The sequence below is a fragment of the Shimazuella sp. NTD247 genome (assembly GCF_059510415.1).
Genome location: NZ_JCAJZU010000008.1, coordinates 1 through 112,242, shown reverse-complemented (window position 1 = coordinate 112,242; position 112,242 = coordinate 1). Strand labels below are relative to the sequence as shown.

Annotated in this window: 136 protein-coding genes, 1 other RNA gene, 3 pseudogenes and 2 other annotated features; of the genes and pseudogenes, 110 read left to right on the top strand and 30 right to left on the bottom strand. The window is 40.5% G+C overall.

From position 1 onward, the window contains the following. Positions 1-39: 39 nt before the first annotated feature. From AC5WOC_RS18560 to AC5WOC_RS18530, 7 genes are all read right to left on the bottom strand, one after another. Positions 40-519 carry a hypothetical protein gene (locus tag AC5WOC_RS18560; RefSeq protein ID WP_496056908.1) on the bottom strand — a complete coding sequence of 160 codons (480 nt, stop codon included), beginning with the start codon at positions 517-519 and terminating at the stop codon, positions 40-42. Positions 520-709: 190 nt separating this feature from the next. Then, positions 710-1,099, bottom strand: coding sequence for a hypothetical protein (locus AC5WOC_RS18555; protein ID WP_496056907.1), 390 nt, complete (start codon positions 1,097-1,099; stop codon positions 710-712). Positions 1,100-1,197: 98 nt separating this feature from the next. After that, positions 1,198-1,572, bottom strand: a complete 375-nt coding sequence (locus tag AC5WOC_RS18550) for a hypothetical protein (RefSeq protein WP_496056906.1) — start codon at positions 1,570-1,572, stop codon at positions 1,198-1,200. Between the two features lie 51 nt (positions 1,573-1,623). Continuing rightward, positions 1,624-2,331 carry a FixH family protein gene (locus tag AC5WOC_RS18545; RefSeq protein ID WP_496056905.1) on the bottom strand — a complete coding sequence of 236 codons (708 nt, stop codon included), beginning with the start codon at positions 2,329-2,331 and terminating at the stop codon, positions 1,624-1,626. Positions 2,332-2,461: 130 nt separating this feature from the next. Beyond that, positions 2,462-3,043: a LuxR C-terminal-related transcriptional regulator gene (locus tag AC5WOC_RS18540; protein WP_496056996.1), complete on the bottom strand. Its 582-nt coding sequence runs from the start codon at positions 3,041-3,043 to the stop codon at positions 2,462-2,464. 47 nt (positions 3,044-3,090) lie between these two features. Beyond that, positions 3,091-3,906 (bottom strand): sensor histidine kinase, encoded by an 816-nt coding sequence (locus tag AC5WOC_RS18535; RefSeq protein ID WP_496056904.1) that lies wholly within the window; start codon positions 3,904-3,906, stop codon positions 3,091-3,093. A gap of 116 nt (positions 3,907-4,022) precedes the next feature. Further along, positions 4,023-4,382: a hypothetical protein gene (locus tag AC5WOC_RS18530; RefSeq protein WP_496056903.1), complete on the bottom strand. Its 360-nt coding sequence runs from the start codon at positions 4,380-4,382 to the stop codon at positions 4,023-4,025. A 163-nt stretch (positions 4,383-4,545) separates the two neighbouring features. On the opposite strand from AC5WOC_RS18530, the gene AC5WOC_RS18525 reads away from it, so the two are divergent. From AC5WOC_RS18525 to AC5WOC_RS18490, 8 genes are all read left to right on the top strand, one after another. Beyond that, positions 4,546-5,235 carry an MgtC/SapB family protein gene (locus AC5WOC_RS18525; protein WP_496056902.1) on the top strand — a complete coding sequence of 230 codons (690 nt, stop codon included), beginning with the start codon at positions 4,546-4,548 and terminating at the stop codon, positions 5,233-5,235. Between the two features lie 178 nt (positions 5,236-5,413). Then, positions 5,414-5,734: a hypothetical protein gene (locus AC5WOC_RS18520; protein ID WP_496056901.1), complete on the top strand. Its 321-nt coding sequence runs from the start codon at positions 5,414-5,416 to the stop codon at positions 5,732-5,734. Between the two features lie 264 nt (positions 5,735-5,998). Continuing rightward, the gene (locus AC5WOC_RS18515) at positions 5,999-6,667 is read left to right on the top strand and encodes a hypothetical protein (RefSeq protein WP_496056900.1); all 669 of its coding nucleotides are present in this window, start codon (positions 5,999-6,001) and stop codon (positions 6,665-6,667) included. Positions 6,668-7,005: 338 nt separating this feature from the next. Further along, positions 7,006-7,704 (top strand): hypothetical protein, encoded by a 699-nt coding sequence (locus AC5WOC_RS18510; protein WP_496056899.1) that lies wholly within the window; start codon positions 7,006-7,008, stop codon positions 7,702-7,704. 306 nt (positions 7,705-8,010) lie between these two features. Further along, positions 8,011-8,481 (top strand): CtsR family transcriptional regulator, encoded by a 471-nt coding sequence (locus AC5WOC_RS18505; RefSeq protein ID WP_496056898.1) that lies wholly within the window; start codon positions 8,011-8,013, stop codon positions 8,479-8,481. Positions 8,482-8,486: 5 nt separating this feature from the next. Continuing rightward, entirely contained in the window at positions 8,487-9,011 is a 525-nt protein-coding gene (gene mcsA, locus AC5WOC_RS18500; protein ID WP_496056897.1) for a protein-arginine kinase activator protein McsA, read from the top strand. A 12-nt stretch (positions 9,012-9,023) separates the two neighbouring features. Next, entirely contained in the window at positions 9,024-10,097 is a 1,074-nt protein-coding gene (gene mcsB / locus AC5WOC_RS18495) for a protein-arginine kinase McsB (protein ID WP_496056896.1), read from the top strand. 20 nt (positions 10,098-10,117) lie between these two features. Then, complete coding sequence (locus tag AC5WOC_RS18490) at positions 10,118-12,559, top strand: ATP-dependent Clp protease ATP-binding subunit (RefSeq protein WP_496056895.1); 2,442 nt, start codon at positions 10,118-10,120, stop codon at positions 12,557-12,559. Positions 12,560-12,673: 114 nt separating this feature from the next. Here the strand turns inward: AC5WOC_RS18490 and AC5WOC_RS18485 are convergent, their stop codons facing one another. Continuing rightward, entirely contained in the window at positions 12,674-12,961 is a 288-nt protein-coding gene (locus AC5WOC_RS18485; RefSeq protein WP_496056894.1) for a YciI family protein, read from the bottom strand. A gap of 120 nt (positions 12,962-13,081) precedes the next feature. Here AC5WOC_RS18485 and radA point away from each other — a divergent pair, with 120 nt between their 5' ends. The 3 genes from radA (at position 13,082) to pssA (ending at position 16,417) form a co-directional block, all read left to right on the top strand. Beyond that, positions 13,082-14,455 carry a DNA repair protein RadA gene (gene radA, locus AC5WOC_RS18480; RefSeq protein ID WP_496056995.1) on the top strand — a complete coding sequence of 458 codons (1,374 nt, stop codon included), beginning with the start codon at positions 13,082-13,084 and terminating at the stop codon, positions 14,453-14,455. 4 nt (positions 14,456-14,459) lie between these two features. After that, positions 14,460-15,533 carry a DNA integrity scanning diadenylate cyclase DisA gene (disA, locus tag AC5WOC_RS18475; RefSeq protein ID WP_496056893.1) on the top strand — a complete coding sequence of 358 codons (1,074 nt, stop codon included), beginning with the start codon at positions 14,460-14,462 and terminating at the stop codon, positions 15,531-15,533. Positions 15,534-15,712: 179 nt separating this feature from the next. Then, entirely contained in the window at positions 15,713-16,417 is a 705-nt protein-coding gene (gene pssA / locus AC5WOC_RS18470; protein ID WP_496056892.1) for a CDP-diacylglycerol--serine O-phosphatidyltransferase, read from the top strand. Positions 16,418-16,473: 56 nt separating this feature from the next. Here the strand turns inward: pssA and AC5WOC_RS18465 are convergent, their stop codons facing one another. Next, entirely contained in the window at positions 16,474-16,788 is a 315-nt protein-coding gene (locus AC5WOC_RS18465) for a hypothetical protein (protein WP_496056891.1), read from the bottom strand. A 523-nt stretch (positions 16,789-17,311) separates the two neighbouring features. On the opposite strand from AC5WOC_RS18465, the gene AC5WOC_RS18460 reads away from it, so the two are divergent. The 20 genes from AC5WOC_RS18460 to rpoC all read left to right on the top strand — a co-directional run bounded on the left by AC5WOC_RS18460 (position 17,312) and on the right by rpoC (position 37,477). Further along, on the top strand, positions 17,312-17,818 hold the full coding sequence (locus tag AC5WOC_RS18460) for a CarD family transcriptional regulator (RefSeq protein ID WP_496056994.1): 507 nt from the start codon (positions 17,312-17,314) through the stop codon (positions 17,816-17,818). Between the two features lie 160 nt (positions 17,819-17,978). Next, positions 17,979-19,079 carry a PIN/TRAM domain-containing protein gene (locus tag AC5WOC_RS18455; RefSeq protein WP_496056890.1) on the top strand — a complete coding sequence of 367 codons (1,101 nt, stop codon included), beginning with the start codon at positions 17,979-17,981 and terminating at the stop codon, positions 19,077-19,079. A gap of 81 nt (positions 19,080-19,160) precedes the next feature. Continuing rightward, positions 19,161-19,871, top strand: a complete 711-nt coding sequence (gene ispD, locus AC5WOC_RS18450) for a 2-C-methyl-D-erythritol 4-phosphate cytidylyltransferase (RefSeq protein ID WP_496056889.1) — start codon at positions 19,161-19,163, stop codon at positions 19,869-19,871. Further along, entirely contained in the window at positions 19,868-20,347 is a 480-nt protein-coding gene (gene ispF / locus AC5WOC_RS18445) for a 2-C-methyl-D-erythritol 2,4-cyclodiphosphate synthase (protein ID WP_496056888.1), read from the top strand. Before ispD ends, ispF begins: the two co-directional genes overlap by 4 nt. 83 nt (positions 20,348-20,430) lie before the next feature. Then, positions 20,431-20,639, top strand: a binding site (T-box leader). A gap of 37 nt (positions 20,640-20,676) precedes the next feature. Then, positions 20,677-21,399 (top strand): serine O-acetyltransferase, encoded by a 723-nt coding sequence (cysE, locus tag AC5WOC_RS18440; protein ID WP_496056887.1) that lies wholly within the window; start codon positions 20,677-20,679, stop codon positions 21,397-21,399. Further along, positions 21,368-22,765 (top strand): cysteine--tRNA ligase, encoded by a 1,398-nt coding sequence (cysS, locus tag AC5WOC_RS18435; protein ID WP_496056886.1) that lies wholly within the window; start codon positions 21,368-21,370, stop codon positions 22,763-22,765. Before cysE ends, cysS begins: the two co-directional genes overlap by 32 nt. Then, positions 22,762-23,199, top strand: a complete 438-nt coding sequence (locus tag AC5WOC_RS18430; RefSeq protein WP_496056885.1) for a Mini-ribonuclease 3 — start codon at positions 22,762-22,764, stop codon at positions 23,197-23,199. Before cysS ends, AC5WOC_RS18430 begins: the two co-directional genes overlap by 4 nt. Continuing rightward, positions 23,199-23,942, top strand: a complete 744-nt coding sequence (gene rlmB / locus AC5WOC_RS18425) for a 23S rRNA (guanosine(2251)-2'-O)-methyltransferase RlmB (protein ID WP_496056884.1) — start codon at positions 23,199-23,201, stop codon at positions 23,940-23,942. Before AC5WOC_RS18430 ends, rlmB begins: the two co-directional genes overlap by 1 nt. 2 nt (positions 23,943-23,944) lie before the next feature. Beyond that, positions 23,945-24,451, top strand: a complete 507-nt coding sequence (locus AC5WOC_RS18420) for an NYN domain-containing protein (protein ID WP_496056883.1) — start codon at positions 23,945-23,947, stop codon at positions 24,449-24,451. A gap of 81 nt (positions 24,452-24,532) precedes the next feature. Next, positions 24,533-25,195 (top strand): RNA polymerase sporulation sigma factor SigH, encoded by a 663-nt coding sequence (sigH, locus tag AC5WOC_RS18415; RefSeq protein ID WP_496056882.1) that lies wholly within the window; start codon positions 24,533-24,535, stop codon positions 25,193-25,195. A 721-nt stretch (positions 25,196-25,916) separates the two neighbouring features. Next, on the top strand, positions 25,917-26,066 hold the full coding sequence (gene rpmG, locus AC5WOC_RS18410; RefSeq protein ID WP_083964250.1) for a 50S ribosomal protein L33: 150 nt from the start codon (positions 25,917-25,919) through the stop codon (positions 26,064-26,066). Between the two features lie 18 nt (positions 26,067-26,084). Further along, the gene (gene secE / locus AC5WOC_RS18405; protein WP_496056881.1) at positions 26,085-26,312 is read left to right on the top strand and encodes a preprotein translocase subunit SecE; all 228 of its coding nucleotides are present in this window, start codon (positions 26,085-26,087) and stop codon (positions 26,310-26,312) included. 45 nt (positions 26,313-26,357) lie between these two features. Further along, positions 26,358-26,891, top strand: a complete 534-nt coding sequence (gene nusG / locus AC5WOC_RS18400) for a transcription termination/antitermination protein NusG (protein WP_496056880.1) — start codon at positions 26,358-26,360, stop codon at positions 26,889-26,891. A gap of 152 nt (positions 26,892-27,043) precedes the next feature. Then, on the top strand, positions 27,044-27,469 hold the full coding sequence (gene rplK / locus AC5WOC_RS18395; RefSeq protein ID WP_496056879.1) for a 50S ribosomal protein L11: 426 nt from the start codon (positions 27,044-27,046) through the stop codon (positions 27,467-27,469). A 69-nt stretch (positions 27,470-27,538) separates the two neighbouring features. After that, positions 27,539-28,237 carry a 50S ribosomal protein L1 gene (gene rplA / locus AC5WOC_RS18390; protein WP_496056878.1) on the top strand — a complete coding sequence of 233 codons (699 nt, stop codon included), beginning with the start codon at positions 27,539-27,541 and terminating at the stop codon, positions 28,235-28,237. Positions 28,238-28,265: 28 nt separating this feature from the next. Further along, positions 28,266-28,376 (top strand) — a sequence feature (ribosomal protein L10 leader region). Positions 28,377-28,427: 51 nt separating this feature from the next. Further along, entirely contained in the window at positions 28,428-28,940 is a 513-nt protein-coding gene (gene rplJ / locus AC5WOC_RS18385) for a 50S ribosomal protein L10 (RefSeq protein ID WP_496056877.1), read from the top strand. Between the two features lie 52 nt (positions 28,941-28,992). Further along, positions 28,993-29,358: a 50S ribosomal protein L7/L12 gene (rplL, locus tag AC5WOC_RS18380; protein WP_496056876.1), complete on the top strand. Its 366-nt coding sequence runs from the start codon at positions 28,993-28,995 to the stop codon at positions 29,356-29,358. Between the two features lie 58 nt (positions 29,359-29,416). Next, entirely contained in the window at positions 29,417-30,013 is a 597-nt protein-coding gene (locus tag AC5WOC_RS18375; protein WP_496056875.1) for a class I SAM-dependent methyltransferase, read from the top strand. 252 nt (positions 30,014-30,265) lie between these two features. Beyond that, positions 30,266-33,850 (top strand): DNA-directed RNA polymerase subunit beta, encoded by a 3,585-nt coding sequence (rpoB, locus tag AC5WOC_RS18370; protein ID WP_496056874.1) that lies wholly within the window; start codon positions 30,266-30,268, stop codon positions 33,848-33,850. A gap of 15 nt (positions 33,851-33,865) precedes the next feature. Beyond that, positions 33,866-37,477 carry a DNA-directed RNA polymerase subunit beta' gene (rpoC, locus tag AC5WOC_RS18365; RefSeq protein ID WP_496056873.1) on the top strand — a complete coding sequence of 1,204 codons (3,612 nt, stop codon included), beginning with the start codon at positions 33,866-33,868 and terminating at the stop codon, positions 37,475-37,477. A 200-nt stretch (positions 37,478-37,677) separates the two neighbouring features. Here rpoC and AC5WOC_RS18360 read toward each other — a convergent pair whose 3' ends face one another. After that, complete coding sequence (locus tag AC5WOC_RS18360; protein ID WP_496056872.1) at positions 37,678-38,268, bottom strand: hypothetical protein; 591 nt, start codon at positions 38,266-38,268, stop codon at positions 37,678-37,680. A gap of 161 nt (positions 38,269-38,429) precedes the next feature. Between AC5WOC_RS18360 and AC5WOC_RS18355 the strand changes: the two genes are divergently transcribed. The 5 genes from AC5WOC_RS18355 (at position 38,430) to tuf (ending at position 43,207) form a co-directional block, all read left to right on the top strand. Next, positions 38,430-38,681: a ribosomal L7Ae/L30e/S12e/Gadd45 family protein gene (locus AC5WOC_RS18355; protein ID WP_496056871.1), complete on the top strand. Its 252-nt coding sequence runs from the start codon at positions 38,430-38,432 to the stop codon at positions 38,679-38,681. A gap of 142 nt (positions 38,682-38,823) precedes the next feature. After that, positions 38,824-39,240 carry a 30S ribosomal protein S12 gene (gene rpsL / locus AC5WOC_RS18350; protein ID WP_496056870.1) on the top strand — a complete coding sequence of 139 codons (417 nt, stop codon included), beginning with the start codon at positions 38,824-38,826 and terminating at the stop codon, positions 39,238-39,240. 48 nt (positions 39,241-39,288) lie between these two features. Continuing rightward, the gene (gene rpsG, locus AC5WOC_RS18345; protein ID WP_496056869.1) at positions 39,289-39,759 is read left to right on the top strand and encodes a 30S ribosomal protein S7; all 471 of its coding nucleotides are present in this window, start codon (positions 39,289-39,291) and stop codon (positions 39,757-39,759) included. Between the two features lie 63 nt (positions 39,760-39,822). Then, complete coding sequence (gene fusA / locus AC5WOC_RS18340; RefSeq protein ID WP_496056868.1) at positions 39,823-41,898, top strand: elongation factor G; 2,076 nt, start codon at positions 39,823-39,825, stop codon at positions 41,896-41,898. 118 nt (positions 41,899-42,016) lie between these two features. Further along, positions 42,017-43,207, top strand: a complete 1,191-nt coding sequence (gene tuf, locus AC5WOC_RS18335; RefSeq protein ID WP_496056867.1) for an elongation factor Tu — start codon at positions 42,017-42,019, stop codon at positions 43,205-43,207. Positions 43,208-43,317: 110 nt separating this feature from the next. Here the strand turns inward: tuf and AC5WOC_RS18330 are convergent, their stop codons facing one another. After that, positions 43,318-43,452, bottom strand: coding sequence for a hypothetical protein (locus AC5WOC_RS18330; RefSeq protein WP_496056866.1), 135 nt, complete (start codon positions 43,450-43,452; stop codon positions 43,318-43,320). A gap of 248 nt (positions 43,453-43,700) precedes the next feature. Between AC5WOC_RS18330 and AC5WOC_RS18325 the strand changes: the two genes are divergently transcribed. Further along, positions 43,701-43,955: a hypothetical protein gene (locus tag AC5WOC_RS18325; RefSeq protein ID WP_496056865.1), complete on the top strand. Its 255-nt coding sequence runs from the start codon at positions 43,701-43,703 to the stop codon at positions 43,953-43,955. Positions 43,956-44,031: 76 nt separating this feature from the next. Here AC5WOC_RS18325 and AC5WOC_RS18320 read toward each other — a convergent pair whose 3' ends face one another. The 3 genes from AC5WOC_RS18320 to AC5WOC_RS18310 form a co-directional block, all read right to left on the bottom strand. After that, positions 44,032-44,271 carry a hypothetical protein gene (locus tag AC5WOC_RS18320; RefSeq protein ID WP_496056864.1) on the bottom strand — a complete coding sequence of 80 codons (240 nt, stop codon included), beginning with the start codon at positions 44,269-44,271 and terminating at the stop codon, positions 44,032-44,034. 471 nt (positions 44,272-44,742) lie between these two features. Beyond that, positions 44,743-44,964, bottom strand: a complete 222-nt coding sequence (locus tag AC5WOC_RS18315) for a hypothetical protein (RefSeq protein WP_496056863.1) — start codon at positions 44,962-44,964, stop codon at positions 44,743-44,745. Positions 44,965-45,563: 599 nt separating this feature from the next. Further along, the gene (locus AC5WOC_RS18310) at positions 45,564-46,079 is read right to left on the bottom strand and encodes a GNAT family N-acetyltransferase (RefSeq protein WP_496056862.1); all 516 of its coding nucleotides are present in this window, start codon (positions 46,077-46,079) and stop codon (positions 45,564-45,566) included. 645 nt (positions 46,080-46,724) lie between these two features. On the opposite strand from AC5WOC_RS18310, the gene rpsJ reads away from it, so the two are divergent. From rpsJ to AC5WOC_RS18120, 38 genes and pseudogenes are all read left to right on the top strand, one after another. After that, positions 46,725-47,033, top strand: coding sequence for a 30S ribosomal protein S10 (rpsJ, locus tag AC5WOC_RS18305; RefSeq protein WP_028777698.1), 309 nt, complete (start codon positions 46,725-46,727; stop codon positions 47,031-47,033). A gap of 34 nt (positions 47,034-47,067) precedes the next feature. Then, a complete protein-coding gene (rplC, locus tag AC5WOC_RS18300) occupies positions 47,068-47,697 on the top strand; it encodes a 50S ribosomal protein L3 (RefSeq protein ID WP_496056861.1) in 630 nt (209 codons plus the stop codon). A gap of 21 nt (positions 47,698-47,718) precedes the next feature. Beyond that, positions 47,719-48,345, top strand: coding sequence for a 50S ribosomal protein L4 (gene rplD / locus AC5WOC_RS18295; protein ID WP_496056860.1), 627 nt, complete (start codon positions 47,719-47,721; stop codon positions 48,343-48,345). Continuing rightward, positions 48,342-48,629: a 50S ribosomal protein L23 gene (gene rplW / locus AC5WOC_RS18290; protein WP_496056859.1), complete on the top strand. Its 288-nt coding sequence runs from the start codon at positions 48,342-48,344 to the stop codon at positions 48,627-48,629. Before rplD ends, rplW begins: the two co-directional genes overlap by 4 nt. Positions 48,630-48,659: 30 nt before the next feature. After that, entirely contained in the window at positions 48,660-49,508 is an 849-nt protein-coding gene (gene rplB / locus AC5WOC_RS18285; RefSeq protein ID WP_496056858.1) for a 50S ribosomal protein L2, read from the top strand. 80 nt (positions 49,509-49,588) lie between these two features. Beyond that, a complete protein-coding gene (gene rpsS, locus AC5WOC_RS18280; protein ID WP_028777703.1) occupies positions 49,589-49,870 on the top strand; it encodes a 30S ribosomal protein S19 in 282 nt (93 codons plus the stop codon). Positions 49,871-49,900: 30 nt separating this feature from the next. Further along, positions 49,901-50,080 (top strand): annotated as a pseudogene (locus AC5WOC_RS18275) (hypothetical protein); the annotation flags it as partial. A gap of 18 nt (positions 50,081-50,098) precedes the next feature. Beyond that, positions 50,099-50,419: pseudogene (gene rplV / locus AC5WOC_RS18270) on the top strand (50S ribosomal protein L22); the annotation flags it as partial. A gap of 24 nt (positions 50,420-50,443) precedes the next feature. Further along, on the top strand, positions 50,444-51,106 hold the full coding sequence (gene rpsC, locus AC5WOC_RS18265; RefSeq protein WP_496056857.1) for a 30S ribosomal protein S3: 663 nt from the start codon (positions 50,444-50,446) through the stop codon (positions 51,104-51,106). A 3-nt stretch (positions 51,107-51,109) separates the two neighbouring features. After that, entirely contained in the window at positions 51,110-51,535 is a 426-nt protein-coding gene (gene rplP, locus AC5WOC_RS18260; RefSeq protein ID WP_496056856.1) for a 50S ribosomal protein L16, read from the top strand. Further along, entirely contained in the window at positions 51,532-51,744 is a 213-nt protein-coding gene (gene rpmC, locus AC5WOC_RS18255) for a 50S ribosomal protein L29 (RefSeq protein ID WP_240876416.1), read from the top strand. Before rplP ends, rpmC begins: the two co-directional genes overlap by 4 nt. Further along, positions 51,741-52,010 carry a 30S ribosomal protein S17 gene (gene rpsQ / locus AC5WOC_RS18250; protein WP_240876417.1) on the top strand — a complete coding sequence of 90 codons (270 nt, stop codon included), beginning with the start codon at positions 51,741-51,743 and terminating at the stop codon, positions 52,008-52,010. The genes rpmC and rpsQ overlap by 4 nt, the downstream gene beginning before the upstream one ends. A gap of 30 nt (positions 52,011-52,040) precedes the next feature. Beyond that, positions 52,041-52,409: a 50S ribosomal protein L14 gene (gene rplN / locus AC5WOC_RS18245; protein ID WP_496056855.1), complete on the top strand. Its 369-nt coding sequence runs from the start codon at positions 52,041-52,043 to the stop codon at positions 52,407-52,409. A 34-nt stretch (positions 52,410-52,443) separates the two neighbouring features. Beyond that, the gene (gene rplX / locus AC5WOC_RS18240; RefSeq protein ID WP_496056854.1) at positions 52,444-52,824 is read left to right on the top strand and encodes a 50S ribosomal protein L24; all 381 of its coding nucleotides are present in this window, start codon (positions 52,444-52,446) and stop codon (positions 52,822-52,824) included. 24 nt (positions 52,825-52,848) lie between these two features. After that, positions 52,849-53,391 (top strand): 50S ribosomal protein L5, encoded by a 543-nt coding sequence (rplE, locus tag AC5WOC_RS18235; protein WP_496056853.1) that lies wholly within the window; start codon positions 52,849-52,851, stop codon positions 53,389-53,391. A gap of 21 nt (positions 53,392-53,412) precedes the next feature. Next, positions 53,413-53,598: a type Z 30S ribosomal protein S14 gene (locus AC5WOC_RS18230; protein WP_028777712.1), complete on the top strand. Its 186-nt coding sequence runs from the start codon at positions 53,413-53,415 to the stop codon at positions 53,596-53,598. Positions 53,599-53,622: 24 nt separating this feature from the next. After that, positions 53,623-54,021: a 30S ribosomal protein S8 gene (rpsH, locus tag AC5WOC_RS18225; RefSeq protein WP_496056852.1), complete on the top strand. Its 399-nt coding sequence runs from the start codon at positions 53,623-53,625 to the stop codon at positions 54,019-54,021. Between the two features lie 19 nt (positions 54,022-54,040). Further along, a complete protein-coding gene (gene rplF, locus AC5WOC_RS18220; protein ID WP_496056851.1) occupies positions 54,041-54,577 on the top strand; it encodes a 50S ribosomal protein L6 in 537 nt (178 codons plus the stop codon). Positions 54,578-54,607: 30 nt separating this feature from the next. Further along, the gene (rplR, locus tag AC5WOC_RS18215) at positions 54,608-54,970 is read left to right on the top strand and encodes a 50S ribosomal protein L18 (protein WP_496056993.1); all 363 of its coding nucleotides are present in this window, start codon (positions 54,608-54,610) and stop codon (positions 54,968-54,970) included. After that, positions 54,970-55,485, top strand: coding sequence for a 30S ribosomal protein S5 (rpsE, locus tag AC5WOC_RS18210; protein ID WP_496056850.1), 516 nt, complete (start codon positions 54,970-54,972; stop codon positions 55,483-55,485). The genes rplR and rpsE overlap by 1 nt, the downstream gene beginning before the upstream one ends. Before the next feature lie 12 nt (positions 55,486-55,497). Beyond that, entirely contained in the window at positions 55,498-55,686 is a 189-nt protein-coding gene (rpmD, locus tag AC5WOC_RS18205) for a 50S ribosomal protein L30 (RefSeq protein ID WP_496056849.1), read from the top strand. 34 nt (positions 55,687-55,720) lie between these two features. Then, complete coding sequence (gene rplO / locus AC5WOC_RS18200) at positions 55,721-56,161, top strand: 50S ribosomal protein L15 (RefSeq protein ID WP_496056848.1); 441 nt, start codon at positions 55,721-55,723, stop codon at positions 56,159-56,161. 1 nt (position 56,162) lies between these two features. Next, positions 56,163-57,464: a preprotein translocase subunit SecY gene (secY, locus tag AC5WOC_RS18195; RefSeq protein ID WP_496056847.1), complete on the top strand. Its 1,302-nt coding sequence runs from the start codon at positions 56,163-56,165 to the stop codon at positions 57,462-57,464. 82 nt (positions 57,465-57,546) lie between these two features. Continuing rightward, positions 57,547-58,194: an adenylate kinase gene (locus tag AC5WOC_RS18190; RefSeq protein ID WP_496056846.1), complete on the top strand. Its 648-nt coding sequence runs from the start codon at positions 57,547-57,549 to the stop codon at positions 58,192-58,194. A 1-nt stretch (position 58,195) separates the two neighbouring features. Next, positions 58,196-58,957: a type I methionyl aminopeptidase gene (map, locus tag AC5WOC_RS18185; protein ID WP_496056845.1), complete on the top strand. Its 762-nt coding sequence runs from the start codon at positions 58,196-58,198 to the stop codon at positions 58,955-58,957. Then, positions 58,954-59,292 (top strand): KOW domain-containing RNA-binding protein, encoded by a 339-nt coding sequence (locus tag AC5WOC_RS18180; RefSeq protein WP_496056844.1) that lies wholly within the window; start codon positions 58,954-58,956, stop codon positions 59,290-59,292. Before map ends, AC5WOC_RS18180 begins: the two co-directional genes overlap by 4 nt. 149 nt (positions 59,293-59,441) lie before the next feature. Continuing rightward, positions 59,442-59,660 carry a translation initiation factor IF-1 gene (infA, locus tag AC5WOC_RS18175; protein WP_028777722.1) on the top strand — a complete coding sequence of 73 codons (219 nt, stop codon included), beginning with the start codon at positions 59,442-59,444 and terminating at the stop codon, positions 59,658-59,660. 54 nt (positions 59,661-59,714) lie between these two features. Beyond that, positions 59,715-59,828 (top strand): 50S ribosomal protein L36, encoded by a 114-nt coding sequence (gene rpmJ / locus AC5WOC_RS18170; protein WP_496056843.1) that lies wholly within the window; start codon positions 59,715-59,717, stop codon positions 59,826-59,828. Positions 59,829-59,842: 14 nt separating this feature from the next. Further along, on the top strand, positions 59,843-60,211 hold the full coding sequence (gene rpsM, locus AC5WOC_RS18165) for a 30S ribosomal protein S13 (RefSeq protein ID WP_028777724.1): 369 nt from the start codon (positions 59,843-59,845) through the stop codon (positions 60,209-60,211). Positions 60,212-60,230: 19 nt separating this feature from the next. Beyond that, entirely contained in the window at positions 60,231-60,629 is a 399-nt protein-coding gene (gene rpsK / locus AC5WOC_RS18160) for a 30S ribosomal protein S11 (protein WP_496056842.1), read from the top strand. A 128-nt stretch (positions 60,630-60,757) separates the two neighbouring features. Continuing rightward, positions 60,758-61,711 (top strand): DNA-directed RNA polymerase subunit alpha, encoded by a 954-nt coding sequence (locus AC5WOC_RS18155; RefSeq protein ID WP_496056841.1) that lies wholly within the window; start codon positions 60,758-60,760, stop codon positions 61,709-61,711. Between the two features lie 27 nt (positions 61,712-61,738). After that, positions 61,739-62,131: a 50S ribosomal protein L17 gene (rplQ, locus tag AC5WOC_RS18150; protein WP_496056840.1), complete on the top strand. Its 393-nt coding sequence runs from the start codon at positions 61,739-61,741 to the stop codon at positions 62,129-62,131. 67 nt (positions 62,132-62,198) lie between these two features. Continuing rightward, positions 62,199-63,038, top strand: a complete 840-nt coding sequence (locus AC5WOC_RS18145; RefSeq protein ID WP_496056839.1) for an energy-coupling factor transporter ATPase — start codon at positions 62,199-62,201, stop codon at positions 63,036-63,038. Further along, positions 63,023-63,883, top strand: coding sequence for an energy-coupling factor transporter ATPase (locus AC5WOC_RS18140; RefSeq protein WP_496056838.1), 861 nt, complete (start codon positions 63,023-63,025; stop codon positions 63,881-63,883). Before AC5WOC_RS18145 ends, AC5WOC_RS18140 begins: the two co-directional genes overlap by 16 nt. After that, the gene (locus AC5WOC_RS18135) at positions 63,873-64,670 is read left to right on the top strand and encodes an energy-coupling factor transporter transmembrane component T family protein (RefSeq protein ID WP_496056837.1); all 798 of its coding nucleotides are present in this window, start codon (positions 63,873-63,875) and stop codon (positions 64,668-64,670) included. The genes AC5WOC_RS18140 and AC5WOC_RS18135 overlap by 11 nt, the downstream gene beginning before the upstream one ends. Then, positions 64,667-65,437 carry a tRNA pseudouridine(38-40) synthase TruA gene (gene truA / locus AC5WOC_RS18130; protein WP_496056836.1) on the top strand — a complete coding sequence of 257 codons (771 nt, stop codon included), beginning with the start codon at positions 64,667-64,669 and terminating at the stop codon, positions 65,435-65,437. The genes AC5WOC_RS18135 and truA overlap by 4 nt, the downstream gene beginning before the upstream one ends. A 251-nt stretch (positions 65,438-65,688) precedes the next feature. Further along, positions 65,689-66,189, top strand: a complete 501-nt coding sequence (locus AC5WOC_RS18125; protein WP_496056835.1) for a DUF2690 domain-containing protein — start codon at positions 65,689-65,691, stop codon at positions 66,187-66,189. 241 nt (positions 66,190-66,430) lie between these two features. After that, positions 66,431-66,748, top strand: coding sequence for a hypothetical protein (locus tag AC5WOC_RS18120; protein ID WP_496056834.1), 318 nt, complete (start codon positions 66,431-66,433; stop codon positions 66,746-66,748). A 38-nt stretch (positions 66,749-66,786) separates the two neighbouring features. Here AC5WOC_RS18120 and AC5WOC_RS18115 read toward each other — a convergent pair whose 3' ends face one another. Further along, entirely contained in the window at positions 66,787-67,950 is a 1,164-nt protein-coding gene (locus AC5WOC_RS18115) for an alpha/beta hydrolase family protein (protein ID WP_496056833.1), read from the bottom strand. Between the two features lie 30 nt (positions 67,951-67,980). Beyond that, positions 67,981-68,214: a hypothetical protein gene (locus tag AC5WOC_RS18110; protein WP_496056832.1), complete on the bottom strand. Its 234-nt coding sequence runs from the start codon at positions 68,212-68,214 to the stop codon at positions 67,981-67,983. 544 nt (positions 68,215-68,758) lie between these two features. On the opposite strand from AC5WOC_RS18110, the gene AC5WOC_RS18105 reads away from it, so the two are divergent. From AC5WOC_RS18105 to rpsI, 3 genes are all read left to right on the top strand, one after another. Next, the gene (locus AC5WOC_RS18105) at positions 68,759-68,959 is read left to right on the top strand and encodes a hypothetical protein (protein WP_496056831.1); all 201 of its coding nucleotides are present in this window, start codon (positions 68,759-68,761) and stop codon (positions 68,957-68,959) included. Between the two features lie 225 nt (positions 68,960-69,184). Then, on the top strand, positions 69,185-69,622 hold the full coding sequence (gene rplM / locus AC5WOC_RS18100) for a 50S ribosomal protein L13 (protein ID WP_496056830.1): 438 nt from the start codon (positions 69,185-69,187) through the stop codon (positions 69,620-69,622). 15 nt (positions 69,623-69,637) lie between these two features. Then, positions 69,638-70,030: a 30S ribosomal protein S9 gene (rpsI, locus tag AC5WOC_RS18095; protein WP_496056829.1), complete on the top strand. Its 393-nt coding sequence runs from the start codon at positions 69,638-69,640 to the stop codon at positions 70,028-70,030. Between the two features lie 49 nt (positions 70,031-70,079). On the opposite strand, the gene AC5WOC_RS18090 is transcribed toward rpsI, so the two are convergent. Both AC5WOC_RS18090 and AC5WOC_RS18085 read right to left on the bottom strand, forming a co-directional pair. Next, positions 70,080-70,472, bottom strand: a complete 393-nt coding sequence (locus AC5WOC_RS18090; RefSeq protein WP_496056828.1) for a type II toxin-antitoxin system death-on-curing family toxin — start codon at positions 70,470-70,472, stop codon at positions 70,080-70,082. 24 nt (positions 70,473-70,496) lie between these two features. Continuing rightward, positions 70,497-70,769, bottom strand: a complete 273-nt coding sequence (locus AC5WOC_RS18085; RefSeq protein ID WP_496056827.1) for an AbrB/MazE/SpoVT family DNA-binding domain-containing protein — start codon at positions 70,767-70,769, stop codon at positions 70,497-70,499. 297 nt (positions 70,770-71,066) lie between these two features. On the opposite strand from AC5WOC_RS18085, the gene AC5WOC_RS18080 reads away from it, so the two are divergent. The 8 genes from AC5WOC_RS18080 to AC5WOC_RS18045 all read left to right on the top strand — a co-directional run bounded on the left by AC5WOC_RS18080 (position 71,067) and on the right by AC5WOC_RS18045 (position 78,272). Beyond that, positions 71,067-72,485, top strand: a complete 1,419-nt coding sequence (locus AC5WOC_RS18080) for a PTS mannitol transporter subunit IIBC (RefSeq protein ID WP_496056826.1) — start codon at positions 71,067-71,069, stop codon at positions 72,483-72,485. 197 nt (positions 72,486-72,682) lie between these two features. Then, positions 72,683-74,809, top strand: coding sequence for a BglG family transcription antiterminator (locus tag AC5WOC_RS18075; protein ID WP_496056825.1), 2,127 nt, complete (start codon positions 72,683-72,685; stop codon positions 74,807-74,809). 1 nt (position 74,810) lies between these two features. Continuing rightward, on the top strand, positions 74,811-75,248 hold the full coding sequence (locus AC5WOC_RS18070; RefSeq protein ID WP_496056824.1) for a PTS mannitol transporter subunit IIA: 438 nt from the start codon (positions 74,811-74,813) through the stop codon (positions 75,246-75,248). A 1-nt stretch (position 75,249) separates the two neighbouring features. After that, positions 75,250-76,419, top strand: a complete 1,170-nt coding sequence (locus AC5WOC_RS18065; RefSeq protein ID WP_496056823.1) for a mannitol-1-phosphate 5-dehydrogenase — start codon at positions 75,250-75,252, stop codon at positions 76,417-76,419. A gap of 257 nt (positions 76,420-76,676) precedes the next feature. Further along, positions 76,677-77,051, top strand: coding sequence for an EthD family reductase (locus AC5WOC_RS18060; protein ID WP_496056822.1), 375 nt, complete (start codon positions 76,677-76,679; stop codon positions 77,049-77,051). 23 nt (positions 77,052-77,074) lie between these two features. Beyond that, complete coding sequence (locus tag AC5WOC_RS18055; RefSeq protein WP_496056821.1) at positions 77,075-77,416, top strand: beta/alpha barrel domain-containing protein; 342 nt, start codon at positions 77,075-77,077, stop codon at positions 77,414-77,416. A gap of 159 nt (positions 77,417-77,575) precedes the next feature. Continuing rightward, positions 77,576-77,830: an AbrB/MazE/SpoVT family DNA-binding domain-containing protein gene (locus AC5WOC_RS18050; protein ID WP_496056992.1), complete on the top strand. Its 255-nt coding sequence runs from the start codon at positions 77,576-77,578 to the stop codon at positions 77,828-77,830. Next, entirely contained in the window at positions 77,820-78,272 is a 453-nt protein-coding gene (locus tag AC5WOC_RS18045; protein WP_496056820.1) for a PIN domain-containing protein, read from the top strand. Before AC5WOC_RS18050 ends, AC5WOC_RS18045 begins: the two co-directional genes overlap by 11 nt. A gap of 42 nt (positions 78,273-78,314) precedes the next feature. Here AC5WOC_RS18045 and AC5WOC_RS18040 read toward each other — a convergent pair whose 3' ends face one another. Further along, positions 78,315-79,079 (bottom strand): ArsR/SmtB family transcription factor, encoded by a 765-nt coding sequence (locus tag AC5WOC_RS18040; RefSeq protein ID WP_496056819.1) that lies wholly within the window; start codon positions 79,077-79,079, stop codon positions 78,315-78,317. Positions 79,080-79,243: 164 nt separating this feature from the next. Here AC5WOC_RS18040 and AC5WOC_RS18035 point away from each other — a divergent pair, with 164 nt between their 5' ends. From AC5WOC_RS18035 to AC5WOC_RS18000, 8 genes are all read left to right on the top strand, one after another. After that, entirely contained in the window at positions 79,244-79,798 is a 555-nt protein-coding gene (locus tag AC5WOC_RS18035) for an NADPH-dependent FMN reductase (protein ID WP_496056818.1), read from the top strand. A 68-nt stretch (positions 79,799-79,866) separates the two neighbouring features. Further along, a complete protein-coding gene (locus AC5WOC_RS18030) occupies positions 79,867-80,211 on the top strand; it encodes an ester cyclase (RefSeq protein WP_496056817.1) in 345 nt (114 codons plus the stop codon). Positions 80,212-80,241: 30 nt separating this feature from the next. Next, complete coding sequence (locus AC5WOC_RS18025; RefSeq protein ID WP_496056816.1) at positions 80,242-80,643, top strand: ester cyclase; 402 nt, start codon at positions 80,242-80,244, stop codon at positions 80,641-80,643. Between the two features lie 146 nt (positions 80,644-80,789). Then, a complete protein-coding gene (locus tag AC5WOC_RS18020; protein ID WP_496056815.1) occupies positions 80,790-81,092 on the top strand; it encodes a hypothetical protein in 303 nt (100 codons plus the stop codon). Positions 81,093-81,301: 209 nt separating this feature from the next. Then, a complete protein-coding gene (locus AC5WOC_RS18015) occupies positions 81,302-81,853 on the top strand; it encodes a DUF4309 domain-containing protein (RefSeq protein ID WP_496056814.1) in 552 nt (183 codons plus the stop codon). A 408-nt stretch (positions 81,854-82,261) separates the two neighbouring features. After that, the gene (locus AC5WOC_RS18010) at positions 82,262-82,627 is read left to right on the top strand and encodes a DUF1048 domain-containing protein (RefSeq protein WP_496056813.1); all 366 of its coding nucleotides are present in this window, start codon (positions 82,262-82,264) and stop codon (positions 82,625-82,627) included. Between the two features lie 231 nt (positions 82,628-82,858). Further along, a complete protein-coding gene (locus AC5WOC_RS18005; protein WP_496056991.1) occupies positions 82,859-84,088 on the top strand; it encodes a serine hydrolase domain-containing protein in 1,230 nt (409 codons plus the stop codon). A 672-nt stretch (positions 84,089-84,760) separates the two neighbouring features. Continuing rightward, positions 84,761-85,027: an Lrp/AsnC ligand binding domain-containing protein gene (locus AC5WOC_RS18000; RefSeq protein ID WP_496056812.1), complete on the top strand. Its 267-nt coding sequence runs from the start codon at positions 84,761-84,763 to the stop codon at positions 85,025-85,027. Between the two features lie 643 nt (positions 85,028-85,670). Here AC5WOC_RS18000 and sigJ read toward each other — a convergent pair. From sigJ to AC5WOC_RS17985, 3 genes are all read right to left on the bottom strand, one after another. Continuing rightward, entirely contained in the window at positions 85,671-86,606 is a 936-nt protein-coding gene (sigJ, locus tag AC5WOC_RS17995; RefSeq protein ID WP_496056811.1) for an RNA polymerase sigma factor SigJ, read from the bottom strand. Then, positions 86,579-87,760, bottom strand: a complete 1,182-nt coding sequence (locus AC5WOC_RS17990) for an NAD(P)/FAD-dependent oxidoreductase (protein WP_496056810.1) — start codon at positions 87,758-87,760, stop codon at positions 86,579-86,581. Before AC5WOC_RS17990 ends, sigJ begins: the two co-directional genes overlap by 28 nt. 277 nt (positions 87,761-88,037) lie before the next feature. Next, on the bottom strand, positions 88,038-88,751 hold the full coding sequence (locus AC5WOC_RS17985) for an NUDIX domain-containing protein (RefSeq protein WP_496056809.1): 714 nt from the start codon (positions 88,749-88,751) through the stop codon (positions 88,038-88,040). A gap of 234 nt (positions 88,752-88,985) precedes the next feature. Between AC5WOC_RS17985 and AC5WOC_RS17980 the strand changes: the two are divergent. Further along, positions 88,986-89,402: pseudogene (locus AC5WOC_RS17980) on the top strand (RNA-guided endonuclease TnpB family protein); the annotation flags it as partial. A gap of 188 nt (positions 89,403-89,590) precedes the next feature. Here AC5WOC_RS17980 and AC5WOC_RS17975 read toward each other — a convergent pair. Next, the gene (locus tag AC5WOC_RS17975; RefSeq protein WP_496056808.1) at positions 89,591-89,983 is read right to left on the bottom strand and encodes a MerR family transcriptional regulator; all 393 of its coding nucleotides are present in this window, start codon (positions 89,981-89,983) and stop codon (positions 89,591-89,593) included. 214 nt (positions 89,984-90,197) lie between these two features. Here AC5WOC_RS17975 and AC5WOC_RS17970 point away from each other — a divergent pair, with 214 nt between their 5' ends. Beyond that, entirely contained in the window at positions 90,198-91,142 is a 945-nt protein-coding gene (locus AC5WOC_RS17970) for an MBL fold metallo-hydrolase (RefSeq protein ID WP_496056807.1), read from the top strand. 50 nt (positions 91,143-91,192) lie between these two features. After that, positions 91,193-92,170, top strand: a complete 978-nt coding sequence (locus AC5WOC_RS17965) for an aldo/keto reductase (protein ID WP_496056806.1) — start codon at positions 91,193-91,195, stop codon at positions 92,168-92,170. A gap of 159 nt (positions 92,171-92,329) precedes the next feature. On the opposite strand, the gene AC5WOC_RS17960 is transcribed toward AC5WOC_RS17965, so the two are convergent. Beyond that, positions 92,330-93,640, bottom strand: a complete 1,311-nt coding sequence (locus AC5WOC_RS17960; RefSeq protein WP_496056805.1) for a helix-turn-helix domain-containing protein — start codon at positions 93,638-93,640, stop codon at positions 92,330-92,332. Between the two features lie 235 nt (positions 93,641-93,875). Between AC5WOC_RS17960 and AC5WOC_RS17955 the strand changes: the two genes are divergently transcribed. From AC5WOC_RS17955 to AC5WOC_RS17925, 7 genes are all read left to right on the top strand, one after another. Further along, a complete protein-coding gene (locus tag AC5WOC_RS17955; protein ID WP_496056804.1) occupies positions 93,876-94,172 on the top strand; it encodes a hypothetical protein in 297 nt (98 codons plus the stop codon). Between the two features lie 64 nt (positions 94,173-94,236). Continuing rightward, positions 94,237-94,491: a hypothetical protein gene (locus AC5WOC_RS17950; protein WP_496056803.1), complete on the top strand. Its 255-nt coding sequence runs from the start codon at positions 94,237-94,239 to the stop codon at positions 94,489-94,491. A 143-nt stretch (positions 94,492-94,634) separates the two neighbouring features. Then, positions 94,635-94,925, top strand: coding sequence for a hypothetical protein (locus tag AC5WOC_RS17945; protein WP_496056802.1), 291 nt, complete (start codon positions 94,635-94,637; stop codon positions 94,923-94,925). A 135-nt stretch (positions 94,926-95,060) separates the two neighbouring features. Further along, positions 95,061-95,528, top strand: a complete 468-nt coding sequence (locus AC5WOC_RS17940; RefSeq protein ID WP_496056801.1) for a hypothetical protein — start codon at positions 95,061-95,063, stop codon at positions 95,526-95,528. A 76-nt stretch (positions 95,529-95,604) separates the two neighbouring features. Next, the gene (gene cwlD / locus AC5WOC_RS17935; protein ID WP_496056800.1) at positions 95,605-96,342 is read left to right on the top strand and encodes an N-acetylmuramoyl-L-alanine amidase CwlD; all 738 of its coding nucleotides are present in this window, start codon (positions 95,605-95,607) and stop codon (positions 96,340-96,342) included. 198 nt (positions 96,343-96,540) lie between these two features. Then, positions 96,541-97,602: a P-loop NTPase gene (locus AC5WOC_RS17930; RefSeq protein WP_496056799.1), complete on the top strand. Its 1,062-nt coding sequence runs from the start codon at positions 96,541-96,543 to the stop codon at positions 97,600-97,602. Between the two features lie 134 nt (positions 97,603-97,736). Then, positions 97,737-98,198 carry a macro domain-containing protein gene (locus tag AC5WOC_RS17925; protein ID WP_496056798.1) on the top strand — a complete coding sequence of 154 codons (462 nt, stop codon included), beginning with the start codon at positions 97,737-97,739 and terminating at the stop codon, positions 98,196-98,198. 38 nt (positions 98,199-98,236) lie between these two features. On the opposite strand, the gene gerD is transcribed toward AC5WOC_RS17925, so the two are convergent. Next, complete coding sequence (gene gerD, locus AC5WOC_RS17920; RefSeq protein ID WP_496056797.1) at positions 98,237-98,902, bottom strand: spore germination lipoprotein GerD; 666 nt, start codon at positions 98,900-98,902, stop codon at positions 98,237-98,239. 273 nt (positions 98,903-99,175) lie between these two features. Further along, complete coding sequence (locus tag AC5WOC_RS17915) at positions 99,176-100,015, bottom strand: hypothetical protein (protein WP_496056796.1); 840 nt, start codon at positions 100,013-100,015, stop codon at positions 99,176-99,178. 179 nt (positions 100,016-100,194) lie between these two features. Here AC5WOC_RS17915 and AC5WOC_RS17910 point away from each other — a divergent pair, with 179 nt between their 5' ends. From AC5WOC_RS17910 to AC5WOC_RS17900, 3 genes are all read left to right on the top strand, one after another. Continuing rightward, a complete protein-coding gene (locus AC5WOC_RS17910) occupies positions 100,195-100,782 on the top strand; it encodes a KinB-signaling pathway activation protein (protein ID WP_496056795.1) in 588 nt (195 codons plus the stop codon). A gap of 97 nt (positions 100,783-100,879) precedes the next feature. Continuing rightward, on the top strand, positions 100,880-101,950 hold the full coding sequence (locus AC5WOC_RS17905) for a uroporphyrinogen decarboxylase/cobalamine-independent methonine synthase family protein (RefSeq protein WP_496056794.1): 1,071 nt from the start codon (positions 100,880-100,882) through the stop codon (positions 101,948-101,950). Positions 101,951-102,052: 102 nt separating this feature from the next. Further along, entirely contained in the window at positions 102,053-102,316 is a 264-nt protein-coding gene (locus AC5WOC_RS17900; protein WP_496056793.1) for a hypothetical protein, read from the top strand. Between the two features lie 146 nt (positions 102,317-102,462). Here AC5WOC_RS17900 and pdaB read toward each other — a convergent pair whose 3' ends face one another. After that, positions 102,463-103,233, bottom strand: a complete 771-nt coding sequence (pdaB, locus tag AC5WOC_RS17895) for a polysaccharide deacetylase family sporulation protein PdaB (RefSeq protein ID WP_496056792.1) — start codon at positions 103,231-103,233, stop codon at positions 102,463-102,465. A gap of 117 nt (positions 103,234-103,350) precedes the next feature. After that, entirely contained in the window at positions 103,351-103,830 is a 480-nt protein-coding gene (locus AC5WOC_RS17890) for a glutathione peroxidase (RefSeq protein WP_496056791.1), read from the bottom strand. Between the two features lie 1,075 nt (positions 103,831-104,905). Between AC5WOC_RS17890 and smpB the strand changes: the two genes are divergently transcribed. Both smpB and ssrA read left to right on the top strand, forming a co-directional pair. Then, positions 104,906-105,370 carry an SsrA-binding protein SmpB gene (gene smpB, locus AC5WOC_RS17885; RefSeq protein WP_496056790.1) on the top strand — a complete coding sequence of 155 codons (465 nt, stop codon included), beginning with the start codon at positions 104,906-104,908 and terminating at the stop codon, positions 105,368-105,370. Positions 105,371-105,430: 60 nt separating this feature from the next. Then, positions 105,431-105,792: a transfer-messenger RNA gene (gene ssrA / locus AC5WOC_RS17880) on the top strand. Positions 105,793-105,930: 138 nt separating this feature from the next. Here the strand turns inward: ssrA and AC5WOC_RS17875 are convergent. Further along, on the bottom strand, positions 105,931-106,173 hold the full coding sequence (locus AC5WOC_RS17875) for a hypothetical protein (protein WP_496056789.1): 243 nt from the start codon (positions 106,171-106,173) through the stop codon (positions 105,931-105,933). Positions 106,174-106,435: 262 nt separating this feature from the next. Between AC5WOC_RS17875 and AC5WOC_RS17870 the strand changes: the two genes are divergently transcribed. Next, on the top strand, positions 106,436-110,731 hold the full coding sequence (locus AC5WOC_RS17870) for a PDDEXK-like endonuclease domain-containing protein (RefSeq protein WP_496056788.1): 4,296 nt from the start codon (positions 106,436-106,438) through the stop codon (positions 110,729-110,731). A 170-nt stretch (positions 110,732-110,901) separates the two neighbouring features. On the opposite strand, the gene AC5WOC_RS17865 is transcribed toward AC5WOC_RS17870, so the two are convergent. Next, positions 110,902-111,243: a hypothetical protein gene (locus tag AC5WOC_RS17865; protein WP_496056787.1), complete on the bottom strand. Its 342-nt coding sequence runs from the start codon at positions 111,241-111,243 to the stop codon at positions 110,902-110,904. Positions 111,244-112,242 lie beyond the last annotated feature (999 nt).

Below are 112,242 nucleotides of genomic sequence, written 5' to 3'. Positions count from 1 at the left end.
TTACCTTATGGCAGCGGGCACGTGCATCTCTCTTACGCCTCAGAAACTGAAGCCAAGCATGTGGTGGGAGATGGATTCATCGCATCCGAAAAACCCTTCATGGGAATGACGAATCGAAAGCTTTGAGTTGTTGATGAGTTCCTCATCCTCTTTCTGCGCTTGTTCGATTCGCTGGATTTCGGCTTCTACCCAGAGGGAAGGCCGCTTCAGCTCGTACTTCTTGAGCTGGTCCAGCAGTTTCCGCATGAAGTGAAGGACATCCAGGTACATATCGAACGGCACTTCAAGCTCGTAGAACTCCGTGCTGTCCAGACTCCGGAACCGGTACTTACGGTCCCCGAAGAGCTCAGGGTTCTTCCGAGTCTCTCGCTCCTGACCGCGGTAGTCTCGCAGGATTGCAGCCTGAAGCCGGCGGAACTCCTTCTGGAGGTTACGGGTGTTGTATCCAGCGCGCTTGAGTCGCTGGAGCGCCCACCGGGTCCAGTAGTTCCAGTCATTGATGTTGTGATCGTAGTCCATTTTCCTTCTCCGTCAGAGAGACACTGTTCCTTGCATATATTATAATGTTTTTGGCTGAATGTGTATATTAAAATACTTTTGCCTTGCAGAAGTGAACGCATTTAAAAATATTAGGATCATGAGATTTTGTAAATAAATCTTATTAAAAATACAGTTGGCTGGCTTCCGCTTATGGAAGCCAGCCAGTTTCTCATCCCTTTGCGTTTTTCAAGTACTCGATGATATCCTTGATCTTCGTCACAACAGGTTCAAGCTTCCAGTACAATGCTCGCAGTTCATCGATCTTCTGCTGTTTGTTGTTATCCGGATGACGTGGTGCTGAATCGAAATAGATCTGGACTGTCATCCCATTAACCTTGTAAGCTTCAATCGCCTTCTTCTGTTTATCGAGCTTCTGTTCAATCGTTGTACACAGCTTGTTCAGAGTCTCTCGGACAGATTTAACATCCTTATTTTTATTATTAGGATTGCAGAAGTCACTTAGTTCCTTAGGCAATGTACCAAGTACTTTGTCATCCCAATCCCTTGACAGATCACTCAAAGTATCAAGAGCGAGCTCAAGTGCGTATTCCGGGTTCATGTTTTCTCCAAACGAGAAGGGATGTATCTTTTTGATTTTATCATACAGTAAAGCGAATCCCCACTAGAAATCATTCATATTTCTAGTGGGGATATATACTAATTTGGAAGTGCTTTAAGAGCTACTGTGCTCTCGCTAGAGATTTTGTCTTGTTTTCGATAAGCCTCAACCCACAATTGAATTTTCTTTGATTGGATTTTGCTAGGTTCTATATCTGATTTTAGATCAGCTACTGGAATACCGGCTTTGGACAGATCTTTTATTAGTTCCTGGATTTTCCCATCAGCAGTTTTAATCAGCTGATTTAGACAGGCTTTGGCTTTGGTAATTTGTGTATTTGTTAATGCTTCATGTGGTCGCCTCATCAGTTGATCACGTATCGCTTCGAGGTCGTCGGGGAGTCGAAAGAGTACCAACATGAGGTCAGTAAGGGCTTCACAAAGTTTTTCATTTGGCTGGTAAAAGCGGCCCATAATTTTCTCCAAACTAGTATGAACGATCCTCTCTACAGTCTAGCATAGGAACTATTTTACAACTAGGCTCTGTTCCTTATGCTCGTGAATTTTCCCTTTTTCCACATGCAGTTTAATATGATATGTTCCAGATGTTTTGAAATGATAGGTACTGTAATATTCGCCGGGGTTGATTTCGGCAACATCGGTATAATCATGATTGTTTTCTCCATCTTTCCAGACCTCAAATTCGACATTTGCAGCAGTAAGTGGCTTATTGTTTTGGACAACATGACCGAGTAATTTTGTTTCTTGTCCACTTTTGGCATTGGATGGAAGCTGGATATGCAGGTAAACTCCATTCTCATTCATCGTGTGTTCATGCTGGCTGTTGTGTTTCTCTGCGATGGTAAATGTTTTGGAGATCATTTGATGAACTTGAGGGGTAGTTGCATGAACAATGACATTGTAAGTGCCTGCAATCGGATATGTATTGGTGATGGTATATGTTCCTTCTCCTGTGCGTTTCGTTTTTACCATCGAGTGGTTTTTGGAATTTCCATTCCAGATTTCAAACTCAACCTCAGCATCATTCACAGGTTTACTATCTCCAATAACTTTTGCTGAAAGAGTTACAGGTTTATTTGGTGTGGGATTGCTAGGCCCGACAGCAAAGGTAAGAGAAATGTTTTTTGGCGCAGAAGTAGGGGCAGGAGCCTTAGTGGAACAACCTCCCAGAAGAACGATGAGTGATAGGAAAAACCAGCTAATTTTTTTCAACGTGAGCAAACTCCTTTGTTTTCATCCTATTTCGTGCTTTATTTGTGTTTGTAATTGGAAACTCTTCCACTTCATTATAGAAAATACTTACAGATGAAATCGATGGCTCCTTTGGGCTATTTCTATGTACTTATTCCATAAACCCTTGTTCATAGGCATATCTAGTCAATTGAACTCGATTGTTGAGATGGAGTTTTTGCATAATATTTTTTAAATGATTTTTTACGGTGTGTTCAGAGATGATCAATTCGGTTGCAATTTCGCGATTGCTCAACCCTTGAGCTACTCTTGTTAAAATTTCTTGTTCTCTTGGAGTGAGTATTGTATTTTCGGGTGATTTTGTTTCTGTAAATTCTGCTAAAATACGATTAGCAATCGCTTGTGGCATAGGGGCAGAGTCCGTAGCTAGTGCATGTAAGTAGCTTAACCATATCGATGGATTTAAATTTTTAACTAAATATCCTTGCGCACCATTTTTAATCGCTTCAAATAAGTTGGTGACATCATCAGATACTGTGACCATAACGATTTTCACATAGGGAAACCTTTCCTTTACCAAACGTGTTGCTTCTAGTCCATTGAGGATGGGCATATTTATATCCATCAAGATCATGTCAGGCATCAACTGTTCCGTCAGTTCTAAGATTTCATTGCCTTTTGTTGCTTCTCCAACGATCGTAAAGCGGTCATCTTCTGCTAAAATCATGCGCATTGCTTTTCTTGCATGTTCGTGATCATCACAAAGCAAAATTCGATAGCTCAATCCATTCTCCCTCCCTTTGTGATTTGAATTGCTGTTTTATGGGGCTTTTGGATGATCGAGAAGGTTGCCCCACATTCTACAGCCCGTTCTTTCATCATCCGTAATCCAAACCGATTTGGATTATCTAACTCATTCTCTTTAAAGCCAGTACCATTATCGGTAATGGTGAGGGACCAAGCTTTTGGATTCGATAGGAGCGTTACCATTACTTTTGTCGCATGTGCATGCTTACGAATATTCGTTAATGCTTCATTCGTACAAGCAATAATTTCCCAAGCCTCTTTCTGGGTGAAATGTTCATCTTGGAATGTAGCGCGATATTCTGTCGATATACCTGTGTTCAATCGGTATTGCTCAATACTTGTATTCATTTGTGCAGATAAGGAAAGTTGTGATTCTGTTTTCAGCGTGTGAATGGAGCGTCTTACATATTCTTGGATATGATGCAAACTATGCTGAAGTTCTCTCCATTCTTCATGGGGAGCAATCGATTTTAGTTTTTCAACTTGGACAGAAGAAAGAAAAAGCGTTTGAGCGATACCGTCATGGAGCTCTCTAGCTATTCTTTCTCTTTCTGCCATTAATTGCGTGCTCTCTTTTTCTTGTTTCAAGGCCTGTTGCAGGCTTTCATATGCTTGAAATAAAGGATTGACAAGTGTGATCGTCACTAGAAAAACAATCAAAGGAGATAGCCAGTTGCCTAACTCCATCGATATATGTGGGAGCAGGATTGTGTGACGAAGATATTCCCATAAACCTATCGTTAATGTAGGTATGGCGAGAATCAGCCATTTGATTTGTTTTGGGGACATACAGATTACCGCCTCTTTGCTAGATTCCACATCTCATCATAACGAACTTTTTTGGCTTGGACAACGTCGACGACCGGATACCTCGATAGATATCCGGTCGTAAGTTTGATCTTTTGTTATACGACTACAAGTTTTCTTTCTACCAGCCAATTTTTGAAGTGACTGAGTGCCTTGCTCAGCTGTCGGTATAGATAGAAGTCATTCGATTTGCTCCACCTCTCGTTCCACCACAATCTCTCACTTGTGGTATGTGCAATGGGATACCTTGGTTCGAGGAAAAACGGAATTTTGTTTTTCTCTGGGACGCTGCTCCGCCTATTGAGATAAGCGATTGCATCGTCTAGTTCTGTCGTGGTGGTAAACGGGTCATGAAATTGAAGCTTCTCATAGACCGAAGCGAGCACAGGCGGCAATCCTCTGCTAAAAGGACCGCCACGTGGATTTTGCAGCTGCTCGAACAGAGAAATAGCGTCCATTTGATCAAACTCTTCCATCAGATGTGGAATATTTACTATCAGTATACTGAAATGCGATATAAATCGGAAGAAATAGATGTAAATTATTTCGCGTAAAAAATCCCAATTATGTATAATAAAATGCTATATTAGGGTAATTGTATAGTGAGGAGGTGGGTCAGCGATGAATGATATTTTGCATCCGAGTTATTGGGTTTTGACGGAGCGATTATTTATGGCAGCTCTGATGGGTGGATTGATTGGCTGGGAACGGGAACTAAATCATTCTCCAGCTGGATTTCGCACACATATTTTAGTTTCCGTAGGGTCTTCCCTTATTATGCTTATTTCCATTTATGGTTTTGCTGATTTTGTTCAATTACAACACTTTACCTTTGACCCATCTCGTATCAGTGCCCAAGTGGTTAGCGGGATTGGTTTTTTAGGAGCGGGAACTATTTTGCGTCAGGGGGTTACGGTAAGCGGGTTAACAACGGCTGCTTCTTTATGGGTTGTTGCGGCTGTCGGGCTTTCTACTGGTGCAGGCTACTATTTTCCGGCTATTATTACGACAGTGATTGTATTTGTTGGGTTAATTATTAGAAGGCAATTGGACCGTATTTTTTGGAATAAACGAACAAGGGCAGTGCTGGAAGTTTGGATCGAAACCGAATCGACCAATTTAAGCGAATTAGTAGCGATTATTGGGAAGAGCAAAACGGTCTCCATCAAAAAGCTGCGGATTGAAGAAGACCAACACGATGAATCAAAAATTACCTTTACTATAAAGATGAAAGGCGAAAGTTTTGATGCAAAATTATTGGAGGAACTCCAGCAGGTAGAGGGCATTAATCGGGTAGAGCATATATATTGAATAGGAAATTTATCCAAAGATAAAGTGGATTCTTTTTGTATTTTTACTATACAAAAGGAAACAAAAATTGGTTAATTGCATGGAATTTTGCAGTTATTCGTTTAGACGCATTGACAGAGGCAACGGAATGTAATAGTTTTAAGGTACATTTACCCGCTTTACAGGAAAGGCAAAACCCATGTCTCTCATCGACGTCCAGGCTTCTCGTGCCCGCAGCCGTGGCAAGTACGGTGTGCAGGTTGGAGAGAACCTGTCGATGCACCAGCTGGGGCTGAACCGGAAGAAGCTGCTGGATCAGGCAGCTCAGTACCGTCGCACCCATGGTGTTCGTCGCCCGATCACCAACGGTCACCCGGTCGCCGCCCGGCGCGTCGTGCCGAACGATGTCCCGCGCGTGACTCCCAAGGCTCACCGCCGTCCGATCGAGCAGGCACCGGCGAACGGCATCAAGCCGGGGCAGCTCGCGCTGCTGGAGGGACTGAGGGCAAGCCTCGCCTGAACCCTATCCTTCTCCTCACGAGGGAGAGTGGATCGCCCGTGACTGAATTTTTATTCATTCCCGGGCGCCAGAATATGATTATTTTAATATAGATCGAAAAGCTGATACCGTGGTGTCAGCTTTTTTGGTATATGAGAAAAGGAATAGGATATAAAATCATATTATTTTACTATTTTCAGTATTGAAACGAATTGATTGATTAGGTAGGATAGAGATACATCGACCGTTGTGCCTGAGGCACACATAGTTTGTAGGAGTACCACCATGTCTGCTGTCACCACCGAGAAGCCCGTCGCTTCCCAGCGTCGTCAGCCCGTTACCAGCCGTGAGAAGCTGGCACAGCTGCTCGCGAACAAGGAGCATCTGTACCCGTTCGAGATGAAGCTGATCGTCAACTACTACCCCGACCTCGTGGGTGAGAAGCAGCTCGCTGCCTTCAAGAAGGCCATCGAGCGGGAGTTCCTGCGCCGCAAGCTCACCGAGGGTCTGCACGTGACCTTCGAGCAGGCCGAGCTGATCCTCACGAAGTACCGGCACATCGCCACGGAGGAGCAGCTGGCGGAGCTCCAGCAGAAGCTGGAGAACCGACCGAAGCGGCTCCCCCAGAAGCGCGCTGACGAGCTGGTCATGAAGATCAAGCTCGGCGTCGAGCTGACCGCAGAGGACGAGGCCGACATCGAGCTGCACCCGGGTCTCCAGAAGCTCAAGGAGAAGTTCGCCGTTCCGACGGTCTACTCCTCCCGCTCGACGAGCCGCGGTTCCCAGCGGAGTGCGCGTACTCCCGAGGAGCTGCAGTCTGCTGCCGACAAGCGTGCTGCCGAGGAGAAGAAGGCTGCCCGGCTCGCCGCCCAGCTGAAGAAGAGGAACGAGCGCAAGGAGCGGGACCGTGCCCGTACGGCTGCCACCAAGGGTGGCGGCAAGGGGAAGAAGTAGTAATTCTCCACGCCTCAGGCGGTCGATCCCCCCTGTGCTTTAACAGGTACAGGGGGGACCCGGACAATTCTATGCTCCTAGGAGTAAAGTGTTGTCCCCGTCCGATTATAATGAAATGTTTATATAGATGTAGTAATAAGCGTTGGATGAGGAGAAGTTTTCTCTATCCAGCGTTTTTTATTGTTTTGGAGATCGATTTTAGCGTTCGTCACGGCACAAATTATTTGATTTTTCCACTTGTTTATTGAATATATAAAGTCATTATTGTACCATTGAGTTACATCGACCGTTGTGTCTAGTCTAATGGCACATGAGAAGTTAAGAGGAGAATCCTCATAATGTCTGTTGTTTCGAATGAAAAGGTTGCAAAGCGTCCCACCATCACTCGCGAAGATGTGCGGAAGAAGCTCGAAGACAAGGGGCATCTGACCATCCGTGAGATGAAGCTGGTCAAGCAGGAGTACGACAAGCACTTCAGCGACATCGTGTCCGCCAAGCAGCTCGCTTTCTTCGAAAAGAAGATCGAGAAGAACTACCTCCAGTACCGGATTCGGGAAGGTCTGAGCCTGTATGACGCGCAGATCGTGCTGATCTGCGAGAAGTACAAGGACATCATCCCCAAGGACAAGCTGGAGGAGTTCCGCCAGCGCTACGAGGAGATCCAGGCGAACAGGCTGCCTCAGGATGTCTTTGAGAGTCTGCTGGGAAAGCTCAAGCAGCGCGGCAGCCTTCCCTCCTTCTCCGAGCAGGAGATGAAGATCATCGAGGGGCATGCGTACCTGAAGAAGCTGCTGGATGACAAGAGGCGCTTCGGTGAGGTGCTCGACAAGATCAAGCGAGGCGGCCGAGAACTCACTGCGGATGATCTGACGTTCATCAAGGGTAACCCGTACCTCTCGGAGCGATGGGAGGAGAAGCAGCGCTTCCACGACATTCGCGCCAAGATTGAGTGTGGCTACGATCTGGATGCAGAGGACGACGAATTCGTCAAGAACAACTCGTTCCTCAAGCGTCTCCAGGAACAGTACAACTTCTGACCAAAGGAGTCCTCTCAGGCGGTCGATCCCCTCCTGTGCTAACAAGCATAGGAGGGGACCTGGACAATTCTAAACTTCTTTGGAGTGCAGTATTGTCCCCGTCCGAATATAATGAAATATTTCATAGATGAAAAAAGCTAACAAGTAATAAGTTAGCTTTTTTGTTATATCCCTCACATATGATTTCCCTTGTATATTTGTCCAAAATGTAACCGAAAATAAGAAAAAGCATTGCCATTTTGCTTCGATGGTGTATAATAATAACAGAAGGTCAAAGTTAGTCAAAGTCAGCAAGGGGGTGTCCGTGTGGGGAATATTTCGGACATCATCGAAAAATATCTACAACAGATGTTAGCAGCTAGTGACAACGGGATAGTAGAGATCAAGCGAAGTGAGTTAGCGGATGAATTTCAATGTGTTCCTTCGCAAATCAACTACGTGATCAGTACACGATTTACCGTGGAAAAAGGGTACTTGGTGGAAAGTAAACGTGGTGGAGGAGGATTTATTCGAATTCGTCGTGCAAGACTGCATTCCCGAAAAGAATATTTTGCGGATCTATTGCTTCATATTGGGGAAACAATCCCTCAAACAACTGCCGAACATGTGATTAGTCGGCTTGTTGAAGATCAATTGTTGACTGATCGTGAAGCGATTTTGATCAAAAATATTATTTCCCGGGAAACGCTGCAGCTTCCTCTACCCATTCGTGATGAACTGAGAGCCCGTGTGTTGCGGTCGATGGTATCCATTCTGTTTGGAAGGTTAGGAGGGTGATTAGCTTGCTTTGTCCTGAGTGTGGAAAACGTCCAGCAACACTTCATTTTACTAAAATTATAAATGGAGAGAAGACAGAAGCACATTTGTGCGAAGTTTGCGCACAGGAAAAAGGCGAGTATATGCCTGGATTTGACAATGGCTTCTCGTTTCATAACTTGTTATCTGGTTTATTGAATTTTGATATGGTAGAAAGTGAATCTCCCACCAGCATTGCACAACAAAAGACAGTTCCAAGATGTGCAACATGTGGGTTAACGTATAATCAATTTAGTAAGATAGGGCGGTTTGGCTGTAGCGATTGCTTTGAAACATTTCGAGACCGCTTAGATCCGCTTCTTCGTCGCATACATGGATCGACAACTCACCAAGGGAAAATCCCAGAACGTACTAAAGGAGAGTTGAAGATTAGGCGTGACTTAGAAAAACTTCGCGAACAGCTTGCAAGAGCAGTTGAAGCAGAAGAATTTGAAACAGCAGCACAACTTCGAGATCAAGTTCGTTCCTTGCAGGAACGGCTGTCGGAGTAAGGAGGCGGTATTGTGTCATTAAATCAATTTCTTGAGAATGCAATGAGTGAGTGGATGCGGGTCAAAGGTGCAGAATCAGATGTGATTTTTTCCAGCAGGGTTCGAATTGCACGGAACTTAGCCCATATGCCCTTTCCTATGCTCAGCACCGCCTCCCAATCAGAAGAAGTAATTCACTTGATTGAAGACGCATTGACGAAAGACGATGTCCCAGCAATTTTGGAAAATGCAGAGTTAATTCAGATGTCCAATCTGACAGAACTGCAAAAAAGGGTTTTGGTAGAGAAACATTTGATCAGTCCGCATTTAGCAGAAGAATCGACGTCTGGTGCTGTGCTGTTTAGCCAAGATGAATCAGTAAGTATCATGGTGAACGAAGAAGATCACATTCGAATTCAATGTCTCTTTCCAGGCTTTCAATTAGAGAAAGCATGGCAGTTGGCATCTCAAATAGATGATTGGTTAGAAAAACATGTTTCCTTTGCTTTTGATGAACAGTGTGGATACTTAACAAGTTGCCCTACAAACGTGGGTACAGGTATACGAGCATCCGTAATGATTCATTTACCTGCACTTGCTTTAACTGGACAGTTAAATCGTTTTATCCCAGCGATTACCCAAGTAGGACTCGCGGTTCGAGGGATTTATGGGGAAGGCAGTGAAGCATTAGGTAATTTGTATCAAGTTTCTAACCAAGTAACATTAGGACAGTCGGAAGTCGAAATTATTAACAAGTTGCAAGGTGTCGTCCACCAAATGATCGATCATGAGAAACAGGCTCGGGAACACCTTCTTGGAATGTCCCAGATTCAATTGGAAGATAGAGTAACACGTTCATTTGGAATCTTAGCCCATGCACGCATTATTGATTCCAAAGAAGCGATGAAAAGGTTGTCGGATGTGCGTCTGGGAATTGACTTAGAATTAATACGAGATGTTCCTTCTTCTGTGATGAATGAGCTGATGGTGCTTATTCAACCAGGTTTTCTTCAACAATATGCTGGTGAGAAATTGGGTGCAGAAGAACGAGATGTTAGGCGCGCTGAGCTCATTCGTGAAAGATTTGGAATGGAAAAAGATAGATAAAAAAGAAGAGGTGAAGCGATATGATGTTCGGACGATTTACAGAACGAGCTCAAAAAGTACTCTCTTTGGCACAAGAAGAAGCAGTTCGTCTTGGTCATACCAATATTGGCACGGAACATATTTTATTGGGATTGATCCGCGAAGGAGACGGAATTGCTGCTAAAGCCTTGGTGGCACTTGGGCTTGGTATGGAAAAAATCCAAAAAGAAGTGGAAACACTAATCGGACGTGGAAGTGGTCAGCCTACTAGTATCGCTTATACACCAAGAGCGAAAAAAGTAATCGAATTGTCGATGGATGAAGCGAGAAAACTCGGTCATACGTATGTTGGTACAGAACATATTCTTCTAGGTTTAATTCGTGAAGGAGAAGGAGTAGCAGCAAGAGTTTTAAATAACCTTGGTGTAAGTCTGAACAAAGCACGTGGGCAAGTACTTCAATTGCTTGGAAGCACAGAAACAGTTTCCTCACATCAAGGAGGTACACAAATGAGTGCCAATACACCAACATTGGACAGTCTGGCTCGTGATTTAACGCAGTCAGCGAAAGAGAGCAACTTGGACCCTGTCATCGGCAGAAGCAAAGAAATTGAACGTGTGATCCAAGTATTATCTCGTCGTACGAAAAACAATCCAGTATTGATCGGGGAGCCTGGTGTAGGGAAAACTGCAGTGGCAGAAGGTTTAGCACAGCGAATTGTTGAGGGGGATATTCCTGAAACCCTTCGCGGCAAACGCGTGATGACACTTGATATGGGTACGGTGGTCGCTGGAACCAAATATCGTGGGGAATTCGAAGATCGATTGAAAAAAATTATGGATGAGATTCGTCAAGCAGGCAATATCATACTGTTTATTGATGAATTGCATACATTGATCGGTGCAGGCGGAGCAGAAGGTGCCATTGATGCTTCTAATATCTTAAAACCGGCATTGGCTCGTGGAGAATTGCAGTGCGTAGGAGCAACAACGCTCGATGAGTATCGAAAATATATTGAAAAAGATGCAGCATTAGAACGTCGTTTCCAGCCAATTACGGTCGATGAGCCATCGAAAGAAGAAGCAATATTAATCTTGCAGGGACTCCGTGATCGCTATGAAGCGCACCATCGTGTAAAAATTACAGATGAAGCGATTAAACAAGCAGTAAAACTTTCTGACCGTTATATCACTGACCGTTACTTACCTGATAAAGCAATTGATTTGATTGATGAAGCAGCATCAAAAGTAAGACTTTCCTCCTACACTGTTCCACCCGAATTAAAAGAGTTGGAACAAAAAATGGAAGAAGTAAAAAAAGAAAAAGATGCAGCAGTACAGAGTCAAGAATTTGAAAAAGCAGCATCATTGAGAGATAAAGAACAAAAACTGCGTGAAGAACTGGAAACAACGAGAAATCGTTGGAGGCAAGACCAAGGTAAAACCGACTCTGCGGTTACAGCAGAAGATGTAGCTGATGTAGTAGCGAGCTGGACTGGAATTCCAGTTGTGAAGCTGGCTGAAGAAGAAACAGAGAGACTTCTGAAAATGGAAGAAATTTTGCATAACCGAGTGATTGGTCAAGAAGAAGCAGTTGTCTCAGTTGCTCGTGCCATTCGCCGAGCTCGTGCAGGATTAAAAGATCCAAAGCGTCCAATCGGTTCCTTTATCTTCCTAGGACCTACCGGTGTCGGAAAAACAGAGTTGGCTAGAGCCTTAGCGGAGTCTATGTTCGGAGATGAAGATGCGATGATTCGTATTGACATGTCCGAGTATATGGAAAAACACTCTACAAGTCGTTTGGTTGGTTCTCCTCCCGGATACGTGGGATATGATGAAGGTGGCCAATTGACCGAAAAAGTTCGTCGGAAACCTTACTCTGTAGTATTGTTTGACGAAATTGAGAAAGCCCACCCAGAAGTATTTAACGTACTGCTCCAAGTATTAGAAGATGGTCGTTTGACAGATAGTAAGGGTCGTACGGTAGATTTCCGTAATACGATTATCATTATGACCTCTAATGTGGGGGCTTCTACAATTGGCAAAAATACAAAACTCGGCTTTACTGTTGGGGATAACAGTAAAGATGAATACGAACGGATGAAACAAAATGTCATGGAAGAGCTGAAAAAGAGCTTCCGTCCAGAGTTTCTAAACCGTATCGATGATGTAATTGTCTTCCATTCCTTAAAAGAAGAGCATCTCAGCGAAATTGTTACCTTAATGTCAGAAGAATTAAGAAAACGCCTTGCAGAACAAAATATTCATGTAACAATGACGCCAGAAGCTACCAAACATCTAGCAAAAGAAGGATTTGATCCAGCTTATGGGGCTCGACCGCTGAGACGGGCAATTCAAAAACATGTGGAAGATCGCTTATCAGAAGAATTACTCAGAGGAAATATCGTTCGTGGTGACCATGTGACGATTGACTTAAAAGACAATGAACTTGTAGTAGAAAAGGCAAATGTAAGTACCACATAAAAAAAGCGGCATCGGCCGCTTTTTTATGTTTTACTGCGTTGGAGTGCTGAAAAACATATCCCAATATGTTAAATTAATAAGGTAATCATATTTTTAATAATGATAGTATTTTTATTATAAATATAGGTTGGCGAATTTAGTATCATATTTCACTGGATTAAATTCTAATACTTCATATGTGGCTAAGTCCAGTGTATAGAATGGGTCTTTTGAAATAATTTCTTCCACTTCTTCTTTTTCATTTGTTGCAAATAGTATAATGCCGCCAGATTTATCAACTTTTGGCCCGGAAAAAATCAGTTTCCCCGATTGATATAATGTATCCAAGTAAGAACGATGAGCTTCTACATGAAGTTGGATGACATCATAAGGTCTTTGATAGTGTAAATGTGCAAGAAACAAGTCTGATTCCTCCTTTTTCTATACTATAGTTTATCGTATTCCGAGATTTTTTGACAAGCATCATGTACGTTTGGTGTATTTGCTATAATGGTTAACAAAAGATGGAATCGAGGAATGAATTTGGCAAAAAGTAAGAGTATATTTGTCTGTGGTGAGTGCGGCTATGAATTACCGAAATGGATGGGAAGATGTCCAGGCTGTGGAGTATGGAATAGTTTAGTTGAGGAAAAAGTGATTACTGGGGGTAATAAACAGGCTGTAAATCGAAATACAAAAAAGCTAAAAGAAAAAGCAGTCCCGATTACCAAAGTAGAAAAATTAGAAACTCCTCGTTACGATACAAAAATGAGAGAATTAAATCGTGTGCTTGGCGGAGGGCTCGTACCTGGTTCGCTCGTATTAGTTGGAGGAGATCCGGGAATTGGTAAATCAACGCTATTGCTTCAATCAACTCATTTATTAGCAGATAGTGGAATGGCTGTACTTTATGTATCTGGTGAAGAGTCGATGGAACAAATTCGATTGCGTGCAGAACGTCTAGAGGCGTTGTCAGATCAATTGTTTATTGCAGCAGAGACAGATTTACTAGCAATCGAAACATTAATTGACGAGACTTCTCCGCAACTAGTTGTCATTGATTCAATTCAGACAATGTTTCATCCAGAAATAACTTCTGCACCAGGAAGTGTATCACAAGTACGAGAATGCACGAGTCAATTGATGCGTTTGGCAAAAGAAAAGCGAGTATCGATCATTATTGTGGGGCATGTTACGAAAGCGGGAGCCTTAGCAGGTCCTAGAATGCTTGAACATATGGTTGATTGCGTTCTTTATTTTGAAGGAGAACGTCATCATACATATCGTGTATTACGAGCGGTGAAAAATCGTTTTGGTTCAACGAATGAAATAGGTGTTTTTGAGATGAAAGAAGCAGGATTAGCCGAAGTTGGAAACCCTTCCGAACTATTTTTGGCAGGTCGGCCGATTGGTGTACCCGGTACTGCTGTAGCAGCCAGTATGGAGGGGACACGCCCTGTATTGGTTGAATTACAAGCGCTTGTTACACCCACAAGCAACGCCATCCCCAAGCGAATGGCTACAGGAGTCGATCATCATCGAGTTAGTATGATGTTAGCAGTATTAGAAAAAAGACTAGGATTTTCTCTTTATCAACAAGATGTGTATTTGAATGTGGTTGGTGGAGTAAAATTAGACGAACCAGCTATCGATTTAGCAATAGCATTGAGTCTTGCTTCCAGCTTTCGTGAGCGTCCTATCGGGGTTGATTATTTGTTTATTGGTGAAATTGGTTTGACTGGAGAAGTTCGTGGAGTCAGTCGGATTGAACAGCGTGTGGCAGAAGCATGGCAAATGGGTTTTGAACATGTTATTATTCCAGAAAAAAACATGCGTGGTTGGAATCCACCAGAAGGAATTGAACGAATTGGAGTCAAAACATTGAAAGAAGCATTGGAAGTCGCATTGGGAGGGTAAAACGTTGCGAGAGGAAAATACAGGCCATATTGATGAAATGCTGACGTTAATTGCACCAGGAACTGCTTTTCGTGAAGGTCTAGATAATATATTAGGAGCCAAGACTGGTGCACTAATCGTAATGGGTTACGACAATGCAGTTGCTGATATTGTAGATGGCGGTTTTCATATTGATTGTCCATTTTCCTCCTCTTTTTTATATGAGCTGGCAAAGATGGATGGTGCTATCATTTTATCGAATGATGGAAAACGTATATTATATGCAAATGCTCAATTGGTTCCGAGTGCTACGCTTCCTTCCACAGAGACTGGAATTCGTCATCGAACAGCCCAACGAACAGCTCGTCAAACGGGAAAACTCGTAGTTTCTATTTCTCAAAGACGTAATACGATCACTTTGTACAAAGGAACGATTCGTTATTCTTTAAAAGATATCCGTGTTATTTTGACAAAAGCAAATCAAGCAGTGCAAACATTGGAAAAGTATAAATCGGTACTTGATCAAGCAACGACGAATTTAAGTGCACTGGAATTTGAAGAGCTGGTTACCCTTGATGAAGTAACTACTGTTCTCCAACGAATGGAGATGGTTCTGCGGGTTAAACGTGAAATAGATAGTTATATTCACGAACTTGGCAATGAAGGTCGTTTGATTCGGATGCAGTTAGAGGAACTGATGGGTAATATGGAGCAAGAAGCGTACTTGCTTGTAAAAGATTATGCTATGGATGAGGAGCAATTGCGGCCTGATAAAGTTTTTTCTTCTTTGAAACAATTATCTGCAGATGATTTGCTTGATCATCAAGTAGTAGCAAAGGTAATCGGTTATCCTGGTCCCTTAAATCTTCAAGAAGAATCTGTGTCTGCTAAGGGATATCGTATTTTATCAAAAATTCCCCGTATCCCAAACAACGTTGTGCAGAAATTGGTGGAACGTTTTGAAGTGTTACCGCAGATGATGCTCGCTACCATTGAAGAGTTAGATGAAGTAGAAGGAATTGGGGCTGTTCGTGCAAGAGCAGTACACGACGGTTTGAAACGAATTCGCAGTCAAGTTTTCATTGACCGTCATCTTTGATGACTATTCAATATCAGCATGATTGTTTTTAAAATTGAATATTTTGGTGAATGCCTATAACACTTGTGGTAGAATGTCTTTATGAATTAAGATTGGATACCTATTACATCTACTACCACTTATTATTAAAAGTCAACCCCCTTGATAAACTCGGTATTTAATCTCTAGGAGGTTCCACTATGTTTGCAAGAATTTTACCCAATTTATTCACAGTGGGGAATCTATTTTTAGGTATTATGGCTATTTTATTAGCGATCAATAGCCACTGGGAATATGCAGCAATTACCGTTATTATTGGTATGCTGCTCGATGGTCTGGACGGCAGAGTAGCTCGTATGTTAAATACACAAAGTGAATTTGGAAAAGAATTGGACTCATTATCTGATGTCATAACTTTTGGTGTTTCTCCTGCAATTATTATGTATGTTTCTGTTTTAAAGTATTTTGGTCCAGAGGGATGGTTTATCACTGCGATATTTCCGATCTGTGGAGCATTACGTCTAGCACGTTTTAACGTTCAATCGAGTCCGAAAGGATATTTTATCGGGTTGCCGATTACGGCAGCAGGTGGTATTCTCGCTACCATGGCATTATATGATAAGTACGTAGACAGCCATTATATAATGGTGATAGGAATGTTATTTTTGTCTTTCTTGATGGTGAGTCAAATCAAGTATCCAGCGTTTAAAAATATGAAAGCACCAAAAGCATTTTTATGGGTCTCTGCAGTATTTATTATAGCTATCGCTATCTCTGCTATTTTTTATCCAGCCCAGTTACCTATGGTTATCTTTGTCCCCCTTGCCTTGTATGCTTTATATGGATTAAAAAAATCTTTTAACCGCAGACGGGCAAGAAAGAACGAAGAGCCGGTGGAAGATTAGACAAATAAAAACATCTCCTTGAATCGTTTAACGATGCTGGGGGTGTTTTTTTATGGTCACTCTAATTTATTTTCTCCAATCCTCAGAATACTCTCGAACTCAATAATATTGTCTTTGGCTCTTGATAAGCTAGACCGATGAATTTCCTCGGATTGTTTTATCGCATTTTGTGCTTCTTCCTGGCTTGGATACGGTCCAATCAGTTGTGGAGGAATTGGTTTTGGTGTTGGTAATTCTTCATAAACCATCAAATAAACAAAACCCGATGGTGTAAAGGAAAGTATCTCGCTCATTGCTGGAAACAGAGCAGAAGCTTCTTCTATATTTATTATTCGATAAGATTTACTGACTAGTGATGAAAATTTTCCCATGTATCCGTCTCCTTCGGAGTAGTTACTGTTGTTAACATTTCTACAAAGCACAGATAAAGTCCTACTCCCATGTGGGCGGAGGGAAAGTTTGGATTTACTGCTAAGAACCATTAAATCTAGGTACATTGAATTTTTTTTGGAATTAAAATGAAAATATTTCTTTTTAATATTAACATTGGGTGATTTTTTTGTGATTTACTTGCTTATCTACTGTTTTATACGCAAAATAGTAGTAAGCTTTTGCGACCAAAAATGATACCCCAAAATAACAGAGCAAAGAAACAGGAATTTTTACAGAGAAAAGATTGTTATTTGACATGCAAAGCAAAAACATGAAACGATATATAAGACCAATGATTTGCTGTGATTTAGTAGCAACTTATTGCAAGTCTGTCAGATGTTTCTTTTCTTTGTAAAAAAAATACGCAAAAAGCCGTTGACGCATTTTGATTAGTGTGCTAATATGTTCTGTTTCGATTGACATAGGTGCCTCTTTGTGATATCTTGGAAATAGACATTGTCTATGGAGGTGGCCCGTTTGTTCAACATAGGTGACAAGGTGGTTTACCCAATGCATGGAGCCGGCGTAATTGAGTCAATCGAAGAGAGAGAAATTTTGGGTGAACGTCAACAATATTATATTATGCGTATGCCGATCGGAGACATGAAAGTAATGGTTCCGCTCAAAAATGTAGAGTCAATAGGCTTACGTGAAGTGATTGATGATAATACGGTTGAGCTTGTTCTGCAAAGAATGAGACAGTTTGAAGATGATGAAACGACCAATTGGAACAGAAGGTTTCGAGCAAATTTAGATAAAATGAAAACTGGAGATATTTATGATGTAGCGGAAGTTGTTCGTTCTTTGATGCGTAGAGATGGAGAGAAAGGTCTTTCTACAGGAGAACGGAAAATGTTGGATAATGCAAAGCAAATTTTGATCAGTGAGTTTGTTTTAGCTCGTGATTTGGAAGAAGAGCAGGCTTTTCAACTTATTGATGGAGTTAACTCTTCCGAAGAACAGTACTGATATACTTAGCGATTTTTTATAAGTTGCATGTAAATATAAGTGAGATGGATTCTCATTTTCTTATCTCCAAAAAATAAATTTTATTCGATTTGATTATTCTGACTATCATTTGTTTATAATGATAACATCTAGAGCTGATAAGAGAGGGGGTGAAGCCCCAATGATGAAACGTATTGTGCAACTCGTTTTTGCACTTGCTGGAGGATCTGCAGGATACTATTTAGGACCGAAGTTTTTCGGGGTGCTTCTCAGGTCTCCTCTGAATTTTGGCGAAGTGCCAGCTCCTCATTTAATTGGAGCGATTCTTGGGGCAATCATTCTATTTTTGGCAGCCATGTGGTTGGCTGACCCTATTGTATCATGGATTAAATGGGTTGAGGAAAGACTAGTAAAGATTCCTGCGGCGGATGGACTTTTTGGTGCGCTTGGCCTCATCTTTGGACTTATTATTGCTTTTTTAATTCAGCAGCCATTGTCTTCACTGCCTATTCCTGGAGTGTCACGAATATTGCCTTTTGTTCTTTCTGGATTCCTAGGTTATATCGGTTTCCGAGTAGGATATAAAAAGCGTGATGAATTGATCACAGTCTTTACACTTGGAAGACAGTCTAGAGAGAAAGCTAGACAAAGAGAAAAACAAGCAGCTGCTATCCAAGAACATAAAATTTTAGATACGAGTGTTATTATCGATGGTAGAATCGCCGATATCTGTCGTACTGGATTTTTAGAAGGGACGCTTGTTATCCCCGGGTTTGTCTTGGAAGAATTACAACATATTGCCGATTCATCGGATTTATTAAAACGAAATCGTGGTCGACGTGGTTTGGATATTTTAAATAAGATTCAGAAAGAATTAGATGTAAAAGTAATGATTTACGAAGGTGACTTTGAAGATATTCAAGAAGTAGACAGCAAATTGGTCAAATTGGCCAAAGTGCTTTCTGGAAAAGTGGTAACCAACGATTTTAACTTGAATAAAGTTTGTGAACTGCAAGGTGTAAAAGTATTAAACATCAATGATTTGGCAAATGCTGTAAAACCTGTTGTCTTACCAGGTGAAGAGATTCATGTGCAAGTGATCAAAGATGGGAAAGAACATGGTCAAGGTGTTGCGTATTTAGATGATGGAACCATGATTGTCATTGAAGGTGGACGTGAATTTATCGGTGACGAGATTGATGTCCTTGTCACTAGTGTATTGCAAACATCTGCTGGTCGAATGATTTTTGCAAAGCCTAAATTATTAGAGCGTGCTCTTTAGCCCAGTTATCGTACTGGGCTTGTTTTTTGTGTCAAGTGTGGTATTCTCAGCTCAATGATGAAAAAAAGGAGCAGTAGCTAAGTGAGTATAGGTGTAGTGATTCCAGCAGCAGGAATTGGCAAGCGAATGAATAGCACTACTCCCAAACAATTGCTAGAGTTGTCCGGGAAACCAATTCTCATACATACATTAGAAGTTTTTGATCAACATTCACACATCAGTGAAATTACTGTGGTAACAAACAAAGAAAGCTTTGAACAAGTGGACAAACTTACGAAACAGTATGGTTTGAAGAAAGTCAAACGGATTGTAATCGGCGGCAAAGAAAGACAAGATAGTGTATATGCTGGAGTGCGGGCAACTCCTACAGAGTGGGTTATGGTACATGATGCTGTTCGGGCTTTCGTCACAACTCATGAAATTGATCGTTTAATCTTTGCTGTAAAAGGGAAATATCAAGCCGGAACACTCGCTGTTCCTGTGAAAGATACTATTAAGCGAGTGAACCGTGACGGTATGGTGGAGAAAACGTTGGATCGAAAACAGCTCTGGAGTATTTTAACTCCTCAAATGGTGGAACGAAATATGTTGCTTAAAGCACATGAACAGGCCCTGGATAAAAAAATAACTGCGACAGATGATGCGATGTTAGTCGAGTTGATGGAGATACCTGTTCGAATTGTTGAAGGGGAGTACACCAATATAAAAATTACTACACCAGATGATATATTTATAGGTGAAGCCATTTTAGCGAAAACAAGGAGACAGAAAGGTAGCGTACAGACAACATGATTCGATTTGGACAAGGATTTGATGTACATCAGTTGGGGGGATCCGGCCCTTTGATATTAGGAGGAATTTCGATTCCTTATGAACAAGGGCTGATTGGGCATTCAGATGCGGATGTATTATTGCATACCATCACTGATGCGATTTTAGGTGCTCTTGCATTGGGAGATATAGGCAAACACTTTCCAGATACAGATATGAAATACAAAGGTGCTGATAGTGCTGTACTCCTTAGTGATGTTTGGAGTTTGGCTCGTGAAAAAGGTTATGCTTTAGGCAATTTGGATGCAACGATAATTGCTCAAAAGCCAAAGATGGCACCTTATATCCCCCAAATGGTAGAGAAGATTGCTCAGTTACTAGATACAGATTTAAACCAAGTAAATGTCAAAGCAACAACTACCGAACAACTTGGGTTCACTGGAAGAGAAGAAGGTATTGCAGCAATGGCTGTTGTTTCTCTGGTTCCAAATAAATAGAGGAATATGTCCAAGCGGATTTACATATTTCTTTTCTGACGAAATCTTGACAAACAAATTTTGCTCCAACAGAATAGTATGAAGAGAAAACGATGATTAGGAGAAGTAAAGCGAGTCCACTTTTCAGAAAGAAGCTGGTAGATGCGAAGCTTTAAGTGGATTGCTTGAAGTGCCCCTAGGAGTGATTGTCCGAAAAAAGTAGGATAATCCGGTTAACTACCGTTATGAGTTCATAAGTGGGACTGATGTTTATTCCAAACAGAGTGGGACCGCGGATTTTTCCGTCTCTGTAGCAATTGCTATAGGGGCGGTTTATTTATGAGAAGGGAATGGTTATTTTGTCAATTCTCAGTAAATGGAGAAATTACAAACGAAATATCCAAGCTGATATCCAAGCAGTATTTGATCGAGATCCTGCTGCGAGAACTACATTAGAAATCATTCTTACTTATTCGGGTATTCATGCACTTTGGTCTCATCGAATTGCTCATTTCTTATATCGTCATAAAGCATTTTTACTGGCAAGAATGGTTTCGCAAATAAGTCGTTTCTTTACAGGGATCGAGATTCATCCGGGCGCTTCCATTGGGAAAGGTGTTTTTATCGATCATGGAATGGGAGTGGTGATTGGCGAAACTTGCGAAATCGGTGACTATGTCACGATTTTTCAAGGAGTTACTTTAGGTGGTACAGGAAAAGAAAAGGGAAAGAGACATCCTACATTAGAAGATCATGTAATGGTTTCATCAGGAGCAAAGATATTAGGTTCTATTCGTATCGGACGTTGCGCTAAAATCGGAGCGGGTTCTGTAGTGTTACGTGATGTACCAGCAAATTCTACTGTTGTAGGAGTACCGGGGCGCGTTGTTGTCCAAGATGGAATTAGGGTGCAAGCAGATATGGATCATGTTAATATTCCGGATCCAGTAGCTGAAATGTTCCGTGCGATTCAAGCAGAGATAGATGAACTGAGAAAAGAAGTGGAAGGTTTAAAGAGACATACGGGGGGCAAACCAACAGATGACAGTCAAAGTTTACAACACATTGAGTAGAGAGAAAGAAATTTTTACAACAGAAGATCAGTCGGTATCGATGTATGTGTGCGGTCCAACTGTTTACAATTATATTCACATTGGGAATGCACGGGTATTTGTTTTTTTTGATGTGGTGAGAAGATATCTAACACATTTGGGCTACAAAGTAACTTATGTTCAAAATTTTACGGATGTGGACGATAAGTTGATCAAAGCGTCGATCGAAACAGGTAAAACAGTGGCACAGATTGCACAAGAATACACACAAGCATATTTTGCTGATATGGATGCATTAGGTGTTCGTCGTGCAGATATGCATCCAAGGGCAACAGAGCATATCGATCAAATGATTGGGGCGATTCAAACTTTAATCGAGAAAGGAATGGCTTATGAGGTTGATGGGGATGTATATTTTCGTACACTTCGTCAGGATGGGTATGGAAAACTCTCGCATCAATCCGTAGATGATTTGCAATCTGGAGCTCGTGTTGAAGTGAACGAAAGCAAAGAGCATCCCTTTGATTTTGCATTGTGGAAACGTGCTAAAGATGGAGAGATAAGCTGGGATACACCTTGGGGTAAAGGACGTCCAGGATGGCATATTGAATGTTCTGTTATGGCTAAAGAATATTTAGGAGAAACTATCGATATCCATGCTGGGGGAGTAGATTTATGCTTCCCTCACCATGAAAATGAAATTGCCCAAAGTGAAGCGTGGAACGGTAAGCCATTTGTTCGATACTGGATGCACAATGGTTTTATCAATATGGACAATGAAAAAATGTCTAAATCATTAGGGAATGTTATGCGTGTGTTTGATATGCGCAAGATGTACTCACCTAAAGCGATTCGTTATTTTTTGTTATCTGCACACTATCGAAATCCTATCAACTTCACTGAAGATGTAATAGATCAAGCTGCACAGAGTATCGAGCGGTTGCAGACTGCAGTTGATAATCTACAGCATCGCTTTCAAACATCACTGACAGGGGAAGTTCCAACGGAATTGACAACTCAGTTAGAACAATTGTCAACCCAATTTGCGAAAGAAATGAATGATGATTTTAATTCTGCAAATGGTATTACGGTTTTGTTTGAGGCTGTTCGAGCAGCCAACGAATGGTTAGCAAAGCCTGTTTTGAGCAGAGAATCCATTCTCTCCCTGTTATCTTGGTTTACGACTTACGGAGAGAACATTCTCGGATTAGTGGATATGGATGGACAGCATGGATTGGAAAGCGAGATTGAAAGTTTGATTGAGGAGCGCCAAAATGCACGTAAAGAGAGAAACTTCGGGCGTGCAGATGAAATTCGTGAACAACTTTTACAAGCAGGTATTGTGTTAGAGGACACACCTCAAGGTGTTAGGTGGAAGAAAAAATGAACCAACTTGATTTATTTGGGACGTTAACTGATTTACAGCGAAACCCAAAAGAGTTGCCGGCTTTGACTTTGGCATATGTGGGTGATGCCGTACAGGAACTATTTGTACGGTATCATTTAATCGCTTCAGGAGAAATCAGACCACGGAGACTACAGCAACTCTCCGTAAAGTATGTATCAGCTGCTGCTCAAGCACATGCAGTACAATCGATCCAAAATCAACTAACTGAGGAAGAAGTCGCTGTTTACAAACGGGGGAGAAATGCAAAGACTACTAGCATTTCCAGACGAACAGATGTGATACAATACCGCCATGGGACAGGATTAGAAGCTCTAATCGGTTATCTCTATCTAATGGGAGAAACAAAACGACTAAAGCAAATTATGAAGATGTTAATAGAGCTAGGACCATTTGAAAAGGGGATTGGAAAATAATGGCGGATTGGATTTTTGGTAAACATGCTGTTTTAGAAGCTTCTTCTGCGGGAAGGGATATGGAAAAGGTATGGTTTTCTGAAGGGATGAAGAAAAAACAACTCGAAGATTTGATTCGAAAGTTAGAGGAACAGAAAGTTCCTTATTCTTTTGTTCCTCGAGGAAAAATTGATCAGATCGCAGAGCAAAAAAATCATCAAGGTATCGCTGCTCAGGTGAGTAGCTATCAATATGCTTCTGTGGAAGATATACTTTCCCGTGCCAAGAAAAAAAGAGAACAGCCATTTTTGCTGGTACTCGACGGAATCGTTGATCCTCATAATTTAGGAAGCGTAATACGCACTGCTGATGCGGCTGGAGCTCATGGTGTTATTATTCCAAAACGCAGAGCTGTCGGTTTAACAGCCACAGTCGCAAAAACTTCAGCAGGAGCAATTGAATATGTGCCGGTTGCCAAAGTGACCAATATCAACCGTACGGCAGAGTTACTGAAAGAACAAGGTATTTGGCTGATTGGTACAGATGGCGATGCGAAACAAACATATGACACCATAAACTATGATATGCCGATTGCTTTAATCATTGGTAATGAGGGACAAGGAGTCAGTCTCCAATTAAAGAAAAAATGTGATTTTCTCGTTCGTTTACCAATGAAAGGACAAGTCTCTTCCTTAAATGCATCGGTTGCAACTGGGATTATGCTGTATCAAGTATTGCAAAGCCGAAAGATACAAGGTAATTAGCAATGGAGGAATGGCTGGTAATCGATGGCTATAACATTATTCGAGCAAATCCAAATTATTCTGATGAAATAGAAATTGCACGAGATGAATTAATTCACGACTTAATTGAGTATCAAGCAGTTTCAGGGATGAAAGTTTTTGTTATTTTTGATGCTTATCGAATGCAAGGGTTTCGTATAAAAGATCGTGAGAAAAGAATCAAAGTTGTTTTTACCGAAAAAGAAGAGACTGCAGATGCTTGGATTGAGCATTTTGTTCGAAAATATAAAGCGGAAAAGCGTCATATTTATGTCGCTACCTCGGATTTTTTGGAGCAGCGAATGATTTTTGGACAAGGTGCTTACCGAATATCTGCCAGAGAATTTATTGATCAGTTAAATCTTTCGAAGAAAACGATCACTAGTCATCTCAAACAGAAACAAATTCCAAAAACAGCAAAAAACCCTCTTTGGGAAAGTATTCCTGAATCACTTAGACATAAATTAGAGAAATTGCGCAGAAAAAAATAGATGAAAAATTGACGTTTTTGTTTCAATTCAATATAATAAGACTTGCCATTTTGAAATGCGACTTGGTCAGGGGGAAATATTTTGAGCATTGACCTACTATCTAGCAGTCCCAGGGATTTGGATAGGAAAGTCCTTTACCATCAGTTAGATGATGAGGAACTAGTTAGAGATATACGTGTAGGAGACCAGGAAGCTCTAGAGTATCTTATTCATAAGTACAAAAACTTCGTTAGAGCAAAAGCCCGGTCGTACTTTTTAATTGGTGCAGACCACGAGGATATCGTCCAAGAGGGCATGATTGGCTTATATAAAGCTATCCGCGATTTTCGGGGGGACAAGTTAGCTTCTTTTAAAGCGTTTGCAGAACTTTGTATTACAAGACAAATCATTACCGCGATCAAAACGGCAACAAGACAAAAGCATATACCGCTTAATTCTTATGTATCACTGGACAAGCCAAGTCACGATGACTCTGATCGGACACTCTATGATACATTGACAGGCGGGCGTACCAATCCAGAGGAAATATATATAAATCGAGAAGAGCATAACGACATCGAAGATAAAATTTCCCAAATTTTAAGCGATTTAGAGCGAAAAGTGCTCATGCTATATTTAGATGGTCGGTCTTATCAAGAGATTGCTGTCGATCTCAATCGTCATGTGAAGTCAATTGATAATGCTTTGCAACGAGTGAAACGCAAATTAGAGAAGTATTTAGATATTGAAGAAATTTCTCTTTAAAAAATGTTATCTATCAATTTACAGATTCGACAAAAAGGGACAAATTCCTTTTGCTAGATAAGAAACAATTTTTATAACATTGCGTATATTCATTACAAGATGAGTTCAGTCTTACATCAATTCAACATTTTACAGACATACCCTGCTGCTAAACTATCAGCACTTACAATTTTTGGATGGTTTGAGATGCAGAAAATCAACTTGTCATGACTGTTCCGTACAGTGAGGATCGTAGATTCATAGGAATAACTTGGAAACTTAGAAATGGAGTCGAATTCAACTCTCGTTTCAATGCTTCAATGGTTTTAGCTGTATGGAGTGTCAACCTTCGAAAATAATGAACATGAATCATGAAAACGGAGACAAAGGCATATAAGCATTCGTCTCCTTGTTTTTTTGGTAAACGGTTTCAGAAAATCGAAGAAAAATTTTAACCTAACCTGACATTAATTTGACCTAAGACCGCTATTATGTTAACCTAATTTGGGTATTTTCTATTATATTAAGAACATCAGTAGCTCTCTTTGGCTCACCTAAATTGCGAAAATGGAGCGAAAGTAGGGAGCACATCCGAGAGGTACTTTATTTTTACCGCGGGAACTATGGGAAGAGTTTGTGATAGAACGGCTTGCCAAGACTGGTGTTCGCAGGAATCTACCATTTTTAAAGTTGGTAGTAGTTTCAAGGATTGCTAGTTTAGACTTCAAGAGGAGGTGCAAAAATGCGAGTCAATGTTACGCTTGCATGCACGGATTGTCGTGAACGCAACTATGCGCTAACCAAAAACAAACGGAAACATCCAGATCGGATGGAGCTTCGCAAGTATTGCCCCCGTTGCAACTCACATACGCTACATCGGGAAACGAAGTAAATTGGGGTGGGAAGATAGATGGCTGTACTCACAAGTATTGGACGTGGAATAAAAAGAAGTTTCAGCGGTACAACTGGCTTCTTTCGTTCTAGTTATCAAGAGTTTAAAAAAGTGAAGTGGCCAACTCGAAAAGAGATGGTCAAATATACGACTGTTGTGATTGTCGCTGTTGTAATCCTTACCATCTTTTTCTTCCTCGTAGATATGGGAATCGCACAGTTAGTTCAATTGATCACTAAGAAGTAAGATGGACGTCATAAGGGGGGACAGGGGCTTTTTTCCCTGATTGTAATGGAAAAAAATTGGTATGTGGTGCACACCTATTCCGGTTATGAAAACAAAGTAAAGACAAACTTGGAGAAGCGATTGGACTCCATGGGGATGCAAGATAAGATTTTTCGTGTCATGGTGCCGATGGAAGAAGAAATCGAACACAAAGATGGCAAAAAGAAAACTGTCATGCGTAAAGTTTTCCCAGGTTATGTACTTGTGGAAATGATAATGACAGATGACTCGTGGTATGTTGTTCGCAATACTCCGGGTGTAACTGGCTTTGTCGGTTCTGCTGGTGCTGGCTCCAAACCAACTCCTCTCTTGCCTGATGAAGTCCAAACGATTCTAGAGCAAATGGGAGTCGAAGAAGTTCAGACTGTCGTTGATTTTACACTTGGCGAAAGTGTGAAAGTAATCGAAGGGCCATTTGAAAATTTAGTCGGTGAGATTGAAGGTATTGATGCAGATCGCGAAAAACTGAAAGTTTTAGTCGATATGTTTGGTAGGGAAACACCTGTAGAATTAGATTTCGGACAGGTGGAAAAACTTTAGCGTCCAAAAAACTTCCCTTTTTGCCGATTATGTGTTATTTTAATAAATGTTTGCCTGATCGGTTTGTTGTTACCGTGGGAGGGTGAAACCCGCGACCCTAGGACCTCAAGTGATTTGAGGTGGGGCTACCACATTTGAAGGAGGTAAGAAGCATGGCCAAAAAAGTCATTAAAGTGGTCAAGCTACAAATCCCAGCTGGTAAAGCGAATCCAGCGCCACCTGTTGGACCTGCTCTAGGTCAAGCTGGTGTGAACATTATGGGCTTTTGTAAAGAGTTTAATGCACGTACTTCTGAACAAGCTGGTTTAATCATTCCTGTAGTGATTACCGTTTATGAAGATCGTTCTTTTACTTTTGTGACCAAAACTCCACCAGCTGCAGTGCTGTTGAAAAAAGCTGCGGGCATTGATTCAGGTTCTGGTGAACCTAACCGGAATAAAGTAGCTACTCTTTCTCGTGACAAAGTTCGTGAGATCGCTGAAACTAAAATGCCTGATTTAAATGCAGCAGATGTGGAAGCAGCAATGCGTATGGTTGAAGGTACTGCACGCAGTATGGGTATTGTAATAAAAGACTAATGATCTAGCCGCATTTCATTAGTCTGGTGGGAGGATTTTCCGCTATCACCACATAGGGAGGTAAGAAAAGTGGCAAAACATGGTAAAAAATATCAAGAAGCGATCCAAAAAGTTGATCGTGAAAAAGTTTATGAGCCAGTTGAAGCTTTGGAACTGGTAAAATCAATTTCTACTGCTAAGTTTGATGAAACAGTAGAAGCTGCATTCCGTCTTGGAATTGACACCAAAAAAGCGGATCAGCAAGTGAGAGGCGCAGTGGTTTTACCTCACGGAACAGGAAAAACCAAACGTGTACTTGTGTTTGCAAAAGGGGAAAAAGCAAAAGAAGCAGAGGCTGCTGGAGCTGATTTTGTTGGTGATGAAGAACTAGTTGGTAAAGTTCAACAAGGATGGCTTGAATTCGATGTCGTTGTTGCAACCCCTGACATGATGGGTCAAGTTGGCCGTCTCGGACGAATTCTTGGACCAAAAGGTCTCATGCCTAACCCAAAAACAGGTACTGTTACTTTTGAAGTAGAAAAAGCTGTTAATGAGATCAAAGCTGGTAAGATTGAATATCGTGCAGATAAAGCTGGGAATATCCACGCTGCTATTGGAAAAGTATCTTTTTCTACAGAACAACTTTCCGATAACTTGCAAGCACTATCTGATGCACTTACTAAAGCAAAACCAGCAGCATCAAAAGGTACTTATATGAAAAATATCAGTGTTTCCTCAACAATGGGGCCTGGTGTACAAATAAGTGCTACAGCATTAAACGCTCGTTAATAGTAAGTTTTTCCTAAATTGAATATGATGTTAATTCATCTATCGACCGTAGACAGTAGGTGCACATAAGTGCTTAATTTCCTACCGAGGTGAAAGCCACTGGCCTTCGTCTGTCTACGAAGGCTTTTTTCTACGTTTTCACGAGTCTACACATTTTGAGATTTTAACACCACCCAAGGAGGTGTAAGGCATGTCCAAAGTACTTGAAAAAAAGCAACAAGTAGTAACAGAAGTGAAAGAAAAGCTCAGCTCCAGTGTGAGTACAGTTGTTACTGATTATCGTGGGCTTTCTGTTGCCGAAGTAACAGAACTGCGTAAACAATTGCGTGAAGCTGGTGTGGAATACCAAGTATTGAAAAATACATTGGTACGCCGTGCAACTGGTGAAGTAGGACTTACTGAAATGGATCAATTCCTTACTGGTCCTACTGCTATTGCATTCAGTAAAGAGGATGTAGTTGCTCCAGCAAAGGTTCTTCATAACTTTGCGAAAGAACATAAAAACCTTGAAATCAAAGGCGCGATTGTGGAAGGCGAAGTTGTTGGATCTGACAAAGTAAAAGAGATCGCATCTCTTCCATCACGTGAAGGTTTGCTCTCCATGCTTTTATCTGTACTACAAGCTCCAGTTCGCAACTTGGCTTACGTTGTAAAAGCTGTTGCAGAACAAAAAGAGCAGCCTGAAGCTTCTGCTGCTGAATAATTTAACCTTTGCAAGTCAAAAAAAATATAATAATTTTATTGGAGGTTCTACCATGTCTAACGAACAAATCTTAGAAGCGGTAAAAAATATGACCGTTCTGGAATTAAACGAATTGGTAAAAGCAATTGAAGAAGAATTTGGAGTAACTGCAGCTGCACCAGTTGTACAAGGTGGCGGCGGTGGCGCAGGTGAAGGCGCTGCTGAGAAAACTGAATTCGATGTAATCCTTGCAAGTGCTGGTTCTTCCAAAGTTGGAGTAATTAAAGCAGTTCGTGGAATCACTGGCCTTGGATTGAAAGAAGCAAAAGCTCTTGTAGACGGTGCTCCATCCCCAGTTAAAGAAGGAGTATCCAAAGAAGAAGCTGACAAGCTCAAAGAAGAATTGGAAGCTGCTGGCGCTAGTGTAGAAGTAAAATAATAAATTGGACTCGCCAAAGGTTAAGGCGGGTCCGTTTTCCTATTAAGGGGGGTAAGCCTTGTCGAATCACTACTACTCTGCAAAACCAGAGTCAAGACATGAAGATAGACGGATTGAAGCTGAGCTGCGTGGAAATCAATTATTTTTTCAGACAGACGCTGGTGTTTTTTCCAAAAAAGGAATCGATTTTGGGAGTAGGTTATTGATCGAAACGGTAGACCTTTCTCCTGTGAAATGTTTATTGGATTTAGGTTGTGGCTATGGTCCCGTAGGAATAGCATTAGCAAAAGCCAGTTCATCGCTGTATGTAACAATGGTGGATATTAATGAGAGAGCTACTAAACTAGCACAGGAAAATGCAGTTAGGAACCATGTGGGGTCACAAGTGGAAATTAAAGCAAGTGATGGATTTGAGCAATTAGAAGGACGGAAGTTTGATGCTATTCTTTGTAATCCGCCAATCCGCGTAGGTAAAGAGTTTATCTTTCAACTATTTGCAGCATCAAAAAACCATCTTTCAGAAACAGGTTCACTGTGGATTGTGATTCGAAAACAACAGGGTGCAGCTACAGCAAAGGCAGAATTGAGTAGATTGTATTCATCTGTTGAGCAAGTAACACAAAAAAAAGGTTATTGTATTTTCGTTGCTCGTTAGAATTTATATATATTTCATCTTTGGTATATGGAAGACATATCTATATTGGCACGATTTATTTAAAAAAAATAATTGACACGTCTCATTGCTTGTGCTAGTGTTATAACTTGCAGAAATCCTTTTAAAACGTTAAACAATTTTGTGTTGGTTTATTTTCCCAGTTTTTCGGCAAAGATAGTTTAATAGGTTTTCTTTAGGTATTGTTGTGGTAATTTTTTTACCCATTTTCTTTTTGGTTCTCTTGGATAGGGTATGAGGGGGGAGCTCATTTTGCTAGGTAAACTTGTCCAGTACGGTCGGCGTCAACGCAGAAGTTACGCTCGAATCAATGAAATACTAGATTTACCAAATCTGATAGAAATTCAACAACAGTCTTATGACTGGTTTCTAGCAGAAGGTTTACGTGAGATGTTCCAAGATATTTCTCCAATTGAAGATTTTACTGGAAATTTGGTTTTGGAATTTATCGATTATAAATTAGGCGAACCAAAGTATAACTTGGAGGAATCAAAAGACCACCAAGTTACTTATGCTGCTCCATTACGAGTAAAAGTCCGTCTTATCAACAAAGAGACAGGAGAAGTAAAAGAGCAGGAAGTATTTATGGGTGACTTTCCTCTAATGACGGAAACAGGTACTTTTATTTATAATGGTGCCGAACGTGTTATTGTCAGTCAGTTAGTTCGTTCACCTAGTGTGTATTATAGCACGAAATTAGACAAGAATGGGAAACCAACATATACTGCCACAGTAATTCCAAATCGTGGTGCATGGTTGGAACTTGAAACGGATGCGAAGGATATTATTTATGTTCGGATTGACCGTACCAGAAAGATACCTGTCACGGTTCTTTTGCGCGCCCTAGGGTATAGTTCTGATGCGGAAATTATTGATCTTTTGGGTGAAGATGAATACATTCGAAACACTCTTGATAAAGACAATACAGGAAATACGGAAAAAGCTTTAATTGAAATATATGAGCGCTTACGCCCAGGCGAGCCGCCAACTGCGGAAAATGCTCGAGATCTTTTATATACTCGCTTTTTTGACCCAAAACGCTACGACTTGGCAAACGTTGGTCGATACAAAATGAACAAAAAGCTACATATTAAAAATCGACTGCTCAATCAAAAACTAGCAGAGCCAATCGTTGATAGTGAGACGGGTGAAATATTAGCAGAAGCAGGACAAGTACTCGAACGTCGTCTCCTTGATAAAGTTATTCCATATTTGGTTGGAGAAGCACCGTTTGGTATTCAAGAATATACCGTTCGTGGTGGAGTTCAAATGGAACCAAAAGCAACAGAAGGTTTGGTTCGCTTGCAATCTGTTCATATCCATTCCGCAAAAAACGATGATCAAATAATCAAAGTTATTTCCAATGCAGAAGTTGATCAAGAGATCAAACATATCACTCCAGCTGATATCATAGCTTCTATCAACTACTTTATTAATCTACTGCATGGCATCGGATTGACAGATGATATCGATCACTTAGGAAATCGTCGCCTCCGATCTGTAGGAGAACTTTTACAAAACCAGTTCCGCATTGGGCTTTCACGTATGGAACGTGTAGTAAAAGAAAGAATGTCTATTCAAGATGCGAACGCAATTACACCACAAGCATTGATCAATATTCGTCCTGTAATTGCATCCATCAAAGAGTTTTTTGGAAGTAGCCAGTTGTCACAGTTTATGGATCAGACAAACCCATTAGCTGAATTGACACATAAGCGTAGGTTATCGGCACTTGGTCCTGGAGGACTTACCCGGGAACGCGCAGGAATGGAAGTTCGTGACGTTCACCATTCTCACTATGGGCGTATGTGTCCTATTGAAACACCTGAGGGTCCAAACATCGGTTTGATCAACTCTCTATCTTCTTATGCACGAATTAATAACTTTGGTTTCATCGAAACACCTTATCGCAGAGTAGATCCTGAGACAGGACGAGTCACCAATCATATTGATTATTTGACTGCGGATGAAGAGGATAACTACTATGTAGCACAGGCAAATGCACAGATCGATGAGGAAGGGAACTTCCTGCAAGATTCTGTTACTGTTCGTTATCGTGATGAAACTATTGCTGTTCCGAAAGACCGAGTAGACTATATGGATGTATCACCAAAACAAGTTGTCTCGGTAGCTACTGCTTGTATTCCTTTCTTGGAGAATGATGACTCTAACCGGGCATTAATGGGATCAAACATGCAGCGTCAGGCTGTTCCACTCTTAAAACCAGAATCGCCATTCATTGGCACTGGAATGGAGTATAAAGCAGCTCGTGACTCTGGTGTCATGATATTAGCTCGTCGAGCTGGGATAGTAGAAAGAGTTACTGCAGATGAAATATTAGTTCGTCATGAAGCGGAAGTAGATGGTCGTGTTGTAAGAGGTGATTTAGACCGTTATCGTCTGAGTAAATTTGTTCGCTCCAATCAAGGAACATCTATTAATCAACGACCTGTTGTAAAAGCAGGAGATCGTGTAGCGGTTGGCGATACACTTGCGGATGGCCCATCTACAGAACAAGGCGAAATGGCACTTGGAAGAAACGTAGTTGTTGCCTTTATGACTTGGGAAGGTTATAACTACGAAGATGCAATTCTATTGAGTGAAAAACTAGTAAAAGAAGATGTTTATACTTCGATTCATATTGAAAAACATGAATCAGAAGCAAGAGATACAAAACTCGGTCCAGAAGAGATCACCAGAGATATTCCTAATGTTGGGGAAGAAGCTTTGAAAAACCTAGACGAACGAGGAATTATTCGAGTGGGTGCTGAAATCAAAGCCGGTGATATCCTTGTTGGAAAAGTAACACCAAAAGGTGTTACAGAACTAACAGCAGAAGAGCGCCTTTTGCATGCTATTTTCGGTGAAAAAGCTCGTGAAGTAAGAGATACATCTCTACGTGTTCCACATGGTCAAGACGGTATTATCGTCGATGTAAAGGTCTTTACAAGAGAAAATGGTGATGAGCTGCCACCTGGTGTAAATCAATTGGTTCGTGTATACATCGCTCAGAAAAGAAAAATTTCTGAAGGGGATAAAATGGCTGGTCGTCATGGTAACAAAGGGGTTATCGCCCGGATTATGCCTGAGGAAGACATGCCATTCTTACCAGATGGTACACCAGTACAAGTTGTATTAAATCCGCTAGGGGTTCCATCACGTATGAATATTGGACAGGTACTCGAAGTCCACTTAGGTATGGCAGCCAAGACACTCGGCTTGCATATAGCAACGCCAGTATTTGATGGAGCTCATGAAAGTGATGTTTTCGAGACATTGGTTGAAGCTGGATTAGATGCTGATGGGAAATTTGTACTGCATGATGGACGCACAGGTGAACCGATGGAAAACCGTGTTACTGTTGGTGTGATGTACATGATTAAATTAGCACACATGGTTGATGATAAAATTCATGCTCGCTCTACTGGCCCTTACTCACTTGTTACGCAACAACCACTTGGCGGAAAAGCACAATTTGGTGGACAGCGATTTGGTGAGATGGAGGTATGGGCACTAGAAGCTTATGGCGCTGCATACACCCTGCAAGAAATACTAACGGTGAAATCGGATGATGTGGTAGGCCGTGTCAAAACATATGAATCGATTGTCAAAGGTGAAAATGTTCCAGAACCTGGTGTTCCAGAGTCCTTTAAAGTATTAATTAAAGAACTGCAGAGCCTTGGAATGGATGTTAAAATTTTGGCTGAAAATGAAGAAGAGATCGAAATGCGGGAACTAGATGATGAAGATGAACCATCTAGTGAGCGACTTGGTTTTGAACTGGATGAGCAAGAAACACGCTCTACCATGGAATCCTAAGGGAGGAATGGCACGATGCTCGATGTGAATAACTTCGAATATATGAAAATAGGTTTAGCCTCTCCTGAAAAGATCCGTTCTTGGTCTCGTGGGGAAGTAAAAAAACCAGAAACAATTAACTACAGAACCTTAAAACCGGAAAAAGAAGGATTGTTCTGTGAGAAAATTTTTGGTCCGCAAAAAGACTGGGAATGTCATTGCGGAAAGTACAAACGTGTCCGCTACAAAGGTGTTGTTTGTGATCGGTGCGGTGTAGAAGTTACACGTGCGAAAGTGCGTAGAGAACGCATGGGACATATCGAACTGGCTGCCCCTGTTTCGCACATTTGGTATTTTAAAGGAATTCCAAGCCGCATGGGTTTGGTTTTGGATATGTCTCCACGTTCACTAGAAGAAGTAATCTATTTTGCTTCTTATGTTGTAGTAGAAGCTGGAGCTACTCCACTTGAAAAGAAACAACTGTTATCGGAAAAAGAATTTCGTAGTTATCGAGAGAAATATGGAAATGGTTTTGTTGCAATGATGGGAGCAGAGGCAATTAAGCGCCTCTTAGCTTCTATTGACCTCGACAAAGAAGTAGATCAACTGAAAGAAGAGTTGGTGACTGCTCAAGGTCAGCGTCGCAACCGTGCTGTGAAACGATTGGAAGTATTGGAAGCTTTTCGTTCTTCAGGGAATAGTCCAGATTGGATGATCATGGATGTTCTTCCGGTTATTCCTCCTGAAATTCGTCCAATGGTTCAATTGGATGGTGGTCGTTTTGCTACTTCTGACTTAAACGATTTGTATCGTCGAGTGATAAACCGTAATAACCGTCTAAAAAGACTTTTGGATTTGGGTGCTCCTGATATCATCGTTCAGAACGAAAAACGTATGCTTCAAGAGGCAGTCGATGCACTCATCGATAATGGCCGCCGCGGTCGCCCTGTAACAGGACCTGGAAACAGACCATTGAAGTCTTTATCTCACATGCTAAAAGGAAAACAAGGACGATTCCGCCAAAATCTTTTGGGAAAACGGGTTGACTACTCCGGTCGTTCGGTTATTGTTGTAGGCCCGAATTTAAAAATGTATCAGTGCGGTCTTCCAAAAGAGATGGCATTGGAATTATTCAAACCATTTGTGATGAAAGAGCTCGTTGCAAAAGGATTGGCTCATAACATTAAGAGTGCAAAACGAAAAGTAGAGCGAATTCATCCAGAAGTATGGGATGTATTAGAAGAAGTAATTAAAGAGCATCCTGTACTCTTAAACCGTGCACCTACGCTGCACCGTCTTGGTATTCAGGCTTTTGAACCGATCCTGGTGGAAGGCAGAGCAATTCGCCTACATCCACTTGTTTGTACTGCTTATAATGCAGACTTTGACGGAGACCAAATGGCGGTTCACGTCCCATTGTCTGCCGAAGCACAAGCAGAAGCAAGATTGTTAATGTTAGCAGCACAAAACATTTTGAACCCAAAAGATGGAAAACCTGTTGTTACTCCTTCTCAAGATATGGTATTAGGTTGCTATTATCTCACGATCCAAAAAACGGCAGAAAAAGGAGAAGGCAGTGTATTTTACTCTACAGCAGAGGCGATCAGTGCATATCATCATGGCTATGTTACTTTGCATACACGGATTGCTATTCCGGTAAAATCGCTGAATAAAACTACCTTTACAGAACAACAGCAGTCATCTTTGCTTGTAACGACACCTGGTAAGTTGATATTTAATGAGATCTTGCCAGAGAACTTCCCATACATCAATGAACCTGGTAAAAAGAACTTTACTGCTACTCCTGAGAAATACTTCATTTATGACAAAGGAGCAAATATTCCTGAGTTTATCAAAACATTGGATGAACCAGGTGCACTTACGAAAAAAGATTTAGGTGCGATTATTGCAGAATGTTTCCGTCGTTTTGGGACGATGATGACTTCCGTTATCTTAGACCGTGTGAAAGCACTTGGATATTCTTATTCCACCAAAGCTGGTATCACCATGTCTGTATCAGACGTTATGGTTCCAGAAGCGAAAAAAGATATATTGGCAGAAGCGGAAGAACAAGTAAAAACAGTGATGAAGCAATATCGTCGGGGATTGATCACCGATGATGAGCGATATGAGCGAGTTATATCCATTTGGAGTAAAACGAAAGATCGCATCACAGAAGTATTGATGGGGAATATGGGTAGATACAACCCGATTTATATGATGGCATTTTCTGGGGCGCGGGGTAACGTTTCTCAGATTACTCAGTTAGCTGGTATGAGGGGTCTGATGGCTAACCCTGCAGGTAAAATTATTGAGCAGCCGATTCGTACCAACTTCCGTGAAGGTTTGACCGTATTGGAGTACTTTATTTCTACCCACGGTGCACGGAAAGGTTTGGCGGATACTGCTCTGCGTACTGCTGACTCTGGTTATCTAACCCGACGACTGGTTGACGTTGCGCAAGATGTTATCGTTCGTGAAGATGATTGTGGAACAGACAAAGGACTATTGGTGAAAAGAATTCATGATGGCAATGAGATCATCGAAGATTTGTACGATCGCATTGTTGGTCGTGTTAGTTACCAAACGGTTCGCCATCCAGATACAGATCATATTATCATCCAACCCAATGAGTTGATTGATGAAGAGACCGCAACGGAAATCATGGAAGCAGGCATTGAGACAGTAGTTATTCGATCTGTGCTTTCTTGCCGTACCAAACATGGCGTTTGTAAAAAATGTTATGGACGTAACTTAGCACTCGGTACTCCTGTTGAAATCGGAGAAGCTGTCGGTATTATCGCTGCTCAATCCATCGGAGAACCTGGAACTCAGTTGACCATGCGTACTTTCCATACTGGAGGGGTTGCTGGAGATGATATTACCCAAGGTCTACCTCGTATCCAAGAGCTCTTTGAGGCGCGTAATCCAAAAGGGCAAGCGATCGTAGCGGAAATCGATGGTAAAGTAGTCGAAATTCGTGAAGTAAAAGATCGCCGGGAAGTGGAGATCGAAGGTGAAGTGGAGAGCAAAACGCATACCATTCCTTACGGATCACGTTTAAAAGTGGTGGAAGGAGACGAGGTTTCGTCAGGAGATGTTCTCACAGAAGGTTCCATTGATCCAAAAGAATTGCTTCGAATCAAAGGTGTCCAAGGTGTTCAAGCTTACATTTTACAAGAAGTACAAAAAGTTTACCGCCTGCAAGGGGTAGAAATTAACGATAAACACGTAGAAGTGATGATCAGACAAATGATGCGTAAAGTACGTATTACTGATGCTGGTACTACGGATCTACTACCTGGTTCAGTAACAGACATCCATGATTATGAAGCTTCCAACTTAAAAACGTTGTTAGCTGGTGGGGAACCAGCAGTAGCAAGACCAGTACTTCTAGGTATCACCAAAGCTTCACTAGAAACAGAATCTTTCTTATCTGCTGCGTCTTTCCAAGAAACGACTCGGGTTTTAACCGATGCCGCAATCAAAGGAAAAGTAGACAGACTGCTAGGTTTGAAAGAAAATGTTATCATTGGGAAGCTCGTGCCAGCAGGTACTGGTATGAATCGCTACCGTACACTAGATGTACAGCTTGCGAATGAAGTTGCAGAAGAAGTGGATGAGAAAGAAACAGTTTTGATAGATTGATACTGGCAGGGGCGTAAAAGCCTCTGTCTTTTTTTTTATGTGTGGAGAAGGGAAAGTGGGGAAAGAGGAGTGATGATAATATTATCGTGAAATGCACGACACCCTCTGGTGACTAGACTCCATCTCTTGTTAGAGAATCCAGTACCAGAGGGTATCACTCCTACGTTAATATTGCTAACATAGGAGATACAGTCGTACAGTTACTGCGTCTTCTTCTCGACCCAGCGTTCGAAGTTCATGCGGGCATACGTGCCATGGAGGTCGCGCCGTAGCTCCTCGTCGGGCTGGTCCATCATGTTCACGAGCTGATACGAGATGACAAACGTTTTGAACTTCCTGTGGGGCAAGTTGCCGATCGTCGAGTAGGAGGCACGCATGGCCTTCCCCGTGAGGGGATCGGTGCCATACGTGAAGATCTCCTGTGCCTCTGAAGGGGGCTCCGGAAAGGAGTCCCCCGCCTGAAGCTCGACGTATAGGATGTGCTTGTCCTGCCGCCCCATGTCGGAGTAGAAGGCATCGAACGCACGCTTATTGATCAGATCGGCGACCTTGTGCTTGAACCATCGGGATTGCGAAGCGATGATCGGAAGCCGTGCGATCTCCGTTTCGGCGGCGATACCAACACCCCTCGGGAGCTCGAAGTTCTTCCACTTCCCGGACTTGATGACCTCGTCGAGCTGCTCCTTGGTGAGGATCACGAATTCACCACTCTTGAAGTCGAATTCCCTCGAATTGTTCCGGTATTCGATCGGAAGGGTGAGCCCGAACAGTTCGATGGTGCGAGCGGACATTGTAGTTCCCTTCGGAATGTACGATTGATATATAAATTGTACCATAAACCGTGCCAGGATATAAATTGAGTAGTTGTCTAAATATCTTCTTGACATTTGTATGTCATGATGGTAATATTTCTCCTGTGCTTGTATGAGTATCACTTTGGAGGGGCTTACTCATGTCTTATGAAAAAGTGAAACAAGCAAAGCAGCTAGTGATTGGTACCAAACAATCGAAAAAAGCGATTGATCGACAACAGGCTTTACTTGTTGTAATGGCGCAAGACGCTGATCTATCAGTCACTCATCCTATACAAGTAGCTTGTGAAGAGAAAAATGTAGCATATACATATGTTTCTTCCATGATAGAACTTGGCAAGGCAAGTGGCATCCAAGTCGGAACAGCAGTTGTGGCCATTTTGAAAGATTAGAAGCTGACTATCAGAACCTTTATCGTATTGATGTCGACTATATGCGATATTTTGTTTTTATAGTTACTCTATTTTTTTCGCTAAATATGATCCACCTGGATCTGTTGTTTTAAATGACTATACATCAAGGGGGTGCAAATGAATGCCAACAATCAATCAGTTAGTCCGTAAAGGTCGTAAAAGCAAGATTGTAAAATCCAAATCTCCTGCATTGCAAGTGAGCTTTAATAGTTTTCGCAAGGAGAGCACACCGCAAAGTTCACCTCAAAAACGTGGAGTTTGTACTCGTGTAGGTACAATGACACCAAAAAAACCTAACTCTGCATTGCGTAAATATGCGCGTGTTCGCTTGAGTAATGGGATTGAGGTTACTGCTTACATCCCTGGAATCGGCCACAACTTACAAGAACACTCCGTTGTTTTGGTTCGTGGTGGAAGAGTAAAAGACCTACCTGGGGTACGTTATCATATCGTTCGTGGAGCACTTGATACCGCTGGTGTACAAAATCGTGGACAAGGTCGTTCCAAATATGGTACAAAACGTGCGAAAAAGAAATAATCCTTTAAGATAATTTACCACATCTATAGAGAAAAGGAGGGGAATCCAATGCCACGTAAAGGTCCTGTAGAACGTCGTGATGCATTACCAGATCCAATTTACAATAGTAAACTTGTAACCCGTCTTATCAATCGTCTCATGTACGATGGAGAGAAAGGGAAGGCACAACGCATCTTGTATGATGCATTTACGCTGATCAAAGATCGTTCTGGAAACGATCCAATGGAAGTTTTTGAACAAGCTTTGAAAAACGTAATGCCTGTATTGGAAGTAAAAGCACGTCGTGTTGGTGGTGCAAACTATCAAGTACCGATCGAAGTAAAACCTGAGCGTCGTACAAGTCTTGGTCTTCGCTGGTTAGTTTCTTATGCACGTCTTCGCAGTGAGAAGACAATGCAGGAACGTCTAGCGAATGAGATTTTAGATGCTGCAAATAACAACGGTTCTGCTGTGAAGAAGAAAGAAGATACACACCGTATGGCAGAAGCGAACCGTGCGTTCGCGCATTATCGTTGGTAATCCCTGCTCCAAGTTTCCCTTGGACAGTACACTATTTTAGGCATATGAAGGGAGAAGTTTTTCATGGCACGTGAATTCTCCTTAAAAAATACACGAAATATCGGCATCATGGCTCACATTGATGCAGGTAAAACAACAACAACGGAACGTGTATTGTTTTATACAGGCCGTGTTCACAAGATTGGTGAAGTGCACGAAGGTGCAGCAACCATGGACTGGATGAAACAAGAACAAGAACGTGGGATTACGATTACTTCCGCTGCTACTACAGCACAGTGGAAAGGGCATCGAATCAACATTATTGACACTCCAGGACACGTTGATTTTACCGTAGAAGTTGAGCGTTCCCTTCGTGTATTGGATGGAGCAGTTGGGGTTTTCGATGCAAAAGGCGGAGTAGAACCTCAATCAGAAACAGTTTGGCGCCAAGCGGATCGTTATAATGTACCGCGTATCGCTTATATCAACAAAATGGATATTATCGGTGCTGATTTTCTAGGTTCTGTGCAGCAGATGAAAGACCGTCTATCTGCGAATGCAGTTCCGATTCAGCTACCAATTGGTTCAGAAGATACCTTCCAAGGTATGATTGATTTGATTACGATGAAAGCAATCATTTATACGGATGATTTGGGCACTACTTCTGAAGCTAGAGAAATTCCTGAAGAGTACAAAGAGCTAGCAGAAGAGTATCGTACTAATCTACTCGATGCTGTCGCTGAGCTTGATGACGATTTGATGGAAAAATATCTAGAAGGTGAAGAAGTAACAGAGGAAGAGATCCATGCTGCACTTCGTAAAGGCACTTGTGAAGTACAAATCACACCAGTTCTCTGTGGTTCTTCTTATAAAAACAAAGGAGTACAACCGCTCCTTGATGCAGTAGTTGCTTACTTGCCATCTCCACTTGATGTTCCAGCTATTCAAGGGGAACTTCCAGATGGTACAGAAGCTGTACGTCATTCCAGTGACGAAGAGCCTTTCTCTGCATTGGCATTTAAAATCGCAACAGATCCATTTGTTGGGAAGTTGACTTTCTTCCGTGTATACTCTGGTTCTCTTGATTCCGGTTCCTATGTACAAAACACAACAAAAGGGAAACGGGAACGTATTGGCCGTATCTTGCAGATGCACGCGAATACCCGTGAAGAGATCGGAACGGTATATGCAGGAGATATTGCTGCAGCAGTTGGACTAAAAGTTACGACTACTGGGGATACCTTGTCTGATGAGAAGAATGAGATCATTCTTGAATCGATGACTTTCCCAGAACCTGTTATCGAGGTTGCGATTGAACCAAAAACAAAAGCAGACCAAGATAAAATGGGTGTAGCTCTTGCAAAATTAGCTGAAGAAGATCCTACTTTCCGTACACATACCGACGAAGACACTGGTCAAACGATCATTGCTGGTATGGGTGAACTTCACCTAGAGATCATCGTAGACCGTTTGAAAGAGGAATTCCGTGTTGAAGCAAATGTGGGTGCACCACAAGTAGCATTCAAAGAGACATTCCGTTCATCTGCAAGAGTCGAAGGTAAGTTTATTCGTCAGTCTGGTGGTAAAGGGCAATTTGGTCACGTTTGGGTCGAATACGAACCATTACCTGAAGGCACTGGATTCGAATTCGTTAACAAAATTGTTGGTGGGGTTGTTCCAAAAGAATATATCCCAGCAGTACAAAAAGGTATTGAAGAATCCATGCTAAATGGCGTTCTCGCCGGCTACCAATTGGTAGACGTTCGTGCAACACTTGTCGATGGTTCATACCACGATGTGGACTCTTCCGAAATGGCATTTAAAATTGCTGGTTCCATGTCACTAAAAGCTGCAAAAAGCAAATGTAACCCTGTAATTTTAGAGCCAATCATGAGAGTGGAAGTAACCGTACCAGAAGAATACATGGGTGACGTGATGGGTGATGCTAGCTCCCGTCGTGGCCGTGTAGAAGGTATGGAAGCTCGCGGTGGGGCACAAGTTGTTCGTGCAATGGTTCCCCTAGCCGAAATGTTTGGGTACGCAACTAACCTACGTTCTCGTACCCAAGGCCGTGGAGTATTCTCCATGCAGTTCGACCACTTTGAAGAAGTTCCTAAGAGTGTAGCTGAAGAAATTATCAAAAAAGCTTCTGCTAATTAAGTAAACAAACTGGTTTTCACTCTAAAAGAATCTAGTAGAGTATTTCTCTATTAGCTTCCTATACAAATAAAAATTTCAATTAAAAAAATTACTCTTCTATTTTAAGGAGGATTCCAAAATGGCTAAAGCCAAGTTTGAACGTACAAAACCACACGTAAACGTTGGTACAATCGGTCACGTTGACCATGGTAAAACTACTCTTACCGCTGCAATCACTACTGTTTTGGCACAAAAAGGTGGCGCTACTGCTACTGCTTATGACCAAATTGACAAAGCTCCAGAAGAAAAAGAACGTGGTATCACTATCTCTACTGCACACGTAGAGTACGAAACAGACAACCGTCACTATGCACACGTTGACTGCCCAGGACACGCTGACTATGTGAAAAACATGATCACCGGTGCTGCGCAAATGGACGGAGCTATCTTGGTAGTATCTGCTGCTGATGGTCCTATGCCACAAACCCGTGAACACATCTTGCTTTCTCGCCAAGTAGGTGTATCTCACATCGTTGTTTTCTTGAACAAAGTTGATATGGTTGATGATGAAGAGCTATTGGAATTAGTTGAAATGGAAGTTCGTGAACTTCTTGATGAATACGAATTCCCTGGCGACGATATCCCAGTAATCGCTGGTTCTGCTTTGAAAGCTCTTGAAAATCCAGCTGGTGGAGAATGGGCTGACAAAATTTTGGAATTGATGGCAGCTGTTGATGCTTATGTTCCAGAACCAGTTCGTGACACTGACAAACCTTTCTTGATGCCAGTTGAGGATGTATTCACCATTACTGGTCGTGGTACTGTTGCTACAGGTCGTGTAGAGAGCGGTGCTGTAAAAGTTGGGGAAGAAGTAGAGGTTATTGGTATCACTGATACTCGTAAAACAGTTGTAACTGGTGTAGAAATGTTCCGTCGTCTTCTTGATTCCGCTCAAGCTGGTGACAACATCGGTGCCCTTCTTCGTGGGGTTGAGCGTAAAGATATCCAACGTGGACAAGTACTTGCAAAACCAGGTAGTGTGAAACCACATACCAAATTTAAAGCACAAGTTTATGTTCTTTCCAAAGAAGAAGGTGGACGTCATACTCCTTTCTTCTCCAGCTACCGTCCACAGTTCTATTTCCGTACAACGGACGTAACTGGTGTTATCCAACTTCCAGAAGGTACCGAAATGTGTATGCCTGGTGATAACGTAGAGATGGAAGTAGAATTGATTGCTCCTATCGCTATTGAAGACGGAACTCGTTTCACCATCCGTGAAGGTGGACGTACTGTTGGCGCTGGTGCTGTTACAGTAATCGAAAAATAATTTTTTTGATTAGGAAAAGCTGTTTTCCCTTCTGGGAGAACAGCTTTTTTGTATGTTTATTGTGGATGCAGGACCAGAAAAACTGTCCTGCATATTAAGTGAAGATAAAATTACTTCTTCACAACAATCGCAGAATACTTACTGCTTGGATGGATGGAGCGGTTAGCCTCTACCCTTGGCTTCTCGTTGTTCAGTTCTGTAATCTGCAGTTCTCCGCCTATGACTGTGATGGTACTTCCCTTCATGGACCAATGTTTAGATCCAACAGAAGCTGCCTTAAGTGCTTGATAGTTGCACACTTGAATGTGACTGTGCAGTTCGGTGCCGAATATGATGCTGCTTTATTATTTTAATTCAATCAAGATTAGTTTAAATTAAAAAAGCTGTTTTCTCACGAGTGGAGAACAGCTTCTTATGTGCCAGATAGCAACCGCTATCTGGCACTATTAGGAACTATTTATCAAGAGACAATGATATTTTATCAGTAGTCACCATGCAAGAGCTCAAGGATGGTGATCGTAACTGGAAATTTTGTCCCATTCGAAACACTATAGGTTGTGCCGTTTTTTACGGCATCACGTTTTCAATGCGCAAAAGTAGGCGCGGAGTACACTGGAATGGTTCTACGATCAGCACTTACTGTATACTCACCATTTTCTACTTGTACCAAACAATGTTCCGTTATTTCTTTCTTATCGCCCTTGCAACGGATGTTGAAATGACTTTCCAGTTGGAAAGACCAACGTAAGTTTAGTAAGATTAGAGAGCTGCATATTTTCATAAAATTGATGTGCCAAATAGCATGGCTACTTGGCACATTAGGGTTACTTGCTACTGATAGTGACGGGTGAACACGGATCATTGGAAGAAAAAGTAATGAAATCCGTGTTCCAAAGAAAATGTCTCGCTGAGAAGATAGTAATATGTTTTTTATCTTGACTAATCGTATATTCTCCATCAGTCATTTTCACGACATGGCAGTTGATTTCTTTGTCAGGTTCATTGTTGAAAACAACAACCATTTTCCCTTCCATATCCAAATTGCCACGTGTAATCTTACTCATTTTCTCTCCTAATGCATCGAGTATGTTTGATTTCCTCAAGTGCATTTCTATTATATCATTGTGAGCGAGGAAATCCTCGGTTTAAACCGTGGGTTTTCTCGCTCACAATGTTATAAGAAAAAACTATTTTCCAAAGAGAGAACAATCTTCTAGCTCTCATGCTATAGTTGTTGAAGAAAAAATTGCTTCTTCACAACAATTGACAAAACGATTTTGAATCTACAAGTGAAGAAACAAATGAAGTATTTTAGTCAATGAGCGTTGGATTGTTCTAAATGGCACGATTCGTTTTTATTAGAAGATACTTGTTTCACTGATCGTGGTGGATGGACAAGCATTATCAGAAAAAAATAATAGATTCTGTGTTCCTCATTCACATATTTTGAGAAGGAATCAGAATGGATTCAATAACAACTCCAAACATAAAAAAGAGGCATGAAAATATCCATACCTCATTTGCTGTTATCTATTTTATTCTGTTATAACCCGCACATAAGCAGGTTGTTCATCGGAAGGATAAAGTTTGAAATCTGATTTGACACAGTGTACATAAAGACGTCCAGTCGTCGCTTTGAATACGTTATCAGACTGTTCTTCAAAAACACCACCATGATCAAGAAGGACATACAATGCTTCTGTTTCTTGATCTTTGTAGGTAACTATGCATTCGTTTAATCTTTTTTCCGCTGGCATAGGAGCTCCTTTGTGATACTTTATTTTGCTAAAGTTAGAATATACTTTTCAAGTAAATTCGTCAAATAAATCAGATATCGTTTAGAAACAGAGATTTCTAGAAATCTGGAGTTCTATGGAAATAACACCTGTAGAAGGTACATAGAAAGCATAAAATGCTACTTTTGCTTTTTTGTTACGGAGTTGCTGTCAAACCAATAAAATCGGTTTGTCCGGATTTATGGATACACTGGCAGAAGAACTGGTAATTTGAGGGGCATAACGAATATCCTGATTGTGCATCAGAAATCATTCCATCAGGGCTAGAGAAAACAAAGGAAGTCGCAGCAGTTTTCTAAGGTTGAGAAAGGAAAACTAAGCCATTTGGTAGGAACTAGAACAATGATATGTAAAATCACTGTTCCTTTTTATAGGGGAATGAAAATTAGATAGAACTTAAAATCGCTTCTGTTACTAGATTGCCTATACTAGAATAAATCAACTACAAGATTTTGTTTGAAAACCAGCGACCGACCTGTCATGATGCATAGAGCACATGAAGGTCGGCCGTCTCAGCCATCAGGTCATTGCGTCAAGCAATAGCTAATGGCTGAGGTCCGTCAGCGCAGCTTCCGGTAGACGCTGTAGTCGACACCCTTCCACTCGTCCACACGGTCAAAATGGAAGCCGAGCTTTCCTGCGAGCCCGAGGCTTTCGTCGTTATCGCCTTCGATCCATGCCTCGACGATAGCTTGCGGGTACGCCTGCTGGACCTCCGCGAGGAACGCAGAGGCCGCTCGGAAGGCGTAACCCTTGCCTCGTTCGGACGGCAGGATGTGGTAGGTGACCTCGATCACACCGTCCGACTCCCAGTCGTCCGCGATGAGAGTCATGAAGCCGACAGCTTCGCCGTCCACACGGGTGGCGTACACGTCCTCCTCTTCGAGGAGGACTGGGAGGATCGGGTCGAGGGAGGTTTCGATGTTCTCCCCCAAGACGTCGCGGAACCTGTGGAGTCCGTTGCGGTCGCTGGTCAGGGCAGCTTCGAACTTAGCGTCTACCTGGGAAAGGCGTTCGACAGTGATGCCGGCCCCGACCTCGATGGTGCCGATGACGAGAGAGAAGTTGAGAGCCACAGTAGTCTCGATTCACTTGATGACGGATAGTAGTTTAAACATATTATATTTTTGGATCTGAAGCAATTATCTACCAATAGAAAAATTTATCAAAGTGGATAATTTTGTAGGAATTTATAGTTGTGTTTAGGTGTTTACCTGTAGTGGAAGGTTGTTTTCGTACTCATTTGATGAGTCTAGCTATTTGTTCATCTTTTTGTAACAGATAGATGCGATTCAAACGTGAAGCCAGCTCTTTATTTGTATACAATGCATGTAGTTGTTTATAACAGGCATGGCAAAGTTTCGCTGTTTCTAGAAAGGCGCTGCCCTGCTTTTTTGGAGTTAGATGAGGAACTGATACGAGTATGTTATTACACCCGCATCCAGTTATCTCTATTCTAAATCCTCTTGGGGATAACAATAAATAAGTATACTTTTATTGAATAAGGTAAGGAGATTTCTACTAGTAGATTCTATCCATTCACATAAAACCTTATTTTTACTCTTGCATCCCAATTCTTTTTTCTATATAATATCGGGTGTTGTACTTGTGAACAGCGATGATGCGGAAGGTTGCCGACACACCCGGCCCCTTTGCCATGGTCGGGCGGAAAATTTTCGCGGAGAAGTTCATTTATCAAAATGAGCGAAGGAGGGTTACAGATGGCAAAACAAAAAATTCGCATTCGACTGAAGGCGTATGACCACCGTGTTTTGGATCAATCGGCAGTGAAGATTGTCGACACTGCAAAACGTACGGGAGCAAGTGTATCGGGACCGATTCCACTACCTACGGAAAAAGCAGTTTACACCATTTTGCGGGCGGTTCATAAATATAAAGATTCTCGCGAGCAGTTTGAGATGCGCACTCACAAACGTTTGATTGATATTGTTAATCCAACTCAACAAACAGTTGATGCGCTAATGAGACTCGACCTGCCATCCGGCGTCGACATTGAAATCAAATTATAATTTTTCCATTTTCAAGTGGCAGGAGGTGTAACTAGTGAAAGGAATTCTAGGAAAAAAAGTTGGGATGACCCAATTGTTTCGTGAAGATGGCACAGCAGTGACAGTTACTGTAGTAGAAGCTGGTCCTTGTGTTGTTCTTCAAAAGAAAGATGAAACTACCGACGGATACGAAGCGATCCAACTAGGGTTTAAAGAGAAAAAGGAACACCGTTCAAACAAACCTGAACTTGGACACGCAAAAAAAGCAAATGCGAAAGCACAAAGCTTTGTAAAAGAAATCCGCGGGATGAATCCAGAAGAATACGAACTAGGTAGCGTTGTCAAGGCTGATCTTTTCAACGAAGGGGAACTTGTTGATGTAACAGGTACTTCCAAAGGGAAAGGTTTTGCAGGGGCGATCAAACGTCATAACCAAAGTCGTGGACCGATGAGTCACGGTTCTCACTATCATCGTGGACCAGGTTCCATGGGTGCTATTGCTCCAAACCGTGTATTCAAAGGACAAACCTTACCAGGTCGTATGGGTGGAGAACGCATTACTACTCAAAACCTACAAGTAGTAAGTGTGGATTCTGAGAAAAACTTACTTCTTATCAAAGGAAATGTACCTGGACCTCGGAACAGCTACTTAGTAATTCGTTCCGCAGCAAAAGGCGCTCAATAATCAAAGAAAGGAGGATCAATCATGCCAAAGTTGACAGTTGTTGATGTAACTGGTGCAGGGGTTGGTGAAGTTGAATTAGCTGATACAGTATTTGGAATTACCCCAAATAAAGCTGTGCTTCACGATGCAGTAGTGATGCAGCAAGCATCTTTACGCAGTGGTACTCACGATGTGAAAAATCGTTCCGAGGTTCGTGGTGGCGGAAAGAAACCATGGAAACAAAAAGGAACTGGCCGCGCTCGTGCTGGTAGCTCTCGTTCCCCTCTTTGGGTTGGTGGTGGTACTGTATTTGGACCAACACCACGCAGTTATGCTTATAAATTGCCTAAGAAAGTACGTCGCTTAGCAATTAAATCTGCTCTTTCTTCAAAAGTGGAAGATAAGAATCTTGTTGTATTGGATGCTTTAAACTTATCTGCTCCAAAGACGAAAGAAATGGTACAAGTATTAAAAAATCTAGGGGCAGAGAGAAAAGCACTTGTTGTAGTAAACGGCTTGGAAGACCAAGCAGTTCGTGCTACTCGTAATATCCCTGGTGTAAAACTTATCGCTGCAGATGGAGTAAATGTTCTGGATGTACTTGCACATGACAAATTGATCATTACTCGTGACGCAGTAAACCGCGTAGAGGAGGTGTTTGGCCAATGAAGGATCCACGTGACATAATCCGTCGTCCCATCGTAACAGAAGCATCAACTTCTTTGATGGAAGAAGGAAAATACGTATTTGAAGTAGATATTCGTGCGAACAAATTTCAAATTCGTCAAGCGTTAGAAGCCATTTTTGATGTGAAAGTGGATCGTGTAAACACCATGCGTGTACCAGGAAAAACCAAGCGCTATGGTCGTTACTCCGGTCGAACACCAGAATGGAAAAAAGCAATTGTAAAACTAAAAGAAGATAGCAAGCAAATTGAAATCTTCGATAACTAAAAGTCGTTGAAAAAAGGAGGGAAATAACAGATGGGTATTAAAAAGTATAAACCAACTACACCTTCACGTCGTCACATGACTGGTTCTACTTTTGAAGAAATCACTACCTCAACACCAGAAAAATCACTTACTACTTCTTTAGTGAGAAAAGCTGGTCGTAATAACCAAGGTCGTCTCACCATGCGCCACCAAGGTGGAGGTCATAAACGTAAATATCGTATTATCGACTTTAAACGCAACAAAGATGGTGTCCCAGGAAAAGTGGCAACGATTGAGTATGATCCAAACCGTTCTGCTAATATTGCACTTATTCATTATGCTGATGGTGAAAAACGTTATGTATTGGCACCAAAAGGTTTAAAAGTTGGAATGGAGATTGTTTCTGGCCCTGATTCTGATATCAAAGTTGGAAACGCATTGCCACTTCGCAATATCCCAGTTGGTACAGAAATTCACAATATTGAATTGAAACCAGGTCGTGGTGGACAATTGGTACGTGCTGCTGGTACTTCTGCTCAGTTGTTGGGTAAAGGTGCTCACAAAGGTGAAGAAGGAAAATACGTTATCATTCGTCTAGCTTCCGGTGAAACTCGTATGATCCTAGCTGATTGCCGTGCTACCATCGGTCAAGTTGGTAACTTAGATCATGAGTTGATTACAGTAGGTAAAGCAGGTCGTAGTCGTTGGAAAGGTATCCGCCCAACCGTTCGTGGTTCTGTTATGAACCCAAATGACCACCCACATGGTGGTGGGGAAGGCCGTGCTCCAATTGGACGTAAATCACCAGTTACACCTTGGGGTAAACCAACGCTTGGCTACAAAACACGTAAGAAAAATAAAGCTTCGGACAAATTTATCGTTCGTCGTCGTAAAAAATAACCTCTCCCCTTTATCCCGCGAAAGGGATCTTTCGTGGGAGCGATGTGTTGGATGATTCTGAATGAGAGGAGGCGTATCGCATGGGTCGTAGCCTGAAAAAAGGGCCTTTTGCAGATGCTCATCTACTGAAAAAAGTAGAGGTTTTGAACGAAAAAAACGAAAAGAAGATCGTAAAAACTTGGTCTCGTCGTTCTACCATCTTCCCTGATTTTGTTGGTCATACATTTGCAGTCCACGATGGACGGAAACATGTGCCAGTGTATGTAAGCGAAGATATGGTTGGTCATAAACTCGGTGAATTTGTTCCTACTCGTACCTACAAAGGGCATGCTGGGGACGATAAGAAAACTCGCAAGCGCTAATCATTCTTTTAGAAAGAAAGGAGGGTAAACATGAACGTCGTACGCCAACGCAAGATTAGAAAACTGATCAAGAAGCATGACATCGCAAGCGTTGCAGAGCTAACCGAACATCTTCAAGATGAAGGAGTGAAAGCAACAGAAGAAGCAGTAGCAAAAGATGTTGCTGAGCTTGGTTTGATCATCGCTTCAGCAAAAGGTGGTGCAACTAAATTCGTTTTCCCACCATTTGCAGTTGCTAAAAACATAAGAATTGCCCCACGTAAAGTTCGTTTGGTAATTGATTTGATTCGTGGTAAGTCCATTGATGAAGCAGCAGCTATTTTGAAATTCACCCCGCGTGCTGCATCACCAGTGATTGAGAAAGTCCTCAGTTCTGCTGTTGCTAATGCAGAGCATAACTTTAACTTAAATCAAGGCAATTTGGTTGTAAAAGAAGCGTATGTGGATGAAGGGCCAACGTTGAAACGTTTTATCCCTCGTGCACAAGGACGCGCTAGTCGTATTAACAAACGTACTAGTCACATCACAGTGATTGTATCCGAAAAATAATTTTTCAATAAGGAGGGAAGAACTTTGGGTCAAAAAGTTAGCCCAGTGGGACTAAGAGTCGGTATTATTCGTGACTGGGAATCCAAATGGTTTGGTGGCAAAGAATACGCTACACTACTTCACGAAGACATTCGCGTTCGCGATCATATTAAGAAACAACTGAAAGACTCATCTGTTTCTAAAGTAGAGATTGAACGTGCAGCAAACCGTCTAAACGTATCTATCTATACCGCGAAACCTGGTATGGTAATTGGGAAAGGCGGTACAGAAGTTGAAAAACTTCGTAACCAACTAACCAAAATGACTGGCAAAAAAGTTCATATCAATATTAATGAAATTAAAAACCCTGAATTGGATGCTTATCTCGTAGCGGAAAACATTGCAAACCAATTGGAACGTCGTGTTTCTTTCCGTCGTGCGATGAAACAAGCAATCGGACGTACATTACGTTCTGGAGCAAAAGGGGTTCGTACGTTAGTAAGTGGTCGTCTTGGTGGTGCTGATATTGCTCGTAGTGAGGGATACAGCGAAGGTACCGTTCCACTTCATACTTTGCGTGCTGATATCGACTATGGTTTTGCAGAAGCACATACAACTTATGGTCGAATTGGTGTAAAAGTATGGATCTACCGTGGTGAAGTACTGCCAACCAAAGGGAAAAAAGGAGCAGTTGAAGGAGGCGAGTAACGCATGCTAATGCCGAAAAAGGTAAAGTTTCGTCGTCCTCACCGTGGTAAGATGCGCGGAAAGGCAAAAGGCGGAACAGAAGTTGCTTTTGGCGAATACGGTCTAAAAGCACTTGAACCATCTTGGATTACCAACCGTCAAATTGAAGCAGCGCGTATTGCGATGACTCGTTATATCAAACGTGGTGGGAAAGTATGGATCAAAATTTTCCCTGACAAACCAATTACTCAAAAACCTTTAGAGGTACGTATGGGTAGCGGTAAAGGTTCCCCAGAAAAATGGGTAGCTGTGGTAAAACCAGGTAAAATCATGTTTGAATTAGCGGGAGTTCCTGAGGAAGTAGCACGTGAAGCAATGCGTCTAGCAGCTCACAAACTACCAATCAAAACAAAATTTGTGAAACGTGAAGAAGTAGGTGGTAACGAATGAAGGCAGCAGAGCTAATCGAGTTGACCACCACTGAAATCGAGCAAAAATTGACGCAGTACAAAGAAGAATTGTTTAACCTACGTTTTCAATCTGCAACCGGGCAATTGGAAAACCCAAATCGTTTGGGTCAAGTTCGTAAAGATATTGCTCGTTGTAAAACGGTCCTTCGCCAGCGTGAACTGGACAGCGAAAGGAGGAATCAGGGTTGAGCGAACAGCGTACAACACGTCGAAAAGTGCGTGTCGGTAAAGTGGTCAGCGACAAAATGGATAAAACAGTAGTAGTTGCAGTTGAGACTTATAAAAAGGATCGTCTGTACGGAAAACGCGTAAAACATACCAAAAAGTTTAAAGCCCATGATGAGAACAACCAAGCAAAAACAGGTGACATCGTAAGAATCATGGAGACCCGTCCATTATCGAAAGATAAAAATTGGCGTCTCGTTGAAATTGTTGAAGAGGCTGTCATCATCTAAGGAGTTCTCTTAAGGAAGGAGGAATAACCGATGATTCAACAACAGACACGTCTTCGTGTTGCTGATAATTCCGGTGCAAAAGAAATTATGTGCATTCGTGTATTAGGCGGATCGAAGAAGTCTACTGCTGGTATCGGTGATATCATCGTTGCTTCGGTGAAACAAGCTACACCCGGAGGCGTTGTTAAGAAAGGCGATGTTGTGAGGTGCGTAGTAGTACGTACTACAAGACCAAATCGTCGTCCAGATGGCTCCTATATCCGTTTCGATGAAAATGCAGCAGTCGTGATTAAGGATGACAAAAGCCCACGTGGAACTCGTATTTTTGGACCAGTTGCTCGTGAGTTACGTGATCGCGACTTTATGAAGATTATCTCCTTGGCACCAGAAGTGCTCTAAGGACAGATCGTGAGAGATAAGGAGGTGCGCATGAGTGAAAAGCGAAAAACGCCCCAATAAACTTCACATCAAAACTGGTGATACGGTTATCGTGATGCGTGGGAAAGAAGCTCCATACTTCCAGGATGGCAAAAAGATGTACACAAAAGGTCGTGTCATCAAAATGCTTCCAAAAGAAGGACGAGCGCTTGTAGAGGGAGTTAATATGGTGAAAAAACATTCCCGCCCAACACAAGCAAACCCTCAAGGTGGTATCGTCGAGAAGGAATCACCAATTGATGTTTCTAACTTGATGATTGAAGATCCAAAAACGAAACAACCAACCCGTATTGGTTACAAGTTTATCGAAGGAAAAGATGGTAAACAGAAAAAAGTACGGTTTGCGAAAAAGTCAGGCGAAATCCTGGATAAATAGTACAGAGGAAGGGAGGCACATTCCTTGGCTGCTCGATTGAAAGAGACATATACAAATGAGATTGTTCCAGCTTTGATGAGCAAGTTTGAATATAAATCAGTAATGCAAGTTCCAAAAGTAGAAAAAATCGTGATCAACATGGGCGTTGGTGAAGCGGTTCAAAACTCGAAAGTGTTGGACAATGCAGTAGAAGATTTGACTGCAATTTCTGGTCAAAAACCAGTTATTACACGTGCGAAAAAGTCTATTGCTGGTTTTAAACTGCGTGAAGGTATGCCAATCGGTGTTAAAGTAACTTTACGTGGTGAACGTATGTATGATTTCTTAGACAAATTAATAAACATCTCACTACCACGTGTACGTGATTTTCGCGGTATTTCCCCGAAATCTTTTGATGGACGTGGGAACTACACACTTGGTGTAAAAGAACAATTAATTTTTCCAGAAATCTCTTATGACAAAATCGATAAAGTGCGTGGAATGGATGTAGTTATTGTAACTACTGCAAATTCTGATGAAGAAGCTCATGCACTTTTAGGTGAAATGGGAATGCCATTTCGTAAATAATGAGGCAAAGGAGGGAATCCGTTGGCCAGAAAATCGATGATCGTTAAATCACAACGAAAACCGAAGTTTGAAGTGCAAGGATATACTCGTTGCGAGCGTTGTGGACGTCCTCACTCCGTCTTACGCAAATTTCGACTATGTCGTATCTGTTTCCGTGAATTGGCCTACAAAGGGCAGATTCCCGGCGTAAAAAAAGCAAGCTGGTAATGCTTCTGAAAGGAGGGCTCACACATGGTGATGACAGATCCCATTGCGGATATGCTGACTAGAATTCGTAACGCAAACATGGTTCGCCATGAAAGTGTAGAATTACCTGCTTCTCGTGTGAAACGAGAAATTGCAGAAATTCTAAAAAAAGAAGGATTTATTCGTGATGCTGAATATATCGAGGATAGCAAACAAGGTATCCTGCGTATTTTCTTAAAGTATGGTGCGAATAACGAAAAAGTAATCACTGGTTTAAAAAGAATCAGTAAACCTGGTCTTCGTGTATATGCAAAATCTACTGAAGTACCTCGCGTACTACGTGGACTTGGAATCGCGATTCTATCGACCAACAAAGGAATTGTAACGGATAAAGAAGCACGTCAACAACGCGTTGGTGGAGAAGTGCTAGCATACATCTGGTAATGATGGAGGTGAACCAAACATGTCTCGTATCGGGAAAAAACCGATTACCGTACCTGCTGGTGTGGAATTGAATTTAGAAGGCAATCAGTTGACGGTAAAAGGACCCAAAGGTACATTGACTCGCAACCTACACGCTGATATGAAAATCAATATCTCTGAAAACGAGCTATTGATCGAGCGTCCAAGCGATCATCGTACACACCGGGCACTGCACGGAACAACTCGTAGCATCGTCTCCAATATGGTAGAAGGTGTTTCCACAGGGTTTACGAAAACACTTGAACTCGTAGGTGTTGGATATCGTGCATCCAAAAAAGGCTCCAATGTTGTCTTGAACGTAGGTTATTCTCACCCAGTTGAGATTACTCCAATCGAGGGTATTGAATTGGATGTTCCTACTCAAACACAAGTAGTGGTAAAAGGTATCGACAAAGAAAAAGTTGGTGCTATGGCAGCAAATATTCGTTCTGTTCGTGAACCTGAACCATATAAAGGAAAAGGTATTAAATATTCTACAGAACGAATTCGTCGTAAAGAAGGTAAAACTGGTAAGTAGAACTATAATTAGAAGGGAGTGAACCAGACCGTGATTCAAAAAGAAGATCGCAATAAAAAGCGGAAAAAGCGTCACCTTCGGGTTCGGAAAAAACTTTTTGGCACGGCTCTTCGTCCTCGCCTTAATGTATTCCGTTCATCTAAGAACATCTATGCACAATTAATTGATGACGAAGCAGGCGTAACCCTTGTTTCCGCTTCAACGATGGATAAAGAGTACCAAGGTGCAGGTGGTGGAACCGTTGATGCAGCAAAAAGTATCGGCGAGTTAATTGCCAAACGTGCTGTCGACAAAGGTTACAAAGAAGTTGTCTTTGATCGTGGAGGATACCTCTATCATGGTCGCGTACAAGCCTTAGCGGATGGGGCAAGGGAAGGAGGTCTTGACTTCTAATGAAACAGAACAAAGGGAATAAAAGAGATAACGCACAGTCCGAGTTCACTGAGAAACTCGTTAATATCAACCGAGTTGCAAAAGTTGTAAAAGGTGGACGTCGTTTTAGCTTCAGTGCACTTGTGGTTGTTGGTGATGGTAAAGGTCGCGTCGGAGCAGGTATTGGAAAAGCGGCTGAAGTACCAGAAGCGATTAAAAAAGGTGTAGAAGCAGCGAAGAAAAATCTAATTACTGTTCCTCTAACTGGAAATACGATTCCACATGATATCGTAGGACGTTTTGGAGCAGGAAAAGTTCTTTTGAAACCAGCTAGCAAAGGTACTGGTGTTATCGCTGGGGGTCCAGTACGTGATGTTTTAACTGTTGCAGGTGTTGGTGACATCTTGACAAAATCTACTGGATCTAACAATCCAATTAATATGGTTCGTGCAACTTTAGAAGGACTTTCCAGCTTGAAACAAGCTGAGCAAGTAGCAAAACTACGCGGTAAAACAGTGGAAGAGCTACTCGGATAGGGAGGGATAAACGTGGCAAACAAATTAGCGATTACCCTCAGACGGAGTATGATTGGTCAGTCCGAACGAGTTCGGGTTACCCTTCGTACGTTAGGTCTTACCAAACGTGAACAAACTGTGGTCAAGCCTGATAATGCTTCGATTCGAGGTATGGTAAATCAAGTTGTTCATCTTGTTGATGTTAAAGAAGTAACGGAATAAAGAATGTGACTTATTACAAGAGGAGGTGCAAAACATGAAATTGAATGAGCTGCAACCAGCACCTGGCTCTCGCAAAGAGTCAAGACGTGTAGGTCGTGGAACTGGATCTGGTTCTGGTAAAACCTCTGGTCGTGGACATAAAGGGCAGAATGCGCGTTCTGGCGGCGGAGTTCGTCCAGGTTTTGAAGGTGGTCAGAATCCTATCTACCGTCGTTTGCCAAAACGTGGATTTACTAGTCCAAATCGCAAAGAATATGCGATTATCAATCTAGACACGTTGAGCCGTTTTGAAGAAGGTACCATTGTTACTCCTGAATTATTGTCTGAACTAGGAATCGTCAAAGATATGAAGTCTGGAGTGAAAATTCTAGGAAATGGTGAGCTGAGTGTAAAGCTTACAGTAAAAGCTCATAAATTCTCTGAAACTGCAACTGAGAAAATCAGAGCCGCTGGCGGGGCAACGGAGGTAATCTAACATGTTTGCAACCCTTGGTAACATTTTTAAGGTAGAAGACCTCCGCCGTCGAATACTTTTTACTCTTATCATGTTGGTCGTTTTTCGAGTGGGCAGTTTTATTCCTGTTCCGAATACCAACCCAGCCGTATTGGCAACTTTAGCTGATAAAAGTCAAGGAGTATTTGGTCTAATCAATGCTTTTTCTGGTGGAGCTTTTCGTAACTTCTCTATTTTTGCGATGGGGATTATGCCTTATATTACAGCTTCAATTATTGTTCAGCTACTCACGATGGATGTAATTCCTGCATTTGCTCGTTGGGCAAAAGAAGGGGAGACTGGTAGACGTAAAATTACACAAGCAACACGTTATTTTACAATTGGCTTGGCTTTAATCCAATCCATTACTTTGTCCTTAGGATTCGATCGTCTGCTTGGAAGTGGATTCATTCAAAATCCTAACATTTGGACTTATGCACTTATCTCTCTAACGCTTACCGCGGGTACAACTTTCCTGATGTGGTTAGGGGAGCAAATTACAGAAAAAGGGATTGGAAACGGGATCTCTATTCTTATTTTTGCTGGTATCATGGCTAGCATCCCAACACACATCAGTCAGATATACAGTAGCTTGTTTACCAAGAATGCACCAATTGCTATTGGTGTGTTAAAAACGGTTGGATTGCTTGTAGTAATTGTGTTAGTCATTATGGGTGTTATTTACATCCAGCAAGGAGTACGCAAAATCCCAGTACAATATACCAAACGTGTAGTTGGCCGTAAGATGTATGGAGGACAATCCACTCATCTACCGTTTAAAATTAATGCTGCGGGTGTAATTCCAGTTATCTTTGCATTATCACTGTTACTATTTCCGCCAACAATCGCAAGTTTCTGGGCAGGAAATCCAGTAGCAGACTGGATTCGCGTTAATTTTGATTACACGCAAGCACCACTTGGTATGGTTCTTTATCTGCTCTTGATTATTGGGTTCACATATTTTTATACCTTTGTGCAGATCAACCCAATGCAATTAGCAGAACAAATGAAGAAAAACGGTGGTTTTGTTCCTGGTATTCGCCCTGGTAAAGCGACAGAATCATATTTGACCAAGGTGTTGAATCGTTTAACCCTTCCAGGTTCGTTCTTCCTTGCTGCAGTTGCCATTCTTCCAGTCTTTATTATTTCACTGTCTGGTTTACCACAATCAGTACAGATCGGTGGTACCTCTCTACTAATCGTCGTAGGGGTTGCGCTAGAAACAATGAAGACAATTGAAAGCCAACTAATCAAGCGCCATTACAAAGGATTCATGAATAGCTAAGACAAAGAAACTGACATAATACGGCAGCTCTATTATTAGGTATAACTTGATACGTGTGGCCGTCATTCCGGAGGGATGAGATGTGAATATCATACTGATGGGATTACCTGGTGCGGGAAAGGGAACACAAGCAGCTATCATTGTTGAGAAACTGCATATTCCTCATATCTCTACTGGGGACATGTTTCGTGCCGCTGTAAAAGAAGAGACACCTCTTGGAATAGAAGCTAAATCTTACATGGATCAAGGGGCTTTGGTCCCTGACCGTGTGACGATTGGTATTGTTCGAGATCGATTAGGCAAAGATGATTGTGAAAATGGATTTCTACTTGATGGATTTCCACGTACTGTCCCACAAGCAGAAGCTTTGGATCAGTTGCTTCAAGATATCAGCAAAGAGATTGATTATGCTGTTTATATTGAAGTACCGCAAGAAGAATTGCTAAAGCGATTAACAGGTCGTCGCATCTGTAGTAATTGTGGAACGACGTTCCATCTTCAATTTAATCCACCTAAAGTGGATGGTGTATGTGACAGATGTGGGGCTTCTCTTTACCAGCGAGAAGATGATCAAGAAGAAACTGTTGCGAAACGGTTAAAAATCAATCAGGAACAGACAGAACACTTGATTCGTTACTATACAGCAAATCAAAAGCTAGTACGAGTGGATGGCGAACAACCAATTGAGCAAGTGACATCAGCAATCTTGTCTAAAATTCGGAGTAAATAAAATGATTACCATAAAATCAGCGAATGAAATCGCAAAAATGCGTCAAGCAGGTAGGTTAGTTGCCCTTACACACCAAGAACTAAAGAAATATATCCATCCTGGCATTACAACATTGGAATTGGATCACTATGCAGAGAAATTTATTCGTAGTTTTGGAGCGGCACCATCTTTTAAAGGTTACAATGGCTTCGCTGGAAGTATTTGTACTTCTGTTAACGAGGAACTCGTGCATGGAATTCCAGGTCCAAGAAAGTTAGAAGATGGAGATATAATTACGTTAGATATTGGTGCGTATTATGAAGGATTTCATGGTGACTCTGCGTGGACGTATCCAGTCGGCAATATTTCCGCTGAGGCTGCTCGTCTTCTAGCAGTGACAGAAGCCTCTTTATTAGAAGGTCTACAAGTTTTAAAAGCAGGTATTCGACTTGGCGATCTAGGAAGCCAGATTCAGAAAGTGGCTGAAGATGCTGGTTTCTCTATCGTCCAAGAATATGCAGGTCATGGAATCGGAAGAGAGTTGCACGAACAACCTACTATTCCAAACTATGGTATTGCAGGACGTGGACAAAGAATAAAAAGCGGAATGACTTTGGCGATCGAACCGATGGTAAATATTGGTAGTCGTTATGTTCATACTCTTGATGATGGATGGACGGTTGTAACCGATGACGGTTCTTTATGCGCCCATTTTGAACACACAACCCTGATCACAGATGAAGGCTTTGAGATTCTCACCCTAGCAGAAGGTGACTTCGCATGAAGACCTTGAATGAGGTAGCATGTCGGATTCATTTGGGGCAGATAATAATGGTCTTATCTGGACGGGATGCAGGAAAAAATGCTGTAGTTATTCGTTTAGATGATTCTTATGTCTGGCTTGCAGATGGAGGAAAACGAAAGTTTGTGAAGCCAAAGCGTAAGAATAGACGTCATATTCAACCTACAAGATATGTTGCAGAGGATGTTTCCACAGCAATTATATCTAATGGTAAGGTTGATGATGCTAAATTGGTTTTTGCCCTAAATCAGTACAAAAAGCTGAATTGGAAGGGAGGGAAATCTGCTACAAAGCATAGTGAAAATACCTGGAAATGATTTAAGGGGAAAGATTGCTATCTTGACTATGTTTCTCGATTAGGTTAACTTTAGTTTTGATCTGTAAGTCTATAAATGTTAGACTTACGCGAAGTGGAAGCGATAGTTAACATAGCAATTACCTATGTTTTCGTGGCAGAGCAACTCTATTGGCCAAAGAAGATGTGATTGAGGTTGAGGGTATCGTGAAGGAGCCCCTACCTAATGCTATGTTTAAAGTGGAGTTAGAGAACGGTCATGAAGTGCTCGCACATGTTTCTGGCAAGATACGCATGCACTTCATTCGGATATTGCCAGGAGACAAAGTGACAGTTCAGCTTTCTCCATACGACTTATCCCGTGGGCGTATTACCTATCGGTATAAATAGTCTAAGGCTTAGAGGTGAAGATTTTTTCCCCTCTAAAATAGGAGGTTTGGAGAAGTGAAAGTAAAACCATCCGTAAAACCCATTTGCGAAAAATGTAAAGTGATCAAGCGCAATGGTGTTATCATGGTAATTTGTGAAAATCCAAGGCACAAACAAAAGCAAGGTTAGGAGGTGTGAGATAGATGGCACGGATAGCAAGTATTGACTTACCTCGTGAAAAACGAGTAGAGATCGCTCTCACCTACATCTACGGTATTGGTCGTCCAAAAGCTAACGAGATTTTAGCAGCGACTGGTATTAATCCAGATACTCGTGTACGTGATCTTACCGAAGAAGAAGTTTCTAAGCTTCGTACTTACATCGACAAAGGTGTAGTAGTAGAAGGTGATCTTCGTCGTGAGATTGCTCTTAACATCAAACGTTTGATGGAGATTGCTTCTTACCGTGGAATTCGCCATAGAAGAGGTCTCCCTGTTCGAGGACAAAGCTCAAAAACCAATGCTCGTACACGTAAAGGTCCACGTCGCACTGTTGCGAATAAGAAGAAGTAATAAGTAAGGAGGGATACAAGTGGTAAAACGTAAAACATCCAACCAACGCGTGAAACGTCGTGTGAAAAAACACGTTGAATCTGGTACGGTTCACATCCGCTCCACTTTTAACAACACGATTATTACCATTACCGATCCACGAGGTAATTCCATCGCTTGGGCTAGTGCTGGTACGATGGGCTTCAAAGGAAGCCGTAAAAGCACACCATTTGCAGCACAGATGGCTGCAGAACAAGCTGCGAAAACTGCAATGGAAAGCGGTATGAAAAGCGTTGAAGTAATGGTAAAAGGACCTGGGGCTGGAAGAGAAGCTGCGATTCGTTCACTGCAAGCTGCTGGACTAGAAGTGAACTTAATCAAAGATGTTACTCCAATCCCACACAATGGTTGTCGCCCACCAAAGCGTCGTCGTGTATAGTGAGTCGTGACTGTTGGTTTATTTTACCGGTAATTTGTGTATAATGGATTGGGACAAAGGTCTAATTCTATATACTTTTGAAAATACCGAATATGCCCGGAACGCGACGTTCTAAAAGGAGGGGCCGTATGATAGAAATTGAAAAACCTAGGATCGAAGCGGTAAAAATGAGCAACGATCATCGATACGGAAGATTCGTGGTGGAACCCCTAGAACGTGGATACGGTACAACATTGGGTAACTCGCTGCGCCGTATCTTGCTCTCCTCTTTACCCGGCGCTGCTGTCACATCTGTGCAAATCGATGGGGTATTGCACGAGTTTTCCACCATTGCGGGTGTGGTAGAGGACACAACAGAGATTATTTTAAATCTGAAGAAACTATCACTGAAAATTCATTCCGATGAAGAAAAAGTCTTGGAAATCGATGTCGAGGGCGGTTCTGGGGGAAGAGCTGTTCTTGCGGGAGATATCCGTGCGGATAGTGATGTAGAGATTTTAAACCCAGATCTTCACATCGCAACCCTGGCGGGAGACTCTCATCTACATATTCGTATGACTGCGAATCGTGGAAGAGGTTATATCCCTGCTGAAAGAAACAAATCGGAAGATATGCCTATTGGAGTTATTCCGATTGATTCGATCTACACACCGATTGAACGAGTTAACTTCCAAGTTGAAAACACACGTGTAGGACAAGTTACTAACTATGACAAACTGACTTTGGAAGTTTGGTCTGATGGTAGTTTGCATCCTGATGAAGCGGTTAGCCTAGGTGCTAAAATTATGAACGAACATCTTATGCTGTTTGTCGGTTTGACAGAAGAGGCACAAGGTGCAGAGATCATGGTCGAAAAAGAAGAGGATAAAAAAGAAAAAGTGATGGAAATGACCATCGAAGAACTGGATCTTTCTGTCCGCTCCTATAACTGCTTGAAACGTGCTGGTATCAACACGGTACAAGAACTAACCCAAAAATCGGAAGAAGATATGATGAAAGTACGTAACTTAGGACGGAAATCACTAGAAGAAGTACAAGAAAAGCTAGTGGAACTCGGACTTGGATTACGTGAAGAAGACTAATCCTAATAGCGGGGGAGGGAAATAATCATGGCATACTCCAAGTTAGGACGTAATAGTAGTGCGAGAAAAGCACTTTTGCGTGACCTCGTGACTGACTTAATTCTAAACGAAAGAATTGAAACTACCGAAGCAAAAGCGAAGGAACTTCGTTCGATCGCAGATAAGTTGATCACGCTTGGAAAACGCGGCGATCTCCACGCTCGTCGTCAAGCATCTGAGTTTGTTCGTACCACTCGTTCCTATACTGAGAACGAAGGGGAAGAAGCTACTCATCACAAAAATGTTGATGCAGTTAAAAAATTGTTTGAAGATATTGCACCTCGTTATCAAGAGCGCAATGGCGGATATACACGTATTTTGAAATTGGGACCACGTCGTGGTGATGGTGCTCCAATGGTATTTATAGAACTTGTAAAGTAAAAAAGTAATGTCAAAGGGGAGGGCAGGATCGGACCGGTCCACCCTTTTTTGTTTGGGAGCGTTTTTGATGAGCACAAAAGTTTCTTTACAAAATGTTTGGTTTCATTACTATCCTCATTCTGTACCCAGAGAAAAATGGGCATTACAGAATGTTGATTTAACGATTGAACAAGGTGAATATGTAAGTATCATTGGTTCAAATGGTTCTGGAAAGTCGTCCTTAGCATGTCTTTTAAATGGGCTTTTTATCCCTACAGAAGGCAGCCTTTCCATCAATGAACGAGTTATTGATAGTGACGAAAGCAGATGGGAATTAAAGCAACGAGTTGGTATGGTATTTCAAAACCCGGATAATCAGATTGTTGCACCATCTGTAATGGATGATGTAGCTTTTGGTCTAGAAAATTTGGGTGTTCAAAGAGAAGAAATGCAAAAGCGGATTCCACAAGTACTTGAGATGGTAGGGTTAACAGGATATGAAAACAAGGAACCTCATCATTTATCTGGTGGACAGAAACAGCGGTTAGCTATTGCTGGAATTCTTGCGATGAGGCCGGATGTCCTTATTTTGGATGAGTCTACTTCGATGCTGGATCCAGAAGGTAGACAACATATTCTTCAATTGATGAATGGACTACATCAAACCGGTATCACGATTATTCATATCACCCATCAAGCAACAGAAGCATTTCTTGCTGATCGGATTATTGTAATCCATCGTGGTCAAGTTCTGATGGATCAGCCAAGAGAACAATTGTATGCAAATGCTAGTATTCTTGATCAATGGGGTTTAGATGTACCAATTGGAATACAATTACATCAACAGCTGTTAGCAAAAGGTTGGGAACTCCCGCTTAAAATAAAGAATGAGGATCAATTGGTGAGAGAACTATGGACATACATATAAAGGGCGTAAATTATGTATACCAACCAGGAACTCCATTTGAGGAACAAGCTATTTCAGATGTTTCTATAGCTATCCCACAGGGGATCGTACAAGCAGTGGTTGGAAAAACAGGATCAGGAAAATCTACATTGGTTGGTCTGATTGCTGGATTAATACGGCCTACAACTGGGATGATTCAAATTGGGGATGATGTTGTAACCCCAAAATCAAAAAAAGTTCCGTTTCGGTCGAAAATTGGAGTAGTTTTTCAGTATCCAGAGCAACAGTTGTTTGCAGAAACGGTATATAAAGATATCGCTTATGGTCCTAGCAATCAAGGTTTGATTGGAGATGATTGTAAAGATCGTGTTCTTCAAGCCATTCGTTTAGTAGGATTGGATGAATCTCTCCTCGATCAATCTCCTTTTGGCTTAAGTGGTGGACAGATGAGAAGAGTTGCTTTAGCTGGCGTACTTGCTATGGAACCATCTGTCTTGATTTTAGATGAGCCCACTGCAGGATTGGATAAAGAAGGAAGTGAACAGCTTCTTTCCTTAATTAGAGATTTACATTTACAAAAAAAAGTAACGATTATTTTTGTTACACACCAGATGGACGAAGTAGCTAGGATAGCGGATCGTATCTTAGTCATGGACAATGGAAAAATTGCCTTTGATGGAATACCAATAACACTTTTCGAGGATAGGCAGAGACTTTCCACTTTTGGATTGGAATTACCAACGATTACAAAACTTATTGATCACTTAAATGAAAAGGTTGATCCTCCCATTCCGACGACTCTTTTTGAACTTGATGAGTTGGTAACATATTTGGAGAAACGTCGAAAGGAGGTAGATGATGAGTAAAATCATTATCGGGCAATATATTCCGGGAAACTCTATCTTACATCGATTAGATCCAAGAGCGAAGTTACTGTTTGTGTTTCTCTTTTTCTTTCTTATTTTTCTTGCGAATAATACAGCAACTTATTTGATCTTGTATTTTTTTATTATTTTCACAATGCTGTTGTCGCGTATATCGGTTGGCTTATTTTTGCGATCGATTAAACCTGTTTTGTTTATTATTGTCTTAACTTCGGTACTGCATTTGATTTTGACGAAAACGGGTGAAGTGCTTTTTGTCACACCGCTTTTTACCATATACTCGGGAGGTGTAAAACAAGCACTTTTTATTTCCTCTCGTTTCTTGATCCTTGTAGTGATGGCATCTTTGTTAACCTATACGACTTCTTCATTGGATCTTACCGATGCTTTGGAACAACTTCTAAACCCGCTTAAAAAAATTCGTGTACCTGTTCATGAATTAGCACTGATGATGTCGATTGCATTACGATTTATTCCTACACTATGGAAAGAAACAGAAAAGATTATGAACGCACAATTAGCGAGAGGTGCAAACCTAGAGAGCGGAAATATTTTCAAACGTCTCTATGCATATGTTCCTATTTTTATCCCCCTTTTTCTCTCTTCCTTTCGTCGTGCAGAAGAATTGGCAATGGCAATGGAGGCAAGAGGATATCGAGGAGGAGTGGGACGTACCAAGTATCGATTGTTACAGTATACCTATAAAGATTTTAGTTTAATTGTTATTTTTTTGGGTTTAGGGTTAGTAATAGGGTGGTTACGTGTATGAAAAAAATTAAATTAGTTATCGCTTACGATGGTACGGATTTTTCTGGATTCCAGCGACAAGAAGGATTACGGACGATTCAAGGTGTTTTAGAAGAAACACTTAGCAGGATTTTGAGAGAAGAAATTGTCATAGAAGGATCAGGAAGAACAGATGCTGGAGTTCATGCGTTAGGACAAGTTTGCCATTTTACTACAAATAAACCTATACCTGTAGAAAAGTTTCCTTATATTCTCCGTCATACGCTTCCGCCTGATATTATTGCTGTTACAAGTGAAGAAGTACCATTCGATTTCCATGCTCGAAAAAGCGCGGAATGGAAAACGTATCGATATCAAGTCGAGACGTTGCCTGTCCCAAGACTTCATATGCGCAGATTTGCTTACCATTTTCCACTTAGCAAGATAGATTTGTCCTTCATGCAGCAAGCAGCAATACATCTCATTGGGGAACATGATTTTACTTCCTTTTGTTCTGCAAAAACAGAAGTAGAAAATAAAGTTAGAACCATCTATGATGTGAAAGTTTGGGAAGAAAATCATTTTCGTTATGTAGAGGTAACGGGGAGTGGTTTTCTTTATAATATGGTTCGGATTATTGTCGGCACATTGCATGAAGTAGGTAAAGGCCTGTTTGAAGCCAGGGATATACCAAATATCATTGCAGCAAAAGACCGGCAAGCAGCCGGCTCTACATTTCCACCAGAAGGACTGCATTTAGTTAAAGTTGGTTATCAACGTATTACAAGGGGTTCTCTTGAAGTAAAATAAAAGAGAACCTTTGTTTTTTTATGTGCGAAATGGCATAACAATTTTCATTTTTTTCAAATAAAAGTGAGGAAAACACTACTCTCCTTCCTAAAACATTCTTCATTCTGTTTTCACAAATAGTTAGAGTTTAATTACTACTTTGTTATATAATTATTGAATAAGATTATTGGAAATGGGTTGACTATTTTGTTGTGAATATAGCAATCTATCTCTAAAATAGCTTTTAGCAATTTCATATTGGAAGGATGAGTATGATGCAACTAAAAAAATGGCGTGTGGGCTTATTAAGTGCGGTAGTGGGAGTTGCAGGTTTGTTTGTAGGAATTACTGATACAAATGCAGCGAGTTATAAGTTGGATGGTAAGAGTCCGGTAGCAACCCATTGCAATCAAACGGGTGTTGTGAAAAAAACGAAGTCTTTTTCCTTCAAGCTTAAAAATGGTCAAGTTGTATCAGGAAAGACATCATTAATATATAGCACTAGCTGTAAAACTGCTTGGTCCTATGTGAAATTGGATAGGTCTCTTCCATCGAATATGGAAATAAATGCTGTTGTGACACGTAATAATGATAAGAAAGTTTACACCTGTTCCAAAGGTGGCAACGGTATGATCCAACCAGGACAAAAAACTTGCTATAGTGGGATGGTATACGATTATAAACCAAACACTTCTTATGCAAGTGCAATTGCCTACTCTCCAAAAGGTTTTTATCAAACGGGAAAACCCCTAGGAAATACAGGTTCTTATTAAAAATAAAAATATATATAAAATGTGGAGGGATACTGATTTTTCAGTATCCTTTTTACTTATTGTGATGATAGAGAAACGATTTCAGGATTTGATGAAACAATTTACATTGTGGAAACATTGTGTATCTCTTTTGGAAAACATTGTTCTTTAATCTATAGTTACAAAGGAGTTAAAGGAGAATGTTCTAAATGAATAAGAAAACTGCAATGAAACTTGTTTACCGACTACTTTGGGTGTAGGAATGATCTTAGCAGGCACATTGATTTCGAAAGAGGTGTATGCAGCAAGTAGCAGCCATTTTCCTTCACTTTCCATAAGTCAAAAAGAAAATCATGTATTACTACTGAACCAAACAAAAGAGTTAGCCAAAAAAGGGAGAGTAGTAACTAGTGAGAAGTTTGGTATTTACTCCACGAAAAAGGCAATTGAAAAGAAATGGGGAAAACCAGATAGATACAGTACATCTGGTGAAATGAGTTATGACAAACATTCCACTATATTTTATATTGATGATCTAGATGGTGCAAAAGATGCATCTTCATTTCAACAGCAATCATAAATAAAATAAGGGATACTAGATTCCTAGTATCCCTTATTTTAAGGAAATAGAAGTTGCCAGTAAAAAGCCCATGGTAAAAATACAATACCTCCTGCAAGTAATAAACAGAAACGTATTTTATCTAGAAATAAAGTATTTTTACGATTTTTCCACCAAGTAATGATAAAAATTATGGTCAACAGACATGTTGCTAGTGTAAAGAGTTGAATCAATAGCCAGACTATAGGCCTTCCTAATATAATGAAGCCTACTATCTGACCACCAAAAAACCAGATTAATAGTAGATATGTCCCAAATAGAAAGACAGTAATTAGTCCACCAATGGCTAAGTATTTTGCCAACTTATGGATCGAAGTTGTAGTAATTTCTGAGCCTCGATTAAATATACCTATAATAAAATATCCAAAGAAAGCAAGAAGAAAGAAAAGAACTAGTTTTAGTTGGAACTTAATAGAGTCATACCAATGTAATTCAGTAACCTCAGAAGGAGAAAATCTCTCCTGTTTAGGGATTTGTCCTATTATTTTGGATGCAGGGGGATTTTCATTTAATACTTGTTTCAACCACATATTCATTTCTCTCTCGTAGTCAGAAGCGAATATAGAGGTATTCGAGAAACCATCATCAGTACTCTGAAAACCTTCATGACTAGCATTGTGTAGAAACAGTATTGTATAGTCATGGTTTCCGGAATTATCTAAAATATTTTTTAACCTTTGCGATCTCTCTACTGGTGGAACTTGCTGATCTTTACTGCCCCAAATAGCCAGTATTGGTTGCTTGATTTGTTTCCATGTAGGCATAGGATCATAAGCTGCCTCGGGAAATAATCCTGCTGAATAAACGAATCCTGCTCCATTGCGTGCGATAGATTGAATCATGGCCTTCGATGTGATTCCAACATGGTGCAATCGATTTTCCAAATTCCACGTTTGCTGTTGCAATGGTTTAACCAATGGTGCTCCAATCGTAATAAGAAATGCAACTTGTTTCGACTTGGATGCTGCAATAGGTACAACCCAACCGCCTTCGCTAAATCCCCATAAACCAATTTTTTTTGGATCTACATCTGATCTGGATGAGATCATTTTAACTGCCGCAATAGCATCATCCGCTAATAAAGAAAAGGAGCGCTCTGTTTTGCTGTATCCCTTCGTTCTCTTATTATAAATAAATGTAACCATACCAGCTCTTACAAACATATCTGCTTCTTTTTGTAATTCCGTTTGATCTCATTTACCTGCACCATGGACTAATACAATTGCAGGATGAGGACCTGGCACATTGGGTACTACGACTGTTCCATTAAGTGTCTCTTTATATGTACCTGTACCACTTTGAAATGTTACTTTTTCTTCTTTATACGATTTCGCTGTTGCATAAGTAGATACAGTAGAAGAATGAAACAACATGAATACGAGCAAGAATGCAACTATTAATTTAGGTATACTTATAAATTTTTTCAAAAAGATACCCCCAAAAAAAAATTACTCTATCAGATAGGTCTATGTGATGTAACAATCTTAAGGCGAACTATTTTATTTGTCAATATATTAATAAGGTTCATACCCATAAAGTGAAAGGTAAGAAATGATTGAAGAGATACATGTTTACACAATCCTTGATATGGAAGAAAGGTGTATCAAACAGACTGTGGTAAAGTAGAAGTGAAATAACCAGAAAACTCCTGTTTTTCGCTGTAGATTTGTGGCACATGAATGATTAAAAATAGTATTACAACCCTATGCGTTCCTGAATATAAGCTGTAAACTTATATCATACTTACATTGTTTTAGTTACCTTCACTAGATTTGAGATTATCTTGGACAAATCTCATTTTGGGTACAAAATGAAGCAATGTATCCTTGGATACCATCTAAGTAAGATTCTTTTCCTAAAGAAATAAAGGGAAAAGGAACGAAAATTTCTGTATACTGCAACTCACTGCATGTCTGTACTACAAATTTTTTAATCAGGATGATAAAACAACACGAAGAGGAGCGGGGTAAAATGAGTATCGGAACATTATTTATAATTGGTGCCTTAATTATATTTTTCATATATGCAGTAATTATTGCAGTGGTACTTGTTCATGCCAAAGCAACTGGGAAAAATCCTAAGACTACTATTATTACCCTGATTGTTTTATTAGTCGTTTTTTTACTTGCAATAGTATATATTTATGGGAATTATAGGATGAGTGTCGATTAAGGAAAGGAAAACGTTTTCTAGCATTTTCAAAGTCCTGTATCTTTGTGGATTTCATTGACAATCACCCCTTTATTGGGGTATGATCGTATTTGGTATTTTCCGCTAGCCCCGTGGAAAATCATGTTCGGCAAAAATATAGATTGTCCGATAGATCAAATCGCTTTGTTTCTACCCTTTGCTTCGGGGAGTAGGGACAACTACTAACAAACTCAAGGAGTGAATCGAATGCGCACCACTTATATGGCTAAGCCACAAGATGTGGATCAAAAGTGGTATGTTGTTGACGCAGCAGGCAAGACTCTTGGTCGCCTTGCTACCGAAGTAGCTACCTTGCTTCGCGGAAAACACAAACCAACCTACACACCTCATATCGATACCGGTGATTTTGTAATTGTGATCAATTCTTCTCAAATTACCCTTACTGGTAAAAAATTAGAACAGAAAAAATATTATCGTCACTCTGGATTCCCAGGTGGATTAAAATCCATTACTGCTGAAGGTCTACGTGCAACACGACCGGAACGTATGATCGAGCTGGCTGTAAAAGGAATGCTTCCAAAAGGACCTCTAGGTCGTAGTCAATTGAAAAAACTAAAAGTATACGCAGGTGCTGAACATCCTCATCAGGCGCAACAGCCAGTGGAATATCAGCTTCGCGGTTAATAGGAGGAAATATACGTGGCACAAGTACAATATCGCGGTACCGGACGCCGTAAAGAGTCCGTAGCACGTGTACGTCTTGTAGCTGGTGATGGTCGTATCGTCATCAACGGACGTAGTATTGATGATTATTTCAATCTCGAAACTTTAAAAGCAATCGTTCGTCAACCATTGGTACTAACAGATACAGCTAGCCGTTATGATGTTTTGGTCAATGTCGATGGCGGTGGTTACACTGGTCAAGCAGGTGCGATCCGTCATGGTATCTCACGTGCATTACTTGAAGTAGATGCTGAACTTCGTCCAGCTTTGAAAAAAGCAGGTTTCTTAACTCGTGACCCAAGAATGAAAGAACGTAAAAAGTACGGCTTAAAAGCAGCTCGTCGTGCGCCTCAGTTCTCCAAGCGTTAATCATGATTTATACGAAAAGACTCTCCATCTTGATAGATGGAGAGTCTTTTTACATTTGGTAAATATGCTGTGAAATCCAAGAGGTGATATAACCTGTGCTTGGTTTTTCGACTACTACATGGACGGTAAAATCTTCTGCTGTTTTTGGTTCCACTTTTAATAGATAGCCATTCATGTATAGAAATTGATAAAGACAGGCAAATGCTGTACGCTTATTTGCATTTTGAAAGGGATGGTTTTGTGCCAAACTTTCAAACAATGCTGCAGCTTTTGATGATAAATCTGGATAAGCTTCTTCTCCGCCAATCGTTTGTCTTGGTCTCATAATAGCGCTATCTAACATTTTACTGTCTTTCACCCCAATCATTTCACTAGGGGTGTATTTTTTTATCATGTATCCATTTAAAAAGATGGCCTGTTTGTGAGTGATAAATTTAGTCATTACGGAATGTTCATTGTCCCTTCTTCATCTCTTTGCTAAGTTACGAAGGGTATTATCGTAATCTTTGAAGAGTTGTTGCATCCCTTCTAAAAATTGTTGATCAATATCTTCGAATCCATCCATGTTTACAATCGGTCTCTTTTTAAAAGATACTTTCCCTTCTTCTAAAGAAAAGATAATTTCATCCCCTGGTTTTACTTTAAGATGCTCTAAAACTTCTGGTGGAAAGGTAACTCCAAAACTATTCCCGATTTTTGTTACTTTTCTTTCCATTTCTTTCACCGCCAATTTGGACATTCGTATTCACTCCTCATTATTACTATATGCTGGCGATTGTATTACTCTACATTCAATTAAATGATTATACTGTTATAACAATTATACAAGAAAACCATTGATTGTAAAGAACCCTAACAAATAAAGACTCATTCTAGATTATTCCTGTTTTGAGGATGAAAGCTGTGGAATACTTTTCAGAAATGGCAACAACCGTTTTGCCATATTGCATATTTGTATGAATGGATAATGGAATGAAAACGCTTTAATATAAAACTATAAAGAACTTCACATATAAGCAGAAAGGAGAAAGAGAAGATGGCTGATACAGTTGAAAATACATCCAATGTAAAAGTAAAAATCCAACGTTTTGGTAGTCATTTGAGTGGAATGGTCATGCCGAATATCGGTGCATTTATCGCTTGGGGAATTATTACTGCTTTATTTATACCAACTGGCTGGTTTCCAAATGAAGGATTAGCCAAATTAGTTGATCCTACGATTAAGTACTTATTGCCTTTGTTAATCGGTTTTACTGGCGGGAGATTAGTATATGATATTCGCGGTGGAGTAGTCGGAGCCACTGCTACGATGGGAGTCATTGTCGGAACGGATATTCCGATGTTTTTAGGGGCAATGATTATGGGACCACTTGGTGGTTATCTCATCAAACAATTTGACAAGTTAATCGAAGGAAAAGTCAAATCTGGTTTTGAAATGCTTGTGAATAACTTCTCTGCCGGTATTTTGGGAAGTATATTAACTTTACTAGCATATAAAGGTGTCGGTCCTGTGGTGGAGGCACTGAGTAAACTTTTGGCGTCTGGCGTTCAATTTATTGTCGATCATCACATTCTTCCATTAGCAAATATCATTATTGAGCCAGCGAAGATCTTATTTTTGAACAATGCGATTAATCATGGAATCTTAAGTCCGTTAGGGGTAGAACAAGCAGCCCAAGCAGGGAAATCGATTCTCTTTATGTTGGAATCAAACCCAGGACCTGGTTTAGGAATTTTACTTGCATATGTACTCTTTGGCAGGGGAACGGCAAAACAAACAGCTCCAGGTGCAGCAATTATTCACTTCTTCGGTGGAATTCATGAAATCTACTTCCCATATATTTTAATGAAACCTATGCTTCTATTAGCAGTAATCGCAGGAGGAGTAAGTGGTACATTAACATTTACTATCTTCCATGCAGGGCTTGTGGCTGCTCCGTCCCCTGGTAGTATTTTTGCTTATCTAGCGATGACTCCAAAAGGCGGATACTTCGGAGTACTTGCAGGGGTTGTAGTAGCGGCTGTGGTATCATTTATAGTTGCAGCGCTTATTCTCAAAACAAGTAAAGCTACTGATGAAGACTTGTCTCTGGCAGCGGCTAAAATGGAACAGATGAAGGGAAAGAAAAGCTCTGTATCCTCTGTACTAATTGAGAAACAATCTGCAACGGTGCCTGATAAAGTAGAAAAAATCGTATTTGCATGTGATGCAGGAATGGGTTCTAGTGCAATGGGAGCATCCATACTTCGTAAAAAAATGCAAAATGAAGGACTAAATATAACGGTAACCAATACTGCCATCAATAATATACCATCCGATGCAGATATCGTTGTTACTCATAAAGATTTAACAGATCGAGCTATTGCTAAATTACCAGATGCTACTCATATTTCGGTTGAAAACTTCTTAAATAGTCCAAAGTATGATGAGTTAATAAAGTCCTTAAAAAAATAAGGAAAAAAAGAAGCCAGTGCAGACCTGCATGAGGCTTCTTTTTTATTTTTGTCAACAATGCTTTGGACCAATTTGTGTTTATTTTGCCTTTTATCAACAAAAAAGGAGGTTTAAAATGAAAATGAGTAGTATATCATTTTAATTTCGTCAACAACCTAAGGTCATGGATTCTGAATCGATAATTCGGAGTGAGTGTTGTGTATATTTCCGCTAGAGAAAGACAAGTACTGGAGATTTTGTTATCCAATGACGAGGAAATAACTGTAAGAAGTCTCGCTAATCAGATCAAAGTCAGCGAAAGAACCATTCATCGGGATTTAAAAAACGTAGATGATATCTTACAGGAATATGACCTTACATTAGAAAAAAAATCAGGTGTCGGCGTGATCATCATGGGCGATACGAAGAAATTACAAGAATTGAAGTTGTTTTTGTTTAGTCTTTCCCATACAGAATATACTCCTGATGAACGCAAAACCGTTATTTTGTGTGAACTGCTAGAGTCTGAAGGACCAGTGAAGCTTCTTGGACTAGCTAATGACTTGAATGTGACGATCGCAACCGTAAGCGCTGATTTGACCAAATTAGAGGAGAAGCTGCGGATTTTTGGACTATCGCTTATTCGAAAAAGAGGATATGGAGTTGAAATCAAAGGAGATGAAGAAGCAAAAAGAAGAGCCATGAGTTACCTCATTACTGAACACCTCGACGAGTATGAGCTGTTGTCTTTAACACGAGGAAATATTCAAAAGCGATCCACATCACAAATTCATACTATATCTGAACGGCTGATGGGTTTGATTGAAAAAGATAAAATCATTAGGGTAGAAAAAGTAGTTGAATCAGTTGTACAAGAGTTACCTTTCACAATGGCTGACAGTGCTTTTATTGGATTGGTTGTTCATCTGGCATTAGCAGTGGAGCGAATTAAAAAAGGTGAAGCGATTACTATCGATAATGCGTATTTGCAAATGCAGCAAGCAACAAAAGAATATAAATTTGCCGAAAAAATAGCAGTTGAATTGCACAAGTTTTTTCAAATTGTCATTCCAGAAGCAGAGATTGCCTATATCACGATGCATTTAAAGGGTGCGAAACTCAGGCACGACCAAGAATATCTGATTGAGGATTCCAGCATGCAAGTAGCAGTAAAGGCGAAGCACCTCATTGACTTTATTGCCATCCAAACAGCATATGACTTTTCAACCAATCACTCTTTATTTGAAGGCCTTGTTTTACATCTAAAACCCGCTTTATATCGGTTAAAACAAAACATGAGAATCAGCAATCCGCTATTAGAAAAAATCAAGCGAGATTATGCAGAATTATTTTCTCTTGTACAGCAAGCGATGAATGATGTTTTCCCAGATCTATTGGTGCCAGATGAGGAAATAGGTTATCTTGTCATGCATTTTGGAGCAGCGATGATGGGAAATAAAAATATAGTTAATCTGAAAACATTGGTCATTTGTTCAAGTGGAATTGGTACATCCAAACTACTGACAACCAAACTCCAAAAGGAATTCCCGGAGTTGAGACAAATTAAAAATGTTTCTGTCATGGAGTACAAAAAGATGCAGAAAACAGAAGATTACCAGTTGGTCATTTCCACGATTCCAATCGATGATATTGGGATGGATGCCATCATTGTTTCGCCGTTTTTGACGAGTAGTGAAATTCACCAAATTCGTAGTTATATCAATCAGTATATGATTATTCATAGTTCGGAAAGAGCGCTACCTATATCCTTTGATTCAAAAACACCTGTCAAAGACAGAAGTTCATTCATTGATGATATGAAAAAGATAAAAGAATATGCAGATACGATCGCAAGTATTTTAGATGGCTTTGTACTTGTATCACTAAACTCATATCAACCAATAGACAAGATACTGTTTCAAGCTTGCCACATGCTTTATGGACAACAGAAACTTCTATATCCAGAGCAAGTAGCAGCACAGTTACTTGAACGAGAAAAAGCTGGTGCATTAGGTATTCCTGGTACATCAATGGGTTTGTATCATACACGGTCTGCTCATGTGCTGCAACCGAGTTTTTCTATTTATGTCTTGCAAGAGCCGATAAAGGTGACAGGGATGGATGGCGGTGCAGTGGAGATGAAATCTCTTCTTTTGCTTCTATCTCCCTTGGAGATGTCTGAACAAGGATTGGAAGTATTAAGTCAAATCAGCTCGATGTTAATTGAAAGTGATGAAAATATTTCTATTTTCCAATCCAATGATGAACAAAAAGTAATTCATTTCTTAATATCGCAATTTGATCAGTTTTTAGATGAAAAACGGGAATCATTTAGGAGGGCTTAACATGGCAAAATCGATACTATCAAAAAATAATATTTTAATAAATCAATCGTTACAAACAAAAGAAGAAGCAATTCGATTAACAGGAAGTATTCTTGTAGAGGGACAGTATGTAGAATCTACTTACATTGAGAAAATGTTGGAGAGAGAGAGATTAGTCTCCACTTATATGGGCAACTATGTTGCTATTCCACATGGAACAGAAGATGCAAAGCAATTTGTTAAACAATCAGGAATCTCTATTGTTCAGGTGCCTCAAGGTGTTGATTTTGGCAGTGGTAATTTTGTGAAGCTACTCATCGGCATCGCAGGTAAAAATGATGAGCACTTAGATATTTTATCGCAAATAGCGATCGTTTGTTCGGAAGAAGAAAATGTGGATAGGTTAGTCACTGCTTCAACACCAGAAGAGATCATGAATATTTTTGCAGAGGTGAACTAACATGCTGGCAGTCCATTTTGGTGCAGGCAACATTGGTCGCGGATTTATTGGTAATTTGTTATATCATTCGGGGTATGAAACTTGTTTTATTGATGTGAATGAAGAAATCGTAAAAGAGATAAATGAGAAACAACAGTATCGTGTAGTTTTGGCTGATTCTACGCAAAAAGAGGTAATCATAAAAAATGTTTCTGCTGTCAATAGTAAAACAAACCCTGAGAAGGTTATCGAAGTGATCGCAAAAGCGGATCTAGTGACGACTGCTATTGGTCCTCATATTTTACCTTTCATTGCGAATGATATTACCGAAGGTTTGCGCAGACGAGTGAAAGAATCAAATAGATCATTAAATATTATTGCCTGTGAAAATATGATCGGTGCAACTAGTCTGCTAAAAGAAAAAGTTTATGAAGCATTATCCTCTAGAGAAAAACAGCAATTTGATTTGTTATTTGGTTTTCCTGATTCTGCTGTTGATCGGATTGTACCAAATCAAGTAAATGAGGATAAACTGATGGTTCAAGTGGAACCGTTTTATGAGTGGGTTGTAGACAAAACGAAAATCGTTGGTGAAAAACCACAAATAAATGGAATTACGTATGTAGCAGATCTTGTGCCATATATTGAAAGAAAGTTATTTACTGTCAATACAGGTCATGCATTAGCAGCTTATATAGGCTATTTATTTGAAATGGAGACAATAAATCAGGCAATGGAAAATCAGCAAGTGTCTGAATACGTGGAGGGAGCATTAAAGGAGACAGGAAAATTTTTAATCAAAAAATATGGATTTAATCCCGAAGAACATGCTAATTACATTCGCAAAATCGTCTCGCGTTTTCAAAATTCTTTTATTATCGATGAAGTGACAAGAGTTGCACGTTCGCCAATTCGAAAACTTGGATCGAATGATCGACTTGTAAGTCCTGCTAGACAATATTTCAAACTGATAAACAAAGAACCAGTATTTTTGTTAAAAGGAATTGCAGCGGCTTTTTTATATGATTTTTCGAATGATGAAGAAGCGATGCAGATTCAAAGTACAATTGGAGATTTGGGAATAGAAGCAGCCATTACAAAGTATACAGGCTTACCTTCTGAATCTTCGTTGTTTAAAGGAGTAGCAAAGCAATATTTACAGTTGAAAAATAAAAAGGGAGTACAACGATAAAAACTTGGATAATAAGATCCAAGTTTTTTTAAATTTGGTGAAATATATTTCACAAGTCTTGGTAATGCGTTTTAAATTGAAAACCAAATGAATTTCCTAAATAATTAATTTACTTCTAGTAATTATTAGATCTTTCTCCATCAAACGAAGTATATTTCTTTTGTCAACAAAAATTCTCAGTATATAGATGTTTTTGAATATGATTGTAGTGTAATCTATAATTTAGCGGTAAAATGATGTTAATAGGAGGTGTAGTAATGTATAAGTTACTGATTATCTTTAAGAAACCGGAAAACGAAGAAGAATTTGAACAATTTTATTATGAAGATTTCCTACCGCTAGCAGTTAATGTAGATGGTTTAGAAAGAATGGAATTGACCAAAATAAAACCCCCTCTTGGGATTACGAGAGATACTTTGTCTCCTTTTGATTTACAAATTGAGATGTATTTTCAAACAAAGCAAGTCTTTGAAATTTTCCTCCATGAAAGTGATATAGGATCGGAGTTTCAAGAAAAGCTAGCATACTATAGTGAGCCGATCTATACATTCGCCTGGGGACAGACCGAAGTTATTAGTAAGTCAGAAATTGTTGCTCGTTATAACGAGCATATGATTCAGTCTTCCCATTAGTTAGCAAAGGATGGTATGCCACAATGAAAATGGAAGCTCTCTTTACAATTCCTGCTGACAAAGAGTTTTTTAATAGACGTGTTCGTAAACATATTTTACCGAAATTATTTCAAATGCCTTACATAGAAAAAATTGAGCTTACACCTTTTTCAGAAACACCAATTGAGTTACAAAAACAATTTTTAGATAAACCGATTTACTATCAAATCGCCATATACTTAAAAGAAGAAGATATTACAAAAACTTTCGATACAGAAGTGGGGCGTGACCTGGCCTCTTATTTGCGTTCGATGGGAGCAGAGGTGATCACTGCTATGGGAGATCATCGAGTATTTTATCGATGGGATCTGGAACAATTAAAATAATTCATATGTTTATCTCAATTTAATTGCAATTTTTATTACTTTTATATGTATAAAACATCTCTTGTTGAAGAGGTGTTTTTTTATATCTATCTTGATTTTCCCTAATTTTCCAACATACAATAAAAAGAAATGGATGAAGGAGAGAGAATATTGAGCCGGGTGAAACTTAACGCAAATAATCAAATCGTCATACCAGAGTATGTACGAGATAAATTGCAATTAGCTCCTGGAGATGTACTTGATTTTCTAGAAAATGAACAAGGTGAGATTATTTTAAAAAAGGCAGATCGAATGGAAACCCTTTTTTCCATTCTCGATGCCATAAATGAAGAAGCAAAAAAAGAAGGCATAGCAGAACAAGATTTATTAATCCAGTGGCAGAAAGTAAGAAGGGAGAGGAGACGTGGAGAATAACAAAAGACTACGAGTTTATGTCGATACCAATATTTTTATATCTCTTCTCGCCTTTCATAGTCAAAAAATGCGTGCATTTTTAGAGCTTGTTCAGAGAGATCATATATTATTGCTTTCAACAGCTGTTTTGGATGAAATCGATGAAGTATTGGCTCGCAGTTTTCCAAAAGCAATTCCGCTCGTCAGCCGAATGCTTCGTTATCTTCAATATGAGCTGATTTCAACTCCAACTCCTAAAGAGCAAGCATATCATGAGATCGTTAAACAATTGCCTCCGATCAAAGATCCTGATGATGTAATCATATTTGTTGGTGCATGGTTAGGAAAATCCGATATCATTGTTTCCCATGATAAAAAGCATTTTCATACAAACGAAGTGAAAAAAGTATTCACGGTGATGACTGCAAACGATTTTTTAATGGCATATGGTCATTCAAAATAAAAAGCTTCTTAGTTTTTGTACCTAAGAAACTTGTTCATAAATTTACGAATCGGCAAGTGTTTTTCCAGTTTCAAGCAGTGTCTTTAACCCAGATATTACAATTGGCAGCCCGTTTTCTAAGATTTTTGCAGTGGTCTCTGCTTGTTCAAACTCGTCATGGATGACAGTTACCAAAGTAGTTCCTGGTATAGCTTCGTGTTCATTTATTTCCCATGTGATACGTGATGGTTTATCGTTTTCGGTTCCCGGAAGGAGATGGAATTTCCAACGAAGTACAAGTTTACGTGGAGGTTCAATATCTAATATAGTTGCTTCAGCCTTTTTTTCTTCTTTATCCCAGAGTTCGAATGATGATTTCATTTCCCAAGTAGATCGTACTGCACAATTAAACCAAAATTTGGATGTTTTTTCCGGATCGGTGAGTGCATCCCATACTTGTTTTGGATTTGCTTTTATTGCTATGCGATGAATGTGTTTTGGTTTCGTATCCACGGTTGATTCACTCTCCAGTTCGTTTTGTAGAGCCGTTAATCCGCTAATCCACGGTTCTGTATATTTGCTGACCCATCTATCATATATTTGTCTTATCGGAATTGCGTTTAAATAATGCAACTTTTCTCGACCGATTTTTTTTGTGGTAATAAGTTCAGCTTCTTCTAATATATTTAGATGTTTCATCACTCCAAACCGCGACATCTCCAATGGTTGACAAAGTTCGTTTAATGTTTGCCCATCTAAGGAGTAAAGCAAATCCAAAAGCTTACGGCGACTTGGGTCAGCAAGTGCTTTAAAGACATCTTTCTCCATTGTTTGATACCACCTTAAAAAAATGTTTATAAAACTATTGACATGTGACCATAAGGTAACATATGATAAGAATATAAAAGGTTACCTTATGGTCACATCTTAGCACAAAGGCAGCTGTCAGTAAATCAAATTGAAAATAACACATAATCAAGAAGGTGAAAAACATGCAAATAACTTTAGTGGCAGGTAGTAATCGCCAAAATGCCAGCAGTACGATGCTGCTTCGGTATATCGAATCCATTTTGTTCAAACGAAACATCTCTGTTTCCTTTATTGATCTAGCAAAATTACAATTACCGCTCTTCACACCTGATAATTGGAATTTTGATGAAAATGTTTTGCAGCTTGTAGATGCAGTAGAGAAGGCAGATGGGTTGATTTTTGCTACACCAGAATACCATGGTTCTATTTCAGGTGTATTGAAAAATGCGCTAGACTATATCAGCATTGACAAAGTAGCTGGAAAGGCAGTGTTATCTGTTAGCTCAGCAGGAGGACCAGTTGGTATCAGTTCTCTTACCCATTTGCAGACAATTGTACGTAGCTTGCATGGTATCAATTGTTCAGAATGGATATCGATTGGATATGGAACAAATACATTCGACGAAGAAGGCGTTCCACAGGATGAAGGAATTAAAGTAAGAATACAATCCGTATTGAAAGACTTCCTAGAATTAACGAGTAAGCTCATGAATAAAACAGTATCTGCGATTTCTTAAAAAGAAAACATAAATTTTTTTAGGCTAAATGTTACCTTTTGGTAACGTATAAAAGGAGATGTTGGCAAATGAGTGCGACGGAACAAAAAAATATAGAGTTAGTAACTAACTTTATTCAAGATACTAGAAATGAAAGCTTATTAAATGAGACAAATCAGTTTTTTTCTTCCCAAATAACACAAGTATTTACAGATCGAAAATATGCAGTGGATGAGACTTTTGTAGACAATGAAAAAGTAATTGCACGAATTGTTATCACTGCTGTGCATGCTGGAAATTTCGCAGGCAATGAATCTACAGGAAAAATAGTTAGACTAACCCAATACCGAGAATTTGAAGTGGTGAATGGAGAGATTGTAAAACACAAAGGCTGGTTTGACACGGGAACACTTTTACCACAATTACAAGGTTAAAAATAGAAAAATATAAAGGAGATGTTTCATATGAACACAGTAGAAAAGCAAAATTTAGAAGTAGTTAGTGCGTTTGTGAAGGAATTTTGGAATAACAATAATTTTGATTGTACGGATCAGTTTTTGTCCGAGAATTATCAAGAACTTGCGTATCAATCCAAAGAAGGATTGAAGAGATTTGCTGCAACAATTTTAGAGTCATTCCCCGACAAAGCTTATACAGTCGAAGAAATGATGACGAAAAATGATAAGGTACTTGTCCGAATGAATGTAAAAGGTACTCATCAAGGAACGTTTTTTGGTACTGCACCCACCGGAAATATGATCTACGTGACCCTTTATCGCCAATATCGTGTGCATGATGGGAAAATCACGGAACATCGTGGCTGGATTGATATGGTTACCATGTGGAGCCAGATTCGAGGAAATTAATTCAAATAATAGGAAGACCTCTACACCATAAGTGTTAGAGGTTTGTATTTACATATCGATATAAAAGTATTTGTTTAATAAATTTTATTTTTATGTTATGCTTCGATGGCCAATGAAGACAAACCTCAAAAAAGGGATAGGGTAAGATGGCTGATTTGGAAAAGTCAGAAGAGCTTATTGAGGAAGCAAGAGAGCTGATCGATTCTGTTTATAGGAGCGTCCGCCAAGGGAAAACGATCACCGAAGAGGAATATAAAGTGCTTTGTCGAGCAATCTTGAAGATGAATGAGGCACTTCCTCTTGTGCAAATTCCTGCTCGAAAGCACAGGCTCGGGCAGAGTATCTCTTACTTGCAGAAGGTGATCATAAATCTCAAAGCTAACAATTGTATTGTCAGTTTTGATACTCAAGTAGCTTATGCACATGCCCAAACTGGGTATCCGACTTAGCCAAATGAGCACAGACTTATGTCTGTGCTCCACATTTACTATCAACATTTTCCAAGATAACAGAAAAGATCGATAAAATTAGGAAAATACACCTTAACAGGCATCGGTTTTAGAAAAATATGATAAAATAATTGGGACAAATAATTTCGATCTTTTTGAAGTTTCCTTTAAGCTTCAAAAAAATAAATTACAAAAATAAAGGGTGTATCATGCGAAAAATTACAAAGCTGATGTTAGCATTAACACTGACTCTAGGGAGCTCGATTATTAATCTCCCCTTGGTTAGCCATGCCTTCGCGTATAACAGCGTAGATGAACAACAAAGTCATAGCGAAACATTAGAAAAATCGAGTGAGTTAGCAGCTCTGGGAAAAGCGATTAATAGCGAGAACTTCGCAGTAGGCTCATTTGGAAAAGACATTATAGAAAAATGGGGAAATCCAGATAGTGCTAATTCCAGTAAAGATGCCTATTTTTATAGCAAGCGAAATATCGAATTTTTCTTATCTGACGATAAAGTAACCCACGTTGTGTCATATGATCCGGCATATGCGAATATTACTTATCAGGAAGTAAAACAAACGTTGGGGCAGCCTGCTGAAGAGACGAGAGGCGAAGAAGGCGTTTATATGACTTATGAATATGGGAAGAAACTTTTGGTCATAGCCTTATATTATGATAAATCAGGTAAAAATCCCGATACGATAAAAAATGTGATTGTTACAGATCAATATAAACGCATGCAAATGATGTTTCGATAAAAACCTCGCTCCGTCATCGGAGCGAGGTTTTATATTACAAGAGAATTTATCTCAGATGACATTGTGATATCAGAATAAAAATCTGTATAAGTAGGCTTTGAGAGAGGAGATTTGGCTATTTTCTATATCTTCCTTGGATCACTTGATTTCAACTTCAACTAACTTCAACAATGCCCTTCTTGTGAACTCATTTTAAGAAAAAAATAAATCAGACTATTGACATTGCTATCTACTTGGTATTACTATATAGGAGTACTGAGTGCTACTTAATAGCTGAGGTCTTGAGAAATTGGACCTTCACAAAAGTTCTACACACTTAATAATGCAGGAGAAAATCAACTCCAAATCTTTTGGTGTAAATGGACTTTTATCGAATCAAAAACTAAGTGAATGAAAGGAAGAATTAGAATGGAAAATATTTTTTCGACCTTAAAAAGATGGAAACAAGAAAAAGCGGAATATAAACTTTACAAAAAACGAATTAATGATCTGCCAAGGGATTATCAGATCGTGATGGATGAGGTTGAGAAATTTTTATGGAATTCTTCATCCAACCATGAATCCGGCATGATTATGTTTAAAATGCTGCAAGATATACTAGAATTTTTTGAATCAAATGCCCAAGAAGGAAAGGATGTGCTTGATGTAGTGGGACAGGATATTGGCGGTTTTTGCGATGACCTGTTACATGAGCTTCAAGGGCAGACCTGGATCGGAAAAAGAAAAGAGCAAATGAGCGAAAAAATTCGTAAAAAGCTCGGTAAAGTGGAATAACGAAAGCATCAAAATATACTGCAACTCTTCCAAAAAAGAAAAATCAACCTATTGACACAACCATCTACTTAATACTACTATATAGTAGTACTAAGTGATAATTAGTAGATAAACCGCTTTGAGAAATTTGACCGAGATTCTAATGAGAGAAGATTTATGTCTACTACACAAAAAAAGAATACGACAGAAGATTTCCGATCACCAAAAAATAGAAAAAAGGAGAGATTTATGATGGGACAAAATAACAAAGGATTTTCTGAAACAGGGTTAAGAAAGATGCGAGAGGTGCTGGCACGGCATGTCGATTCCGGGAAGATTCCAGGGCTCGTAGCCTTAGTCAGCCGAAACGGTGAGACACACGTCGAAGCGCTCGGCACGATGCTTCATGATGGTGGTGCACCAATGCGCCGGGACACGATCTTCAGATTGGCGTCCACTACCAAGCCGATCACGGTTTCACCAGTGATGATCCTTCTCGACGAGTGCAAACTACATTTGGACGATCCAGTAGACAAATGGCTACCTGAACTGGCCAACCGACAGGTACTGAAACAGCCTGACGGCCCGCTGGACGAAACTGTACCGGCGCGTCGCCCGATCACTGTACGAGATCTGCTGACCTCCACATTCGGGCTCGGAATGGATCTTCCTTTGATGGGTTCCCCGATCATGAACGCGTTTTTCGAGAGTGGGATATATGACACGCCAGAGGTGGTTTTGCCAGATCCGGATGAGTGGATGCGACGCCTAGGTACACTTCCACTGAGCTATCAACCTGGAGAGCGGTGGCAGTACCATATCAGCCTCGAAGTGCTTGGTGTGCTCATTGCCAGAGTCACTGGGCAAACATTCGAGTCGTTCCTGCGTGAACGCATCCTCGATCCTCTGGGAATGAAGGACACCGGTTTCTATGTGCCCGAGAGCAAGATTGACCGACTGCCACCTGCTTACATCCCCAATCCGCAGACCGGAGAGTTCGATGTGTGGGACAAGGCTGCAGGCGGACGCTTCAGCAAACCTCCAAAGTTCCAAGCAGGCGGTGGTGGGCTGGTCTCAACCGTTGATGATTATCATGCGTATTTACAGATGCTATTAAATCAAGGGACGCATGGGAACAAACGAATTCTGTCCCAACCAGCAGTCCAGCTGATGACCACCAACCGCCTCACACCTGAACAACTAGCCATCCGGGAAGACCTGGCCAAAAACAACGTCCATCTGTCATTCGGTCAAGGACAGCAAGGCGGATGGGGTTTTGGGATGGCAGTGCGAACCTACCAAGCTGACTATGCGTCCATCGGACAGTTCGGATGGGATGGCGGAGCTGGTACCGCAGCGTATGCAGATCCAGACAAACAGTTCATCGGAATTCTGTTTACTCAAGTTGGGATGTCCACTCCGGATTCATCACATCTTATCCAAGACTTCTGGACCACAGTTTATCAGGCAATCGAAGACTAACATCGAATGGTGTGTCAGAATCATGCCCGTGAAAACTGCAATCTAGAACTATCTTTTCAGTTAACTATTGCCTTTTCTATGGTCAGTCAAGACTTAAAGAAAAACGCCAAAACGTAGGATAATCCTAGGCTTGGCGTTTTTTGTTAATATGAAATTCTAATAGTAGGATTTACATTTGACAACTCCATACGGCTAAAGCCGTTGGATTCTTGGGACGATAGCCTCATGACTATTTCATTACCAAGCTAAACCCGTGCGCCCCACGGTTTATGTTTGTTGTTTTTTTCTTTGCCTCGTGCAAACTTGGTTTTCGTCTGTTGCGACTATACATATATTGCCATGCGAATGTTTGTTTGTGAATTTATTTTTTCCAAAGGTTGAACTGCTGAAGGGAAATACCTTCCCCTCGTTCGATGCTCGCTTTCATCCCACGATTTAAATCGTGGGTTTTCTCGCTCGCAATGCTATAATATTCATCTACTATAGTTTTTTTCAATATTTGGTTTTTATTTTTCATTTAGCGGATTCCATAACGCTTTTTTAATTGATTTTTTTAACAGAAAATCATTTGTCGAAACAACATTGGCATAGAACCCATTAAGCGCTCTGATAAATGCATAATGAGCCTGTTTAGCGGGAACGACCTTACCTTGATAAGATAACTCCCTGAAATTGGGATTTCCATATACTGCGTTTGTCATTATGTTTATGAATTCGGCAAAGCATCATGCTTCTTTTATTCGCTTCATTGAAGAGCAAAGTGAGGTAATGGAGGCTCATCGGATATCAGGAGATGGGTGTTATCATTTAAAAATAAAAGTGAAATCCCAAGAACAATTGAACGCTCTTCTCAATAAACTGCTCGATCATGGGAATTATAGTTTATATTTATCGATACAAGAGATAAAAAAACTGCATGTGTTAACTGCAAAATCGTAATGAATTGAGAAGAATGATGATAAATGAATATGACACCTACTTTTGAAAGAGCTGGCTGATCCTTAAAAACATCTAAGCACCAACCAAAATTCAATTTGAATTATTACATCATATGAGTAAAAAAAGCCAATTTCCTCTGCTTTCGAGAATTGGCTTTTTGACCGTTTTAGAGTGAAATCTTGATAGTATATTTTTTCCTAGCTCTATAGATTGTTGATAACCAGCCGATTATCAAAATGGTCTTGCCTTGAAGTCGAAAATACTCTGGTAGTACTTCCTATAAGCAAATAGAAGGTAGATTTCCAAAAGAACCAGTACAATAGCTAAAGGCAAGAGAGACCAATCTTCAAAGATATGGAAAGCTAAAATATTAGCTATAATGGGTGATAAACCTGCTAGAGCAAGTGGTACGAAGCGTCCCCAAACTAGCAAAATCCCTAATATTAGTTCCGTTGATTTCTCAAAAAATAGTAAATATTTCATTGTGAACAGTTCCATAGCTTTTGGGCTTGTTGGCAAAAATGCTTCTAATCCAAAAAACACGAACAAACCGTTTAATCCTGCAAGAATAAAAACAAGTCCAAGTATCCATTGACTTCCATATATCGTCCATTTTTCATGTGATATCCCTCCTAGATGATTATTAAATTCTGAATGAATCGATCGTAGCAGTAGTTAATTGCAAAGTTTTAGCAATGGATTTTAATTTATCGGGATTAAAAATAAGATAAAAATTACTTACTTCATTATTCGCTACTCTTAAAGCTAGAATTCCTATTAAATGCTTCTCATCAATTATGGCTAAGCCTGTTTCTCCATTCATATTAATCGGGGTTAAAGAAAGAGTCTCATCATTTGTAATTTGAGACATTTTATATAGACCAGTCAAATATTGTACAATTCGGTCACGAGTTACAATTGGTTTAACAGCTGTTTTAACCTTTCCACCTCCATCTGTATATGCAATTGCATCCTCGGCAATCAACTGAACAAATTTATCCAATTGACCGGATTGAATCGCTTCTAAAAATATACGGATAAAGGATTCTGTATTTTGTGACTGATGAATAGGTTGTTCTTCAAAATTAATTCTTGCCTTCCCCCGGCTGTTGATTTTCCGGCAATTAGCCTCCGTTTTTTCGATGATCTCGGCAATTTCCGAATACTCAAATTCAAACACCTCTCGCAACAGAAATACTGCACGTTCTACAGGATTCAATTCCTGTAACAAAATCAACAATGCAAATGAAAGTGTTTCCGTTTGAAGCATTTCCTCCTCAGGGCTTTTCTTTTTAAAATCCAATAACAGTGGTTCTGGAAGCCATGATCCTACATAGATTTCTCGCTTTTTTTGAGCAGACTTCAGATTGTCTAAACAATAGTTCATCGTAACTTTTGCTAGAAAGGATTTCCCATCGCGAATGCGGGAGCGATCATACTGGCGAATATTTAAATAAACATCCTGGATCACATCTTCAGCATCTGTTACGGTTCCCATCATTCGGTAAGCTAGGCCAAAAAGAAAGTTTCGATGCTCCATATAAATTGTGTCTATTTCACTGTACTGGCGGTCTCCCATAAGTACTCTTTCACCTTTCTGGCAAGTGTGCCTGAAATAACGAAGTCGATACCCCATCTCTTTGCCCACAGAAAGCCGTCATTTGGTCCCAATGCAATACAATAACTGTTCATTAGTAAATCTTGATGAACAGGTGCTGATTTACCTGTCATATCTAATCTCATAATCTTACCAAGACGCTTAGCTTGCATCATAGCCTCTTTGCAATTCATTCCATCTGGTTGCCCAGTTTTTGGATCAGTAATATGTGCACAGTCTCCTATGGAGTATATATTTTTTTGCCCATTTACACGATAACTCGTATCTGCTAATAATCGACCATCTTGATGTAAGGGAAGTCCAAGTTGCTGAACAAGTGGATTTGGTGAAGTTCCAAGTGCCCATACACAAAGATCTGTGGATATTTGACCATTGTTTAACTCTACCACTCCGTTTTTAAATTGAATCACTTTGGTATTTTTTATAAGTTTAACGCCTAATCTATTGAGTCTTTGTTCTAATTGCTTTCCTATTTTACTAGAAGCTTCAGGAAGCAGCCGATCACCAGAGTGTATTAAACTAACTGTCTTCCGATTTTTGCTAAAATCAAACGAATTACTTTTTTCCCTGAGGTAGGTGGCTAATTCTGCAGCGATTTCAATTCCAGATATGCCGCCTCCTACAACTACAGCATGCAATAGGTTTTCTCGCTCTACCGAATTACTTGCTTGTTTTGCTTTTATGGTAAGTAATTTTAGTTTACGTTGCATCGCTTCTACGTCTGCCTCTCCTCGCAAAACAAATCCTTCATAATCCCCGGCGGGTTTTTTTATGACACTTCCAACAGAAATAACAAGCTGGTCGTATGGAAGTGTTTCACAGTGATTCTCCAAAGTCCTATACTGAATCATTTGTTGATTTGGTAAGATGTCCATTAGTTCTCCTTGTAACAAATCTACGTTATTCCAATTGTATGAGTGAAATGGAACACATAAATCAACTGGACGTGTGGGAGCTTTTACTAACACTACTTTTCTAAAATGATAGGATTGCTTATCAAGTAAAATCAAGCGAATACTGTTCCCTATTTCATTTCCCCATTCTTTGCGAAGCGATTCTATCGTGTGCAATCCTGCATATCCGCCTCCGACAACAATAATGTTTTTCTGTTTCATAATAGTTTCTCCCCCCATGTTGTGGTCTACTATTATGACGAGATAGGATCTTATTTTGTGACAGGAAGATTATTTCATTTTGATGAGTAGGGATGGGGATGATATTTTTATATTGATCTTATTCCGATTAAATATTAAGAATATTTATACTATTTTCCCCATTTCTTTCTCCTAGTTTGATGAGCATGTGGTAGTACCCCTGCATGTACTAACATGGAATGATTCGTAAAATTGGCGCGGGGCACCTGAGTTAAAAATTCAGGTGCCCCGCAAATTGTTATGAAAGACCATGTGCTCGAAGTTCGTAACGCGATAGACTGAGCGCAGTCTTGACGCAATTGGTCACTTCTGCTGCCTGGGACCTTGGTACGAACAGCACCTGCGTCTTTTCGCCTTCTTCGGCAAGTCCGCCAAATCGCTTGTGCAGTCGAGTGATCTGATCTCGCTTCATATCAGTAACCACACAGAGCATGCGTGCCCGTTCATCTGTACCGCCAGGACTTACCAGCAGAGGTTGATCAATCAAGTAGAACATCTCACTCCACTTGATCTCAAACCCGAGTTCTTCATCAAGTTCGCGAAGCCCAGCGATTGTGACCTCTTCGCCATCATCTACCATACCCGATGGGTTAGAGATACAGTAGTTTTTTGCTCCTGGTACACGCGGCTGTGCGACGAAGATAACATATTCCTCTCCTTCGCATCGAACGATCGGGAGGATATCCACTGTGTCACCACGGAGGTGAGCCCCGGTTCGATGGAGCTTCCTGCCGTCCACGTCACACGCGTCCGCCAGAACGTACATCATCTTCGGTACCGGTACAGGATTGCCCCACTTGAGGACGTCACACACATAGACCCGGGAGAGAGTCATTCCCTCTTCCGCCAGTCGGTCGACCCATTGGGTGAAGACTGCTGAGCGACATACCTCATCTACGGTAACGTTGTCAACACCGGGTGCTAGGATGACCTTCTTCGGAGACAGAGACATGGCATTTCCTTTCAGGTGTCAGGGATCATAACTTATTTTATTATAACATTGCAAGCGAGAAAACCCACGATTTAAATCGTGGGATGAAAGCGAGCATCAGAAGAAGATACTTTTTTGTTCTTTCGTAAGTTTGACTATTTTTCAGATAAGCTTGACAAGTAACGAACATACGATCTGTAATATTTGCAAAATTCCAACAAGGGGGTGATTCCATGCATAAAGCTTTTTCTTATCCAAGTTGCTCGCATCCATGAAAAAATCACCCATGCCCGCCATGATTTTTTACAGAAACTATCGACAAAACTGGTGAACGAAAACCAAGTCATCAGCATCGAAACGCTGCAAGTAAAAAACATGGTGAAGAATCAGAAGCTGTCGAAATCGATCACGGATGCTTCGTGGTCGGAGTTTGTTACGATGTTAGAATACAAAGCGAAAGAATACGGAAGGAAGTTGGTGAAAGTGGGAAAATCCTTCCCGTCCAGTCAGCTTTGTTCGAGTTGTGGCTATAAAAACAAAGAAGTGAAGCAACTCCAGCTACGAGAATGGACATGCCCAGAATGTGGCGTTCCCCATGATCGAGACATCAATGCAGCCAAAAATATAGTAAAAGAAGGTAGAAGATTACTTGCCGTGGGGCTCACGGTCTAAGCTTGGTAAACTTCCTTGGATTACCGAGAATTACCCAAGAATCCCATGGCTTTAGCCGTGTGGAGTTGTCAAACTACAAATATTTGAAATTCATATTGAGTTTCGAGACCATTAAATAATGCTTCTAATAAATAGTGGTTATTTTTTCCATAGGATCACACTGTTATTATCTAGTATTTCGCATACCTTCATTTGGTAAGTTCGTGGTATAGTGTAAGCTTTTCTTTGGCGAGGGAAATAATGTACTCAAGTTCCTGCCGTTTGGCTTCCAATTCTACCAAATGCTTCTCAAGAATTTCAATCCGTTTGTGTAAAGTAGGAGTAAAATTAGCAAGATTTTCCCCTTGTTGAATTTTATCCAGCACACAGCCTTCGCGAGTAAATTCCGTAATCTCCTCAAGCGATAAACCCAATTTTTTTAATCTATTCAAACATTGAATATACAAAACTTCACTTTCCGTATAGATACGTGCTCCTCCGTTTTTCCGATTTGGTTCATGCAGCACCCCTATTTTCTCATAATAACGAATGGTATAAGGAGTTAGCCCTGTTTTTTCTGACACTTGACTTATAGAAAGCATTGTTTTATTGCCTCCTTTTTCTATATCGATATTGGAAATTATTATACATCTTAAAGTTAACTCGAAGTCAATATTTGTATTCGCCTATAACTTCATTCTTAAAATTTTCTTGACTTCGAGTTAACTCAAACTTGTAAGTTAAAGTTGTTAATTAATACATGAAAAAATAATGGATAGCAGTTATTAGCAAAAAAATTTTAAGGAGATAAAAACAATGGACAACGAATATTTCACAATTCAACAGGCATCGGAAGGTATTTGGGGTGCTATTTCGGTTCCGGGCAGCGGTTCTCTTGGAAATGCTGCAATTATAGATCTTGGCGATTTGACCATTGTGGTCGACACAACTAACCTGCCACATGCTGGTACTTTATTGCGTCATACTGCTGAACAGTTAACAAACAAACCGGTTAAATATGTAGTGAATACACATTTTCATGGGGATCATGTCAATGGCAATCAGGAATTTCCCAAAAGCGATTTTATATCTACTGTTTGGACAAGAGATTTGCTAACTGATATGGGAAAAGTGAATATTGATTTCATGCAACAAAACACTCAGAAATTAATCAGTAGCCTAAATCAAGTTCGTTCACAACAAAAAGATCCGCATATGTTAACCGAAATAGATTATGATCTTTCTGTGCAGAGTGCCTTGTACGATGCTATTCCTTCTCTTCGTAGGGTGATACCCACGATAACTTTTGAAGATAAACTAGTTATTAAAGGAACAAAGCGAACTGTTGAAGTTTTATCCTACGGGGGCGGTCATTCTTTAAGTGATGCCGTTGTGTACGTTCCTGAAGAACGAACCTTAATTGCCGGCGATTTAATAACCACCAAAACGATTCCAGTCATGCCATACGGTAATCCATACGCTTGGATACGTATCCTTCGACGCATTCAAAAAAATCTCAAAGTAGATACTGTTATTCCGGGTCATGGAGATGTGTCTAATTCAGATAGAATTCCAGATGTCATTCGTTTTTTGGAAGAGACGATTGCTTATGTTTCTAAAGCCGCTACGAGCGGGAAATCAGAGTCTTACTGGTTGGATCAAGGTGTCTTAAAAGGCTATGAAGATTGGCATCTATCTCAGTATTTCAGATGGAATTTTCGCTGGCTCTTCAACATTATGCTTGTTCAAAACAATAGATGAAACAACAAACACCATGTGTTTGCCAAATAAATATAGAGAAGAGGGTAAATATGAAATATGTGAAGCTTGGTCGTACTGGTTTGGATGTATCTCCTATCGCACTTGGCTGCATGAGCTATGGAATTTCTGAGCGTGGAAACCATACATGGGTAATTGAGGAGACACAGAGCCGTTTTTTTATTAAAAAAGCTCTAGATTTAGGCATTAATTTCTTTGACACAGCTAATATATATTCTGATGGAACGAGTGAAGAGATTTTAGGAAGGGCATTAAAAGACTTTGCGAAGAGGGATGAAGTCGTGATAGCAACCAAAGTATGCAATCCTGTTCATACTGGACCCAATGGACGCGGGTTATCGCGTAAAGCAATCATGACGGAGATCGATAAAAGTTTGAAAAGACTCAACACTGACTATGTGGATCTCTACCAAATCCATAGATGGGATAGTACCACACCGATCGAGGAAACAATGGAGGCACTTCATGATATTGTAAAAGCTGGAAAAGTCCGATATATTGGAGCTTCTTCCATGTATGCCTGGCAATTCCAAATGGCAAATCACATCGCCCAAATAAATGGTTGGACTCGTTTTGTATCAATGCAAAATTATTTAAACTTACTGTACCGGGAAGAAGAACGTGAAATGCTGCCTCTATGTGAAGCGGACGAAGTGGCTGTCATACCTTGGAGTCCTCTGGCCCGTGGACGATTGGCTCGGAAATGGAACGAAATAAGTGAACGCTCACAGAAGGATTTCTTATTTAAATCTTTATCCTCAGCTATGGAGAAGTCAGATAGAAAAGTCGTTGAAATAGTTGGTGAGATTGCAGCAGAACACAACGTTCCTCCTGCTCAAATTGCATTGACTTGGGTTATGCAGAAAACAGCCGTAACTGCTCCAATTGTAGGTGCAACGAAGCTCGATCATCTTGATGATGCGGTTAAAGCCTTGACAATCAATCTTACGCCTGAAGAAGTCGCACGTCTTGAAGCGCCTTATGTTCCTCATCCTGTGCTCGTAATCTGAGAAAAAATAAGCTTATTACTAGTAAAATCCTACCATTGGCATCTGATTAACATTAAGGAGCACCTTCCGAATTTGAAACGATTCAGGAGCTGTTCCTTAATGTATTTTTTCAGGTTTAGGAAAAATAGTCATACTAATCTTCTGGCGGTTTAGTAAAATTCATAATGACCACCTCCTATTATCATTTAAAGTGATTTGGTAATGCTGATCCAATAGTTCGAAGTATTTTTTTTGATCAGAGTTACGGTAACACTTTGCAAGTTTGAGAAGCAATGGCTCCATTTGGTGGAATTTATTATATTTTTCATAGATTTCAATAGCTTCTCCATAAGCAAGTTTTGCTTTTTCTATTTTGTTTTGTTCCATGTAGTTATCGCCTAGAAATTCTAGTGAATAAGCCAATTTTAATTTATAAGGAAATCTTTTTGATGTTCGGACAGCAACCGAATACATTTCATATGCTTTTTGCAATTGATTTGTTTTTTGATATAGCTTGCCCATTTCTATGTAACATTCAATGATTAAAAATATGTCTTGGCTTTGAGCTATCATGTTAGTTGCTGATTGAAAGCATATTTCTGCGTTTTGTACATCCCCTTGTTTATCATAGCATTCACCTAAAGCAATCCAAAGATAACTAGCTTGAGGATATCGACGATTAATCCTTGCTATGGTTAATGCTTCTTCTGCTAATTGAACTGCTTCGTTGTATCTATTTAACTTTGTTAATATTCTCGTTTTCATTTCATACATACCTAAAAGTACTTCACTGCTTAAAATGCTGTTTCGGATCGACCATAAATACTCTAGTTCCAATAATGCTTCTTCGTTACGATTTAATTTTTCTAAGTAAATTACTTTGCTGATTGAGAGAAATGATTGAATATACTCTCTTTCTCCATCTTGCTCAAATTTATCTAAGCCTTTGCAAATATACTCAAGAGCTTTTTCCAACTCATCCTCATAAAAGCAAATCCTTCCCAATGCGTGGTAACTCGCAGGGGAAAAGTTATATTTTCGCAGTTCTGGATCATCATTTTGCGTTACTTGTAAGTAAAGTACCTTTGCTTTTTCGGGTTTTCCTTTGCGTTCCCAATATCGCGCCTTTAAATAAAGATGCCAGATGCGATGATACTCGGAGTCGGGTTTGATTTTGCGCAGCTCGTCCCATGCTTCATCAGGTGAGATCATATTCAAATGATTTTCAATCGAGAGCAGTTTTAGTGACAGATCCAGTTCACTTTCTTCCTCTTCGACTTGCTGGTATTTTTTCATATTAACATCTAACTGTTCACACAAATAAGCGATTTTTTCTTTGCTGACGGAAACGCTGCCGCGTTCCATTCTACTGATGGTTCCTGTGGACAGAAAACCTTCTAAGGAGAGATCTTCTTGGCGAAAGCCCTTTCTTTTTCTCGCTTCTCTGATTTCCATCGCTAGTTCTGCTGTGACGTAGAGATGCGATTTCATATGCATCACCTCAAAAAAATTTTTTCGTTAGTTTGTACGACAAACAATAAATTTCAATGAAACTCATGTTGTTTACAAAGAACTTTGGTTAAAATTCGCCAAAAAACCCGGAATTTTAATGAAAATCGTAGAATATTATTTATTATTCAAATTAATTTCATTATTGGTAAAATTTATTATACTATGCGATTATGTCTTTGAAAATATTTTTTGTTATTTTTAGGAGGTATTTGTGTTGATTCAATTACAAATCTCTGGGCAAATCGCAGAAGTACAAGCTTTTGTGCAATATCTTGGGGAACAACCATACTTTGATGTGGATGAAAGAGAGGAAGAGAAGGGATATGATCATTACACATTAATGTGTACAGTGAAAACAAACCTGCTGAAGCCTTCACTCCGGACACTTCATGAGCTCCACATTGTAACGGAGGAACAGCAAAAAGTCGTTATTGCCCTGTTGGATGCCAAAGTAAAACGGGAAGGAAAACGGACAATCATCTCTGGTTTGAGCTATGATATTTTTTCTTGAGGAATAATATTATTACAATTATAATTATTTTGTTATCATCGGGTATCTATATAAGAGAGAGAAAATGTCCGAGCAGCAGCTGGCAATGACAAAGGAACTTGCTTCTAAGTATCTTTCCCTATGGGGAAACATGACAAAGGATATTGTCGAACGGCAAGGTGCTATCCAAACACTTTCTTCCGATAATACGCTAAAGGAAGAAAAGGCAATGCAGGATGCAAGTTCTGTGTACTTCCGAAGTCTGACAGATATCATTCACCAAATTCCTGAAGGATATAAACCGTATTTTTGGGAGTTGGTTAAACCCTACTCTAGTTAACAAGTAGCCTTTGTCATGCCCTGTCTCCTCTAAATGAATTAGGGGAGGCAGTTCAATTTTAAGGAAGTGAGATTATTCTATTTCTTATGTAAAAATGCTATACTCTTTATGTCCCCTCGAAAGCCTCTAGAAAGATCACGCCCATGCCTAAAGCAACTGCATTGAGCGTCGAAGAACTAGTAGCGATTTATCCAAAAGTGATCAAAGATTATATACATGCCTGTAATCAGGTAGGAGATAAAGTTGAAGATTTTTCAGATCTCAAAACATTGAGAAGGAAGAGTAAAAGTCAAACAATCCGTAGGCTAAGCTCGAAAAAGTGCCAAGAGGCAGCGAAAGCATATGATGAACTACTCGAGGCAGTAAATGGACTTAAAACCGAGCAAGAAAGAAATAAATTCTGGAGATTGGTCAAGAATTTGGAGGTTGGTTGAGCAAAAGTAGCTTATTAACCAAACTCAAACACCCCTTTATCAAATAGATGATAGAGGGGTGTCGTGATTTTCGGGAGTATATTTCCCCTTTCTTCTTGTCGAGAATAGAATTAACAATCGACAAGGAGCAGTTACATGGGAAGAATTATTCCGTTTGAATCATTACGAGCAGCATATGAAGAACAACTTCGCGATCGAGCGTTGATCTATTTTCCATGGGATGAGTTGGAAGAAGTAAAAAAGAAACAAGTATTTCCCCTCGTTCGATATTGGTCTCGTGTGAAGCAAAATATTGTCTTAGAAGCGATCTATCGATTGGTATATGATGCATATGTCTGGGGCATGCGATCTGCAAAAGGTGCGCGTGCTATTCGCATACGTCAATTTCCTGATGATTCATGGGAACGAATTTATGCACATCACTTTATACATGATGGCTTTGATCTTGTACAGTCAATTATGGCTCAATTTGCAGTCGAGCATTGGCTGGATGAAAAGGGGCTTAATGAGGTTTATCTTTTGGGTGAAGGGCTGGTAATCCATTGGTTTTGCCAAGGTGTAGACGAAGAGTGCAGAAGGGTAGGACGTCTTTGTAAAAGATGATTTGCCAGCAAAAGTGATAAGCCTGTCTCCTATCACATATACATAGCCTACATAGAGTAATGTGGGCGGTGAGAGAATGGGCGAGAAAATACAGCAGTTCATGCGGGATCCAAAATTATTATGGTTATTAATAGCTTTTTTATTTGGTTTCCTTACGGTACCGATGTGGTTTCATTTTGATTTGCAGCAGTCATGGTACACATGGAGTACGCCACTATCCAATAAGGTGATCGTGATTGATGCAGGACATGGAGGAATCGATGGTGGTGCAGTGAGCAAAGAAGGATTACAAGAAAAAGAAATTACTTTAAAAATTGCCTCATACTTACGGGACTTTTTGCAGCAAAGCGGTGCATACGTCGTTTTAACAAGGGAGACCGATACTGATTTAGCTGGAGAAGGAAATGGCAAAAGCCGATGGAAAGCTAGGGATTTGTCACAGCGATTGAAGATGGTAAAAGAAGAAAATGCAAATATGTTTATTAGTATACATGGGAATGCTTTCCCAGGCAGATCGCATGGAGCGCAAACGTTTTATAATCCAACACGAGAAGCAAATAAAAAGTTGGCTACTTTTATCCAAACAGAGATCGTACATAATCTTGAAAATACCGATCGCATCGCGAAAGCAAAAAATGACGTTTTTTTATTAAAATATTCTCCTGTTCCTACAGCTTTGGTAGAAGTTGGTTTTCTTTCAGATCCAGAAGAAGCCAGATTATTGGGAGATGAAAAGTACCAGCGAAAAATAGCTGCCTCAATTTACTACGGTATTTTAGCCTATAACTCCGATACGACTAATCCCGGCTCTTGATGAAAAGGAATGAACGGATTTCACGAGTTAACGAAGAAGGTTTACTTGGTAAATTTACTTTTCACAGTAGTTGGATATCTAATTTATCTTGATAACTAGGGCTAGGGATTTTATCAAGCACAGTGTTATAATGAAAAGCGAATATGAAACACATGCCATTGTTATGGTGAGTGAAGGTAAAACGAGGTGTCAACTTCCATGTTAACGGCAGAGAAAGTGCTTGAGGCTTTACGCGATGTAAAAGATCCAGAAATCGATCGAAGCCTCGTTGAATTAAATATGATCCGAAATATTCAAATTGAAGGGACATCGGTATCGCTTGATGTTATTTTGACCATTCAAGGATGCCCTTTGAAAGTTAAAATTGGGGAAGATGTGGAAAATGCGATCAAAGAACTTGGAGCGGAAAAAGTCCATGTAACTTTTGGTTCTATGACTGATGAAGAACGTGCTGCACTTTCCCAAAAACTGCGTAATCCACAGCAGCAGACAGGAAAATCAGACTTACTTTCCTCCAAGACCAAATTTATTGCCGTTGCCAGCGGAAAAGGCGGAGTAGGAAAATCTACAGTCACGGTTAATCTAGCAGTATCCTTGGCTAGATCAGGCAAAAAAGTAGGTATTATCGATGCAGATATTTACGGTTTTAGTGTTCCGGACATGATGGGAATCGAACAGAGGCCAGTTATTATCGATGAAACGATTTTACCAGTGGAGCGTTTTGGAGTAAAGGTAATGTCGATGGGCTTTTTTGTCGAAGACAATGCACCTGTTGTATGGCGTGGGCCGATCTTAGGGAAAATGCTGCGTAATTTTTTCCATGAAGTTCATTGGGGAGAACTTGATTATTTGTTATTGGATCTACCTCCTGGTACCGGAGATGTTGCATTAGATATTCATCAGCTCATTCCACAGAGTAAAGAGATTATTGTTACCACACCTCATGCCACTGCTGCCTTTGTAGCAGCTCGTGCAGGTGCAATGGCATTACATACGACTAAGCATGAATTATTAGGTGTTGTAGAGAATATGTCTTGGTACGAGACAAGAGACGGAGAACATGATTATGTATTTGGCCGCGGTGGAGGCGAAAAATTAGCAGAAGAGCTTCATACCGATTTGTTAGCTCAAATCCCGTTGCGTGCACCAAGTACAATGGACCCGAATGATCCATTATTTTCCCCTTCCATCTACGATGCAGACCATCCAACAGGACAGCTGTACCATCAGTTGGCGGAGAAAGTGATTGAAAAAGGATAATAAAAAGCAGCCCCTTTTTAAACGACCATTCAACTTTTATTTGAGGGACGTTATGAAAAGGGGTCTTGTTTTATACAAGTATTTTGATGAGATAGATGGGAACATTTGTTTTGTTTTTGATAGAAAGAGGTGAGATGATGATTCGATTTGCTACAGGAGATTTATTAAAAGCAAAAACAGAAGCTTTGGTGAATCCAGTTAATTGTGTGGGTGTAATGGGGAAAGGATTGGCCTTACAGTTTAAAGAAATGTTTCCAAGTAACTTTTACGTGTATAAAAAAGCATGTGAAGAGAATATTCTGAAACCCGGGAAAATGTTATCAGTTGAAATAGATGAAAAACAAAATCCAAAATATATTATTAATTTTCCGACCAAACAGCATTGGAGAAGTAAATCAAAACTATCATATATTGAAAAAGGCCTGGAAGTGCTTGTTGTTGAAATAGAACGTTTAGGACTGGAATCCATTTCTATTCCTCCGCTCGGATGCGGTAACGGGGGTTTGGAGTGGAAAGTGGTTCGGCCATTACTGGAGACAGCACTAAAAAATTTACATCATACAAATGTGGTAATATACCATTCTGTTGATCAATAAAACCCAATGTCATACATAGGCATTGGGTTTTAGATATTTTAAGCTTTTGTTTTATCACGAATATTCAAGAAAGCACTCTGGTCTTGTTCACCTTCGCCGCCACCTTCACCGCCTTCTTGATTTCCTCCACCTTCGCCGCCCTCCCCTTTCTTCTGTCCCTTTTGCTGCTCTTGGGAGAGTTTCATCAATTTATCTTTAATTGTAGGGATTTGTAGCGATTCAGCGATCACTTTCATTACTTCTTTACGGTACTCGCTGCTTTTGGTCAATTGAATCAGCTGTTTTCCAAATTCAGGATCTTTCAAAATATCCATCATGGATTGTTGGTATTCTGGATCTTTCATGAGTGCTTTCATCATTTTTTGTTGTGACTTTTCGGCTGCTTTGGAGAAGCTTTCTGCAACCTCTGGTTTTGCCAGCATTTTCTCGAAGTTTTGTTGCATTTTAGGATCAGCAAAAGCCTTTTGCATCATCGTCTGGATCTTCTCATCATCCATCATCAACTGTTGTTTGACTTCTGGAGTGCTGAGCACGTCTTGGAATACTTTTTCTCCTTCTTTGGAATGGAGAATATCTAGCATCATTTGCTTCATTTGTGGATAAGCAATTTCTTGGCTAGATTGTTCTGATTTCGTTTGACTACAAGCAGTTACAGCTATTACAAGGACTAAAAATATAAGCCAGTTTTTATATATTCGATACATCGTAATTCCTCCGACAACACTGTTTACTGCTTAATATGATAATTATGTGTGTCGAATATGCGTGAAAAGTATCGATTTCCATTTGTTGCTTGTGAATGTTTTGAGCCACTTTCATTTATGTTTCCATCATTATATACGTTGGGGCGGCTGTGACAGTTGTCTGCCACAGCCGCCGTGGAACCTACTAGTTGGAAAGGCAGGAATAAACAGTCATCTGCAGCTGACCGTGCTTTCCTGACGATTGGTTCGAGCTAGTGGCTACTGCGCCTGGTTTCAGATTCCGCGGGGCTGCTGCTGGGCAGCGTACCCCTGCTGGTTACCCGTAGAGCCGTACGGACGACCGTTGGGACCGTAAGGAGTCTGCGGACGGTGAGCCTGCTGGTGCTGACCGTTGGTCTGCGGATAGCCGTAGCCGGCCTGCTGGTGCTGACCGTTGGTCTGCGGATAGCCGTAGCCGGCCTGCTGGTGCTGACCGTTGGTCTGCGGATAGCCGTAGCCGGCCTGCTGGTGCTGACCGTTGGACTGCGGGTAACCGTAGCCGGCCTGCTGGTGCTGACCGTTGGACTGCGGGTAACCGTAGCCGGCCTGCTGGTGTTGACCGTTGGACTGCGGGTAACCATAGCCGGCCTGCTGGTGCTGACCGTTGTGAGCGTCCCCCGAGCGCCCCTTGTTGGCAACCTGTTGACGAGTGGTCTTCTCGATTCCGGCGAAGAATGCCAGAAGAGAAGCGAAGTCGTCGAGAGCTTTCCGCAGGTTTTTGTTGTGAACCGGGTTCAGAGCTTCGGTGATTTTCCTGTGCTTCTGTCCCTTGATGGAGCTGTCGAGCTCCTTGACCAACTTGGCGACTCGATCGAGAATCATCCACGGAGCCAGTTCAGGTCCGCTGAGCTTCCTGTGAGACTTGGATCGGGCGATCGTCTCAGCCCTTCGAGAGGTTTCCTCGATGAGGCCGATGAGCTCACCGAAGTTGAGGTTTTCCGGAAGCATGGAGCGCTTGCCGCTCTGTTCGCCTCGACGGAATCCCCACTTCTTGCCGATGATCAAGGCGGTCGGGACCATGAGTCCGAGCAGGACAGTGAGCCAGTTGCTCACTAGCCAGATGAAGATTTCCACTGTTTTTCCGTACCCTTCCTAGGGTAGTTTCCGGTGATGTACTCTCATTCTACCAAGAAAAAATAATCGTGGGAATCTGCACTTTCCTTGTTTTTTAAGAGAATTTATTCATATGGAAAAAAGTAAAAGAAAGGAGATAAATGTGCTACAATCATAGACGTGCAAGGGAGTGCAAAAATATGACTTTAAAAAAATTATTTTTTTGGATTTTCTCTACGCTGGTTGTGGGTGCAGTACTATCCATTGTTTTGGGATACATCATTGGAGCGATTACGAAGACTAGTTTTGGTGAGTTTACGCAAATTTTGCTCACTGGTTTGACTTTCGGAGCAGTAGCAGAACTTGGATTTTTCTCTTATCTCGTTTTTAACTGGTTGGCAAGAGGTTTTTTTCGAAATCAAAAGTTATTTATAGCTGTCCAGATTGTCCTTATTGTTATTTTGTTAGCAAATCTCATTTACCTAAACACAAGTAAGTTTGCAGGTACATCATTGTGGTCTCACTTAGTTATCCCATTCCTCATCTTGATTGTTTCTTTGATGATTTCATGGTGGAAATCTGCCAGAGGAACCAAGCAAGCATTTGTACCTACATTGTTTTTTATGATCGCAGGAACCACACTCGAATCGATTCCATCCATTAATTCCAAAGCAGGAGAAGTTCCACTGCCTTTTGTGATTTTTACCGTTTTGATTTTATTGGTTTGCAACAGCTATCAGATTCTCCAACTCACTTGGTTAGTTACTCGTTCACAAAAAGATAATTAATTTGTCAAAAAGGGGTTCTACACTTATCAACCTCTTTTTTTGTTTTGTTTATATAATTATTCATAGCATGAATTTACCTACAAAGAGGCGATATGCTATGATTTTTCGAAATACATTGCTGTTGGGCAGTTTGCCTTTTTTAAGCGAAAAGGATGCGATGTCCAAAGCGATGGATATTCTCGGTCACTCTCTTTTGCATGTACCAGATGGGGAGATCGGGGAGAAAACAAAAGAATATCCAAACGGAAATCGAAGTTCTTGGATCATGTCAATCATCGATACATGTTTAAAAGACAAAGATAACTGGAATGTATTGCAAGATGTCTCTCGTAACGAAAACGGATTTCCGTCTAATTATAAACAGATGATAAAACTGAAACCAAAACATGCAGCAAAAGATATCGATGCATTCCTTGATTTTGGATATCTCGATGCTTTTCAAAAAAATTACCTGGTATTTCAGCAGCTGCGGAAAGAAAAAGGATTTCCACATCTCAAATTTCAAGTAGGGATCCCTACTGGTCTAGCGATTGCGCTGATTATGTTAAAACCGTTGAATGCGTTTCGTTACCAAGATGCATTTAATCGTCGATTGGCATATGAGGTCAATGAGATCGTGAAAATGGCTGGTGATGATGTTGTTATCCAGATTGAAGCACCTGCTGAAGTTGCTCTGTCCGAACAATTACCAAAAATAGCAAACAAAATAGCGGTAAATAGTTTGCTTGGACTCATAACAAAACTAAACCCAACAACTCACCTAGGGTTACATTTGTGCTGGGGAGATTTGAACAATAAGGCATTGACGCATGCAAAGTCTTTGGGGAAAATTGTCCATTTCAGTAATCGATTGCTTCAAAACTGGCCTGTTTCTTATAAATTGGATTATATACACTTTCCTTTGGCCGAAGGAGACATCCCACCATCCCTTGAAGAATCATTTTATAAACCGCTAAAGTACGTTCATATGCCGGAAGATGTGCGTTTTGTTGCTGGAATTATTCATGAGAAACGCAGTTTGGATGAATTGAAAAAAATAGTACAGATGGTGGAAATTGTGCGTGGCAGGACGGTAGATATTGCTTGTTCCTGTGGACTTGGCCGACGTAATTCCGAAGTTGCGATGTATTTGTTGAAGCTCACCCAACAATTACTACCTATGGAATGAATCGAAATAAACATGGTTAACAGTCTGTTTACATTTCGATTTTAGATTGAGATAATAATGAAAGTAAGAAAACTCTTTCTTGCCAAAACTAAGGGGAAATCGGTGGGAGACCAAGAAAAACTCCATTGCCATCCTAGGAGCAAATCGTTTTGGGTTCGATATCGAGAGTCGATTTGGTTTTATAAGAGTAGTCGTGATTATCGTACTCAACATCTTACACCTGACAAAGCTCGGATATATTGGATGATTACAGCTTGGGTTGCTCAAACCCAGCGAGAGAAGAATCTTACTGATAAAGAAGCTGGGGAATTTCGAGCTCACCTTGAGAGTCTGCCAGTCTGTCATGGATGTAAAGAGAGGGTATAACAGGTTTTTCTTTTGTTTTTCAATAATAATTGCCCTGTGCATAACTTGCACAGGGCGGCATATCTCTGCTCAAAAATAATAATGTATTTGATTTTTTAGATGTAGGGATTGATATCCTTGCATTTTTTGATTTATAAATATATGTTTTACTCCACAGGTTTTTGTTTGACATCCGAACCAGCAAGCAATTCGGAAACGGTAACAAACTCGTAGCCTTTTGCTCGAAGCTGATCGATAATTTGTGGGAGTGCTTCTTTGGTCTGGCGACAGGAATCACTGGCATGTAAGAGGATGATATCTCCCGGATGTGCTTTGGTAACTACACGGTTCACGATTTGATCAACGCCGGGATTCATCCAGTCACGGGAATCGGTATCCCATTGGATCGATTTATAGCCCATCTGATCAGCAATTTTGAGTACACGTTTATCAAAATCTCCATTTGGATAGCGAATTAGGTTCATTTGTTTCAACCCGGTGACTTTCTTTAAAATCGTGTCCGCTTTAGAAATTTGCGTGCGAATTTGTTCATCAGATAACGTACTATAATTTTCGTGTTTATGTCCATGGCTGCCAATTTCATATTTCATGTCGACGATTCGTTTGACGATATCAGGATGGCCTTCTGACCATGGTGATGAAAGGAAGAAAGTAGCTTTTTTCAGCCCTTTTTGCTCCAATACATCAAGGATTGGCCCTGTACGTTCTTCCCCCCAGCTGATGTCAAACGTTAAGGCCACTACCTTTTTATCGGTTTTTACGCTATAGATGGCAGAAGGTCCCTTATCATTTAATGGGAGAAATACATCGACATTTTGCCGTTCTGCATAGACGATTCCAGCGGCGAAAATCATCCCTAGTGCTAGCAGACTGACTTTTTTTAATTGTTTTGCGGAAAGAATCCAAAAAAAGTTCATCTTCAAATTGACCTCCATCCGTTTGTCCTATTCTCATCGTATGGGACAAACCGATAACTTATGTCATATTTGTTGATGCTGTGATAAAAAAAGCACCCATCCCAGGGTGCCTTGATTTTATTTGTTTAGTACTTCTTCAATTTTCTCAGTTAGTTTTTCAGGTTCTGTGTTTGGCGCATAGCGTTTGACTACGTTACCATCACGATCGACAAGAAACTTGGTAAAGTTCCATTTGATTGCGCCTCCAAGGATACCAGAAGCTTCTTTGGTGAGGTGTTTATATAAAGGATGTGCATTTGATCCATTGACATCGATTTTGGCGAATACAGGAAATCTTACGCCATAGTTTACTTGACAAAAATCTTGTATTTCTTCATTGGTACCCGGTTCTTGTCCCATAAATTGATTGCATGGGAAGCCTAAGATTTCTAATCCTTGATCTTTGTATTTTTCATACAACTCTTGAAGTCCTTTGTATTGTGGAGTGAATCCGCATTTACTGGCAACATTGACGACAACGAGTACTTTTCCTCTGTAGTCTGCTAGTGACTTTTCTTCACCATTTACGGTAGTGACATGGATATCATATATGCTCATGTTATGTAATCTCCTTTGATTCGATCATTATCTATAGTTTATCAGAGCAAATAAAAGAAGCAAATTTGTATAGGAAGTTTAACTTTATTTTTTTAAATGAAAACGTATTTATCATTTTAAAAAATCCACTTGAACTCTTGTCAGTTATAAAATTGGTAATATAATAAGAATAAGTGATGACAGAAATCTGTCAGACGGAAAGGATCTATTCATGGAACAGACTGCTCAGCGTCCAGTGAAGTCCGAGAAGCAGCTGCTTGCAGAGGCAGTGTGGGCTAAGCGCCCCTCGGAGCGAACCGAAAAGGAGTGGCGGCTTCTCGAAGAAGTAGCAAGGGCTAAGCGCCCTTCCGAGCGAACCGATGAGGAGAGTCGACTCCTCGATGAGATCGATGGTCCTTGGCATGACTAGCCTTTCCTCTGCTTGGTCTAGGATCTAGATTGAGTACAACTGGCTCGGTGTCTCGAATGAGATACCGAGCCAGCCGCATGTTATGCTGCTTTACAATAATAACTGAATAATAGTAAAATAGAACAGCCTTCTCCAAAAGAAGGAATATTGTGTCCCTCTGCTGTGGCTGCTCACAAGGCGGTTTATTTTAACAGTAAGGACAGCACCTCCCCAGTTGGAGGACGATATGACTCCCACAGTGCATATGCGATACTTACGGGTATCCCCATTTTCATGGGACTGTGGGAGTCGCTCATTTATATTTTGTTTGGTATTATCATATGTCGCAAATAAATATAGTTTACAAAGATGACAGAATAATAGTAAAATGGAATAGCCTTCTCAAAAAGAAGGATTATTGCGCCCCTCTGCTGTAGCATATTGGCTTTTTCCACTTTAACAGGTGGACTACTGGCATTCGCCGGACAGTAAGGGCATTATCCTCCTATACGGGGGACATTGCGACTCCCACAGTGCATATGTGGTGCCTTCGGGGTATCTCCATTTTAAATGGAACTGTGGGAGTCATCACATTTTATGTATAACACCTCACTCTTTGGAGTGGGGTTTCTTTCTTTTGGTTCTGTAATAAACATGGTATAATGTTCGTTCAGGAGTGATGAAAGAATGGGAACCAAAGGACATAAAGTTGTTGCTCGGAACAAAAAGGCAACCCATGACTATCACATCGAGGAAACATTTGAAGCTGGAATTGTTTTAACGGGAACAGAGATCAAATCGATTCGCAAAGGAAAAGTCAATTTACAAGATGCGTATGCAAGAGTCTCAAAGGGAGAGTTGTATGTCGTCGGGATGCATATCAGCCCTTTTGAACAAGGAAATCGATACAACGTTGATCCAACACGTACTCGTAAATTATTGATGCATAAAAAAGAGATCAATAAGCTGATCGGTCAAATTAAGATCAAAGGTCTTACTCTTATTCCATTAGATTTACATCTAAAAGAGGGATTTGCTAAGCTTCAACTGGCACTTGGTCGTGGGAAAAAATTGTATGACAAACGAGCAACAGCTGCAAAACGGGATGCAGATCGCATGATTGAAAGACGTTTGAAAGAACAAAATCGCTAAACCTATACAATAAGACAATAATGTGTTATAATCGTAAGTCGTTATTGCTCTTTTTGCTATGGGGGCGTTTTTGGGATTCGACGGGGATGATTGTCCCACGAGGAGCGAGCCGAGGGGCTGCGTATCTCGTTAAATACGCGGACGCCAATAATAACTGGCAAAAATGAAAATCTTGCTCTAGCTGCCTAATAGTGTAGCTAGGATCCACTTCTCCATCGCCTATGTGGAGCTGCTGGGTCTCAAAATTTAGTAGGCTAGCCGTTCGATAAGCCACGGTCGAATTGGCGAACATTAGTGGCTGGTCTCATCAGCAGCCTGTCGCTAGGCGGCTGATGAGATGAGATGAAAATTAGCGACTGCGCTCGGAGGGCCTCGTGGGGTGGTGTCTTCGGACAGCGGTTCGACTCCGCTCGCCTCCACCATAAAACCCAAACAAAAACCGTAACCATTTTGGTTACGGTTTTTTGCTATCTATATAAAAAATTATTATTCGAGCACCTGGTCTTCATGAGATTCCCAGGTGAGGTTCCGAAACCGAAGTTTCGATACCTTTCAGATTGTCACTTGGAGAACTGAGCCTCCCAGTACTCCTTCGTCTGGAGGGTGTCGACGGACACGTTACGCCGGAGCGCAGCGTTGCACATCTTGTGGAAGGGAGGGAGATTCACGTTGAATCCCCACTCGTTTCGAACCTTCCTGAAGAGCATCATCAGCTGCCTCGTGTTCAGTCCCCGCTCTCCCATCTGCGCGAGCGTGAGGGGGTTGCGGACGGACTGACGCTGCCTGCGCTTGGACTTGGGCACGACTGATCTCCTAATGAACGAAAGCCTTAATGTATTATTAGTATAACAATTCATTTATATTAGAACAATCATTTCTAATGGTTTTAAAACTTTTCTTGTTTCGTGTTTATCTTTTATTACGTTTAATTAATTGTGCTGTGATGCTATTATTTGCCGATCTGATGAAGAAACTCCATTTTTTCACCTTATTTTTTTTGATATGATAGATTAACTAGGAAGCGATACATAGATTTTGACTTTTTGAGAAGTAGGTGAGAATGTGATGGACCCAATACGTGAAAGAGTGATTCGTCTTTTCCAATATCTGAAAGAGACGAAAAATCTGCAAGAAAAAATAGTCCGAACCGTAGATGAATACGAAACAGTTTGGTGGCAATCGGATCTGATTGGCATGAACGGAGTAGATATTTACGATATTTATAGTAATGATGAAGTATGGATGAGTGTGGAAAGACCTAAATTAGCTGAAGCACCAACTCCTCCTAATTCATTGAGAGGCTGGATTAGTGACTGGAAACAGCCGGATAAAAAACCTAAGCCACTTGCAAGCAAAGGAAAAAAAGAGTTTCAAAAGGACAGCGAACGTGTGGAACTTTTGGAAAACTGGATAAATAGTGAATGGAAACCTTGGGCACAGGAGGTATCGGATAAATATCGAGTAAAAAAAGTATATGATGAGTTGTTCTCTCTCTATAATCGACTGCAAGCAGAGGGTGATAGTGTAGAAATCGTTTGGGGGCATGGTTTGCTCAGTTGGGATACTGGCGATGTACATATCTCCCGTCATTTAATCGTAACTCCGATGGAGTTGCATTTTTACCCGGAAAAGGGAGAGTTTCGACTGACTTCTACTTCCAAAGGGACTTACATGGAGACGGATATGCTCACGTCTACTGCATTTCGCCACACCAATCAAATACATGACTTGGTCCAAGAACATGGCGGGCTGTATTCTCCTCGTCAAGAAGATGAAATATCGCCTGTGTTACAGCGAGTTGTGCATGTAATTAGTCCAGATGGCCACTATTCTTCGCAAATGGAGCATTCGGCCAAAGCTTCTGATCGACCATTTGTATCATACAGTCCTGCACTGTTTATACGTAAAAAAGGTGTTTATGCTTGGAATCAAGAGTTGGCGGAAGTCATTGACCGTTTGCAGGAAGGGTATCCTATTTCCCGTGTGTTATCTCAGTTGGTTTGGCTAGAGGAAGATGATATTTTCACCTTTGAAAAAGAACAAACCGATAGCATTTTAGGAGATCATCTCTTATTTCCGCTCCCAGCTAATCAACAACAAAAAGAAATTGTGGAGAAACTTAATCAGCAAGATGGAGTAGTGGTACAAGGACCTCCTGGAACAGGAAAAAGCCATACGATCGCCAATCTGATTTGTCATTTGCTTGCGCAAGGAAAAAGAGTATTGGTTACAAGCGAGAAAGAACGTGTGTTAGATGTATTGCGTGGCAAAATCCCACAAGAAATTCGTTCCCTTTGTGTGAGTTTTCTTGGAGGAGATGCAAAGTCAGTAAAAGAACTAGAAAACTCTATTCGTTCTATATCTGAGCAGCTTTCTACAAGGCAGCTATCTGAATTGGAACAAAATATTGCTGAGTGGAGTCAGGAATTGGATGAGATCCGAAAAGGAATGAATCGGATCGAAGAGCAGATGGGCAGTATGGTTATGATCGATAGTGAATCCAAAGAAATCGATGGGGAAAAATGGACACCATTATCTGCTGCCAAGTGGCTTCATCAAAACAAAGCGCATAATTGGCTTCCAGACTCGATACACTATGACACGGTTGTTCCGATGACCAGCAAAGAAGTTCAAGATTTGGTAGAAGGATTATCTCATTTTCAACCGGAAGATCGTGTTTCTCTGGCAAGTGGGAGACCAGATTTATCGCAATTGCTCAATCCTCAGACCTTTGCAGCATTGATGCAAGAGTTGCAAATGGTTGAGCAAAATGTAGAACAAAGCCGAGTGTTTTTCCAAGAATGGAATATAACAGATGGTTCCGTGTCCCATTTATTGCCGCCAGCAGCTCGTGTAGTGGAAGAAGCAATTTTAGAATTGCAGGAAGTATATCGTGATTCATGGCAAGTGGCTCTCCTTCAACGCAATGGAGAAGATCATGACTGGGCTGAGTTGCTTGAAGAGTTTCGCGAGCGGCTCAGTTGGATTGCTGCATATGATAAAGCTCTTCTTGAATTTGATGTGGAGTTGCCACCGACAAAATCTACCGCAACAATCAAGCAAGATGTAGCCTATGTACTTGAGCGTATGAAACAAATGAAAAGGACCGGAAGAGTATTTCGCCGGATCACTGGCAGACAGTATTCTTATCTGTTCAAAGACTGCACCATCAACGGCAAACTAGCTAAAGAACGTGAGGATTTTGAAATTATTCAAGACTACATTGAACGGAATGACTTAAGAAATCGTGTAGTCCTCAAATGGAATCGATTGATGGAAGATATCAATGGACCAATGGTTGAAGCTAGCACACCGAGACTGGTTCATTTACTAACAGAGTGTTTAGAGCAGATTGAGTACTTATTAGCATGGCCGGGCCGGGTTGCACAACAATTAAATCCGATTATAGAAAAATTAGGAGTTCCACAAGTAGATTATGTTTCTATTGAATGGTACGAAGACTTCTTAAATGCATTGCAAGCACTGCAAGATTATTTCCAATGGGAGAAATTAAACCAAAACTACAAACAACTTCACCACATGTTAACAGTTGGCAAAGATGCTGAGTATGCAAATCCTTGCTGGAATGAGTTGCTCATTGCGTTACAAGAAGCCGATATTGATAAATGGGCAAAAATATATACTGAATTAGAAAGATTAGAAGGTTTGCAAACTGTTTTCAGCAGGTTCCAGAAAAAGTATGAGCAACTTCGAAGCTTTGCACCTAAATTGGTTTCCCAAATGGAACAAGAAGAGAAGTATCCATACCAGTACTTTGAACAAGCATGGAAATGGAGCCGTTTGAAAAATTGGTTGAGTAGCTTTGCGCCATCGGATAATCTGGAGAAACTAGAATCTGAACTGAAAAAATACCAAGATCGCGAAGCATTTATTATTCGAAAACTAGTGGCAGATGCTACATGGAAAGAGCGCCTCGAAAAAACAACGGAAAAAGAAAAGCGCAGTTTGATTTCTTGGCTGCAATTGATCAAACGAATTGGTACCAGTTCGGATAAACAATTGGATATATATCGCAAAGAGGCGAACGAAGAACTGAATGTGTGCCGAGGTGCGATCCCTGTGTGGATAATGCCAATTCAACGTGTGATTGAAAATATTAAACTGGATGATGATCGTTTTGATGTTGTCATTGTCGATGAGAGCAGCCAAAGCAATTTGTATGCATTGAGCGCTTTATTGCGAGGGAAAAAAGCTGTGATTGTCGGTGATGATGGACAGATCGTTCCTGATGTTGTCGAGTTTGACAATAAGTTAAATGTGGAGCTGATTCAACGGTATTTGTATGATATTCCACAATCTGGTCATTTGGATATATCGACAAGCTTATATGATACTGCCAATCGGATTATTCATAACAAAGTGATCTTAAAAGAACACTTCCGAAGTGTTCCTGATATTATACAATTTGCCAATCAATTAACTTATGATAATGAAATGATTCCATTGCGTTTGCCAGTATTACAAGAGCATTTGGTTCCTTCGATCATAACTGTCCCTGTTCAAGTAGATAATCCAAAAGAACATCCAAAAGGGCTGAATGAACCAGAAGCAATTGCAATTGCAGAAAAAATCATCGAATGTACCAAAGATGGAAAATATGCGAACAAAACATTCGGAGTTATCTCTTTGGCAGGAAATGAGCAGGCAAAATTAGTAGAAGATCGCCTTCGGCTTGAACTTGGAGAATTAGAGATGATGCGTCGTCACATCGTTTGTGGAGATCCATACCGTTTTCAAGGGGATGAACGGGATATCATTTTCCTTTCGCTAGGTGTACTCCCAGGCCCCAAACCAATTGCATTGACATCTGATGCAGATCGACGTCAATTTACCGTTGCTTCTAGCCGTGCCCGAGATCAGTTGTTTCTATTTCATTCTGTAGAGTTATCTGGACTTGCAGCAAATGATGTTCGATTCACTCTGTTGAAATACTGCCAAAATATTTCACAAGGGAAACAACAAGAATCACTTGAAGAATCAGCATTATTTGCTTCTCAATTAGAGCAGGATGTGTATCAAATGATAGTCGAAAAAGGGTACCAAGCAAGTGTCAAAGTACAGATTGGTATTGGCAAAAACTTGGACATTGTTATAGAAGGGGACAAAACTCGACTAGCCATCGAATGTGATGGGGATAAAACATTGACTTTAGAACAATGGAAATTGGAATTTCAGCGGCAGTCTTTGCTAGAACGTATCGGATGGAATTTTCATCGCATCCAAGGAAGTTACTTTTATCAAGATCCTGAAGTAGCGATGGAGGAGATTTGGGAGAAATGTAAAGCATTGCAAATATTCCCGATGCAAGAGACAGACAGCCGTGAATTAGAAAAAGTATAATTTGCTTGTTAGATGTAACTCCTTTTGTGGGTTACATCTTTTTTGTATTTACTGGGTAGCGTTGGAATAGTAAAAAGTAGATGGGTATATATAAGCACACGTCCCCAATTGTCCATTTTTCACATGGAACCATCGGGGACGTAGTCACATAATTGGTAAGGGTCACAAGATTAGAGCTGGAGTTTCCCCTTTGTATGACCAAGAATCCATCGATTCTCCTCTGTACGCTGGAATGCCACCAATAGATAGGTGTTGATTACCATCGTACTCTTGAGAACGAGAGTACTGTGGACAGGAACGCCTTGGAGATCGATAAAGTGAGCAGAAGACCGTCCCAAATGATCGACTCGCTGAGCAGCGGGGATGTCACCCCAAGACAGAGCATTGGACCAATAATGGAACGGCTCTTCCTTATCGAGCGAAGTTCTCTTATCCATATACTCCCACAGCTCAATTTCACTTTCAGGAAGTTCATAGAATGATGGGAGTGCCACCATCTTATACAGCTCCATGGAAGAAACCTCCCTCATCCAAAGGAACATGTCGGAAAGGTTCGATAGATCACCCTTTTCAGCGATAAGCTTTTGGAGTGCGGTCTCCAGCTCGTTGGTGGAGAAAATGCTCATGTGAAACCTTCCTAAGTACCTGTTTTACAGGTGTTTGATGTGACTGATTTACTTTTAATATAGCACAATTACCTGATTTGGCTAGGGTTTATTAAACCCATTCAAAGTAACAGAGGATATACATGAATAGAAGGTTTAAAATGTGGGACAGCAGTATTGCATATAGCCTCAGCTATTTGCGACCCAGCCGTCAGATCCTCTTAAACAAGAGGAAACACATCACTCACTCTTCGGAAGGGAAAATTGGGACAAGTACGCCATCGCTATTCCTTTTCATGGGCAGGAATCCCCAAAGTTTCCCAGAAATCAGCTGGATGACATTGCGCTCGACTACCTCCAGTACCGTTGGTGACTTGGGAGACATGATCGTCAGCGTGTTACCATAACAGTTAAGCATGCCATCCATAGTCGAGGCTGTTACGGGAAACTTCCTGTACTCAGAGGGACTCTGAGATTTCCATTGTTCAGACCATTGTAGTTGAACTCACAAGATGCTGTAGGGTATTCAAAACTTCGAATCAAGATGATGTGGATGTTTTCACCGATCAGCTTGATGAAGATTCTTTGCTCGTTGATGTGCAGAAGTTCGATGTCGGTTTTCTTAGGTCTGCCACGATAACCTTCTTTATTCAGAGAAGTAATGTGCTTTAAATTCTATTATAAAAATAACTCTAAAAGCAGTATGATTAATAGCGTATAAGATATTATTTTGCTGCTGGCAGCTAGTGAGAAAGAAACCTTGTTGTTAAAAAGAAAAAAAGTGTTGACTTATTATAATGGAGCATGTTATATTATTTCTTGTCGCCGCGACAGTAGCGGACAGACACAAAAACAAAGTTGTTCCTTGAAAACTGAAGAGTGAGATCACAAACCTGTTAATTTTTA

What these genes read in the sequence shown, in the direction of transcription:
- AC5WOC_RS17930 (WP_496056799.1), top strand. Translation starts at nt 96,541, where the DNA reads ATGTTAACGGCAGAGAAAGTGCTTGAGGCTTTACGCGATGTAAAAGAT.
- smpB (WP_496056790.1), top strand. Translation starts at nt 104,906, where the DNA reads ATGGGAACCAAAGGACATAAAGTTGTTGCTCGGAACAAAAAGGCAACC.
- AC5WOC_RS18330 (WP_496056866.1), bottom strand. Translation starts at nt 43,452, where the DNA reads ATGAAGGGAAGTACCATCACAGTCATAGGCGGAGAACTGCAGATTACA.
- rpoB (WP_496056874.1), top strand. Translation starts at nt 30,266, where the DNA reads ATGAGGGGGGAGCTCATTTTGCTAGGTAAACTTGTCCAGTACGGTCGG.
- AC5WOC_RS18010 (WP_496056813.1), top strand. Translation starts at nt 82,262, where the DNA reads ATGGAAAATATTTTTTCGACCTTAAAAAGATGGAAACAAGAAAAAGCG.
- rpsG (WP_496056869.1), top strand. Translation starts at nt 39,289, where the DNA reads ATGCCACGTAAAGGTCCTGTAGAACGTCGTGATGCATTACCAGATCCA.
- AC5WOC_RS18070 (WP_496056824.1), top strand. Translation starts at nt 74,811, where the DNA reads ATGGCAAAATCGATACTATCAAAAAATAATATTTTAATAAATCAATCG.
- AC5WOC_RS18180 (WP_496056844.1), top strand. Translation starts at nt 58,954, where the DNA reads ATGAAGACCTTGAATGAGGTAGCATGTCGGATTCATTTGGGGCAGATA.
- rlmB (WP_496056884.1), top strand. Translation starts at nt 23,199, where the DNA reads ATGGCGGATTGGATTTTTGGTAAACATGCTGTTTTAGAAGCTTCTTCT.
- AC5WOC_RS17905 (WP_496056794.1), top strand. Translation starts at nt 100,880, where the DNA reads ATGATTTTTCGAAATACATTGCTGTTGGGCAGTTTGCCTTTTTTAAGC.
- rpsJ (WP_028777698.1), top strand. Translation starts at nt 46,725, where the DNA reads ATGGCAAAACAAAAAATTCGCATTCGACTGAAGGCGTATGACCACCGT.
- AC5WOC_RS18530 (WP_496056903.1), bottom strand. Translation starts at nt 4,382, where the DNA reads ATGGACGCTATTTCTCTGTTCGAGCAGCTGCAAAATCCACGTGGCGGT.
- AC5WOC_RS17950 (WP_496056803.1), top strand. Translation starts at nt 94,237, where the DNA reads ATGTCCGAGCAGCAGCTGGCAATGACAAAGGAACTTGCTTCTAAGTAT.
- rpmC (WP_240876416.1), top strand. Translation starts at nt 51,532, where the DNA reads ATGAAGGCAGCAGAGCTAATCGAGTTGACCACCACTGAAATCGAGCAA.
- AC5WOC_RS17940 (WP_496056801.1), top strand. Translation starts at nt 95,061, where the DNA reads ATGGGAAGAATTATTCCGTTTGAATCATTACGAGCAGCATATGAAGAA.
- AC5WOC_RS18085 (WP_496056827.1), bottom strand. Translation starts at nt 70,769, where the DNA reads ATGTCCAAATTGGCGGTGAAAGAAATGGAAAGAAAAGTAACAAAAATC.
- rpsE (WP_496056850.1), top strand. Translation starts at nt 54,970, where the DNA reads ATGAAACAGAACAAAGGGAATAAAAGAGATAACGCACAGTCCGAGTTC.
- AC5WOC_RS18560 (WP_496056908.1), bottom strand. Translation starts at nt 519, where the DNA reads ATGGACTACGATCACAACATCAATGACTGGAACTACTGGACCCGGTGG.
- AC5WOC_RS17945 (WP_496056802.1), top strand. Translation starts at nt 94,635, where the DNA reads ATGCCTAAAGCAACTGCATTGAGCGTCGAAGAACTAGTAGCGATTTAT.
- rplK (WP_496056879.1), top strand. Translation starts at nt 27,044, where the DNA reads ATGGCCAAAAAAGTCATTAAAGTGGTCAAGCTACAAATCCCAGCTGGT.
- AC5WOC_RS18140 (WP_496056838.1), top strand. Translation starts at nt 63,023, where the DNA reads ATGGACATACATATAAAGGGCGTAAATTATGTATACCAACCAGGAACT.
- AC5WOC_RS18490 (WP_496056895.1), top strand. Translation starts at nt 10,118, where the DNA reads ATGATGTTCGGACGATTTACAGAACGAGCTCAAAAAGTACTCTCTTTG.
- fusA (WP_496056868.1), top strand. Translation starts at nt 39,823, where the DNA reads ATGGCACGTGAATTCTCCTTAAAAAATACACGAAATATCGGCATCATG.
- secY (WP_496056847.1), top strand. Translation starts at nt 56,163, where the DNA reads ATGTTTGCAACCCTTGGTAACATTTTTAAGGTAGAAGACCTCCGCCGT.
- AC5WOC_RS18360 (WP_496056872.1), bottom strand. Translation starts at nt 38,268, where the DNA reads ATGTCCGCTCGCACCATCGAACTGTTCGGGCTCACCCTTCCGATCGAA.
- rplF (WP_496056851.1), top strand. Translation starts at nt 54,041, where the DNA reads ATGTCTCGTATCGGGAAAAAACCGATTACCGTACCTGCTGGTGTGGAA.
- rplL (WP_496056876.1), top strand. Translation starts at nt 28,993, where the DNA reads ATGTCTAACGAACAAATCTTAGAAGCGGTAAAAAATATGACCGTTCTG.
- AC5WOC_RS18535 (WP_496056904.1), bottom strand. Translation starts at nt 3,906, where the DNA reads ATGTCCCCAAAACAAATCAAATGGCTGATTCTCGCCATACCTACATTA.
- AC5WOC_RS18315 (WP_496056863.1), bottom strand. Translation starts at nt 44,964, where the DNA reads ATGCCAGCGGAAAAAAGATTAAACGAATGCATAGTTACCTACAAAGAT.
- AC5WOC_RS17870 (WP_496056788.1), top strand. Translation starts at nt 106,436, where the DNA reads ATGGACCCAATACGTGAAAGAGTGATTCGTCTTTTCCAATATCTGAAA.
- AC5WOC_RS18035 (WP_496056818.1), top strand. Translation starts at nt 79,244, where the DNA reads ATGCAAATAACTTTAGTGGCAGGTAGTAATCGCCAAAATGCCAGCAGT.
- AC5WOC_RS17890 (WP_496056791.1), bottom strand. Translation starts at nt 103,830, where the DNA reads ATGAGCATATATGATATCCATGTCACTACCGTAAATGGTGAAGAAAAG.
- AC5WOC_RS18550 (WP_496056906.1), bottom strand. Translation starts at nt 1,572, where the DNA reads ATGGGCCGCTTTTACCAGCCAAATGAAAAACTTTGTGAAGCCCTTACT.
- rpoC (WP_496056873.1), top strand. Translation starts at nt 33,866, where the DNA reads ATGCTCGATGTGAATAACTTCGAATATATGAAAATAGGTTTAGCCTCT.
- rpsS (WP_028777703.1), top strand. Translation starts at nt 49,589, where the DNA reads ATGGGTCGTAGCCTGAAAAAAGGGCCTTTTGCAGATGCTCATCTACTG.
- AC5WOC_RS18030 (WP_496056817.1), top strand. Translation starts at nt 79,867, where the DNA reads ATGAGTGCGACGGAACAAAAAAATATAGAGTTAGTAACTAACTTTATT.
- AC5WOC_RS18420 (WP_496056883.1), top strand. Translation starts at nt 23,945, where the DNA reads ATGGAGGAATGGCTGGTAATCGATGGCTATAACATTATTCGAGCAAAT.
- AC5WOC_RS18120 (WP_496056834.1), top strand. Translation starts at nt 66,431, where the DNA reads ATGATCTTAGCAGGCACATTGATTTCGAAAGAGGTGTATGCAGCAAGT.
- AC5WOC_RS17960 (WP_496056805.1), bottom strand. Translation starts at nt 93,640, where the DNA reads ATGAAATCGCATCTCTACGTCACAGCAGAACTAGCGATGGAAATCAGA.
- cysE (WP_496056887.1), top strand. Translation starts at nt 20,677, where the DNA reads ATGGTTATTTTGTCAATTCTCAGTAAATGGAGAAATTACAAACGAAAT.
- AC5WOC_RS18040 (WP_496056819.1), bottom strand. Translation starts at nt 79,079, where the DNA reads ATGGAGAAAGATGTCTTTAAAGCACTTGCTGACCCAAGTCGCCGTAAG.
- AC5WOC_RS18005 (WP_496056991.1), top strand. Translation starts at nt 82,859, where the DNA reads ATGGGACAAAATAACAAAGGATTTTCTGAAACAGGGTTAAGAAAGATG.
- AC5WOC_RS18320 (WP_496056864.1), bottom strand. Translation starts at nt 44,271, where the DNA reads ATGAGTAAGATTACACGTGGCAATTTGGATATGGAAGGGAAAATGGTT.
- AC5WOC_RS18015 (WP_496056814.1), top strand. Translation starts at nt 81,302, where the DNA reads ATGCGAAAAATTACAAAGCTGATGTTAGCATTAACACTGACTCTAGGG.
- AC5WOC_RS18090 (WP_496056828.1), bottom strand. Translation starts at nt 70,472, where the DNA reads ATGACTAAATTTATCACTCACAAACAGGCCATCTTTTTAAATGGATAC.
- AC5WOC_RS17865 (WP_496056787.1), bottom strand. Translation starts at nt 111,243, where the DNA reads ATGGAGCTGTATAAGATGGTGGCACTCCCATCATTCTATGAACTTCCT.
- rplO (WP_496056848.1), top strand. Translation starts at nt 55,721, where the DNA reads ATGAAATTGAATGAGCTGCAACCAGCACCTGGCTCTCGCAAAGAGTCA.
- gerD (WP_496056797.1), bottom strand. Translation starts at nt 98,902, where the DNA reads ATGTATCGAATATATAAAAACTGGCTTATATTTTTAGTCCTTGTAATA.
- rplM (WP_496056830.1), top strand. Translation starts at nt 69,185, where the DNA reads ATGCGCACCACTTATATGGCTAAGCCACAAGATGTGGATCAAAAGTGG.
- AC5WOC_RS17975 (WP_496056808.1), bottom strand. Translation starts at nt 89,983, where the DNA reads ATGCTTTCTATAAGTCAAGTGTCAGAAAAAACAGGGCTAACTCCTTAT.
- AC5WOC_RS18020 (WP_496056815.1), top strand. Translation starts at nt 80,790, where the DNA reads ATGGCTGATTTGGAAAAGTCAGAAGAGCTTATTGAGGAAGCAAGAGAG.
- ispF (WP_496056888.1), top strand. Translation starts at nt 19,868, where the DNA reads ATGATTCGATTTGGACAAGGATTTGATGTACATCAGTTGGGGGGATCC.
- cysS (WP_496056886.1), top strand. Translation starts at nt 21,368, where the DNA reads ATGACAGTCAAAGTTTACAACACATTGAGTAGAGAGAAAGAAATTTTT.
- AC5WOC_RS18520 (WP_496056901.1), top strand. Translation starts at nt 5,414, where the DNA reads ATGTCTCTCATCGACGTCCAGGCTTCTCGTGCCCGCAGCCGTGGCAAG.
- tuf (WP_496056867.1), top strand. Translation starts at nt 42,017, where the DNA reads ATGGCTAAAGCCAAGTTTGAACGTACAAAACCACACGTAAACGTTGGT.
- AC5WOC_RS18055 (WP_496056821.1), top strand. Translation starts at nt 77,075, where the DNA reads ATGAAAATGGAAGCTCTCTTTACAATTCCTGCTGACAAAGAGTTTTTT.
- AC5WOC_RS17970 (WP_496056807.1), top strand. Translation starts at nt 90,198, where the DNA reads ATGGACAACGAATATTTCACAATTCAACAGGCATCGGAAGGTATTTGG.
- rpsL (WP_496056870.1), top strand. Translation starts at nt 38,824, where the DNA reads ATGCCAACAATCAATCAGTTAGTCCGTAAAGGTCGTAAAAGCAAGATT.
- AC5WOC_RS18105 (WP_496056831.1), top strand. Translation starts at nt 68,759, where the DNA reads ATGAGTATCGGAACATTATTTATAATTGGTGCCTTAATTATATTTTTC.
- AC5WOC_RS18460 (WP_496056994.1), top strand. Translation starts at nt 17,312, where the DNA reads ATGGAGGTGGCCCGTTTGTTCAACATAGGTGACAAGGTGGTTTACCCA.
- AC5WOC_RS18060 (WP_496056822.1), top strand. Translation starts at nt 76,677, where the DNA reads ATGTATAAGTTACTGATTATCTTTAAGAAACCGGAAAACGAAGAAGAA.
- rplW (WP_496056859.1), top strand. Translation starts at nt 48,342, where the DNA reads ATGAAGGATCCACGTGACATAATCCGTCGTCCCATCGTAACAGAAGCA.
- cwlD (WP_496056800.1), top strand. Translation starts at nt 95,605, where the DNA reads ATGGGCGAGAAAATACAGCAGTTCATGCGGGATCCAAAATTATTATGG.
- AC5WOC_RS18155 (WP_496056841.1), top strand. Translation starts at nt 60,758, where the DNA reads ATGATAGAAATTGAAAAACCTAGGATCGAAGCGGTAAAAATGAGCAAC.
- rplP (WP_496056856.1), top strand. Translation starts at nt 51,110, where the DNA reads ATGCTAATGCCGAAAAAGGTAAAGTTTCGTCGTCCTCACCGTGGTAAG.
- AC5WOC_RS18355 (WP_496056871.1), top strand. Translation starts at nt 38,430, where the DNA reads ATGTCTTATGAAAAAGTGAAACAAGCAAAGCAGCTAGTGATTGGTACC.
- AC5WOC_RS18065 (WP_496056823.1), top strand. Translation starts at nt 75,250, where the DNA reads ATGCTGGCAGTCCATTTTGGTGCAGGCAACATTGGTCGCGGATTTATT.
- AC5WOC_RS18525 (WP_496056902.1), top strand. Translation starts at nt 4,546, where the DNA reads ATGAATGATATTTTGCATCCGAGTTATTGGGTTTTGACGGAGCGATTA.
- rpsM (WP_028777724.1), top strand. Translation starts at nt 59,843, where the DNA reads ATGGCACGGATAGCAAGTATTGACTTACCTCGTGAAAAACGAGTAGAG.
- rplN (WP_496056855.1), top strand. Translation starts at nt 52,041, where the DNA reads ATGATTCAACAACAGACACGTCTTCGTGTTGCTGATAATTCCGGTGCA.
- AC5WOC_RS18540 (WP_496056996.1), bottom strand. Translation starts at nt 3,043, where the DNA reads ATGCGCATGATTTTAGCAGAAGATGACCGCTTTACGATCGTTGGAGAA.
- AC5WOC_RS18135 (WP_496056837.1), top strand. Translation starts at nt 63,873, where the DNA reads ATGATGAGTAAAATCATTATCGGGCAATATATTCCGGGAAACTCTATC.
- AC5WOC_RS17965 (WP_496056806.1), top strand. Translation starts at nt 91,193, where the DNA reads ATGAAATATGTGAAGCTTGGTCGTACTGGTTTGGATGTATCTCCTATC.
- sigJ (WP_496056811.1), bottom strand. Translation starts at nt 86,606, where the DNA reads ATGGGAGACCGCCAGTACAGTGAAATAGACACAATTTATATGGAGCAT.
- rplB (WP_496056858.1), top strand. Translation starts at nt 48,660, where the DNA reads ATGGGTATTAAAAAGTATAAACCAACTACACCTTCACGTCGTCACATG.
- AC5WOC_RS18145 (WP_496056839.1), top strand. Translation starts at nt 62,199, where the DNA reads ATGAGCACAAAAGTTTCTTTACAAAATGTTTGGTTTCATTACTATCCT.
- pssA (WP_496056892.1), top strand. Translation starts at nt 15,713, where the DNA reads ATGTTTGCAAGAATTTTACCCAATTTATTCACAGTGGGGAATCTATTT.
- AC5WOC_RS18430 (WP_496056885.1), top strand. Translation starts at nt 22,762, where the DNA reads ATGAACCAACTTGATTTATTTGGGACGTTAACTGATTTACAGCGAAAC.
- AC5WOC_RS18125 (WP_496056835.1), top strand. Translation starts at nt 65,689, where the DNA reads ATGATGCAACTAAAAAAATGGCGTGTGGGCTTATTAAGTGCGGTAGTG.
- nusG (WP_496056880.1), top strand. Translation starts at nt 26,358, where the DNA reads ATGGAAAAAAATTGGTATGTGGTGCACACCTATTCCGGTTATGAAAAC.
- pdaB (WP_496056792.1), bottom strand. Translation starts at nt 103,233, where the DNA reads ATGAACTTTTTTTGGATTCTTTCCGCAAAACAATTAAAAAAAGTCAGT.
- AC5WOC_RS18510 (WP_496056899.1), top strand. Translation starts at nt 7,006, where the DNA reads ATGTCTGTTGTTTCGAATGAAAAGGTTGCAAAGCGTCCCACCATCACT.
- truA (WP_496056836.1), top strand. Translation starts at nt 64,667, where the DNA reads ATGAAAAAAATTAAATTAGTTATCGCTTACGATGGTACGGATTTTTCT.
- AC5WOC_RS18115 (WP_496056833.1), bottom strand. Translation starts at nt 67,950, where the DNA reads ATGTTTGTAAGAGCTGGTATGGTTACATTTATTTATAATAAGAGAACG.
- rplJ (WP_496056877.1), top strand. Translation starts at nt 28,428, where the DNA reads ATGTCCAAAGTACTTGAAAAAAAGCAACAAGTAGTAACAGAAGTGAAA.
- AC5WOC_RS17910 (WP_496056795.1), top strand. Translation starts at nt 100,195, where the DNA reads ATGACTTTAAAAAAATTATTTTTTTGGATTTTCTCTACGCTGGTTGTG.
- AC5WOC_RS18515 (WP_496056900.1), top strand. Translation starts at nt 5,999, where the DNA reads ATGTCTGCTGTCACCACCGAGAAGCCCGTCGCTTCCCAGCGTCGTCAG.
- AC5WOC_RS17985 (WP_496056809.1), bottom strand. Translation starts at nt 88,751, where the DNA reads ATGTCTCTGTCTCCGAAGAAGGTCATCCTAGCACCCGGTGTTGACAAC.
- map (WP_496056845.1), top strand. Translation starts at nt 58,196, where the DNA reads ATGATTACCATAAAATCAGCGAATGAAATCGCAAAAATGCGTCAAGCA.
- AC5WOC_RS18025 (WP_496056816.1), top strand. Translation starts at nt 80,242, where the DNA reads ATGAACACAGTAGAAAAGCAAAATTTAGAAGTAGTTAGTGCGTTTGTG.
- AC5WOC_RS18555 (WP_496056907.1), bottom strand. Translation starts at nt 1,099, where the DNA reads ATGAACCCGGAATACGCACTTGAGCTCGCTCTTGATACTTTGAGTGAT.
- rpsH (WP_496056852.1), top strand. Translation starts at nt 53,623, where the DNA reads ATGGTGATGACAGATCCCATTGCGGATATGCTGACTAGAATTCGTAAC.
- AC5WOC_RS18455 (WP_496056890.1), top strand. Translation starts at nt 17,979, where the DNA reads ATGATGAAACGTATTGTGCAACTCGTTTTTGCACTTGCTGGAGGATCT.
- AC5WOC_RS17990 (WP_496056810.1), bottom strand. Translation starts at nt 87,760, where the DNA reads ATGAAACAGAAAAACATTATTGTTGTCGGAGGCGGATATGCAGGATTG.
- AC5WOC_RS17925 (WP_496056798.1), top strand. Translation starts at nt 97,737, where the DNA reads ATGATGATTCGATTTGCTACAGGAGATTTATTAAAAGCAAAAACAGAA.
- rplD (WP_496056860.1), top strand. Translation starts at nt 47,719, where the DNA reads ATGCCAAAGTTGACAGTTGTTGATGTAACTGGTGCAGGGGTTGGTGAA.
- AC5WOC_RS18465 (WP_496056891.1), bottom strand. Translation starts at nt 16,788, where the DNA reads ATGGGAAAATTTTCATCACTAGTCAGTAAATCTTATCGAATAATAAAT.
- secE (WP_496056881.1), top strand. Translation starts at nt 26,085, where the DNA reads ATGGCTGTACTCACAAGTATTGGACGTGGAATAAAAAGAAGTTTCAGC.
- AC5WOC_RS18080 (WP_496056826.1), top strand. Translation starts at nt 71,067, where the DNA reads ATGGCTGATACAGTTGAAAATACATCCAATGTAAAAGTAAAAATCCAA.
- rplQ (WP_496056840.1), top strand. Translation starts at nt 61,739, where the DNA reads ATGGCATACTCCAAGTTAGGACGTAATAGTAGTGCGAGAAAAGCACTT.
- rpmG (WP_083964250.1), top strand. Translation starts at nt 25,917, where the DNA reads ATGCGAGTCAATGTTACGCTTGCATGCACGGATTGTCGTGAACGCAAC.
- AC5WOC_RS18325 (WP_496056865.1), top strand. Translation starts at nt 43,701, where the DNA reads ATGCAAGAGCTCAAGGATGGTGATCGTAACTGGAAATTTTGTCCCATT.